Source organism: Blautia faecis, from assembly GCF_027662325.1.
In the GTDB taxonomy this organism is placed as follows: Bacteria; Bacillota; Clostridia; order Lachnospirales; family Lachnospiraceae; genus Blautia_A; species Blautia_A faecis.
Map to the genome: position 1 here is coordinate 113,521 of NZ_JAQDKY010000002.1, position 91,727 is coordinate 205,247.

The 91,727-nt window shown below is 40.6% G+C and carries 100 protein-coding genes and 4 pseudogenes (1 of these 104 running past the window's edge); 12 read left to right on the forward strand and 92 right to left on the reverse strand.

Annotation, left to right across the window (positions count from 1 at the left end):
• Positions 1-428 carry the 3' end of a D-alanyl-D-alanine carboxypeptidase family protein gene (locus PGQ38_RS01935; protein WP_118580218.1) on the forward strand. 628 nt of this gene lie to the left of the window's left edge, so only the last 428 of its 1,056 coding nucleotides appear in the window; its start codon lies beyond the left edge, outside the window; its stop codon occupies positions 426-428.
• Between the two features lie 217 nt (positions 429-645).
• On the forward strand, positions 646-1,065 hold the full coding sequence (locus PGQ38_RS01940; protein WP_118580215.1) for a twitching motility protein PilT: 420 nt from the start codon (positions 646-648) through the stop codon (positions 1,063-1,065).
• Between the two features lie 263 nt (positions 1,066-1,328).
• On the opposite strand, the gene PGQ38_RS01945 is transcribed toward PGQ38_RS01940, so the two are convergent.
• The 11 genes from PGQ38_RS01945 to PGQ38_RS01995 all read right to left on the reverse strand — a co-directional run bounded on the left by PGQ38_RS01945 (position 1,329) and on the right by PGQ38_RS01995 (position 11,824).
• A complete protein-coding gene (locus PGQ38_RS01945) occupies positions 1,329-2,384 on the reverse strand; it encodes a tyrosine-type recombinase/integrase (RefSeq protein WP_270430705.1) in 1,056 nt (351 codons plus the stop codon).
• Positions 2,385-2,721: 337 nt separating this feature from the next.
• Positions 2,722-3,168, reverse strand: a complete 447-nt coding sequence (dtd, locus tag PGQ38_RS01950; RefSeq protein WP_204453122.1) for a D-aminoacyl-tRNA deacylase — start codon at positions 3,166-3,168, stop codon at positions 2,722-2,724.
• Between the two features lies 1 nt (position 3,169).
• Positions 3,170-4,609 (reverse strand): AI-2E family transporter, encoded by a 1,440-nt coding sequence (locus PGQ38_RS01955; RefSeq protein WP_118580206.1) that lies wholly within the window; start codon positions 4,607-4,609, stop codon positions 3,170-3,172.
• Positions 4,610-4,874: 265 nt separating this feature from the next.
• Positions 4,875-5,513 (reverse strand): cytidylate kinase-like family protein, encoded by a 639-nt coding sequence (locus tag PGQ38_RS01960; RefSeq protein WP_118580203.1) that lies wholly within the window; start codon positions 5,511-5,513, stop codon positions 4,875-4,877.
• A gap of 106 nt (positions 5,514-5,619) precedes the next feature.
• On the reverse strand, positions 5,620-6,534 hold the full coding sequence (locus PGQ38_RS01965; protein ID WP_204453124.1) for an RluA family pseudouridine synthase: 915 nt from the start codon (positions 6,532-6,534) through the stop codon (positions 5,620-5,622).
• Between the two features lie 57 nt (positions 6,535-6,591).
• Positions 6,592-7,140, reverse strand: a complete 549-nt coding sequence (gene lspA, locus PGQ38_RS01970; protein WP_173717121.1) for a signal peptidase II — start codon at positions 7,138-7,140, stop codon at positions 6,592-6,594.
• Between the two features lie 6 nt (positions 7,141-7,146).
• On the reverse strand, positions 7,147-8,238 hold the full coding sequence (gene aroB / locus PGQ38_RS01975) for a 3-dehydroquinate synthase (protein WP_173717122.1): 1,092 nt from the start codon (positions 8,236-8,238) through the stop codon (positions 7,147-7,149).
• Between the two features lie 29 nt (positions 8,239-8,267).
• Positions 8,268-9,020, reverse strand: a complete 753-nt coding sequence (locus PGQ38_RS01980) for a YlmH family RNA-binding protein (RefSeq protein WP_118580331.1) — start codon at positions 9,018-9,020, stop codon at positions 8,268-8,270.
• A gap of 5 nt (positions 9,021-9,025) precedes the next feature.
• Positions 9,026-9,655 (reverse strand): cell division protein SepF, encoded by a 630-nt coding sequence (locus PGQ38_RS01985; RefSeq protein WP_118580191.1) that lies wholly within the window; start codon positions 9,653-9,655, stop codon positions 9,026-9,028.
• Positions 9,656-9,670: 15 nt separating this feature from the next.
• Entirely contained in the window at positions 9,671-10,375 is a 705-nt protein-coding gene (locus PGQ38_RS01990; RefSeq protein WP_118580188.1) for a YggS family pyridoxal phosphate-dependent enzyme, read from the reverse strand.
• 33 nt (positions 10,376-10,408) lie between these two features.
• Positions 10,409-11,824 carry a biotin/lipoyl attachment domain-containing protein gene (locus PGQ38_RS01995; protein ID WP_270430708.1) on the reverse strand — a complete coding sequence of 472 codons (1,416 nt, stop codon included), beginning with the start codon at positions 11,822-11,824 and terminating at the stop codon, positions 10,409-10,411.
• Between the two features lie 233 nt (positions 11,825-12,057).
• On the opposite strand from PGQ38_RS01995, the gene lexA reads away from it, so the two are divergent.
• The gene (lexA, locus tag PGQ38_RS02000) at positions 12,058-12,678 is read left to right on the forward strand and encodes a transcriptional repressor LexA (RefSeq protein ID WP_148463022.1); all 621 of its coding nucleotides are present in this window, start codon (positions 12,058-12,060) and stop codon (positions 12,676-12,678) included.
• Positions 12,679-12,746: 68 nt separating this feature from the next.
• Here lexA and rsfS read toward each other — a convergent pair whose 3' ends face one another.
• The 17 genes from rsfS to PGQ38_RS02085 all read right to left on the reverse strand — a co-directional run bounded on the left by rsfS (position 12,747) and on the right by PGQ38_RS02085 (position 27,708).
• On the reverse strand, positions 12,747-13,115 hold the full coding sequence (gene rsfS / locus PGQ38_RS02005) for a ribosome silencing factor (protein ID WP_177968997.1): 369 nt from the start codon (positions 13,113-13,115) through the stop codon (positions 12,747-12,749).
• Between the two features lie 194 nt (positions 13,116-13,309).
• On the reverse strand, positions 13,310-13,915 hold the full coding sequence (gene yqeK / locus PGQ38_RS02010; RefSeq protein WP_118580182.1) for a bis(5'-nucleosyl)-tetraphosphatase (symmetrical) YqeK: 606 nt from the start codon (positions 13,913-13,915) through the stop codon (positions 13,310-13,312).
• Between the two features lie 2 nt (positions 13,916-13,917).
• Entirely contained in the window at positions 13,918-14,517 is a 600-nt protein-coding gene (nadD, locus tag PGQ38_RS02015) for a nicotinate-nucleotide adenylyltransferase (protein ID WP_118580325.1), read from the reverse strand.
• A gap of 19 nt (positions 14,518-14,536) precedes the next feature.
• Entirely contained in the window at positions 14,537-14,830 is a 294-nt protein-coding gene (yhbY, locus tag PGQ38_RS02020; protein WP_118580179.1) for a ribosome assembly RNA-binding protein YhbY, read from the reverse strand.
• 36 nt (positions 14,831-14,866) lie between these two features.
• On the reverse strand, positions 14,867-16,159 hold the full coding sequence (gene obgE, locus PGQ38_RS02025; protein WP_118580176.1) for a GTPase ObgE: 1,293 nt from the start codon (positions 16,157-16,159) through the stop codon (positions 14,867-14,869).
• Positions 16,160-16,222: 63 nt separating this feature from the next.
• Complete coding sequence (gene rpmA / locus PGQ38_RS02030) at positions 16,223-16,510, reverse strand: 50S ribosomal protein L27 (RefSeq protein WP_015542711.1); 288 nt, start codon at positions 16,508-16,510, stop codon at positions 16,223-16,225.
• Between the two features lie 5 nt (positions 16,511-16,515).
• Positions 16,516-16,839 (reverse strand): ribosomal-processing cysteine protease Prp, encoded by a 324-nt coding sequence (locus tag PGQ38_RS02035; RefSeq protein ID WP_204453126.1) that lies wholly within the window; start codon positions 16,837-16,839, stop codon positions 16,516-16,518.
• A gap of 12 nt (positions 16,840-16,851) precedes the next feature.
• Positions 16,852-17,157, reverse strand: a complete 306-nt coding sequence (gene rplU / locus PGQ38_RS02040; RefSeq protein WP_118580170.1) for a 50S ribosomal protein L21 — start codon at positions 17,155-17,157, stop codon at positions 16,852-16,854.
• 219 nt (positions 17,158-17,376) lie between these two features.
• Positions 17,377-18,609, reverse strand: a complete 1,233-nt coding sequence (locus tag PGQ38_RS02045) for a ribonuclease E/G (RefSeq protein ID WP_243110372.1) — start codon at positions 18,607-18,609, stop codon at positions 17,377-17,379.
• Between the two features lie 20 nt (positions 18,610-18,629).
• Positions 18,630-19,340, reverse strand: a complete 711-nt coding sequence (locus tag PGQ38_RS02050; RefSeq protein WP_118580164.1) for a TIGR03936 family radical SAM-associated protein — start codon at positions 19,338-19,340, stop codon at positions 18,630-18,632.
• Positions 19,324-21,195, reverse strand: a complete 1,872-nt coding sequence (locus PGQ38_RS02055; RefSeq protein WP_270430711.1) for a TIGR03960 family B12-binding radical SAM protein — start codon at positions 21,193-21,195, stop codon at positions 19,324-19,326. The genes PGQ38_RS02050 and PGQ38_RS02055 overlap by 17 nt, the downstream gene beginning before the upstream one ends.
• 364 nt (positions 21,196-21,559) lie before the next feature.
• The gene (locus PGQ38_RS02060; protein WP_204453130.1) at positions 21,560-22,729 is read right to left on the reverse strand and encodes a site-specific integrase; all 1,170 of its coding nucleotides are present in this window, start codon (positions 22,727-22,729) and stop codon (positions 21,560-21,562) included.
• 28 nt (positions 22,730-22,757) lie between these two features.
• Entirely contained in the window at positions 22,758-23,765 is a 1,008-nt protein-coding gene (locus PGQ38_RS02065; RefSeq protein WP_204453132.1) for a site-specific integrase, read from the reverse strand.
• A 123-nt stretch (positions 23,766-23,888) separates the two neighbouring features.
• Complete coding sequence (locus tag PGQ38_RS02070) at positions 23,889-24,986, reverse strand: site-specific integrase (protein ID WP_204453134.1); 1,098 nt, start codon at positions 24,984-24,986, stop codon at positions 23,889-23,891.
• Positions 24,987-25,201: 215 nt separating this feature from the next.
• A complete protein-coding gene (locus PGQ38_RS02075) occupies positions 25,202-26,530 on the reverse strand; it encodes a site-specific integrase (RefSeq protein ID WP_204453136.1) in 1,329 nt (442 codons plus the stop codon).
• On the reverse strand, positions 26,527-27,459 hold the full coding sequence (locus PGQ38_RS02080) for a site-specific integrase (RefSeq protein WP_204453138.1): 933 nt from the start codon (positions 27,457-27,459) through the stop codon (positions 26,527-26,529). Before PGQ38_RS02080 ends, PGQ38_RS02075 begins: the two co-directional genes overlap by 4 nt.
• A 24-nt stretch (positions 27,460-27,483) precedes the next feature.
• Positions 27,484-27,708 (reverse strand): hypothetical protein, encoded by a 225-nt coding sequence (locus tag PGQ38_RS02085; protein WP_204453140.1) that lies wholly within the window; start codon positions 27,706-27,708, stop codon positions 27,484-27,486.
• 132 nt (positions 27,709-27,840) lie between these two features.
• Here PGQ38_RS02085 and PGQ38_RS02090 point away from each other — a divergent pair, with 132 nt between their 5' ends.
• Complete coding sequence (locus PGQ38_RS02090; protein ID WP_195379833.1) at positions 27,841-28,080, forward strand: helix-turn-helix domain-containing protein; 240 nt, start codon at positions 27,841-27,843, stop codon at positions 28,078-28,080.
• Between the two features lie 167 nt (positions 28,081-28,247).
• Here the strand turns inward: PGQ38_RS02090 and PGQ38_RS02095 are convergent, their stop codons facing one another.
• Complete coding sequence (locus tag PGQ38_RS02095) at positions 28,248-28,616, reverse strand: hypothetical protein (RefSeq protein ID WP_204453141.1); 369 nt, start codon at positions 28,614-28,616, stop codon at positions 28,248-28,250.
• A gap of 136 nt (positions 28,617-28,752) precedes the next feature.
• Here PGQ38_RS02095 and PGQ38_RS02100 point away from each other — a divergent pair, with 136 nt between their 5' ends.
• Positions 28,753-28,992, forward strand: coding sequence for a helix-turn-helix domain-containing protein (locus tag PGQ38_RS02100; protein ID WP_204453143.1), 240 nt, complete (start codon positions 28,753-28,755; stop codon positions 28,990-28,992).
• Positions 28,993-29,086: 94 nt separating this feature from the next.
• On the opposite strand, the gene PGQ38_RS02105 is transcribed toward PGQ38_RS02100, so the two are convergent.
• Entirely contained in the window at positions 29,087-29,284 is a 198-nt protein-coding gene (locus PGQ38_RS02105) for a hypothetical protein (protein WP_147343030.1), read from the reverse strand.
• 93 nt (positions 29,285-29,377) lie between these two features.
• Here PGQ38_RS02105 and PGQ38_RS02110 point away from each other — a divergent pair, with 93 nt between their 5' ends.
• Complete coding sequence (locus PGQ38_RS02110; RefSeq protein ID WP_118583074.1) at positions 29,378-29,830, forward strand: hypothetical protein; 453 nt, start codon at positions 29,378-29,380, stop codon at positions 29,828-29,830.
• A 182-nt stretch (positions 29,831-30,012) separates the two neighbouring features.
• Here the strand turns inward: PGQ38_RS02110 and PGQ38_RS02115 are convergent, their stop codons facing one another.
• The 17 genes and pseudogenes from PGQ38_RS02115 to PGQ38_RS02190 form a co-directional block, all read right to left on the reverse strand.
• A complete protein-coding gene (locus tag PGQ38_RS02115) occupies positions 30,013-30,819 on the reverse strand; it encodes a class I SAM-dependent methyltransferase (RefSeq protein WP_204453145.1) in 807 nt (268 codons plus the stop codon).
• 24 nt (positions 30,820-30,843) lie between these two features.
• On the reverse strand, positions 30,844-31,659 hold the full coding sequence (locus PGQ38_RS02120; RefSeq protein WP_204453147.1) for a class I SAM-dependent methyltransferase: 816 nt from the start codon (positions 31,657-31,659) through the stop codon (positions 30,844-30,846).
• 22 nt (positions 31,660-31,681) lie between these two features.
• Positions 31,682-33,415, reverse strand: coding sequence for an ABC transporter ATP-binding protein (locus PGQ38_RS02125; RefSeq protein WP_204453149.1), 1,734 nt, complete (start codon positions 33,413-33,415; stop codon positions 31,682-31,684).
• Between the two features lies 1 nt (position 33,416).
• Positions 33,417-33,542: pseudogene (locus PGQ38_RS19660) on the reverse strand (ATP-binding cassette domain-containing protein); the annotation flags it as partial.
• A 43-nt stretch (positions 33,543-33,585) separates the two neighbouring features.
• Complete coding sequence (locus tag PGQ38_RS20345; RefSeq protein ID WP_270430718.1) at positions 33,586-34,377, reverse strand: transposase; 792 nt, start codon at positions 34,375-34,377, stop codon at positions 33,586-33,588.
• Complete coding sequence (locus tag PGQ38_RS02135) at positions 34,370-35,239, reverse strand: transposase (RefSeq protein WP_204453151.1); 870 nt, start codon at positions 35,237-35,239, stop codon at positions 34,370-34,372. Before PGQ38_RS02135 ends, PGQ38_RS20345 begins: the two co-directional genes overlap by 8 nt.
• Positions 35,240-35,308: 69 nt before the next feature.
• Positions 35,309-35,509, reverse strand: a complete 201-nt coding sequence (locus tag PGQ38_RS02140; RefSeq protein WP_330674424.1) for a hypothetical protein — start codon at positions 35,507-35,509, stop codon at positions 35,309-35,311.
• A gap of 87 nt (positions 35,510-35,596) precedes the next feature.
• Positions 35,597-38,689: an AAA family ATPase gene (locus PGQ38_RS02145; RefSeq protein ID WP_204453153.1), complete on the reverse strand. Its 3,093-nt coding sequence runs from the start codon at positions 38,687-38,689 to the stop codon at positions 35,597-35,599.
• Positions 38,682-39,221 (reverse strand): ABC-three component system middle component 1, encoded by a 540-nt coding sequence (locus PGQ38_RS02150; protein WP_204453155.1) that lies wholly within the window; start codon positions 39,219-39,221, stop codon positions 38,682-38,684. Before PGQ38_RS02150 ends, PGQ38_RS02145 begins: the two co-directional genes overlap by 8 nt.
• Positions 39,211-40,527, reverse strand: a complete 1,317-nt coding sequence (locus PGQ38_RS02155; RefSeq protein ID WP_204453156.1) for an ABC-three component system protein — start codon at positions 40,525-40,527, stop codon at positions 39,211-39,213. Before PGQ38_RS02155 ends, PGQ38_RS02150 begins: the two co-directional genes overlap by 11 nt.
• A gap of 2 nt (positions 40,528-40,529) precedes the next feature.
• On the reverse strand, positions 40,530-41,564 hold the full coding sequence (locus tag PGQ38_RS02160) for a ComEC/Rec2 family competence protein (RefSeq protein WP_204453158.1): 1,035 nt from the start codon (positions 41,562-41,564) through the stop codon (positions 40,530-40,532).
• Positions 41,565-41,724: 160 nt separating this feature from the next.
• Positions 41,725-42,111 carry a hypothetical protein gene (locus PGQ38_RS02165; RefSeq protein ID WP_204453160.1) on the reverse strand — a complete coding sequence of 129 codons (387 nt, stop codon included), beginning with the start codon at positions 42,109-42,111 and terminating at the stop codon, positions 41,725-41,727.
• Entirely contained in the window at positions 42,026-44,824 is a 2,799-nt protein-coding gene (locus PGQ38_RS02170; RefSeq protein WP_204453161.1) for a hypothetical protein, read from the reverse strand. The genes PGQ38_RS02165 and PGQ38_RS02170 overlap by 86 nt, the downstream gene beginning before the upstream one ends.
• A gap of 472 nt (positions 44,825-45,296) precedes the next feature.
• The gene (locus PGQ38_RS02175; protein WP_173719092.1) at positions 45,297-46,247 is read right to left on the reverse strand and encodes a helix-turn-helix domain-containing protein; all 951 of its coding nucleotides are present in this window, start codon (positions 46,245-46,247) and stop codon (positions 45,297-45,299) included.
• 385 nt (positions 46,248-46,632) lie between these two features.
• Entirely contained in the window at positions 46,633-47,385 is a 753-nt protein-coding gene (yaaA, locus tag PGQ38_RS02180; protein ID WP_148462671.1) for a peroxide stress protein YaaA, read from the reverse strand.
• Positions 47,385-47,840, reverse strand: a complete 456-nt coding sequence (gene bcp / locus PGQ38_RS02185) for a thioredoxin-dependent thiol peroxidase (RefSeq protein WP_148462672.1) — start codon at positions 47,838-47,840, stop codon at positions 47,385-47,387. The genes yaaA and bcp overlap by 1 nt, the downstream gene beginning before the upstream one ends.
• Before the next feature lie 3 nt (positions 47,841-47,843).
• On the reverse strand, positions 47,844-48,053 hold the full coding sequence (locus tag PGQ38_RS02190; protein WP_148462673.1) for a DUF6219 family protein: 210 nt from the start codon (positions 48,051-48,053) through the stop codon (positions 47,844-47,846).
• 175 nt (positions 48,054-48,228) lie between these two features.
• Between PGQ38_RS02190 and PGQ38_RS02195 the strand changes: the two genes are divergently transcribed.
• From PGQ38_RS02195 to PGQ38_RS02220, 6 genes are all read left to right on the forward strand, one after another.
• Entirely contained in the window at positions 48,229-48,390 is a 162-nt protein-coding gene (locus PGQ38_RS02195) for a hypothetical protein (protein WP_204453163.1), read from the forward strand.
• 110 nt (positions 48,391-48,500) lie between these two features.
• Entirely contained in the window at positions 48,501-49,268 is a 768-nt protein-coding gene (locus tag PGQ38_RS02200; RefSeq protein ID WP_148462674.1) for an ABC transporter ATP-binding protein, read from the forward strand.
• Entirely contained in the window at positions 49,258-51,330 is a 2,073-nt protein-coding gene (locus PGQ38_RS02205; RefSeq protein WP_204453165.1) for an FtsX-like permease family protein, read from the forward strand. Before PGQ38_RS02200 ends, PGQ38_RS02205 begins: the two co-directional genes overlap by 11 nt.
• Positions 51,331-51,349: 19 nt before the next feature.
• Positions 51,350-52,027, forward strand: a complete 678-nt coding sequence (locus PGQ38_RS02210; RefSeq protein WP_204453167.1) for a response regulator transcription factor — start codon at positions 51,350-51,352, stop codon at positions 52,025-52,027.
• On the forward strand, positions 52,024-52,224 hold the full coding sequence (locus PGQ38_RS02215; RefSeq protein WP_270430723.1) for a hypothetical protein: 201 nt from the start codon (positions 52,024-52,026) through the stop codon (positions 52,222-52,224). The genes PGQ38_RS02210 and PGQ38_RS02215 overlap by 4 nt, the downstream gene beginning before the upstream one ends.
• 138 nt (positions 52,225-52,362) lie before the next feature.
• Complete coding sequence (locus tag PGQ38_RS02220; RefSeq protein WP_270430724.1) at positions 52,363-53,055, forward strand: sensor histidine kinase; 693 nt, start codon at positions 52,363-52,365, stop codon at positions 53,053-53,055.
• 119 nt (positions 53,056-53,174) lie between these two features.
• Here PGQ38_RS02220 and PGQ38_RS02225 read toward each other — a convergent pair whose 3' ends face one another.
• From PGQ38_RS02225 to PGQ38_RS02440, 45 genes and pseudogenes are all read right to left on the reverse strand, one after another.
• Positions 53,175-53,615, reverse strand: a complete 441-nt coding sequence (locus PGQ38_RS02225) for a hypothetical protein (RefSeq protein WP_270430726.1) — start codon at positions 53,613-53,615, stop codon at positions 53,175-53,177.
• 265 nt (positions 53,616-53,880) lie between these two features.
• A complete protein-coding gene (locus PGQ38_RS02230) occupies positions 53,881-54,087 on the reverse strand; it encodes a hypothetical protein (RefSeq protein WP_270430728.1) in 207 nt (68 codons plus the stop codon).
• A 146-nt stretch (positions 54,088-54,233) separates the two neighbouring features.
• Positions 54,234-54,455 (reverse strand): hypothetical protein, encoded by a 222-nt coding sequence (locus tag PGQ38_RS02235; RefSeq protein ID WP_148462679.1) that lies wholly within the window; start codon positions 54,453-54,455, stop codon positions 54,234-54,236.
• Between the two features lie 33 nt (positions 54,456-54,488).
• Complete coding sequence (locus tag PGQ38_RS02240; protein WP_270430729.1) at positions 54,489-55,283, reverse strand: RNA polymerase sigma factor; 795 nt, start codon at positions 55,281-55,283, stop codon at positions 54,489-54,491.
• A gap of 32 nt (positions 55,284-55,315) precedes the next feature.
• Positions 55,316-55,717: a mannose-1-phosphate guanylyltransferase gene (locus PGQ38_RS02245; RefSeq protein ID WP_204453169.1), complete on the reverse strand. Its 402-nt coding sequence runs from the start codon at positions 55,715-55,717 to the stop codon at positions 55,316-55,318.
• Between the two features lie 46 nt (positions 55,718-55,763).
• Complete coding sequence (locus PGQ38_RS02250) at positions 55,764-56,012, reverse strand: hypothetical protein (RefSeq protein ID WP_204453171.1); 249 nt, start codon at positions 56,010-56,012, stop codon at positions 55,764-55,766.
• A 423-nt stretch (positions 56,013-56,435) separates the two neighbouring features.
• Positions 56,436-58,853 carry a hypothetical protein gene (locus PGQ38_RS02255; protein WP_204453173.1) on the reverse strand — a complete coding sequence of 806 codons (2,418 nt, stop codon included), beginning with the start codon at positions 58,851-58,853 and terminating at the stop codon, positions 56,436-56,438.
• Entirely contained in the window at positions 58,853-61,018 is a 2,166-nt protein-coding gene (locus PGQ38_RS02260; protein ID WP_270430732.1) for a hypothetical protein, read from the reverse strand. Before PGQ38_RS02260 ends, PGQ38_RS02255 begins: the two co-directional genes overlap by 1 nt.
• Positions 61,019-61,067: 49 nt before the next feature.
• Positions 61,068-61,268 carry a hypothetical protein gene (locus PGQ38_RS02265; RefSeq protein WP_148462682.1) on the reverse strand — a complete coding sequence of 67 codons (201 nt, stop codon included), beginning with the start codon at positions 61,266-61,268 and terminating at the stop codon, positions 61,068-61,070.
• A 1-nt stretch (position 61,269) separates the two neighbouring features.
• A complete protein-coding gene (locus PGQ38_RS02270) occupies positions 61,270-61,785 on the reverse strand; it encodes a hypothetical protein (RefSeq protein ID WP_204453177.1) in 516 nt (171 codons plus the stop codon).
• Between the two features lie 13 nt (positions 61,786-61,798).
• Positions 61,799-63,844 carry a cobaltochelatase CobT-related protein gene (locus PGQ38_RS02275; protein WP_204453179.1) on the reverse strand — a complete coding sequence of 682 codons (2,046 nt, stop codon included), beginning with the start codon at positions 63,842-63,844 and terminating at the stop codon, positions 61,799-61,801.
• 112 nt (positions 63,845-63,956) lie between these two features.
• Entirely contained in the window at positions 63,957-65,762 is a 1,806-nt protein-coding gene (locus PGQ38_RS02280) for a hypothetical protein (RefSeq protein ID WP_204453181.1), read from the reverse strand.
• Positions 65,763-65,831: 69 nt separating this feature from the next.
• On the reverse strand, positions 65,832-68,051 hold the full coding sequence (recD2, locus tag PGQ38_RS02285; protein WP_204453182.1) for an SF1B family DNA helicase RecD2: 2,220 nt from the start codon (positions 68,049-68,051) through the stop codon (positions 65,832-65,834).
• Positions 68,052-68,062: 11 nt separating this feature from the next.
• Positions 68,063-68,671, reverse strand: a complete 609-nt coding sequence (locus PGQ38_RS02290) for a hypothetical protein (protein WP_204453184.1) — start codon at positions 68,669-68,671, stop codon at positions 68,063-68,065.
• 16 nt (positions 68,672-68,687) lie between these two features.
• Complete coding sequence (locus PGQ38_RS02295) at positions 68,688-69,269, reverse strand: single-stranded DNA-binding protein (protein WP_204453186.1); 582 nt, start codon at positions 69,267-69,269, stop codon at positions 68,688-68,690.
• A 62-nt stretch (positions 69,270-69,331) separates the two neighbouring features.
• Positions 69,332-69,463 carry a hypothetical protein gene (locus PGQ38_RS02300; protein ID WP_270414173.1) on the reverse strand — a complete coding sequence of 44 codons (132 nt, stop codon included), beginning with the start codon at positions 69,461-69,463 and terminating at the stop codon, positions 69,332-69,334.
• Between the two features lie 210 nt (positions 69,464-69,673).
• Positions 69,674-69,865, reverse strand: coding sequence for a hypothetical protein (locus PGQ38_RS02305; RefSeq protein ID WP_243243567.1), 192 nt, complete (start codon positions 69,863-69,865; stop codon positions 69,674-69,676).
• 77 nt (positions 69,866-69,942) lie between these two features.
• Entirely contained in the window at positions 69,943-70,500 is a 558-nt protein-coding gene (locus tag PGQ38_RS02310; protein ID WP_204453187.1) for a Uma2 family endonuclease, read from the reverse strand.
• 687 nt (positions 70,501-71,187) lie between these two features.
• Positions 71,188-71,667, reverse strand: coding sequence for a hypothetical protein (locus PGQ38_RS02315; RefSeq protein WP_187564927.1), 480 nt, complete (start codon positions 71,665-71,667; stop codon positions 71,188-71,190).
• A 61-nt stretch (positions 71,668-71,728) separates the two neighbouring features.
• The gene (locus PGQ38_RS02320; RefSeq protein ID WP_270430735.1) at positions 71,729-71,923 is read right to left on the reverse strand and encodes a zinc ribbon domain-containing protein; all 195 of its coding nucleotides are present in this window, start codon (positions 71,921-71,923) and stop codon (positions 71,729-71,731) included.
• 80 nt (positions 71,924-72,003) lie between these two features.
• Positions 72,004-72,384, reverse strand: coding sequence for a DUF4825 domain-containing protein (locus tag PGQ38_RS02325; protein WP_055056114.1), 381 nt, complete (start codon positions 72,382-72,384; stop codon positions 72,004-72,006).
• A gap of 92 nt (positions 72,385-72,476) precedes the next feature.
• A complete protein-coding gene (locus tag PGQ38_RS02330; RefSeq protein WP_187564928.1) occupies positions 72,477-72,809 on the reverse strand; it encodes a DUF1648 domain-containing protein in 333 nt (110 codons plus the stop codon).
• 59 nt (positions 72,810-72,868) lie between these two features.
• Entirely contained in the window at positions 72,869-73,057 is a 189-nt protein-coding gene (locus PGQ38_RS02335) for a hypothetical protein (protein ID WP_055056116.1), read from the reverse strand.
• Between the two features lie 58 nt (positions 73,058-73,115).
• Entirely contained in the window at positions 73,116-74,096 is a 981-nt protein-coding gene (locus PGQ38_RS02340; protein WP_204453189.1) for a hypothetical protein, read from the reverse strand.
• A gap of 85 nt (positions 74,097-74,181) precedes the next feature.
• Entirely contained in the window at positions 74,182-74,385 is a 204-nt protein-coding gene (locus tag PGQ38_RS20350; RefSeq protein WP_302673742.1) for a PF20097 family protein, read from the reverse strand.
• A gap of 159 nt (positions 74,386-74,544) precedes the next feature.
• Positions 74,545-74,841 (reverse strand): hypothetical protein, encoded by a 297-nt coding sequence (locus PGQ38_RS02345; RefSeq protein WP_187564930.1) that lies wholly within the window; start codon positions 74,839-74,841, stop codon positions 74,545-74,547.
• A 373-nt stretch (positions 74,842-75,214) separates the two neighbouring features.
• Positions 75,215-76,456, reverse strand: coding sequence for an ABC transporter permease subunit (locus PGQ38_RS02350; protein ID WP_204453191.1), 1,242 nt, complete (start codon positions 76,454-76,456; stop codon positions 75,215-75,217).
• Between the two features lies 1 nt (position 76,457).
• Complete coding sequence (locus PGQ38_RS02355) at positions 76,458-77,345, reverse strand: ABC transporter ATP-binding protein (RefSeq protein ID WP_148445107.1); 888 nt, start codon at positions 77,343-77,345, stop codon at positions 76,458-76,460.
• Between the two features lie 140 nt (positions 77,346-77,485).
• Positions 77,486-78,550: a sensor histidine kinase gene (locus PGQ38_RS02360; RefSeq protein WP_204453193.1), complete on the reverse strand. Its 1,065-nt coding sequence runs from the start codon at positions 78,548-78,550 to the stop codon at positions 77,486-77,488.
• 11 nt (positions 78,551-78,561) lie between these two features.
• Positions 78,562-79,071 carry a VanZ family protein gene (locus tag PGQ38_RS02365; RefSeq protein ID WP_204453195.1) on the reverse strand — a complete coding sequence of 170 codons (510 nt, stop codon included), beginning with the start codon at positions 79,069-79,071 and terminating at the stop codon, positions 78,562-78,564.
• Between the two features lie 16 nt (positions 79,072-79,087).
• Positions 79,088-79,783 (reverse strand): VanR-ABDEGLN family response regulator transcription factor, encoded by a 696-nt coding sequence (gene vanR, locus PGQ38_RS02370; protein WP_118069938.1) that lies wholly within the window; start codon positions 79,781-79,783, stop codon positions 79,088-79,090.
• A 260-nt stretch (positions 79,784-80,043) separates the two neighbouring features.
• A pseudogene (locus tag PGQ38_RS02375) lies at positions 80,044-80,221 on the reverse strand (transposon-encoded TnpW family protein); the annotation flags it as partial.
• Between the two features lie 148 nt (positions 80,222-80,369).
• Positions 80,370-82,781, reverse strand: a complete 2,412-nt coding sequence (locus PGQ38_RS02380; protein WP_204453197.1) for an ABC transporter permease — start codon at positions 82,779-82,781, stop codon at positions 80,370-80,372.
• A gap of 15 nt (positions 82,782-82,796) precedes the next feature.
• Positions 82,797-83,462, reverse strand: a complete 666-nt coding sequence (locus tag PGQ38_RS02385) for an ABC transporter ATP-binding protein (RefSeq protein WP_148462697.1) — start codon at positions 83,460-83,462, stop codon at positions 82,797-82,799.
• A 171-nt stretch (positions 83,463-83,633) separates the two neighbouring features.
• Entirely contained in the window at positions 83,634-84,665 is a 1,032-nt protein-coding gene (locus PGQ38_RS02390; RefSeq protein ID WP_204453198.1) for a sensor histidine kinase, read from the reverse strand.
• A complete protein-coding gene (locus tag PGQ38_RS02395; RefSeq protein WP_148462699.1) occupies positions 84,662-85,354 on the reverse strand; it encodes a response regulator transcription factor in 693 nt (230 codons plus the stop codon). The genes PGQ38_RS02390 and PGQ38_RS02395 overlap by 4 nt, the downstream gene beginning before the upstream one ends.
• A 51-nt stretch (positions 85,355-85,405) precedes the next feature.
• A pseudogene (locus PGQ38_RS02400) lies at positions 85,406-85,595 on the reverse strand (helix-turn-helix domain-containing protein).
• A gap of 213 nt (positions 85,596-85,808) precedes the next feature.
• Positions 85,809-86,213 (reverse strand): hypothetical protein, encoded by a 405-nt coding sequence (locus PGQ38_RS02405; RefSeq protein ID WP_173736306.1) that lies wholly within the window; start codon positions 86,211-86,213, stop codon positions 85,809-85,811.
• A 74-nt stretch (positions 86,214-86,287) separates the two neighbouring features.
• The gene (locus tag PGQ38_RS02410) at positions 86,288-86,518 is read right to left on the reverse strand and encodes a hypothetical protein (RefSeq protein WP_195587472.1); all 231 of its coding nucleotides are present in this window, start codon (positions 86,516-86,518) and stop codon (positions 86,288-86,290) included.
• A 210-nt stretch (positions 86,519-86,728) separates the two neighbouring features.
• The gene (locus PGQ38_RS02415; protein ID WP_148462701.1) at positions 86,729-87,298 is read right to left on the reverse strand and encodes a hypothetical protein; all 570 of its coding nucleotides are present in this window, start codon (positions 87,296-87,298) and stop codon (positions 86,729-86,731) included.
• Positions 87,295-88,350, reverse strand: coding sequence for a hypothetical protein (locus tag PGQ38_RS02420; protein ID WP_187564936.1), 1,056 nt, complete (start codon positions 88,348-88,350; stop codon positions 87,295-87,297). Before PGQ38_RS02420 ends, PGQ38_RS02415 begins: the two co-directional genes overlap by 4 nt.
• 1 nt (position 88,351) lies before the next feature.
• Entirely contained in the window at positions 88,352-89,827 is a 1,476-nt protein-coding gene (locus tag PGQ38_RS02425) for a hypothetical protein (protein WP_148462703.1), read from the reverse strand.
• A gap of 11 nt (positions 89,828-89,838) precedes the next feature.
• Positions 89,839-90,876: a nucleoid-associated protein gene (locus PGQ38_RS02430; RefSeq protein ID WP_204453200.1), complete on the reverse strand. Its 1,038-nt coding sequence runs from the start codon at positions 90,874-90,876 to the stop codon at positions 89,839-89,841.
• Positions 90,877-91,162: 286 nt separating this feature from the next.
• Positions 91,163-91,341 (reverse strand): annotated as a pseudogene (locus PGQ38_RS19670) (redoxin domain-containing protein); the annotation flags it as partial.
• A gap of 152 nt (positions 91,342-91,493) precedes the next feature.
• A partial coding sequence (locus PGQ38_RS02440; RefSeq protein ID WP_270430740.1) for a hypothetical protein occupies positions 91,494-91,727 on the reverse strand: 234 nt, incomplete at its 5' end.

Consider the following 91,727-nt stretch of genomic DNA (forward strand, 5'->3'; position numbering starts at 1 on the left):
TGAACAGTTATGCCAGGGAACTTGGCTGTACCGGAACTCATTTTACCAATCCTCATGGACTGCAGGATGAAAACCATTATACCACTCCCTATGATATCTATCTGATGCTAAAGGAAGCTTTGAATTATCCAGAGTTTACTCAAATTACACAGTCCGGATCTTATACAGTAGAATATACTCATGCGGACGGAAGCAGTGCAAGTACCACATTACTTGCCACAGACCATTATCTTACAGGAGAAGCTACCCCTCCTAAGAATGTGACTATTCTGGGTGGAAAGACCGGTACTACGGACAATGCAGGTAACTGTCTGGCGTTGCTGAGCCAGAATGCTTATGGAAAGCCGTACATTTCCATTGTAATGGGTGCATCCACAAAAGACGAGCTTTATGAGCAGATGTCGTCCCTCTTGCAGAATATAAACTAGAGCCTGTTTGAAAAATCATCCTGGGTCAATATAGCAGAAACTTAATTTTCGATGTACTAGTCAGTCTGTTTATGAATCGTAGCCACAATTGAGAAAAATAGACAGAAATATCAAAAAAACTCTTGAAAATTTAGAAAAATTATACTATAATATGAAACATATTAAACAAGGTTTTTGGTAAAAATTTAATATCATATTGTCTAAGGAGGAAAACATCATGGTTGAACTGATCGTAGGAAAGAAAGGCAAAGGCAAAACAAAAGTGCTCTTAGACAGAGTAAACGGTGCGGTGAAAGAAGCCAACGGAAGCATTGTTTACCTTGACAAGAGTACCAAACATATGTATGAGCTTAACAATAAGGTACGTCTTATCGACGTTTCCTCTTATCCATTGAAGAATGCAGATGAGTTCGTTGGTTTCATCTGTGGTATTATTTCTCAGGATCACGATCTTGAGCAGATTTATCTGGACAGCTTCCTTAAGGTTTCCAAGTTGGAAGACGCTGATGTTACAGATACACTTGATCAGCTGGACAAGATCGGTGAGAAATACGGAATTTCAATAGTTGTAAGTATTTCGCTTGACAAAGAAGAGATTCCGGAAGCATTACAGGATAAGATTGCAGTAGCATTATAATCTCGGATGATATGATATTGCAGCTATAAATTCAGTAAAACCAAATTAGAGGTACATAAGGACATGACTCGACTGTGAGGCATGTCCTTTTTTGAGGTGCGCCTTAGAGCGTGTTTGAAAAAGATTCCTACAATCTCCCACAAGTTGTGAAGCACATCTTGCAGAAAGTCTTGTTTTGCGGTATGTTCCTGGATTGATTTACAATAATAATATTATGTAAATTAAATGCGGCGAGTACAACAATTGCACGTGTGTAGCAGATATTAATCTTCACGCAGTTTTACAGCAGTGGCTGCCTGACGCCGTCTGGAATCGTCTAAGGCTGCATAATGCTTCTTGGTAGTATTCACGTCCTTATGGCCTAAAACGTCCGCTACAAGGTAAATATCGCCTGTTTCCTGGTAGAGGGCGGTGCCGTAGGTACTGCGGAGTTTATGAGGGGTGATTTTCTTGGTGGTGGTAACCTGGCGGGCGTATTTCTTGACCAGGTTTTCAACGGCCTGGACCCCAATTCGTTTGCGCTGGGTAGAGTAGAAGAGAGCGTGTTCGTGGCCTTCTACAGGAATAATGTTCTTGCGTACTTCCAGGTAGTTTTTCAGAGCTTTTTCTACTTCAGGACCGAAATATACAACCATTTCATTTCCACCTTTTCGAGTAACCTTGATTCCATTATTTTTGAAATCTACGTCTTCTATGTCAAGACCTACACATTCAGAAACACGAACGCCTGTTCCGAGCAGGAGAGTAACGAGAGCGAGGTCCCGGTCTTTGGTCTTTTCATAATATACCTTTTTCTGGCCGGTAAGTTCGTCCCCACCATGCTCAATATAATCCAGCAGCAAGGCAACTTCATCAGCTTCCAGGCGGATGATACTTTTTTGATGAATCTTTGGAACGTCCACAAGGACGGTAGGATTTGTGTGAATCATTTCACGTTTAAAATAATATGCATAAAAACTTCGCAATGAGGACATTTTTCGCTTCAGACCACGTTCGCCATTGGTTTCCGTTTTATCCCCGGCCTGGTAAACTTTCAGGTATTCTTCATATTCCTCAAGATCAACGGCTGTGAGCTGATCCAGGACATCCACAGTAAAGGCATCTATAGACCAGTCCCTGAAGGCTGGATTTTGTTCCAGAAGAAACTGAAAGAAAATGCGGATGTCATATGCATAGGAAATTCTGGTTTTAGTTGTGGTACGCGGTTCAATGGCACGAAAGAAATCCCTGCAAAATGGCGGCAAGGTTTTCAGAACATCACGAAGCCGCAAGGTATTTTCAATGTCATTCTGTTCGTGGTAGGTGACTTTTTTATCCATGAAAAATTCTCCTTTAGCAAGTAATTATGTTTAGCTGCAAATAATAAAAGTTGCTCAAACACATTTTAGTCCAAATAGCCGGTTATCCGGGGAAGTGGCTCCTCTTTATACTAATCTATATGAAAAACTCGGGTTTGTCGTATAGATCTAGATGAGGGGTATAACGCCGAATCAGCCACTTCTTCTGGCTGTTTTCGGCGTTTTTCAGAATTTCATTAAATGTTAAAATATAATTGATGGTTCGACTGCATTCATTATGCAGTTACAGACGATTCTGAACATCTGGCGCACCGGTTTCAATAAAGCTTGGCCGGTTTCGTTACAATTGCTGTTAATTTTACATGATCGATTCGTCCAACATCACTGTAAACGGTCCATCGTTTTCCAGTGAAATTTTCATATCAGCGCCAAAAATACCATGCTGAACAACTGGAACAACTTTTGCAGCTTCCTTTAGCATGTATTCATAAAGTTCATTTGCCTGTTCTGGCGCACCGGCTTCAATAAAGCTTGGCCGGTTTCCTTTTTTGCAGTTGGCATATAACGTGAATTGCGAAACCATCAAAAGCTCCCCATTTACATCTGCCAGGGAAAGGTTTGTTTTGCCATTTTCATCTTCAAAAATTCGAAGTCCTAGCATTTTTTTTATATATTTGTCTGCAATTTCCCTGGTATCATTCTGACCTATGCCGACCAGTACAAGAAAGCCCTTCCCAATATTTCCGATAACTTCACCATCTACTTTTACGCTTGCATGATTTACACGTTGTATTAAAAGCCGCATGTTAATTTCCGTCCTTTTTACTGTTTTGTTTTTGTCTGTACTCTTCTATCAATTGTCTGACTTTTTGATAAATTATCACAGAATATTTTTTTATAAGGATCCAGATTGTAGTCAGGATTTTCTGGATCGTTTTTAACAAAGTAAGGGTAAATTTCAACATTGCAGTGCGTCTGGGTGTCTCTCTCTTCTTCGGCTCTTCTGCCGGGAAAAGAACGGGTTCATGTGTTTCCGGATCCAGACAGTCAATGTTGGTGTATTTTTGCTCCTCATCTGGAACCTGCTTATAGATCAGGCTGATATGGACAAGCCTGCCAAGTGCCGCGTAAAGCACTGCAAAAACAGGAACGCCAATGATCATACCTGGGATTCCAAAGATTCCACCGCCAATAAGGATGGCGACAATGACCAGAAAACTGGAAAGTCCTGTGGAATCACCAAGAATCTTCGGTCCAAGAATATTGCCGTCAAACTGCTGGAGAACAAGAATAAAAATTGCAAAATAAATAGCCTGCAGCGGATCCACCAATAAGATGAGAAAAATACTTGGGATTGCTCCGAGGTAAGGTCCAAAAAATGGAATTACGTTGGTTACACCAATGATCACACTGATCAAAAGTATATATGGCATATTCAAAAAGTTCATACCAATATAACACAATACGCCAATGATGGCAGAATCCAAAATCTTACCACTGAAAAATCCGATAAAGGTTCTATTGGTAAAACGCATGGAATGGATGATAAAATTCGCATGCTGGGTATTAAAAATTGCGTAGGTGAGCATTTTTGCCTTGGCAATGAATCCCTCTTTATCTGCCATCAGGTACAGGGAAACGATAGCTCCGATGAGGAAATTCTTCAGAAAATTAATTAATTCAAACACACCTGCGGAAATATTTTTTAGCATTTCCTGCATCTGCGGAAGGATATTCGTAGTCAGGTAGTCCTGCGCTGTGGTGATGGACTGATTCAAAGTGTCCAGTGCATCACTGTTCAGATTCCATTTCTCAATGAAAGACTGCAGCCATTTCTGAATAACCTTCACATAGGCTGGAAAACTGTAGATCAGACCCATAATACTTCGGATCAGTTCTGGCAGAATCATCATAATAAGGGCATAAATAAGAGCAAGGAAGAGAAACATACATAAAATTACGCATGCCCACCGAATTGCCTTGCGCCCCTTCTTTCCTACTGATACTTCCTTCCTGGCAAGAAGCGGATAAATGATTTTTTTCTCCAGGAAATTTAATACAGGGGTCAGTAAAAAGGCAATCACGACCCCATAAACAATAGGTGTGAGAATCCCCAGAAATGTCTGAATTCCTGTAATCAGTGTCTTCATATGGAAAACACCATAATAAAAGAGCATACTGGCTGCGATTACAAGGAAAGAAGTTACTCCCCAGCGAACATGTTGATTGTCCCAGCGTAATTTCATATTCTAATATCGTCCTCCTGAAACATGAATGCAAAATATGTGTTACTGTCTGCTGTTTGCACAGTAACCAATAAGTGTCTGTACTGTTATTTATTTAACAGCGATTGCTATCTATTATAACACAGTTTTGTCTCAATGTCTCATTAAAAAAATATAAAGTGGCGATGGCGTTTGAAAACAGGAACCGAAAACAGGAATTGAGATGCAACAAATTACAAAAGGAGCTCTCTTTCGAGAACTCCTTATTTTCACATGATTCTGTATATTATTTCTTAAGGTCATCAAAAATATGTATGGTATTGATAATCGCCTGGGCAGCACCTTCGATACCAAGCACACTGCTGTCAACGCTTAAGCTGTAGCCCGCTGCTGCACCCCATTTCTTATTGGTGTAGTAATTATAGTAACTTGCACGGCTCTTATCTGTTTTGGTGATCATATCTTTGGCTTCTTTAGGTGTCTTATTGTATTTGCCTGCAATACGCTTGATCCTCCAGTCCAGATCAGCATGAACAAAAACACTGAAACAGTCTTTATTATCTGCAAGAGCATAATCTGCACAGCGCCCTACCATAACACAGGGGCCTTCTGCAGCTAATTTCTTGATGGCTTCGAACTGTGCCAGGAAAACCTTGTGGTTCATAGGCATGTCTGTAAATCCAGCAGAAGAATATCCAAAAGAATAAGTATCCATTACAAGAGAATACAGAAAGCTGTTAGTTGGCCTCTCATCATGATTCTCAAATAATTCCTTGCAAATACCGCTGTCGTTTGCAGCATGCTCCAGAAGTTCTTTGTCGTAACACTTGATTCCAAAATATCTGGCTACTTCCTGACCAATCTGCCTGCCGGCGCTTCCATATTCACGTCCGATGGTAATAATTGAACTTGTTGTATTGTTCATATCTGCCACTCCCTTCTGCAATTCCTTTGTTACTGTTCACTTCGTGACTGGCAATTCATAGGAATTTTGTAAGATTATTATACACTACATCAGGGTAAACTGACAACTATTTTCTTAATTTTTCTAACAAATTGAGAAAATATTCTGGCAAAGGTGCGGAAAATTCCATATACTCTCCTGTTCTTGGGTGAACAAAGCCCAAAACCATGGCATGAAGAGTCTGTCCCTGGAGATGATAAGGATTTTTGCCTGAGCCATAGATCTCATCGCCAAGAAGAGGATGTCCAAGGCTGGTCATATGTACACGGATCTGATGGGTACGACCGGTTTCAAGGCGGCACTCGATATAAGTCGCATTCCCGAAACGTTCCAGGACTTTATAATGGGTGACAGCGTCTTTTCCATTTTTGTAGTTGATCGCCATTTTTTTTCGGTCAATTGGGTGACGGCCGATCGGGCCTTCTACAGTACCTTCATCTTCCTTAAGATTACCTGCCACAATAGCCCGGTAACGCCGCTTGATGGTATGCGCTTTCAGTTGCTGGGCCAGATCACGGTGAGCCGTGTCATTCTTGCATACAAGAAGAGCTCCTGTAGTGTCCTTATCAATACGGTGGACGATTCCAGGACGCATAACCCCGTTAATACCGGACAGATTGCCCTGACAGTGGTACATAATAGCATTTACCAAAGTTCCGCTGGTGTGGCCATTTGCAGGATGGACTACCATTCCTTTGGGCTTATTTATCACCAGTACATCATTATCTTCGTATAAAATGTCCAAAGGGATATTTTCCGGAAGAATATCCGGTTCAGTCAGATCAGGCAGGGTTGTCTGAACCAGATCCCCTGCCTGTATTTTGTAGTTTGCTTTTACTGCTTTCCCATTGACGGTAACACCTTGTTCTTTCAGAAGCTTCTGAAGATAAGAACGGGAAAGTTCCTTATATTTATCGGAAAGACAGCGGTCTATGCGCACTCCTGCTTCATTTTCGGTTGCTGTAAATTCCAATTGCTCCATGTATCAGTAAAACTCCTCTCTCAATTACGCGGTATATGAAAAATCAGACAAATCAATTTACCTGGCAGATCTGTTCCCCGGTTTCAGAAAGTCAAAATCATTTTCTTCTTTATAACGGAAAAACATAAGAAATACCATCACTGTGATCCCACAGGTCACGTAAATATCTGCCACATTAAACGTGGGAAAATCAATCAGGGAAAAATAAATAAAATCTACCACATATCCACGGAAAACACGGTCTATAAAATTCCCCATTGCTCCAGCGAACACAATTGCCGCTGTATAAAGCAATGGTCTATAATAAACAGTTGCAGGTGCTTTTATAAAAAGATATATAATAGCCACAAAAAACACAATACAGGTAAGCACCAGAAAAAGAATCTTATTCTGGAGAAGGCCAAATGCCATGCCTCTGTTTTCAAGGTAACGAAGGTTTAACACATTATCAATAAGAGAAATCCCGGAGGTTCCTTTCAGATACCTGATTGCAAGATACTTTGTTCCCTGATCCAGAAGAACCAGAAAAAGGATAAGCAGAATTCCTTTTAATTTAGGTGCTTTTAGTGGAAGATCATTGTAGTTTGAAGCTGTTTTATTTTCCATGATAGATTACCTGCAGATGGCGTGAATTCCCACAAGAAGCTCCTGATCCGTAACTGTCTTGTCAATAAAACTCTTTCCAAGACCATCCATAAGAATAAATTTAATCTGTCCCTGTTCCATTTTTTTGTCCTTTTTGGTAGCTGCAAGAATGTCTCTGGGAGAAAGTCCTTCCACATACAAAGGCAGACCGTAAAGCTTAAGGCTATGGCAGATCTGCTCGTATTCACCATTTGTAAGGAGACCTCTTTCCCTGGAAATGGCAGCTGCGGCAACCAGTCCGATTCCCACACACTGACCATGGAGAAGGTTAAAGTTCATCAGCTTTTCGACTGCATGTCCTATGGTGTGGCCAAGATTAAGAAGAGCACGCTCTCCCTGTTCTTTGGGATCCCGCTCTACAACCCCGGCTTTGATGGCACAGCATTTTCGGATCATAACGGCAAGCATTTCTGGATCCATAGTGCGGATAATCTTGTAATTTGCGCATACAAAGTCGAAAAAGTCTTTATCGCAAATTAGTCCGGTCTTTAGAATTTCACCCATTCCACAGCCAAATTCGCGCTCAGGGAGGGATTGCAAGGTGGCCATGTTCATATAAACCAGTCGGGGCTGATGAAAAGCGCCTACCATATTTTTAAACTGTCTGAAATCAACGCCAGTTTTACCGCCTACGCTGCTGTCCACCTGCGCCAGAAGCGTGGTAGGAATCTGGATAAAATCAATTCCACGAAGATAGGCTGCGGCACCGAAGCCGGATAAGTCTCCTGTTACTCCGCCTCCAAGAGCAACCACCAGACTTTTGCGGTCAAGCCCATTCTCAATAAGGCACTGGAAAAGATCCTGTACGGTATCAAGATTCTTGTATGCTTCTCCGGCGGGGAAAGTGAACTGGTATACATGATCGGATACTTTCAAAAGCTCTACTTTCACCTGGTCTGCATAGAGAGGTGCTACTGTGGAATCTGAAACAATACACATGCTTTTCCCTGCAAGACCTTCGTCTGTCAAGGCCTGTGAAAGAAAAGAAAAGTCATTTTCAAAATAAATGGGATAACAGAACTCCCCGTCACGTTTTACAAGTAATTTTTCTTCTGCCATAGTTAAATCCTCTCCAAATGTATTATTGTTTATACGTATTTTCGAATGCGGACACCAAGGCGTCCTTTCTTTGTCTGTCTGGATACACCATCATAGATAAAGCGTCCTTTGCCGCGAACGGAAATAATATCGCCTTCTTTTGGCTCATATCCATTGGAGGTGATCAGTTTGCCGTTTACAAACACAAGACCGCTTTCAATAAAAGAAACCATGCTGCTTCTGGACGTCTGAAAAGCCAGCCCGATGAGAGCATCCAGCCTTACAGAAGCGCAGGTACCATTTATCATTTCAAATTCAGGTTCCGGAATCTCTTCTGCCTGCTCTACTCTGGAAACCAGAACGGTAGTATGTTTTACCCGAATAAGATTTTCAATAAAAAAGTCAGACATTTTATGAAGGCAGAAAAACCAGGCTTCTTTATCCTTGATGAGGATATCACCAACTACACTGCGGTCAACTCCAAGATTCAGGAGCGCTCCAAGATAATCTCTATGTCCAAGCTCCTCAGAAAAACGAAGAGCCTTGGGCTCTATTTTCAGGCAGTCAATAGGATAATCCCAGGAAAAACCAAGGCCTCCGGGGAAAAAAGCTGCCATCTGCCGTTCTGCATGCTCATAGCCACCGAAAAGCTTTACCTCTACGCCTATCTGATGAAGCTTAAGGGAAACAAGCATATTTTGTTCGTTTAAGTTAAGAAAATCCGTAAAGGTGACAATATCTCTCTGGTAAGAGAGATTTGCCAGCTCCCGGATTCTCTTAAGTAAAAATTCATCCTTATCCATAAAAATCAATAACCAGCTCTTACAGAAGGTGTAGCGCCGCCAAGAATATTCTGAAGATCACCAGTGATATCTACAGAAGAGGGACCAAGTACGAAGATGTAGCTGGAAATCTTCTGAAGGGAACCATTCAGGGAATAACATGCGCCAGATGCAAAATCAATAATACGCTGTGCAAGTTCTACATCAATACCCTCCAGATTCAGAATTACAGTTGCATTGTCAAGAAGTGTGTCTGCAATTTCCCGGGTGTCCTCCATGGAAGCAGGTTTGATCACACAAACCTCCATAGAAGAAGCCTGATTCGCACGACGGCTGCTTCTCATCGGAGTGATTTTGGAAGAAGCTACAGGGCGCTGCTTCTCAGCTGGCTGTTTCGCAGGAGCCTTGGCAGCAGTCTTTGGTGTTGCTGTATGTACAGGTTCTTCGTCAAAGGAAGTATCTGCGTCAGCCAAATCATCCTCTTTCTTACGACCGAATTTCTCGAAGAATTTCTTCTTAGGCTTGTCATCCATGGGATCGTCATCAAAGAAATCCCCCTCTTCGTCATCCATCAGATCCTCATCTAAATAATTATCTTCATCATAATCGTCATCATTCAGTTTAATAGAATCTAATAATTTATCAAAAACGCTCATTTTCAATCTCCAATCTTAATCTTCTTGCCGTGTGGCATAATTTCGTTCACCAAAAATACCGGTTCCCACACGTACCATGGTTGAGCCTTCCTGGACAGCAACCTGATAATCTCCGGTCATACCCATACTCAGAACACTCATGTTAACATTATTAATGTTTTTTGCATTAATGTCAACACTTAATTTCTTCAATGTGCGAAAAACTTCACGATTTTCTTCTGGATTTTTCACAAATGGGGCAATGGTCATAAGTCCCATCACTTTTATATGGGAAAATATGCTGATTTTCTCAAGAAGAGGAAGCACCTCATTCGTCGCTAATCCGAATTTGCTTTCTTCCTCTGCTACATTAACTTCCAGCAGAATCGGCATAACAAGATCTTTCTTTGCAGCTTCCTGCTCAATGGTCTGGGCAAGGCGAAGGGAATCTACCGAGTGAATCATGGCAACCTTGTCAATAATATATTTTACTTTATTGCGCTGCAGATGACCGATCATGTGCCACTGGATATCTGATGGCAGCTGGTCATATTTATCCATGATCTCCTGCACTTTATTTTCTCCAAAAACACGCGCACCGGCATCATACGCCTCCTGAAGCATGGAGACCGGTTTGGTCTTACTTACTGCCACCAATGTGACTTCACCTGGGTCACGGGAAACAGCAGCACAGGCTTTTTCAATATTTGCATTTACCTGCTGTAAATTTTCAGCTAACATTTATAAGCCTCCTTAAAATAGTATATGTTAAACTTAGTAGAGAATATCCTGCTCTTTTACCTGGGAGGAGTCTCTGGCAATGCGGTCATAGCGGGAAAGTCCGTAGGATGTATTACTGGAAATAATGGCATATTCTTCATTCTGATCCAGTATATCTACCTGACGGAATACCGCATACCCTTGATTGATGCAGTAAACGCCTTCCAGAGAATCTGTTTCGCCTACAATAAAGCGCTGGTTGGAGTCATCTTTTACAATAGCATCTCCTTCCTTAAAAGCGCTTCTATCCACGTAATAATTGTAAGCTTCATCGGCAGAATCATCATCTAACTCAATTTTAACTTTACCGTAGATTGTAGCATTGATAAAGGTTCTTACGTTATTTCCGCTGGAATCTTTGGAAATCTTGTTAAAGCCTACACTTCCGCTGTCAGGATCAGTCGTGGCATATTCTGCCGGAATTACGTAAAAATCCTTGGATTCAATAGCGGAAAGGGGAATCTTAAGACCGGTTACTGTATTGGTAACCAGCTCAATATCCAGAAAACGGTCAGATGCATAGCGGATCAGACCGCGGCTGAAGTCAATTTTTCCATATTTGTTACCATCGATTTTTATGATGGAAAAATCGCCGCTCTGTGTCATATCATCCTTGAGAAATTTCACACGAATGGTGGAACGTCCCTCCAGCTTGGCGGCCTGTTTGTCGCTTAATGGAATGATCAGGCTCCATAATTCGCTGGTAATATTTGTATAAATGTTATCTCCGGCCTGCACCTTTTCGGATGTCTTCAGATCCGTTTCATGGTAAGAAGTCTGGTCAAAATCTGCTGCTGTAATGTTCTCCACAGTCTTATTCTCATAACCGTCCATAGAATAGAGGATAATGCCGTCTTCCTGGGCTTTACAGATATTCTGTCCACCGATGGTCACTACTTGTGAATCTGCATTCCCGTCAGTGGAAATTCCCTCATACTGAAGGATGCTTCCCTCCAGCTGGTTCTTAAAACTGTAGGTGTTGTTAAATTTACTTCCGGAAAATCCCTTGGAAAAGCTGAGCATAGAACTGCGGATTTTCTCCAGTTCGTCCGCAGTCAATGCAGACTTGGTTTCTGCAATTTTTCCGGAACTTAATCCGTAAACAGCACCGTTGGCATTGATCTTACTTCCCTCCCGGGCATAATAATTCACATAACCGGAGGATTCTGCCTTAAAAACACTCTCTTCCCGAAGAGAAATACCAGTGTAGGTCTCGTTTCGTGATAAAGGACCTGTGGTAACCTGGTAAGATTCGATGTGTGTGGAGGTTACAAGTAAAAATGCAGTAAAAATCATATATAATAACAATAAACCAAAAGCAACGGTGGCAATATTCAGTCCGAATATGTTCTTTAACTGGACAAAAAGTCCTGCCATTTTGCCAGGCTTGTTAGATTTCTTCTCGGACAAGCGGATTCCCCCTTTGTTTTTGAGTCGGGCTCTGAATTTTCATACCAAACAATTGTACCATTTTTTGCCGGTGAACACAAGGAAAAGAAAACGAAAAGTGTGTGAACAAAGCTGGAAGCTGTGAACAGCCTGCATATCAAAAAACGAACATATTTTCAGAATATCTGTTTGCTTAATTAAGAAAAATATGGTATGATAAGAAAAAGTTGAATGAATTTCGGAGGAAAACTCTTATGACATATGGTAAAATCAGCAAAAAACAGCAGGAAATTTTAGAATATATTAAAAGTGAGATTCTGAACCGCGGATTCCCGCCAGCAGTTCGTGAGATTTGTGAAGCTGTAAATCTGAAGTCTACATCATCTGTTCATGCCCATCTGGAAGCTCTTGAGAAGAACGGATACATCCGCCGCGATGCCACGAAGCCAAGAGCCATAGAGATCATTGATGACAATTTCAATCTTGTCCGCCGTGAAGTGGTCAATGTTCCGCTTGTAGGTACCGTAGCCGCCGGACAGCCTATTCTGGCTGTAGAGAATGTAGATGGCTACTTCCCCATCCCGGCAGAATTTATGCCCAATGAACAGAGCTTCATGCTGAAGGTAAAAGGCGACAGCATGATCAATGCAGGAATCTTCGATGGTGATCAGGTTCTGGTAAAGCAGCAGCCAACTGCAGATAACGGCGACATTGTAGTTGCCCTGGTAGAGGACTCTGCCACAGTGAAGACCTTCTATAAGGAGAAGGGCTACTACCGCCTTCAGCCAGAGAATGACACTATGGATCCCATTATCATTACAGGAGAAATCCAGATTCTGGGTAAAGTATTTGGTGTCATGCGTTTTTACCAATAGTCATAAAAAATTTCCCCTTTAGCAAACAATTGCTGTTTCCAGACAATTGTTTACCAAAGGGGACTTTTTTATTTCTCTAAAAACGCATCCATCTCCAGAACCTTTCCATCTCTCCAGATTCTCTCCAGATCATAGAAAAGTCGGTTTTCCTCATCAAACACATGCACGATCACATCGCCGTAATCCATGAGAATCCAGCTGGAATTGCGGTTTCCCTCAATCTGCTTCGCCTCAAAGCCAGCGCGTCCAAGCTGCTCCTCCACATTATCGACGATCGCCTGAACCTGATTGGAGTTTGTACCGCTTGCGATTACGAAATAATCTGCAATTACAGAAACATTATGAATATCAATTACCTTAATATCCTGTCCCTTTTTATCATCAATTGCCTTGCAGGCAATCTGTGCCATCATTTTCTCTGTACTTACTGTACTCATTCTGATCTGCTCCTTTCTTAATAATGCTTATACTGACCTAATATTATTTTAAATTCCTGCGAGAACAAAAGGCTTTAAAAGTGAAATAATATCCTCTGTCAGGTGGTACCTGGCCTTCGCTCGTGCGAAATATCTCGCATCTCGTAGAATGTTAATTGTAAATAGTAAAAATATTCGCCAGTATATGCGGAGTATTAATTATCAGATACGTTATTACGCTTATTATGCAATTCTTTATAATAAATATAAGCCTCCTTGGAAGTTGGCTCAATATCATCGGCAGAATCTTCTTCCAGATACTCCAGGGTATCTTTTAGGATCTCATACATACACTCATCCAGGTCTTCAAACGCAAGTTTGCGAATTTCCGGTAAACGGCTTGCTTTATAACGCATGGGCTCAATATAATCTGCAATATAAATAATCTTTTCAAGAAGACTCATTTCACGTCTGCCAGTTGTGTGATAATTGATGGCAGAAAGAATCTCCTGATCGTCAATCCCATATTTCTCGTGAGCAATATAAGCTCCAAGACGGGAGTGGAGAAGAAACGGGTGACTTCTCTCAAAATCGGAAACCGGAATATTGTGTTCGCTGCACATCTTCAGTTTTTTCTTATTGGGAATGCATTTGGCGCAATCGTGAAGAAGACCGGACACCTGTGCATCTTTGATATCATATCCATGGACCATAGCCAGACATGCGCTGGTGTACATAACGCCCATGGTATGCTGGAAACGATCCTCATCCAGGTATTTGGAAAGTTTTTTTTCAATTTTTGCAAAATCGTAATCTGCCATGGTCAGACTTCCTTCTTTCTGTAAATTCCATTCTCTTTCATGTAAGAAATCACCTTATCCGGGACGTAATATTTCAGACTTTTTTCTTCTGAAATCCACTGACGGATCTGATGACTGGACACATCAATATTCATAGTATCCAAAAGGGCAAAATTTCCGTTGTACCTTGCAGAAAGACGCTGGATTTCCCGATTCAGTTCAGCGTAGGACGCATGATCCCGGACAGCCACCACAAGAGTACAGGCCCGACAGATCCGCTCTGGTTCCATCCATTCGTCAAAAGCAAAAAGAGAATCTGCACCAATGATAAAATAATAGTCTGTGTCCGGATTGTATTCTTTTAGCTCTTCCAGAGTGCGATAGGTATAGGTATACCCGGTCTCGTGCATTTCTGCAAGAGACAACTCAAAATGGGGATTATCTTCAATTGCAAGCCGGACCATATCCACACGCTGGTTATCAGAGGCTCTGCCAGCACGGTCCCGTTTATGAGGCGGGTTGCCGGAAGGCATAAACAGAACCTTATCCAGCTGGAATTGCTCATAGCTCTGCTCACCCAGGATCAGATGTCCCATATGGATGGGATCAAAGGTACCGCCCATGATCCCGATTTTTTTTCGATTATTTTGGCAGTTCAATTTTCTTTTTCTCTTTTTTACCTTCGCGGTATAATACGATCTTCTTACCGATCACCTGTACAACCTGGGAATGGGTGCGCTCTGCAAGAACCTGTGCCATTTCCTTAGGATCCTCCAGACAGTTCTGAAGCACACTGATTTTAATCAGCTCTCTCGCTGCAAGTGCTTCGTCAACAGCCTTGGTGTTTTCCGGTGTAAGACCGCCCTTGCCAAGCTGGATAATGGCATCCATTTTCATTGCCAGACTTTTTAAATATGCTCTTTGCTTACTTGTCATAATTTATCTCCTGAATACCTGCTGAATAGCTGCTATTTATTTATAATAATCAAATTCAAATCCATACATACGAACCGTATCACCCTCCTGAATACCGGCGTTTTCCAGTTCATCCAGAATGCCGCCCTCTTTCAGGAAACGCTGGAAAAAGGCGAAGCCTTTCTCAGAATCCAGATTGGTATAACCAAGCATTTTCTCGATACGTGGTCCTTCTACGATAAATACAGAGGGATCTTCCTCATCAACCTGTACGGTAAATGGAAGGCTCTCATTGATCAGCATATCTTCTGGGAAGAATTCCTGCTCGAATACGATTGCTTTCTTCGGACAACTGTCCAGAAGTTCCTTGATATGGAAAAGAAGCTCGCGTACACCCTGTCCGGTAACTGCAGAAATGGGATATACTTTGATACCTTTTGGTTCAAATTCTTTGCGAAGTCTGTCTACAGGATTCTCCTGACCGTCGTCAAAAATACAGTCCACTTTATTGGCTGCAATTACCTGAGGACGCTTTGCAATTTCCGGATTGTATTTCTCCAGTTCTTTGGTAATCTTATAAATATCATCAATAGGATCTCGTCCCTCTGTGGAAGCTGCATCCACAATGTGCACCAGAACTCTGGTACGCTCAATATGGCGAAGGAACTCATGACCAAGACCGACTCCTTCAGAAGCACCTTCGATCAGTCCAGGGATATCTGCGATGATAAAACCGCCATTCTCAGTATCTACAACACCAAGGTTCGGGCTTAAGGTTGTGAAATGATAGTTGGCAATTTTCGGTTTCGCATTTGTAACACGTGAGAGAAATGTAGATTTACCAACATTAGGAAAACCTACCAGTCCTACATCTGCGATCACCTTTAGCTCCAGAAGCACTTCAAGCTCCTGAAAAGGCTGTCCAGGCTGGGCATATTTGGGAACCTGCATGGTAGGGGTTGCATAATGCTGATTTCCCTTACCGCCGCGTCCACCGCGCAGAACGATCTGACGACGATTGTCACCGGACATGTCTGCAATTACCTTACGGGATTCAGCCTCCATGATAACAGTACCTTCCGGTACCTTTAATATAATGTCGGCACCGTCGGCACCGTGGCAGCGCTTTTTGCCGCCCTCCTGACCGTCTTCTGCCTTATATTTTCTTTTATGACGGTAATCACCGAGGGTATTCTGTCCCTCGTCAACTTCAAAAATGACGTCTCCGCCCTTGCCGCCGTCGCCGCCATCCGGACCGCCGTCAGGTACATATTTTTCCCTGCGGAAGCTTACATGGCCGTCGCCGCCCTTACCGGAACGGATATATATGGTAGCTCTGTCTGCGAACATTAAATCTCCTTTATAAGAAAAGGCTCCAAACCTTTATAGATTTGAAGCCTCCTGCTCTACGAATTACTCTGCCTCTACTGGTACGATAGAAACCTGTTTCTTATCGCGGCCTTTTCTGGTGAATCTTACAACACCATCGGTCAGTGCAAATAATGTATAGTCTTTTCCGCATCCTACGTTCTCGCCTGCATGGATCTTAGTTCCGCGCTGTCTGTAAAGGATGTTGCCGGCTTTAACAAACTGTCCGTCTGCTCTCTTCGCACCTAATCTCTTGGACTCGGAATCACGACCGTTCTTTGTGGAACCAACTCCTTTTTTATGTGCGAATAACTGAAGGTTCATCTTCATCATTGTTGTTACACCTCCTTGACTTTTACTGTCAAATATCGATTGTTATAACTATGCTCAATTTCTGTTAATCCAAGAATCAGGGAATCCATAAGCAGTTTCCCGCGCTCAGTATTCGGATTTGTTTTAAAATGGATGGATACATATCCCTCATCCGCTTCCGCTTCAATCTGCTCTTCCGTAAATTTCTCAAGAGAATTCACAGTAGTAATGATCAAGGCTGATACGGCAGCACATACAATATCCTGTCCCTCTTCGGCATAGCCTGCATGTCCTTTGGACAGAAAATCCAGATAAGAGCCTTTTCTCTTCTTAACTGTAATATTGATCATAACAGCACCTGATTAAGCGTTGATCTTTTCGATTTTAACTTTGGTGTACTGCTGTCTGTGACCGTTTTTCTTGTGATATCCAGTTTTTCTCTTGTACTTGTAAACGATGACTTTTTTAGCCTTTCCGTTCTCAACTACAGAAGCGGTAACACTGGCATCCTTAACGTCTTCTCCAACCTTTAATCCGTCATTGCTAACTGCAATTACAGAATCAAAAGTAACGGTTTCACCAGCTTCAACTCCGAGCTTCTCAACTCTGATTACGTCGCCTTCAGCAACTTTGTACTGTTTACCACCTGTTGCAATAATTGCGTACATTTGTGGCACCTCCTATAGACTTTACTCGCCAAATATGGTGGTCTCTCGACTCTTAAACCTCTTTGTGCGGCATACTCGATTATAATAACAGGGAGATTTGGTTTCGTCAAGAGGTTTTGTAAAAAAAATTGTAAAAAAATAAAAACGAAAACCCATGTTTCTGGTTTGCTGCTTGTAATAATTTCGAAAATACGAAAAAGGAATTTCTTATAGTTTTATTTAGAGCGTGTTCGAAAAATCTCCTGACTTTATCTGCCTGATCTCCTCTATTACCGGTTTTCTGACTTTCTTTCGTGTCATCTCCAGAATGTGAAGCGGTGTAATATCTATGGCTTTACATTTCACCGGATCCTTCCTCAGATATTTCTGCAATACATGAAAAAGCTCGTTGTTATGATCTGGGTTTGTCATATTGATAAAATCAATAAGAATAATTCCGGACAGGTTGCGAAGCCGCAGTTGTCGTGAAATTTCCTTAGCTGCTTCCAGATTGATTTTGCGATAGGTTTCTTCGGCTTTTTTCTTTCCGGTAAATTTCCCGCTGTTTACATCGATGGAGACAAAGGCTTCTGTCTGCTGGATCACAATAAACCCGCCGCTGTTCAGCCAGATTTTTTCCTTTTGAACCTCATACAGCGCGTTTTCCATGCGGGAAAGCTTGTATAACGGAAGAAGCTTGTCCTGATAAAAACGGGCTTTGCTTTCTTCCTCCGGACTTGTTTCTTTCAAATAAGAAGTGATCTGCTGAAAAATTTCAGGATCATCTGTTACAATGTCTGTGAGATTTTCGCTGTAAATATCACGGAGAGTGGTAAGGTAAACCGGTTCTGTTTCGTAGAGAAGGCTGAAACAGGTGCGGCTTTTGCCGTTGACAGCAACTTTTTCATACAGTGATTTCAGATAAGAAAGTTCCTGAAGGATTTCAGCCTTTTCAGCCTGGGCTGCGTTGGTGCGGACAATCAGGCCATATTCCTTATCCGGACGTGCAGCCTCTGCTTCCAGCCAGCCGGATAAAGTGTGGCGTTCTGAACCAGAGAGCTTACCGGATAGTCCGAACTTTTTTTCTCCTGTGGTGAGCACCAGATACTTACCGGTAAAATTTAAGTTTGCAGTCAGTGCGGGCAGCTTGCCCTTCATGGCATCACGGCTTACCTGCACCAGAATCTGGTCACCCGGACGCAAGGGACTGCCAGGTGCTTTCCCGGAGGCATAGATAACCTGCTCTGCTTCCTGAAGAGGAAAATAACCGCGTACTCCAGGTGCAATAAGAACAAATGCTGCCTGGATATTAGAAGCAATATTTTCCACCTGTCCTACATAAATATTTCCGAGAATGGACTGTCGGGCGGCTGCCTCCAGGCGAAGCTCCATAATCTGACCTTCTTCCTCGATTGCACAGGCATGACATTTGTTACCGCAAAGTTCCATGGTTGTTAGAATTAATTTCGTCACTTGATTCACCTGTTTTAAGTTTATTGAACTTCCACGCCAAGGGATTCCAACGATACAAATTTATGTTTTTTCTCATTTCCAAGATCTGCATATACTTCCAGACGATGAATCATGCAGGCAAATTCCGGAAGCTCCTGTCCAAGCCAGCTGGTAAATGCATCCATTACAGCATCTGGTTTGGTATAGTTGGCACTTGCAGAAGCAAGACTTAAGAAAATGCGGTTGTCATTCTGTAAATTCATTTTGTAAATAAAAGGTCGGATATCTACCTGTTTTTCGCCTTTTTTGGTTTCTTTTGTAACAAGGATCTCAGGCTGCTTTAAAAATTCCGTAATTCTTGTCTGCCATCCATCTGCCGGTGCTTTTCCAGGACGAAATTCCACCAGATAATCAGCTGCTGCCACCAGGGACATTGCCTTGCTCGCTTTTCCATCTTCCACCTGGCGGGCACTTAAAACATGAATACCATCTACCATCTGGCTGTTAAGACGTTGACAGATTTCATCAGTAGGAATCGTAGCGGTAAGCTCCATATCGAAATATTCCCCTGTACTGGTAACGCCAACTCCAAGAGGGGCAGCAAAGGACATGATCATATGAGGGCTGTAACCTCCCGAAAAAGCAATTGGAAGCTCTGCGCGGCGGATGGCTTTCTGGAAGTAGCGCATGGTGTCAAGATGTCCTACAAATTTCATAGGCCCTTCTTTCGTAAATTTAATTCTTACCTTCATAACATACGCCTCCTTCATAACGTCTTGCTCCGCAGCCTGCACATTTCTGACGGCAGTTTGGTGTAACCACTTCGCCTTTTGCCTGTTTCCACTCACGGATCAGAAACTCCTTGGTAACACCTGCATCTATGAAATCCCATGGGAGGATTTCATCTGTGCTTCTCTCTCGGAGTGTGTAGAATTCAATGTCAATTCCTGTTTCTGCAAAAGCCTCTTTCCAGATGTCGTAGCGGAAGCTTTCTGACCAGGCATCGTAAAGGGCACCTTTTTCATAGGCTTTTAAGATAACTTCAGAAGCACGGCGGTCACCTCTTGCAAGGAAGCCTTCCAGTGTGGTTACATCCGGTTCATGCCAGTTGTATTTAATACTCTTCTGGTTCAGCTGTGCACGGATTTCTTCTTTTACTACTTTTGCCTTGTCAATAAAATCCTGTTCTGTATACATTGGAGCCCACTGGAATGGGGTAAATGGCTTTGGCACAAAGAAGGATGTGCTGACTACGATCTGAACCTTTCCATGGCGTTTTTCCTTTGGAACGGTATCGTAATATTCTTCTGCAATACGCTCTGCAAGATGAGCAATTCCCTTCATGTCTTTTTCTGTTTCAGTAGGAAGCCCAAGCATGAAATAAAGCTTCACACGGTTCCATCCTCCAACAAATGCCTCATGCGCACCGTGAAGGATCACTTCTTCGGTAAGTCCTTTGTTAATTACATCACGAAGTCTCTGGGAACCAGCTTCCGGGGCAAAAGTAAGGCTGCTTTTCTTAATATCCTGAACCTTGCTCATAACATCCAGGGCAAAAGCATCAATACGAAGTGACGGCAGGGAAATATTAACACCTGCGGACTTAAATTCGTCAATTAGAAAGTTTACCAGCTCTTCCAGGTGTGTGTAATCGCTGGAACTTAAGGAACTGAGGGAAATCTCCTCGTGACCGGAGTTCTTCAGCATGGCTCTTGCAGACTCCTTCAGTTCTTCTACATCACGTTCACGGAGAGGTCTGTAGATCATACCAGCCTGGCAGAAACGACAGCCACGGATACATCCACGCTGGATTTCCAAAGTGACACGATCCTGTGTAGCTTTAATAAAAGGAACAACCGGTTTTTCAATCGGGCAATATCCTTTATCCATATCTACGATCAGCTGCTTTTGGACTTTCTCGGGAACTCCCGGACGATTTGGTGCAAAGGATGCAATTGTACCGTCTTCTTTGTATGTGACATCATAAAATGCCGGAACATAAATTCCCGGAATCTGAGCTGCCTTCAGAAGGAACTCCTCCCTGCTGCCTCCGGCTTCCTTATTGGCCTTGTATGCATCAAAAAGCGCATCATACACAGTTTCTCCTTCGCCAATATAAAACAGGTCAAAAAAGGCTGCTAATGGCTCTGGATTATATGCACACGCACCGCCTCCGATTACAATAGGACATGATTCGTCACGGTCAGCTGCTTTCAGTGGAATCAGGGAAAGATCCAGTGTCTGGAGTACGTTAGTATAACACATTTCATATCCAAGTGTGATGCACAGAAAATCAAAATCCCTGACAGGATCCTGGGACTCCAGGGCAAATAACGGGATATTCTGTTCTCTCATAAGCTTATCAAGATCAAGCCATGGGGAATAAACTCGCTCACACCAGACATCAGGGCGTTTATTGAACATATTATAAAGAAGCATCATACCAAGGTTGGACATGCCGATCTCGTAGACATCCGGGAAGCAAAATGCGACCCTGGTGGTCACCTCTTTCAGGTCTTTCATCACAGAGTTGACTTCCCCGCCGATGTAGCGGGCTGCTTTGTCAACACTGAGCAATATTTCGTCACTAAGTGCTAATTTTCTCATAGTTTTCCTTTCAATTTTTGTATATATTTAGCATTTTAAGCCGCCATTCCATAAAAAATATTGGATAGCATCAGATGCTTTCACAGCCTGTCGGACTGTAAAAAACAGATTGATTTTTTTGCTTTTAAATATGCCAAAAAACGGGTTTGGTCACCAGATATTTTGAAAGGGCCATAAACTGAATAAAAAAGAGCCTCAGCATCGGGCCCGTATAAGGTCAATTTTTAGCAGTATAGAAGTGACCAATGACAGTATTTTTTATTATAAACAGATTCTCAGAGAAGTGCAAGTACATTCTTTATGGAATGAAAAAAGTGAAAAAAGCCATCCCGATTACGATAGATTCCGGGATGGCTTAGGTAGATTAGTTTAAAAGTCCTGTTAAAAAGTTCCTGTCGAAAGGAAGCTTATAGGAAGCCTGTGAAAGGGGATTCTGAGGGGCAAGGGCATCTGTGAATTTCTGAAGACCATACTGGTTCAGCTGTATCTTCCGAAAGTTCTTCCAGGGGTGTGCTGGCAATCTGCATCTGGAAAGCATACGGGCATAGGGTTTCTCAATAAATCTTTTCTTTCGCTGCTGACCATCGTTGGTACAGATCATATATCCGGCTGCATTAAATCCGGGCTCTGTTTGGCGGAGCATCTCCAGGTGGTTCTTTTGAAGTCGTATTTCGTCTACAACAAGATCGGAAAGAAAGACCGCTTTGCGCGCATTTCCATACAGGATCACGGTATCTGGACGGGAACATAAATAGGTATCTGGCAGATATGGAAGATACAGGATCTGATTATGGAAATCAACATCATCAAACTTTATACCAATGATCTCTGAAACCGTCAGGCCGGCAGTAACGGCAAGGAGCATGGGAAGATAGATGCTCCTTGCTTCCCTTTGACACCGTTTTAAAAGCAGCAGGACCTGTTCTGGGGAAAAGGTTTCCGACACCGGGGCGCGGCTGCTGTGTTCCTCTTCCTGTCCTGTCTTTTTATATTTCATCAAAACGGAAGCTTCTGTACCTGCATCCTGCTCCGCACAATGGTACTTCACGGCAGTTTCAAAAAAATGGGATATGGCGTCGCATACCTGAAAATATTTTTCCCGCTTTAAAATGCCGTCATTTGGGATTTTTTCTAATATCTTTACCAGGTCCTCCGTACTTACCTCATTTATGCATTTATTTCCAAGTTCGGGAATGAGGTAGGTTTTGATCAGTTTATTATACTGGCGGTCAAAATATCCGCAGCGCCACCAGAGGGACTGAAACTCTTTTACGGTACATTTAAAAACAGCGATCCTTTTTTCAACAGCCTGTTTTTCATGAAAAGGACGCATGGACAGGGCCTCTTCCTCCGAATCGTAATATCGGGTCTGTATTTTTTTGACCAGCCCGGATGAAAAGGTACAACGGATGCGGTAGCAATACTTTCCACGCTGGGGAATATAAATTGGTTTCGAAGAAAGCCTGGCACAAAGAAGTTCCCCGGCGGAAAATATCTCCCAGGATTTCGGCTCTTTTTTGGTATTTTCTGACATTTCAGTGATTCTCCTTTCCCGGTATTTATCAGCCGTAAAAAAAATCTCCTATTCTTACGCCTCCTGTAAAAAAACGGACTTTTTCCAGGGGGCAGTTCTGCACCAGCAGGAACCAGACAAACATATTACAAAGGTCACGCATGGTAATGGAGGGAATTCCCTGCTTTTCGGTCACGCATTTTAACCCGGCATTAAGGGTTTCCTGGGTTTTTACCGTCCCATGGCTGCTGATGCAGAAGAACCCATCTTCTTTCCTTACGGAACGGGCGGAAAAGAAATGCCTGTTCTTCTCTTTACGCTGAATAAGCTCTTCGCATACGAAATCAGGGATCTCAAAAGAACGGCAGCGCTGCTCTTCCAGTTCCCTGCAGCTGTATCTTGGAATTCCTGCAGAAGGCTGTTGATTTTTTATGTAATGTTTACGGACGCTTAAAATACATGTATCCGGATTAAAATCATCGTAAGTAAGTCCCAGAATTTCCCCTGGCTGTAATCCACAAAATAGAGCCAGAAAAAATTCCAGACGGTGTGGGCAGGGCGCCTGATACACCGCTTCTAAAAAAAGCCTGGTCTGTTCCCTGGTATAGAGAGATATCATGGGCTCTGGCCTTTTTTTGCGGACTGGAGGCAAAACCAGCTCCTGCTTCAAATGTCCCTGCTTCCAGGCGGACTCTGTAACCGAACACAATAATTCATAAACAGCATGTTCGGTACCTTTACAATATTTCTGACAGGACCGGATCAGGTCTTCCATATATCCGGTATCAACAGTTTGAATAAGTGGGTCCGTTTCCATATTTGGCAGGATGACATTTTCAATGATCCAGCGATATCTTACTGCGGTGTTTTTACAGGTGCATGCTGGAAGGTATATTTTGTGAAACCAGTAATCGAGATATTCGCTAAGCAAAAAAGGACAATGACTGGAATCTTTCAGGGCCGCCAGCTCTTTTTGAAAAAGACGGGTTGTTTCTTTGTAATCCTTCTTTGCTCCGGAACGGGTAAAAAATCCAGTATGTGTACATAAAACAGCCACCTGGTTCTCATGGTTTATGCGTTTCGTCTGACTGCACCATAAATGGTCGTGTGACAGAAAGACATTTTTTTATCTTGATTCATAATAAGATCCTCCTTGAAAATCTGGGTAAAAGGAATGCATTTACAGGGCTGCCAGGATCCGGTCTATTTCAACACCCCCGGTAAGTTTTTGGATGGATTCCGGGCTGCAATTGTTTTCCAGCATGGTCCAGACGAACATGTCGCGGAGATCGTACATGGAAATAAGGGGAAGACCACAGTCTTTTGTAATATGCTTCAGTCTCGTATTCAGGGTCACCAGTGTTTTTATGGAGCCGCGGCTGCTGATACAGAATGCCTGCGGATCTTTTTTATCCGGATGATCCAGAAAATAATGGTTGTTCTCCATCTGGCGGAGCGCAAGTTCGTCCTTTACGAAAAGCGGCACCTTCAGAGAGCGGAAACGTTCTTCATCCAGATCCTTGTAACTGTATCTGGAAGAAACATTTTCAGTGGGAAGAACGCCGTCTTTTGTATACTGCTTATGGATATCCAGTTCCCCGCTATCCGGGTGTAAATCTTCATAGGTCAGCCCCAGGATCTCGCCCGGACGTAAGCCGCAGAACAATGCAAGATAATACTCAAGACGGTGGGAATAAGGATCATTCTTCACTGCCTGCAGGAAAATTTTCGTCTGCTCTTTTGTATAGATACATACGTTTGAACGAGGCTCCTTGCGGGGAGCAAGTGCAGAAGCAAGGTTATATGGGAGAAAACCGTTCAGCCATATGGAAATGGCGATTCTGTACAGCAGTTTATAAACCGCATATTCTGCACTTGCACAATATTCTTTGCAGGCATCTATCACGGCATCAAGATAGTTTGCATCGATGTGGCCAAGCGGTGGGTCTGTTTCAATCCTGGGCAGGATAAGGTGGTAGATGATCCAGTGATACTTCACTTTTGTAGTGCTGCTGATATCTGACGGAAGTTTCTCAAACCAGTCTTCCAGGTATTCCGTGAAAGTACAAAAGCAGCTGCTGGACATCTTCCTGTTTTTCCAGTCTTTCTGAAAAACAGCTTCTGTTTCTTCTAATGTTTTTTCGGCTTCTGTCTGGGTGATAAATCCGGTGTGGGTATGATACTCGACCGTCCCTGATACAGCATTCAGCGTTCTGGTACGGCAGCACCAGAGCTCTTTTGGTGAATAAAAAATGGATAGTTCTTTGAGTTTGTTCATAATGTTATCCTCCTGAAATTTTTGGGGGTAGGAAATAAGAGATTTTTTTCCAGCCACTCTTCTGCTGTTTGGAATCTTTCAATAGTATATTGTCTGAAAAACGGAAATTTTTCTGCTTTTTTTAAAAATTTTTGAAATAAAAATCCCCTAGCTTATCTGCAGTATGTAATAAGCTGGGGGATGCAGAAATAAAGAATAGAATTTAAAGAAGAAATTTAATTATAGAAATAAATCCGATAAGCAAGAGCATCGGGAAGCTGGTAGGGTCTCTGTTCCATACTGCCCTGTCCTTTCGGTAAAAGATGATGGGTCAGCACATAGTCTTCGATTATTTTTGAGATATCATAGGTTTCCTGTTCCTGGAAGGCTACATAAACCCTGCTTGTGAATTCTGGACTGGAATGTCCCAGGCATTTGGAAATAGTTTTCATATTGACCTGGTACTGGGCGAGGATTGTGGCGTAGGTATTCCGGAATTTTCTCCAGGGCAGCCGGGAGATGCCGCTCTGTTCCATCAGGCGGTTATAAGGTTTGATATAAAAACTGCGGTTATGGCACTGCCCATTTTTATGGCAGCAGATGTGGCCCAGATCCAGGAACCCTGGATCAGAAGCTTTGCGTTTTTCGTAGCGCTGTCGTTCCAGGAGGATCTCATCCAGGACAAAATCAGCCAGTACTACTGCCCTTTTGCTGTTTTTTGTTTTCAGTGGGAGTTCACTGCACAGTACCGGCCTGTTTTCCTGCTGTTTTTCCATGTACAGGTCCTTTCCAAGCTGTCGTTCCACAAAAAGTTTCTTGCCAAGGAAATCAATATCGCTGTACCGGAGTCCGGTGATCTCAGAAATCCGCAGGCCGGCAGTGACGGCAAGGAGCATGGGCAGATAAATCATGGGTTCCTGCTGTTTACACAGATATAAAAGATGGGCAGCTTGTTCCACGGTATAAACCTGCTGCCGGGTATCCACTTTTTTCTTCTGGCATGGCTGTTTTACTTCGGAAGAGATTCCGGTATAGATATCCCTGGAAAGATAGTTGTGTTTCCGGGCGTAACAAAGGGAACCTGTAATCACACCGATTGCAGTTCTCTGTACTTTCTGATACGGGATAGCAGATAATGCATTTACCAGGTCTTTTCTCTGTAGCGTATCCAGCATTTTATGACCAATCGCAGGGAGCAGGTAGTTTTCTATGATATTACGGTAAGCGTTGTAGGTATTATAAGTGATCCTTTTTTGCCCAATCATATGATGGTAAAACCAGAAATCATAAAACTCTTTCACGGTATAAGAAAAGGGGATGAAACTGCCTTTTGCGATTTCCATGAGGGCTGTATCTCTTTCCAGGCGGGCCAGCTGTTTGTTGGAAGAGGCGTCCCGCTGTACCATCTTCACATCGCCGGACTCAAAAACAAGTAAAAGACGGAAACAGTATTTTCGTCTGGCTTTTATGTATATAACATCACCAAGGGATTTCCCGGAGATGAGCCTGCCATAAAAGAAGGTTTCCTTTACCGGCATCTGGGGATAGGGCTCATTCTTTTTCACAGGTTTTTTCCCTCCTTTTTTCCAGCGCCAAGGACCGGATCCAGGGAACCTGCAACGACAGCACCAACTTCAGGATCTGTACATGGAATCCTGTTGCAAAATGCCAGTGTTGTCGTTTGTTTTGTGTGGCCAAGGATACCAGAGACTGTTTCAAGGGAAAAATTCTGTTCGAGAAGAAAACGGGCGAACATATATCTCAGATCACGCATGTTCAGTCTTGGAAGCCCCGTTTCTGTGGTGATCGTTTTTAAAGCGGCTCCTAATGTAACAGTAGATTTTATCTTTGCGGTGGGACCGAGGCAAAGATAAGATTTATATTCTGTAGCAGAATGATATCTTGCCAGGAGTTTCCGGTTTTCTTTTCGTCGGGTAGAAAGTTCTGGAAATAGAAAAAAAGGAATTTTTAAGCTTCGGTTCTGTTTGGTCCCTTCCAGTTTTTTTAACTGGCAGTTCTTCCCGGAATCGTTCGAGGTATAGATCCTCTGGATTGTGATAGTCTGCTCATGACGGTTGAAATCCGAATACTTTAGTCCAAGGATTTCCCCGGGTGTCAGACCGCAGAAAAGAGCCAGTTGAATCTCCAGGTAATGGTTGGAATTGGAAGCGGCAGTCAGGAATGTGCGAAGCTGTTCTGGGGAATAGAAAACCGGATTTCCGGGAGGCTCCGGATAGTGCCGGATCTGCTGGAAGTCCATATCTGGAAGCCAGTTGTTTACACGGGCGTGTTTCAAAGCGTTGTGTAGCAGCTTATATGCATAATAGCCTCCATTGCAGCAGTAAGCCTGACAGGATTCCAGAACCCTATTGAGATAATCAGGAGTGACACATCCCAAAAGAATATCCTTATGCAGATGAGGCTGGATGATCAGGTTTATGATCCATTGCTTTTGAACCAGTGTACGGCTGCCATTAGAACCATGAGCACACACATCATTCAGCCAGTAATCCAGATATTACGAAAAGGTAAAAGGCATATCCCGCTCCTTTTTCAGTTTGGACAACTGGTCGTGGTAAGAAACCAGGGAACGTTGATAGCTCTCTTCTGCTTCTTCCCGGGATGAAAACCCAGTACGACGGCCGTATTCAATGGTGCAGATAAGAGGATTTACCAATTTGGTCAGATGAGCCCAGGTACCGTTGTCTTCCTGAAAGACGGGGGTTTTGGTTTGTTTTTGCATTGATTCATTTTCTCCTTTGTGATTTTTTTACATGAAATATTTCTTTATCACGAAACATTATATGAAGTTTCTCGGCTATTATCAATACAAAAGTTTCTTAATAACGAATTGTTGGTAAAGGTAGGGAATATCATGCAGAAACTCAGACCGGATATGAACATTGGCGGGAACATACAGAAAATACGGTATAGCCGAAAGCTTACACAGGATCAGGTGATTGCTAAAATGAATCTCAAGGGGATCCAGATCTCCAAAAGTACCTATGCGAAGCTGGAAACAAATCGGATGAATATTAAAGTAAGCGAACTGGTGGCCATGAAAGAAATCTTTGAGTGTGAGTTTAATGATTTCTTTGAGGAGCTGAATGAATAACTATATAGACAAAATATTATTCGGGGAACTCTCTTATTATTTATCTAGGTATATGATAAAACATAATTACATTAAGAGGGTTCCCTGGCTTTTTATATGAGATAATGTCGTATGTGACATAATGTTTACAAGAAAGTCAGAATTTTTATATTCCTGATTTTTTTAGTTTATGCGCCTATATCATATTGAAATTCCGCATATATAGAATGCCGCATTTTTTCATATAATTGCTTAAAATTTTTTTCTGCATCGTCAGAAGAGATAGTATTTGAAGTGCTTAAGGTACTTTCGAGCCGACTGCTGTAATTAAGGGCAAACTCAGGGTATTTCAGAAATGTATCCAGGGCAGCAGATTCCAGTTCCTCTCCTGCTTTCAAACGTTCCAACTGAATACTATCAAAAAGTTCTTGTGTCATAGGTACGATCCCGTATATTGCAGCCCATTGAGTCTGAGTGAAATGTTTCAATTCTGCCGGCAATGTCAGTAATTTTTGTTTTTGCTCCAAGGTCAATTCTTCTAATAAATTTTCTCCCATAATCAAAATTCCCTCCCATTGGAATAAATATGTGCAAGTAACTACAGTAGATATTCTACAACTTATAATTCGATTATATATTAGTTATCCTATACTTACAATCTCTGAATAATATTGTAGTTGAGGGTAATGGTATATGGAAGATCGTGATTATGGAACTATCCGGATCAAACTGGATGAAATGATAGAAAAGCAAAACATCAGTAAGAACAAACTGGCTCACCGCGCCGAAATGCAAAGGACCCAACTCAACCAGTTTTGTAAAGGAACGGTAACACGGCTGGATACCGCTGTTTTAGCCAGGTTGTGCTGTGCATTGAATTGTAAGATCGAGGATCTGTTGGAGTACGTTCCACCAGAAAATAAGGAAAAATAAATATATCTCATAAGCTAAAAAGTGCAGAGAAGTATATTATACAGTTATACGTCTCTGTACTTTTTTGCTTATGATGGTCATATCCTTAATGAAATCATTGTAGGTAACCATCCGCTATGTTTTCACTCATGTGTGAGATATACCCCAACAACCTATATTCCCTTTCATTTTTCCAGTCACAGATCATGCCATCAGCAAAATTAAAATCTATACCTCTTCCCTTTGCAATATTCATACTTCTTGTAAATGTATTGTATAATCCTACTGTAGCCCATGAAAAAGCTGTATCCATGAAAAACACAGCTATCTCATAAGTGATATTGAATCCACAGCCAATCGTGCTACAATAAAATTATACATTTCAATATAAGAAGGAGGTCATTCTATGGCACTGCAAGAAGATTTCAATCAAATAATAGATTACGCACATTTTTGGAACTGGGCTCCTGATTGGGGAGAAGTGCAAAGAATATACGAGAAATTCCCTGATTCCTTCTCCGTACTTACGCCCTTTGCGTATTCCTATTTGGAAGAACTGATTAGAACTACAACCTCCGACTATGGACTTCCTTTATTCGATCGTAATGGGCAACCAGTTAAGGTCAATGTTGGCATGAAGTTGATTTCTTTGGCAATAGCAGAAAATCAAAATAATCAGGAATATGTCAAGGTTCTGGAAGAAACAAAGAAATATTTCAAATATGTAAAAGTAAACAACGATGAAAACGGGCGAAACAGAGTTATGCATGGATTCGTTCATCCCCGTTTTTGGAGCAAGGAGAACTTCGAACAACTCATTCATCATATTGCTGTTCTTTCACCTTACTCAAAGTTTTAATCTATAACTTCGCTTTGAAATACGTTTGGAATACTCGCTTGTGATTCTGAGGAACCATCTTGAAAGGATCTGCGTTTAGCAATTCCGATTCGTATAGCAAACTCATTGCAAAGCAATGGGCAAAAAATTCGGACACACCGCAGTTATCTTGATTCATACCAGTCAGGGAAGTGACCAATCCACTATAGTTTTAGATGTATCATCTTTACCATCTTGAATTGATCAGAAACTGTCATACTGACCTTTGTGGATAGCTTTAAGCCATTTTTAGGGATGTAACGATAGTATGGTTCCTCCGCAATCACCTTCACATTACCCCCGATCTTTGCTGCCAGTTCTTCCGCTGAATCCACATAAAAGAACATTTGTGCATCGGCATGGCCGACCTGTTTCATATATTTTTTCTTCATCATGGTCATTCCTCTTTTGTTCACCGTATCAAAAACAACTTCCATATTTCCAAATTGCCCAATCATACGCAGAAGGGCAATGACCTTATGTTCCTCAAAATAATGAAATAACCCGCCTGCAGTAACGAGAATAGGAGCATCAAATACATCATTGCGAACTTTTTTGATCCAATCCTTTGCAAAGGCATCCCCGGAAATATATAATTCCCTCTCTGGTTCGGGAAGAAGTCCCCGCCGGTATTTGATTACATGAGGCAGATCCACGGCATACCAGTGTGTCTTTCCGTTATCACATCGGTGATAGGTTGTCTCCAGACCACAGCCCAACTGGACAATCACACCGTCCGGTCTGCGTTCCAGAAAAGTCCGAATAATCCGATCCATATTAGCAGACCGGGAAGCAGAGGCCAAAAGGGTATACTGGCTCTGCATATTCTGTTTAATCAAGTCTGAAGGCAGCTTCTTTTTCAATTCCAATGCTTTTTTATCATATAAAATTTGCGGGTAATGCTCACTAGCATAAATTCTTCCCAGCATAGGGACGAACAGTGTATCCTCCACGACTCCTAACTTTGACATAGCCAAACCTCCTGTTTTGATACATTACTTTCTACCGACAAGCAACCGGGAAGAACCTAGCATCATCATGGCAGCCCGACGGTGGGCGCCAAAAGCTTCCTGTGAGGTATCAACAAGTCGTACTTCCTCATACCCCATATCCCGCAATTTCTGCGCAAAACCTTCCATGTCACCGTACATCTTTTGTTTCATATCATCGTTAAGTGCAAAGACGCCGCCTTTTTTCAATACCCGCAGGCTTTCCAGCAGCAGTTTCTGCATATCTGCACCCATGACATTGTGATAGACATAGTTGCTGATGACCACATCAAAGCTCTCATCAGGAAAATCCAGCTGCTTCGCATCACCGTGCTGAAATACACAGCGGGAAGCCACGCCCTCACTTGCAGCATTTTTCTCGCAGAGTGCCTTGCTGTAATTGTACACAGCGCCCCAATAATCAATACCGATTACTTTTGCTTTCGGCCATGTCAGAGCCGCACGGATTGTCAGCGCTCCGGAGCCGCAACCTACTTCCAGAATCTTGCCCTCACCGTCATAGTCTAGGTGCGAGAGGACAACCCGGTGAACCTGTTCCATGATTCTGCCACCGCCAAAGGCATACTGCCGCCTGATCCATGTGATCCAGATCAGCAAAACCACAAGTGCGATTGTGATGATGGCAAACAGCACACCGAGAACAGCGACATGAAATACATAAAAAGAGAGGACAGCCAGCACAGCGGCCAAAACTCCGATTCCGCCAATGATGTAAAAGACAGGATTGGACATCCAGCTTCCATAGTCTTCCCCGTGGGTGCCAAGGCGGATATTCTCCTGCTTCCATTGGTTCCTTTTCATTGCACTACCTCCTTTTCCTTCTTCACGCAAGTTTCCAGTTCTGGCTTTCTGTCTGCAGTTTTACCATATGGGCATATACACCATTCTTTTCTTCCAGATCCTTTGGTGATCCTTCTTCTGCCACTGTACCATCAGAAAGGACAACGATCTTATCTGCTCCGGCTACGGTACGCATCCTGTGGGCGATAACCAGAACGGTTTTATCTGCGATCAGACGGGAAAGGGCTGTCTGTATCAGAGTTTCATTCTCCACATCCAGGGAAGCAGTGGCTTCATCCAAAAGAATGATCGGCGCATTTTTCAGAAATGCACGAGCAATAGAGATACGCTGGCGCTCTCCGCCGGAAAGTTCACAGCCATTTTCCCCGATATTGGTATGCCATCCATCCGGCAGTTTTTCCGCAAATTCATCCACATTGGCAAGTTTCGCAGCAGCAATGACCTGTTCATCTGTGGCGTCTTTGTTTCCGATTCGGATATTTTCCAGAATCGTATTGTCAAACAGTGTAACATCCTGGAATACGATGGAATACAGAGAAAGCAGTGTTTCCGGATCAATTCGGGATACATCCATGCCTCCCACGGTAATCTTTCCTCTGTTAATATCCCAGAACCTTGCTGCCAGCCGGGATACGGTTGTTTTTCCGCCGCCAGATGGGCCGACCAAAGCCGTAACCTCTCCCTGTTTTGCCGTAAAGGAAACATCTTTCAATACGGTTTCTCCGGTATTGTAGGCAAACCCAACATGGTCAAAGACAATATCATACCCCTGATTGGAAAGCCTGTCGTTGCCCTGCTGGATCGGATGATCGAGAATTTCATTCATACGGGCAATGTTGGTTCGTGTACTGATGACTGCCGCAAGATTCTGGAGTGCGCCCTGCAGAGGGTCATATAAACGGGATACTACCAGAAGGAACATAAAGAATGTAAGCACGGAGAGGCTTCCTTGCATGAGCAAAACAGCTCCCACCAGCGCAACCGTTGCAATACCAAGCTTCAGCACCAGCGATGCGGAAACCACAAAAACAGCAAGGCCGAATTCATTGAGGATGGAACGATGCTCCACGGCACGGATCTTCTTTTCCAGACCTTTTAAATATGCCTGCTCCGCATTGTTCGCTTTCAGGTCACGAACCGTTTCAATGCACTCCTGTATCCCGTCTGCGCAGGCCATCTTTACATCCATGGCTTTCTGATTCAGATTTTCCTGAATCTTTGCGGAAAATCTCACAATCGCAAAGGCAACCGGCAGAACCCATAAGGCAGCCAGTGACATTCTCCAGTCCGTAAAGAGCAGACCGATGGAAATCAGAACTGTAGAAATGATCGAGCCCGCAAGCTCAGGGATAAAATGCGAAAAACTCTGCTCCAGGAAGGTGCAATCCGCCATAATGGTACTGGTAAGATCGGCTAAATCCTTTTTCTCGAAAAAGGAAAGGGGGATTTTTCGCAGATGCTCTGCCAGGGTAATACGTCTGATACCGCTTTCTTTGTAAGTAGCAAAGTAGGTTGCATTGTATTGAAAGAAAGTGGTCAGCAGAATCAGGTCGATACACACCACGCAGCCTGCCACATAAAATGGAATTTTCTCACCAGGAACACCCCCGTTCATAAGATCGCCGACCAGGTAATATAAAAGTCCCACCGGGAACATAAAAGACAGATTCTGAAGGACACAGGCCAGGCAGCCTTTGATCAGGTCTTTTGCTCCCTGTTCAGACAGGGCATATTTTTTCTGCAGTTTTTTGATCATATCACTGCACCTCCTTTGTTACCTTCCATTGCACGGAAGTCTGGTAATTTTTCCACATACGGCTGAATATACCGTCTTTTGCAAGCAATTCGCGGCTGTTTCCGCACTCGGCAACCCGTCCGTCCTTGTTTGTTGTAAAATAAAAATGGTTCTTCCGCATTTGTTAGTATCTAACTAGAAATACGATACATCAGTTTAGCCTCTAGCAGTCGCCTGCCACATCGGCCATACATGGTACGCTTGACCATTTTGAGTTTACTATTAGTTCCTTCTACAAACCCATTACTAAGGTCACTGGAAACGGCGTTTTCAACTGCTCTGATATCTTTTTCCAGGCCATTAGCAAAACTGGAAAGTTCTTTTATTTCGGAGGTCTTGTAGCGATCTATAAAAAGATATAAAAGTGGCAAACTTTTCTTACTGAAAAGCATACGAAATTCTTTGATACACTGCTCAATTTTCCAAAGGATTGGCATTTGGTTCCAAAGAAAATCCCTGTGAGTTCGTGTAAGTTCTCCATTCATCCATAGATAATTGAAGATACCTTTTCTGGTTATATAATCAGTCTTCGCTTTCTTGCCTCCATCATCACTGTATTTTGCCGAACCGTTGCTGTATTTTTTGATTTCAAGACCATTTACGTATGCAATCTTACATATATATTGTCTGGCATTTGTAGAGGTTCCAGCATATCCCGAATCTGCCAGTTCTCTAGCAATCGCAGACTGAGTCAGACCACTTTGTATACTTTTGATTATAAAATCGGTATATCTTTCCAGGGATCCGTGTACATTGCTGTGGCATAATTTATTTGGGTCTTCTTCTAGATATTTTTTTACGGTCCTACGATCCTTCCCTGTGATCTGTGCGATTTCCTGAACAGAAATTCCATCTTTGTGAAGTACCTGTATCTGTTTAATGAGATTTCGACGGCTTTTTTCTTTTTCCGATAAGTTATCCACATTGAATAAGATTTTTTTTACCTGCTTCTATCTGGGAGGTGGATAAATCCGTATTGTTTTCAGGTGAATTAATAGGAATTTCATTCGTGGCAGGAATCTCCCGACCAAGGATTTTATTCACCGCCTCCATCAGATTTTGATGCAGATGAAAACGATCCGCAATCTGCATGCAATTGGGCAGAATTTCTTCCACTGCTTTGGCGTAAGCAGAAGCACGATCTCTGCTTACAGTGGTTACATGCTTATTTTGTTTCAACCATTCTTTCAAAGTGGCGCCATCCCTTCCATCCAGAATCGCTACGGTATTATGTGTTGCTTCATCAACTATTATGGTTCCATATGTATGTCGCTTTTTAAAGGCGAAATCATCTATACCAATGGAAGAACCACATATCTTAGCCGGCTGTTTTGAATATCTTTTCAGAAGTAAACGAATGACAGTGTCTCCACTAATTTTAACATTCATGGATTTCATAATCCTGGCACTGGCTTCACAGCTTGTCTCAACAGCAAGCACACAGGCAAAATCTTCAAGACGATCCGTCATTCTGCTGTTGTAACTAAGAAATCCACCAAATGTCTCTGTTGGTGCAGACGATGCACAAGCATCACTATTACACTCATAATCATAAATCTGCATATCCAGAATCATTCGTTTTCCCAGGATAGGAAGGTCTTGCACTGTACGGCGGTGTGATCCATGATGCTGATGCAATAAAGCACCACATCTGTGACAAGTACAGGATGTACTTGTGGAATGCATATGAATGATGATTTTATCATGTGTATCCTCAATACTGAGTATCTTCAAATCGGATGGATAAAACGACTGTAAGTTTAGCGTGGAATCTAATATAGCCATAACGTGAATCCTTTCACCAAGTATAATCTTATTATACTCCTTGCGTAGCTATTTTAAAATATAAATTTACTAATGGTTGCGGAAGAACCAAAAAGGTCTTGCAAAAAACACGTCCTGAATGACAAAAATCTGATCCACATTTGTTACGGTAGAAAGCCTGTGGGCAATCATAATCACCGTCTTTCCCTCGGAAAGTCTTGAAAAAGCAGCCTGTACGCGGCTTTCGTTATCCGGGTCAGCAAAGGCAGTGGCTTCATCTGCTAATGTCAAGTAAGGACTAAAAAAATCCTCCGGATTTTTTCCAGAGGATTTTTTATAAAAATTCACACAAAATAAAATTATCACTGCAGAAAATTTTTATTTAATTACTCCAGCACTACCTAACTCTATAAATTTTGATGGATAATAATCTGCATCCATTTTAACTTTCAACAATTCATAAAAATGCTCATTATGTGTAGATATTATAATCTGGCGCCCCATCTCTGTAGTTATAGTTCTAAGAAGATCAATAAAAGCCAACAAATTTATACCATCTAAATGCTGAATAGGATCATCCATAAAAATAGTATTAAAGGTAGTATTTTTTTCGCTCAACACTTTTGATAAAAAAATACATAATGACAAAATATTTACCTGAGCTGAACTTAAGTATAAAACCGGAGACATCATGTTTTCTTCAGAGTCATCATATGTATAAATGTGAGTTTTCAATCCCTTCTTATCTTTTGAAGTAATAAATTTGATATGCTTCATTGTAGGATGTGGATCAATCTTATTGTATATCTGATTAATGATGTCAGAATTAAAATACTCATTTGTTCTTTCTACAATGAATTCCTCCACATAATTTTTACTTTCACCCAACTTTTCCAACCGTTTGTCCAATAATTCCAACCTTTCTTTTTGCTTTTGGCAGGATTCTTTTCTATCTAGCCACATTTTTTGTTCTTTTAAATTTCTTAACCCTAAAAGAATATTATCTTCTTTTTCCGATCTCTCACAAAGCTCCTTTATTTTCTCTTTTAAATCGGTATTTAATTGCTCAATTATAGGGGCTATTCTTTCATCACTTTCAACTTCGCCAATTGCGCTTTTGCATCGTAGCAAATAGCTATCAATATTGACTTGCAATTCATTAATTTCTTTCAAAAGCGACTCTAATTTTAATTCGAACTCCTCCTTCTTTCCAGTAACTTTAGATTGGTTATCTACAAGCTGTTTTTCTATTTCAGATAATTGCTCAGATAGCATTTTACACTGATTTTCAATTACTTCCTTCATTTCTTCGTAACTAAACTCAGATTTATACAAATCACTTTCTTCAAGAAATTTTCCAACTTCTAAGAAAATAGGCTCTACTTTGATATTACTATTCTCCTCTTTTATTTCAAGAATTCTTAAATTACAATCTCGAATGCTTTTATTTATTAAATCTAACTTTTTCTTATGATTTTCATTCTCAGCTTGCCAAAACTCTATGTTTTTTTTCACAAAAGTTATTTCTTTGTTAATTTCTTTTTCTTTATTCTCAACGCTATCCTTTACGGAAATATCAACTCCTTTTTCTAAATAACTCACTACCAAATTTTTACAGATGCTTTCGGCTGAATCAACCATACTCTCCCATGAAGTAATTATTTCTTGCAATCTCGTTGTTTTTTCCATTTCTGTAGTATACTGTTTTTTATACCTTGTATGAATAGCTACAATTTGTATATCTATTTCTTGCTCTACTTCTTTTATTTTTACTTCAAGTTCTTCCTTTCTCACCATATTCTTTTTCAACTGGCTATCAATTTCCAGCAATTCTTTGTTTTCATTTGCATTTTCAGATATTTTCCCTAGTAACTCCTCGCAATCATTATATTTCATGTGACATAAAGGACATTCATTTTGATTTCTTTCGACCACAATATCTTTACCTTGAATGAGTAATTGTTGAATTTTGTCAAGCAATTTAGCAATATTCCTTTTACTCTTTTCTAAAGCCTCGATATTTTCAATCAATAAAGTTTTCTCCGCTATTAGCTTATTAGTAAAATCATAATTGCTTATGATCTGCTCAGAAATAATATCTCTTATACTGTCTATATCTGTCTTTTTTTCTCTGAATGCTTCTATTCTGCTTATATAAAGAGAATATTCCATAATTCTTTTTTGCCGTTCTTCCAAGATATACTTTGCTTTAATAACTAATTTTTTATACTTTTGTATCTGTAATTTACTTTTTTCATACTTATAGAAGTTCTCCTGTAATTCTCTATTAACTATTTGTTGTTCTCCAATTACTTCATTACCTTTCTTTAATTTATCCTCTAACTCTTGTATCTTCTCTGTAATATCAAGTCTTTGTTTTTGGCTATTTATTAATTCCTTTTCAACACACTCCATATTCTTAATATTTCGTTCCATCTTGGTTTTGCATTCATAAAATACGGAGATTTTACCAAGAATATCAGAAAATTCTTGAGACTTCTTCAACATGTTATTCCTTTTTTGTACACCTTTTTCAATATTCTCCCATATTAATAATGCTTTTTCACCTTCAGACTTCATCTGCAACTTTAATTGCAGATTTTTTTTATTACACATATAAATAGAATAATCTTTTAATAAGATATCATTAACGTTTACATCAACTTCTGTCTTGTGTTTATCCTTCTGCGTTTTTTCATATAAATTATCAAATTCTCTCAAAAGCTCGTCTATTTCTGAAAATATAGCATTATTTTGCAAAACTTGAAATCCATAATTCTTTTCGTAATTTAATATTAATTCCTTAATTTTTTCACTTTGGCTATTTTCATAGCTATATTTTTTTAATTCTTTCTCTTCCTTTGAAATATCCAAAGTTAACTGTTTTTTCCTTTTATCTATTTCACTATATAATTCAGTAATATTATTTAAAATTTCTGAGTAATTATTTTCGTCCCACATTACCCGTAACTCATTTGTTTTATCTTCTGCTGTATATCTTTGTAAAAAACTTGTAATCTTGTCATGTGCCAACAAATTTGTTGTACAAAATGTGTCTTTTTCATCCCATATTGTTTGCAACTCCTTAGAAATACTTACTGGCTCACCTGGTCTATAATCACCCTTCATTTTTCCACTTTTCTTCTTTGTACAAATATGCAATATACGATTATCCTCATCAACAATTTTTACTGTTCCAAACTCAGCATCAACATCTTTGTTCTTCAATATATAATCTTTTTCACTTTTTCTTTCCTCTTCAACGGGCTTACCTCCTTCTAGCCTCCCTATTTTATCAGTAACTGCCCATTCTATTGCGTCAAAAAAAGAGGTTTTCCCATAACCATTTGGAGCATAGATTGCCACTAAATCTGCTATTTTTCTACCATTATCATATGTAAAATTAAATCTCTGCAAATCCTTATAAGCCCTAAAGTTGCCAATATCTATCTCTTTAATTTTTTTATTCATCGATACCATCTCCTATATACAGCGCAACCTTTTTATTTATATCCAAGTTACTTTTTCGCAAAATTGTGTATAACTCCAAGTCTTTTTCTGCTATCTTATCATATAATAAAATTTTTTCCTTTGGTTCTTCTAAGTCATTTATACTAAGACTTAAAAGACGCTTCCTGAGATAATCCCTATCCTCTAATTCTTTTTCTGACAAATCATCCCATACCATTTTCCGCACAGCATATTTATCTTGCTCCACTTTAGCTTTTATTTTCCAATCTACAGTTTCTTCACATTCAAAAATCAAATAAATGTTCCATTTTTCAATCGCTTTTCTCAATTTTGTTTGAAATTCCACTGCAATTGACGCTGTTATAGTAGCATAATAATTTTCTATTTCTTTTTGATTATTTACAATTACCTGAAATATATAAATGTTATAGCCCTGCTCTTTCTCAACCCAGCAAGTAATCATATCTATCCATTCTGAGTTATCAGTGTTACGTAATGAATCTTTCCCATAATTATATAATTCAAATCCCATGAAGCACCTCCAGTATTCTTCCGCTTAATTTTCGCTCCAATTCTTTCCCGGATAATTGTTCGTTTCCATCCTCATCTATAAAACGTACCATTTCATCTATTAATGCCTCAATATGTACCAGTGATATATGCTGCATACTACTTTTTACATCATCAATATAAAGATGATTTTCAACACTAATTGTACGGCTGATATTAGTAACTATTTCATTAATCTTACTCGATGGAAGAATTTTTTTAGCAGGTGTTTTATCAGTCTTTATAATCATTAGTTCCCCATCATTAATATCAAAATATGCGTTCTGCAAATAATCTTTCAAAAAATCAGGCAATTTTGTATGGTTTGTCACATAAAAAACTTTAACACTTCGATCTCCGTCAATTCCTTTTATCATATAATAATTTTCATTTTTAAGATTTTCTCGATCTTCAATACACCGAATTATTAAATAAAGCAACCATGCTTCCCATAATTCATTTTTTAAAACACTTTTATGCGAATAGGGCCATACGATTTTACTTCCGCAACGATCCATTATATTCTTAGGTGTTACATTTCTTATAATCTCAGGTATTTGTACTGAACACACTTCCACTAAAGGATCATCAAATATTTCCAAAGTGCCTTGGACAAAGTCATTAAAACTACACCATCTTATATTTGGTAAATGTATATTTTGCGCTTTAAATAATTCATCATCTATTCTAAATATTGATATTCCATTGATGGCGGAAAAAGCGCCTTCTGGAGAGCATAAATCATTAAGAATTCCACATAAATAAATTCTATTATCCTCTTCTATAAATACCCCGCTTCCAGAATATCCAGAAACATTTTGAGATGCAGTACTTTCATATGTTTCAAAGCTACTTTCGCTATTAATTTGAATAATTGATTTACTCGGAATATCATTAATTTCTCCTCTAAGCAAATATCGTTTTATATTACTTGATACAGAACTTAAAGCATTAGGAAATCCCACAATAGCTACCTTTTCTCTTATCTCTGGTTCTATAATTTGATATTCCGGTATATCATCAAGAAAATCAATTGTAAAAATAATAATGTCGTTTTCCTTAAGTATCGTCTTTTCTCTAAAATTCAAAAAAATTTCTTTTATACATCCTTCTACCTGTCGAAATATCTTTATTTTCTCATATGCAATATCTGTTTGTTCATTCAAACAATGCCATGCCGTTATAAGATATGAATTTGTTTTCTGTGTATTTGAAATAAGGATACCTGATCCATAGAACCCCTCATACTCTATTTTTATTACAACCTTATCATAAAAATCCGTTATCATGCTTAGGTTTCCTCCACATTAATGCCTGCTTCATTTAAAATAATGAATTCCATGCCATATTCTGATATTTCTTTTTCTGTAAAAATTTTGCTGGCATCAATATCATAATTACAGTAAAATTTGACAGGTAAAGTAGTATTACAAATAATTCGACTTAAACATTCTTTGCTCGGTCTTCCTTCTTTTGTAAGCTGCGTACTTATAATATAATTACTACAATCCAACATTTGAATAAGCTCATTGCTCGTATTGTGCTTGCTCGCATGATGAGCTATTTTACAAAAGTCAACCTTCAATTTATTTTCATTTGAATAGCCAAGCTTTGTTAAAGAATTCTTTATAGTGTTATCCTCAGCATCACCCAGAAGCAATAATTTTTTTCCACTAAATTCAAATAAAAAGGCTATACTACTTCTGTTCGTCAAAGAAACAATCCCTTCAAATTCTTTTTCATGTAGCTCAGTAACACTTTTTTCATAATCACAGCAATATGCGATATGTGTTGTACGAGCACATTCTTCATCATCTTTATCAGCAAATTCTTTTAATATTTCAACATTTGGCGATAGTACAGTAAGTTTTGCACCTCCGACAAAATGGCAACCGGGACTAACTATAGGTAATTTTCTTATAATTCCTGTTCTTTGTAAAATTTCCTCTAAGTCTTCCCCCTGTCTCCAACTAATTTTTGTATCTCTTTCATACAAATTAATCTTTTTGTAAAGTCCATCTATCTGTAACGAATTAAACAATCTCTCTCCAAAATTAAACCACATTTGTTCGATTATCGAAAAGTCAAAATCTTGATTAGAAAACAACCGTAAAATACCATCTATATGGTCTGAATCAATATGAGTCAAAACTAATAAATCAATTTTTCCCTTTTTCTCTTTTATCTCGTCAATAAATTTACATAATTGATGAAAACATAATTTTCCTCTACCTCCATCAACAAGAATATAATGCAACCTATCATCCCCATACGAAATAATTATACTGTCGCCATTCAAAGCTTTTAGTACCTTAATATTAAGCATAATCTATATCTGACACCCTTTCAAACGTCATTCTTCCTGTTTCAATATCTATACATTCTAAGAATGCTATACATATTTTACCATCAATTGCCTTTTTCCTCTACAATGAAACCACATAAAATTCCTTATTTCGACTATTGGCAATTAAAATGGCCTGCCCTCACGGGCAAGCCACCTCATCAAACACATTTTTAAACTTCCATTTAATCTCATACCGGTCATCCCGATATATTCTCACTTCCTTTATCATTGCTTCAACCATTTCTTTCGTCAGTGCCGGTTCTCTTGCAAACAAAGAAATATTTTCAAGTTCTTTCAGCTGCTCATCATCCACCTCTGTCTGCATCGCCATCTCTTTGCTTAATTCAGCGATCTTCTTTTCCGCCGCTTCAATCTCTGCATCACAGGCTTGCTTTACAGCCAGATACTGATTCCGGTCAGCTTCCTCCATGATATATCGTTCATAACAATCCTGCTTTTCCGTTTTCTTTTGTAAAATTCTCTGCCGGAGCTGTGGTGCCATCTGTCCATGTGTGGTTCTTGTCAAGGGTTGCAACTGCTGCGTAGGTGCCAGCGTTTGTCTGGGTGTTTCCGGTTACGGTGTAGCCCTCGCCTGCGGTAACGCCAGTTTGGACTTTGCCTGTGTAAACAAGGTTTGCTGCTGCGGACGGCTTCGCTACTGCTTTCTTTGCAATGCTCCATGCCACTTTTACAGAATCGGTAGTGCCGTCTGCCCAGGCATAGTTTTTGTCAAGTGCTGCAACTGCGGTACAATCGCCAGCATCTGTCTGAGTATTTCCGGTTACGGTATAACCTTCGCCAACGGCAACACCAGTCTGGGATTTGCCATTGTAAACAAGATCTTTTGCTGCGGATGGTTTTGCTACTGTTTTCTTTGCAATACTCCAGGTAAGGGTAAGAGCGTCTGTTGTTCCGTCAGACCACTCGTAGCCGTCTGCAAGGAGAACCTTGGCGTTGTAGGTACCTGCGTCCTTCGCTGTGTAAGTACCAGACAGGTTGTAGCCTGTGCCTGCTTTCACACCTGTCTGGAATTCGCCGTTATAGGTAAGACCGGAAATGGCAACTGGCTTCTCGGTCTGGAGTGCTTTGATGGTCCAGTCGAATTCTACAGGATCGGTAGTCTCATTAGTCCAGAAATAACCTTCATTTAATGTAACTTTTACATGATAAGTTCCAGGAAGTGTTGCAGAAGTAGTTCCCTCTACTGTGTAATATTTGCTTTCCGGAACAGCCACTTTCTCTGTTGTATCATAAGTGAATGCAGAAACTGGTGCAGTTGGTTTCTCAGCAATAGCACCCTCTCCTGCGAATATGAAAAACTGGCACTGGCTTTTGGCTCTGGATCCAACATAATTTTCATCAATAGCAGAATAGTACAACTGCAACTGTTTTTTCTGTTGAACCAAACTTAATGACACATCTACTCCGGTAATTTTTACATTGTCACCTTCATCAGTTATATCCATTTTTTCAACAGATACATACTGTTTGCTGTCTCTGTCATAAATAACTTTGTAAATATCCTTACCTTCAGTTAAAGCTTTAGGGAACAGAAAATCCATGCATGTAACTTTTGCTTTTGTCCCCAACATTTTATCTTCTGCTGACTTTCTGTACAGGGCTACCTTATAGCTATCTTCAATTTTTAATTTTCTAAAAGAAGACTGTCCAGATTCAAGAATTAAATTTTCCAATTCTTCTAAATTAGTTATATTATCTTTTTTAGCTGTGAATATTGTATCTGTAGCTAATGTTGAGTCGTCACATTTTTCGCTTTGGTTATGTCCATGATAAATTGCTGAAATACCTGTTACATCATCTGTATAAGTTCTCTGAGTCTTTACTACTGATTGCTTATTGCAAATCACAACATAACCAAAATTTAATCCATTATATAGATCAACAGCCTCCCAGATATCTCCGTCTTGTCCATTCCAGTAGTCACGGGTAGTGTTTCCCCGAGTTTTCATTCCACTCAAAGAATCGCCTTGCCACTGATAAACCTGTGCATCATTAACGTCAATATCAAAGAATACACTTGTGAACAAATTATATTTTATTTTGGATTCTGAAATATCTTTACCATCAGTTCGGTTAAGCGAAAAATAGAATAACTTATATTCAGGCTCATTTGCACAGTGTTCCTTCATATAAGTATCTACTTTTTCAAATTCTTCACCAGATGTCACTTCATGAATATCTGCAACCACTTTATCCATGTTGCGTCCACGGGCAGCGATTCCCACTCTTGCATCATCATTAAAAAATGCTTTATTTGAAATATTTACGTCTGGTTTCTGTTCTTCAAAATCTACTGCAAGATTTAACGGTACATACCATTTGACATCTTTATCTGGATTTTGTTCATCATATAATATAATTCCAAATTCTACGCAATCACCAAGGGTGTATAAACCGCTAAAATCATCTAATTCAAAAACAATCTTTTTAATTCGTCCTTTGTATGTTCCATCCCCCATGTCAATCTTATCGACATTGTCGTAAGCCCATGTGTCACTTCGTTCAATTTCTTTTACATGTACGTTTGTACCATCTTTAACCTGTAAAAGTTCAAAAACCTGATTTTTCAGTTCAAGCGTTAAAGTGATTCTTCCATTTTCATCAATCACCATAGAAGCATCATTATATATTGGATTTGTTGGTACTCCAAAGACGCCGCTCATACCTACTGGATCAGCTGGGTTATTAAGATACGCATTTACACCTAAAATTTTGTTCTGTGCACCTGGTACATATAAATTGGCTGTTACATTTTCATAAGTTCCTGCTGGAAGAGAATCAACACTACTCCAAGGTGCAGGATCTTCCGTTCCAGCTTCTGCAAATGCCTGAACCAGCTCTTCCGTAGACATTCCTTCATCTGTAAATTCATCCGAAATATCAGAGCTCTCTTCTTCCGCACTTCCATCTGAGAATCCGTCCATGAAGTCTGCGCTCTCATCCCCGGCATTTTCCTCATCTGTCAGTCCGGTCTCGTCGCTTCCAGCCTCGGCTGTATTTTCCTCAGAGATCATCTCCCCAGAACCGAAGCCTCCGTCTTCTTCTGCTTCTGCCTCTGGTGCATCTGTATTTTCCTCTGCTCCTGCGTCTGCTGCCTCTGCGGTCACTTCCACATCTGCCTCAGCTGTGAAATCTGCCGCTGATACCGGTGCTGCTGACATGATCACAGCTGCCGACATGATCCACGCCATACTGCGTTTCATCTTTGAATTCAGCATTTTCTTTTCCTCCTCTTTCTCTTTTCTGGCTATACTGTTATTTGCGGCAATGCCTTTTATATTAACAGGTTCTCCCTGTAATATACTTTCCCATCCTTGCGGTTCACCTAATATACCTTTTGTTACCGACTTCAAATATAATTCAGTTGCATCTAACTAATGAGATGTAAAAAAGGCATATCCACTATGCCATTACTTGTTAGCATTCTCTAACTATCGGTGTTTTAGCCTCCTCTCAAAAATAAAGCAATACTTTTTGTGCAACTTTTTTCGAATTAACATATGTTAACTTTTCCCTGTTAAAAAGTGCCAAAAGCTGCATTTTTTAGTTCCTATCATTAAGAGATGTTTGTAAGAATGTATAGCTCATCATGCACACTTCTTTCTGCCTGACAGCAAAAAAAGAGAACAGCTTTAGCCATTCTCCTTTTGTCATCTGAATCCAATTTTTTTTATCAAGAATACCAATTTTCTACTGCTTTTCTTGATTTCGAATCTCCTTAATCAGCTCTACTGCATTTTCTGCATCATCAGTTTTTACGAATATATCCATTCCATATATTCCAAAGCCAGGTGCCCCATGCATCGCAACATTCGCACTTGCCTCCTGTGAAAAAGCCATTATTCCATTTTGTCTTAACATTTCCATGAGTTGTTCCGTTTCTATTATATTTTGTGCATTGTAAATCTTGATATATTCCATCTTAGATAATGGTGAAATTTCTTTTATATTTTGAGTATTTGTTGGATTTTGTTTCTTTTTCCGATTGATAAATGTCAGAATTCTAAGAATAATAAATGCGACAATAGTAATACCGATCCAAAATTCAAAAGCTAATCGTGTTATCTGTGTTTCTGTAGCTCCCATTCTTAACAAGCATACGCCATAGAGGAAAGCAAAAATTCCTGAACATAATACGCTGGTAAGAAAATCCCTCCATACAGTAGTATTTTGGGGCAAACATTTATCCCATATTCCATTGTATATCATAATAGTTGCATACAGGATTCCTCCGGCTAAAACACTTACTGTCTCTCCTAAAATAAAACGAATATTTATTGTCAATAACATTTGAATAATAATTGCCATTACACCAATCACAAACATTGATGCAAAGGCAAGATTTCCAGCCTGTAGTGCTTTTCGTTTTGTCCATTCTTCATACATTGCAACTTTGTCCAAAGTTTCTCTCATCTCTTTATTCATAGCCTGGCTCCTTTCTCCATCCAGGAGCTCTCTCATTTCAACATCGTAATATTCAGCAAGCTCAACAAGTATGCTAAGATCTGGCATATTTGTTCCTGTTTCCCATCTGGAAACTGTTCTTGCAGACACTCTGAATTTCTCAGCAAGCTGCTCTTGTGTCAGATTCTTTTCCTTACGACATTGCTTTAAAAAAGCTCCGATCTTTTTTGTGTCCATGTCTCTACCTCTCTTCCACTTACAGTTTACCAATATGTAACAAAATTACCACGACATAAAATGAGAATCCACGAATTTTCAACCAGACATTGTATGTCTACGATATTCAAAGTTACTTTCAACATCAAAAGTTGCTTTATGGTCATTCAAAATTATCAATCCTTCTTTTCAGCTTTAGGTTTATGATAGGCCATTTATATAAATTATCGTATTTTTTACTCTCCGGTCCAGCATTTTTTTCTGCAAACTGGAGGTATATCAGCCTTTCTTGTGAGTAGCAAAGTATTCTTTCAAAACAATCAGTGCTTCCTCTCTCAAAATGCCTGATTACAGTTTTATTATTCTGCTATGATTTTATGTAGTTTTATTAGTATGCAATACCACACTACAGTGCAGACAACCGTTCAAAAATATATTCCTTCTCTGATGACAAGTCTTCTCTAAACCTATAGCCCAGTCTGTTAAATTCTTGTATATCAGCTGGATTTTCAATCCCTCTTTCTGCCATAAATCTGACCATTTCGCCGCGGGCCATTTTTGCATAAGTACCTTTTGTTACCAGCTTTTCTCCGGATAATTCACAAAATGTAATCGTTATATACGTATCTTTTGGTGACAGATATTTTTCTATGCATTTCGAATATTCTTTTGATGCCAGATTAATAATGATCCGGCTGTCATCAATAACGGACTGATATAGCAGATCTCCCCAATAGTCATATAAATTTCGGGTATTTCCTATTGTAACCTTTGCCTGCATTTCCAGGCGATATGGTTTCACACCGTCCAGTGGCTTTAAGCTTCCATAAAATGCGGATAAAATTCTCAGATGCTTTTGGATATACTCAAACTGTCCGTCTTCAAACACTGCTGGTGCCATATACTGGAATGCAATTCCTTCATAAGACAAAATAGCTGGAGTAAGCATGTGATAAAGATCCATATTTTCTAATCTGTCAAAGTTCTGCCTGGCAATCTTGTCATTACATTTCCAGATTGCTTTCAGTTCCTCTTTTTCCAGGCTCTTCATCCAACTCAGTATCTTCGTTGTCTTATCAAGAAAATCCGGCATTCCTACGGGTGCTATGCTGTCCGTATCCGTAATCATCTTTTTTGCCGGTGATAATATAATCTTCATCACGCCAATTCCTTCAGCATATTTTCAGGATCATCTGCTGCTTTCACTTTATCATTTGCCTTTATGATAATTCCATGCTCATCAATCAGATAGGTCGTCCTTACTACTCCCATAGAGACTTTTCCATAATTCTTCTTTTCTTTCCAAACGTCATATGCCTCAATCACTTTGCGCTCCGGATCTGCCAATAAGGTAAATGCCAGTCCGTATTTTTCTTCAAATCTCTTATGAGAAGCTACTGAATCCTTACTAACACCAAGGATAACAGCTCCTTTTTCTGTAAACTGAGGATACCGATCTGAAAAGCCACATGCCTGTTTCGTACAGCCAGCTGTATTATCTTTCGGGTAAAAATATAAAATTACTTTCTTTCCGGCATAATCACTTAATTTATGCATGTTTCCGTTCTGATCCGGCAGTTCAAAATCAGGGGCTTTTGTTCCTGTTTCCAACATTTTTTAATCCTCCGTTTCTGTAGCTTCCGCTTTCTTTCTTGTTTTTTTACTGCCAGAAATCATTTTGTGTCCTGTATAGATAGACATTATCATACAAAGCAGAGAGCTTAGTGCAAAATATTTGTGACTTGATTTTAAGCCTTTATATCCTGTATAAACAGTTCCAATCATGGTAATAAATGCTCCTAACGACCAATATTTGTGTGCTTTCATGTGATTCCTCCATTTTTCAGTGTATTCAATTGTAATTATACTCTACCGCATTCCTATGTCAATTTTATAATAGATCCTTCCTATAAAATTTTTCAGAATATCTGATATGATACCCTCAAGTAGGGTATAAAAATAAAAACACCTACTTGAGGGCATCATATCAGAACTGGCGGTTATGTTTGAGGGAAGCACCGCCAGCGGTACAGAGCAGGCTTACCGGAAAGCGATGGATAAGCTGACAGAGCTTCTGATTGCCGAGGATGCCATCCATGCAGGCCGGCATATTTTTTCATTGCCACCCGATGTTCTTACAAAACATATACTTCTCCCCCCTTGATGCGTCATTCTTGTTCTGAAAACAGGAACAGAATTCTTACAGCGACTGTAAGTGTTATATATTGTGTTTCTGTGCTATCATTTACCTAAAAATGGATAGGAGGTATTCATATGAACCCAATTTTGAATATTGAAAATCTTACCAAAGTCTATGGGACTTTGCCAAACCAGACGAGAGCCCTGAACGGAATCACTTTTCAGGTCATGCCGGGAGAGTTTCTCGGTATTATGGGAAGCAGCGGTTCCGGTAAATCCACGCTTCTCAACTGTATTGCAACTGTGATTCAGCCCACAGGCGGACGCATTCAGGTGGATGGGGATACTTTGCAATCGCTCAAGGGAAAGACTCTTGCAGAGTACCGTAGCAAAAAAGTTGGTTATCTATTTCAGAACTTTGAATTGCTGGACAACCTGACTGGCAGAGAAAACATCCTGCTTCCGACTTCCTTGCATGGGGTATCCGAAGCAGAAAGCAGCCAGAGGCTGAAGCAGTTGACTAACTATCTGGAAATCACTGATGTTCTGGATAAGTTTCCGTCCAAGATGTCCGGCGGTCAACGTCAGCGTGTTGCGGCAGCAAGGGCTCTGATCTTGCATCCTCAAATGATTCTTGCCGATGAGCCGACGGGTGCGCTGGATTCTAAGAACGCAAGAAGTCTTATGGAGAAGCTGTCCGACCTGAATCGTTACGAACAAGCTACGATCCTGATGGTAACCCATGATTCCAATGCCGCCAGCTTCTGTAAGCGCATCCTGTTCATCCAGGATGGCGTGATCTTTCATGAGCTACGACGTGGAGACGAATCCCAGCAGGAGTTCTACGGGCGCATCCTAAAAGTGATGGCGCAAATGGGAGGGGGCGGCGCAAATGTTCTCTAATCTCATTCTTCGGAACAGCCGTCGCAGCCGAAAGGAAAACGGTCTGTTTTTCAGCTCCCTGGTGATTTCTATTGTTGCCTTTTACATGATTCTTTCCATCTCTACTCAGAATGTTATGATCTTTTTGCAGAAGATGGAGAGCGATGCCGTGAACAGGCTCTTGCTTCTGATTCCTGTGTTTTACGGAATGACCTTGGGTATTCTTTTCTTTTTGATCTATTTTGCCTGCAAGTATCAGTTCGAGCGCAGACGGCATGAGTTTGGTGTTTATCTAATGTTGGGGATGCGTAGAAGTAAACTGTTTGGTATGCTTCTGGCGGAAGATTGCCTGACCAGTATTCTTGCCATGCTCATAGGCTTACCTGTGGCTGTGGTGCTTTCAGAAATTATCAGTCTTGTCACCGCCAAGCTGGTAGGCATGGGAATCATCGGTCATCAGTTTTCTTTATCTTGGTCTGCGATTGAATGGACGTTGGCAGGATTTCTGGCAATTAAGCTGACGGCACTTCTGATTTTGAGTGGACGGATCAGCCGCCAGGAGATCGGTACTTTGCTATCCCAGCCAGCGAACCGTCCCAAAAAGCAAATGCCTTCTGTTTTCTATGGGCTGGCTGCTGTATGTGCAAGTGTGATGTTGGCAACGGCTTATTACATGGCAATTCAAGGAATTGCATGGACAAAGGTAAGTATGATGGGACTGACTTTGCTGTTAGGTTCGGCTGGTACGATGTTGCTGTTCTACGGAATGCGGGCTCTGATTGCTCTGATTGTTAAAAAAGGCAAAGGAAACAAGCAGCTTCATGTATTTACTTTCCGCCAGATTCAGGAGAATGTCATTCATCAGTCAAGCTCTATGGCTATCAGCTCTTTGCTGATTCTGGCAGCACTGTGTTGCTTTGGTGCAGGCTTGGGGATCGCAGGGACAAACAATCTATCCGCCGACCATGTAATTGACTATACCTTTGAAGATTATACCGTTGAAGATTCGGCGCAGGTTCTTTCGAATATACAGACAGCCCTGAACGAAAACGGTTTGGAAAACCAGTTTTCTGAGCTTTTTGAAATGAAGGTTGGGCATATTCGCACCACAGAAGATTACGAGAATGCCTACAGCATGGATGCTGTTATGGAATCTCTTCGGAGCCTGCCCCAGTCGGAAGATCGGGATGTCCTTCTGAACAATCTTGGTTATGCCACAGATCCGTATCTGATTTGTCTGTCAGACTATAATCGTTTACTGGAATTGTCCGGCAAACCTGTCATTAAATTAAGTGAGGATGAAGCCGCTGTTTATATAGGTTCCGACTTTACTACTGTAAATCGCACCGCAATGCTGAACAACATACTTACTGAACAGCCTGAAACGGAACTGGTTGGCAGTCCGATTCATCTTACAGGAGAAGTTCAGTCTGTGAATTTGGTCGCGGACCGTTCTATTACTTTGTCCTTTGCATTGATTCTTCCAGATGAAGCCTTCCTCTATCATACCCAAGGAATGTATGATACGTATGTGAATGCGGTACTCAGTGAGCAGGCTATGAAAGGAAATAGCCTTATGACTGCATATTTGTATTTGAGCGAGAAGCTGGACGAAACTGGCCTTGAATATGAAACCTATCTTCAGAATATGAGCCGCCAGCTTTTCTACACCGTAGCATCCATCTATATTACCCTCTATCTGGCGATTGTGTTCCTGGTGGTTGCCAACACCATTATGGGTGTTCAGTTCCTGATGAGCCAGCAGAAAACCGGGCGTAGATACCAGACCCTGATCCGTCTGGGAGCCACTTACGAAAGCCTTTGCCAGTCCGCCAGAAAGCAGATTTCGTGGTTTATGGGACTTCCTGTATTGGTTGCAGCTGTCAGCAGTCTGTTTGGAGTCAGAGCGTTGTTTACAGGGATACTCTCGTCACGAACCCGTGAGACAGTGTCTGAAATGCTACCTGTATCTGCTGCTATGATTTTGCTACTTTGTGTGATAGAATGTGTTTATATGAGTGTGGTCAAGCGCTCCAGTGATCGGTATTTGCTGACACTGATGCAGCCACAGAGAGAAGAATAATTTGGAAGGAGGTGCTGTCGTGAAAAGAATTGCTGTTGTGGAAGATGAAGTTTATATTCGGGAAGAACTCTGCTATATGCTCCAAAGGGACGGGTATCTTGCGGAGGCAATCACCGAGTTTGAAGATGCCGCTCGACTCCTGGCAGCCCTCCGTCCTGACCTTGTGATCTTAGATCTAAATTTGCCGGAGATCAGTGGCTTTCAAATCTGTCAGGAACTAAAGAATAAAACCTCTATCCCTGTCCTGGTACTGACTTCCAGAGATCAGATAAAGGATGAACTACAAGCGTTCCACTTGGGTGCCGATGAATATTTGACAAAGCCGTACAGAAAAGAGCGACTTCTTGCCAGGGTATCCAATATTCTCAAAAGGTATGAAGGCCGTACCAACCTCATAGAGGGATCAGATTTCCTGTTGGACCAGCAGACTTACACACTTTATATTCATAACACCTCTGTGGTGCTTCCAAAAAATCAGGGAAAACTGTTGGTTGCTCTTTTGGCCAGTGGTGATGCTCTGGTCACGACGGAGCAGCTTTGCTTAGCACTATGGGGAACCACAGAATACATAGACGAAAATGCCTTGCAGGTTAACCTGACCCGGTTGAAAAAGACGATGTCCGGTCTGGAGATGAAGCAACGAATCGTTGCGGTTCGTGGGATGGGCTATCGTTTGGAAGCGGAGGTATCTCCATGAAGCAGTTTTGGCGCATAATAGAACGGTACTACCCTTGGCTGCTGTTGCTGCTGGGTGTGGATTGCTTTTGTTCTATCATTCTTTGGATTTCTGACATTCAGGCATTTCAGACCTTGATTGGGTTAGTGGTTCTGACAAGCATCCTTCTGTTTTCAGCGATCCTGTTTGTGCTAAACAAGCGGGAGACCACCCGCTGAGAGCTGTTCCGGGATTTCCTCAGTGATCCTACCATCTGCAACAAGGAACGGCTGCTCAGTGCCATCAGCCGGGAAGAAGGAGAATCTATCCAGCTTCTGGCATCCGTTTTACAGGAACACAAAACTGAGAGTAACAGTATGGCAGATGCCCTACAGGACTATGAAGAATATGTGGAGGGCTGGGCACATGAAGCGAAAACGCCCCTATCGCTGTTGACTATGCTCCTGGATAATCGGAGCGACGAAATATCTCCTCCCCTGCAAGCAAAGCTGGATTATGTCCGCAGTCAGCTTCAGGAGGATGTCACTCAAATGTTATACTATGCCAGGTTAAAGAGCAGTACAAAGGATTATCAGTTTGAGGATATCAATTTGAATGACTGCTTGGGGGAAGTTCTGGAGGACTATGCCCCACTTCTGGAAGAAAAGCAGTTTGTAATTCTCAATAAACTGCAATCTGAAACAGTCTATACAGACCGTAGAGGGCTTCAGTTTATGTTGGGACAGATCGTGAGCAATGCCATAAAATATAGCAGCGATAGTCCCATGCTAACGATCTCTATGATACATTCGGAGACCGCAGATGTCCTTTCAGTTGAGGATAACGGCATCGGTGTAAAAAAATATGATCTGCCGTATATTTTTCAGAAGGGCTTTACCGGGGATTTTACTGACAGCAGAAAGAAAGCCACCGGTATAGGGCTTTACCTGGTTAAGAAGATGGCTGACGATCTAAACCTTCGTCTGGAAGCTGCTTCCCAATGGGGAAAGGGCTTTAAGATAGTCATCTTCTTTCCAAAATTGAGATTTAATGGAAAATCATATAAATAGAAAAGCGCCCGCAGATTTTCTCCTGCGGGCAGCGTGGTGTCAGCTATCCAAAGGCTTGTATTGTTATTCTTTAATCTTTCTTTAAAAAATATAATAAAAGGTTTGCCCACAGGAAATTCTTACTCAATCTCTTCTCCATCTATATATAGTTGAAATTTATCAGGATTATTGACAACGTCATAGTCCTTTCCGTATTCTATAGGCCTATATTCGGCTGTCATTACCGACTCTCCTTCTTCAATATCCTCTTTCCATAAATAAATGTGCATATCAAGGCTCGTCGCATATCCATGGTCTGTTGAGAATTTTGTCGAATGAAAAGAATCATCCTTGTACATCTGCAATAGTTCTCTTGCAAACGCTTCTCTATCTTCAATATTTTCCCGGTTAGCGACCACAGTTATATTTTCATCACGATTTATGGAAAATGTTCCAACTACATCCGGTTCACCTTTCTTATGACCGGATTCAGATTTCATATAAATACTTTTTGCCGCAATTATCAAGATCACTGCTCCTGAGATCACTGCAATGATACTTCTCTTCATATTTCCATTCATTCCCTTCTAACTGTCCTACTGCATAATCTGTTACTTCTTTCAATACCGATTTGTCTCTTTTAAGTGTTACTTTCTTTCGTTCTTTCTGCACAGACAGATTAACATCTTCAAATCCTGCATTTTGCCTATATCTATTTTTAAGAATTATATATAGTTCTTTAGAACTATAATATCATGGTTTTGATTGCGAAAAAAGACATGTTTTACAAATGAATCCATAAAAAAAAGAAGAGCTTTATGCCCTTCAATTTTGCAGTTAATTCTATTAGCCTACAAAAGCTCTGACTGCATTTAAAATTCTTTTCTGTTCGTTCTTTGGTAATTTTTCTATCATTTCAGACAATTCATTGGTAACACCTGTGACAGAATGTGTCACGACATCAATCAGCAGTGCATCTGCCGATATATCAAGTGCATTGGCTATCGCTACAAAGGTATCCAATTTTGTTACTTTTAGTCCTCTCTCTATCACACTGACATGTTCAAAAGATACAGAATCTACAGAAGATGTGCTAGTTCTTTAGAACAAGTATTGATATTTTATATATCTTAACTTCCGGTTTTTTACGACTCTTTTTCTTGACCTCTTTATCTATTGTACTCTGATTTGTCATATGATTACCTCCGATAGCAGTCGTCCCCCCTTGTGATGATACCGTGTGCTTTTGCAGATGTGCGATACTCGTCTGTGGTGCTTAGCGGGACAAACTTTTCTTCGGTCAAATATTCAAGGGAGATTTCCCGTTTCCACCTTGCCACCAGCATACGGGCAGCGTCAAAGGACGCATGACGAATAACAATCCGGCAATAGGTATCATGCACTAAAATATCCGAATCCATATAGAAAGCACATATTGAACAACACTGCCAAAATCAGAGCTGACAGTATAAATGCCACTTTTCCTTTCCCCTTTGTATACCAGCAAATAAAAGCCAATAATGGAGAAACAGATGTAAATCCAAACCAAACCACCGCATAGCTTCTTGGAAAAAATCCTGCAATATAGTTTGAATACAAATAGTAACTTGCAACCATACCAACAAAGAATGCAAAAACATTAATGCTTTGCGTTCAGTAAAACCACATCTCTCTGCAATAGCTATGTTAGATTCAAAATAAAAATATTTTAGAAGAAACACTCTCCGGATCTCTTCTTTTTGTTTGTAAAGAAAAATACTGATTGATTTTCCAATCTCTTCATCATTCCTGCCCGGAGCATACCTTTCATCCGGCAGTACATCTGCAAGTTCATCCAATGCCATAACCATATTGGCTGATCGTTTTCGGGCTTTTAGTTTTCTAAATTTATCGATGGAAATATTTCTGACGATTGTGGAAATATAAGATTTAAAATTGCCTGGCCTTGCAGGTGGGATTCTGTTCCATACTCCTAAATAGGTGTCATTTACACACTCTTCCGAATCCTGGCGGTTATTCAGGACATTATAGGCAATTTTGTGACAGAGCTTTCCATATTTTATATCTGTTTTCTTAATTGCCTGTTGATTCCTTTCAAAGTAGAGTTCTATTATTTTTTTATCGTCTATGATGTTCACCTCCTCAAAAATGTTCTCAATTATAAAGTCGGCTTTTTTTGACGGACGTCTCAAAAAAATTATATTTTTTTGAGTCATAGCATAACAAAAAGAGAACAGCTCATTAGCCATTCCCTTTTGTCAGCTGAAGTGTTCCCTTATGGTTATTCAAAATTATCAGTACTTGTAATCTTCTGGTTCAATACTCTATTTACTCTTTCAATGGGGAAGCTATCTTCCATATCAGTCACTTCAAACAAATTTAGCGGTAGCTCCCTTTCTCCAATCAGAGACAGATATTCTTTAACAGCTCTGCGGTCGATCATGATTTTTCCATGTCCATCCCAATGACGATTACTCTCTTTCTTCTTCAACCCGGAAATCCAATATTCGTCGCCATTCTCAATATCTATATAATTGGAATAATTGCCATTATATTTTTGAAAAGCATGGTTATTAAAATAGATTGTTTTCTTACTCTTTGAAGTTTTCACATATCCGATCCATGCCGGACCATCATCTGAATATCCCATTTTAAGTTCAATGTACATTAAATCATGAATCATTTTTAACATCTCCATCTAAAGGAACAGTTTTAGCCATTCTCATTTTTTACTGCTGCTTAATAAGTTCCCGGATTCCACAAATAAACGATAAAACAATTACTATAATGTAACAACTCCGGTTTACAACCGTATTCTCAGCCCAGTTGCTTACTGCGATCACAGTCCATAAAGCTCCCTGTACAACCATCAGCATTCCATTTGTTTTTGGATTACTTTTATTATTTTGCTTTGCAACCAGTAAGAAAATGTAAACTGCTAAAATAATGAGTGATATAATGATTGTTAATGTTGACATAGGCTTGTTCTCCTTTGCTGTCCTGTTTTTTATTATTTCTGAGTCAGAATACCATTTTCTTCCAGTGCTTCTGTAAATACGAAATATATTCGTGTTACTGCGGGTTTATAGTAATGAAGCATATAGCAGATATCGCAATGCATTCAAGTTTCACTCTTACGCATAAATCCCGCCAGCTATTTCACTGCTAATCGATATATATTATAGCACCAATCTATAACCCTGTCATTGGAATGTCTAAGTTTCCTGGCTTTACTTTCCGTTATGTTAATAAGTCCACTATTACAAGTTTTTTAGCAAAGGACTGTTCCCAGTCCCCTGCCTTCTCCCATTCTTATAAACATTTTTTCTTGCATTTTTATCTGATTCTGTATTTTCTTCCACATGCGCATCTATACTTCTTCAAAAATATCTTGCGCACAGTTAGGCTGCTCTTTTTGATTTATTTTCCATCAAAAACAGATTTTTCCCATAGCATCCGGAATCTGTAACAGAAGCTGAACCGAACAGACTGTCAAGGTACTGACTGCCATTTTTTGACTTGGAAATATATAAATAGTAACTGCTCTTTATATATTCGTTTGTTCTCACATTATCCTGATAATAAGTGCTGAGTACAAAACATGCTCCCAGCTTATTCGCTTTTTCTTTTGCAGCTTCAATGGCTAGATTAACCGCTGCGTCCAGTTCCTCACAGGATAAATTTTTCTCATAATACCGTTCCAGGAAAAGGACCAGTTCTTCTCCTTCCTCTTCTTTCGTCTCATCCAGGTTTGATAAATCTGCAAACTGGATCTTTTTTCGGTGCATGTCGTCTGCATAGGATCCTTTTGTCAGCCGTAACATGGCACGAAACACTACCTGTCCATTTTTTTGGATAAATAAAAACTTTTTATTGGAATCAAAACAGGACAACAGACAGTGGCTGTTGCTTCCAGTACGGTAAGAAATACAGGAATAAGTTGGGATTTCTCCAATCTGCATGATTGGAAGAAGTCTGGTTTCCTCTTGCAGTGTCAGATCTCCGCAAATGTAGGTCAGATCTTTTTCCCATTCCAGTTCCACTTCTTTTGATACCGCAAAATCAATTTCTCGGCTAAGATCACCGGCTGGATATTTCAGTTTTTCAAATTTTCCAATCAGTTCTGCTACAACAAGTCTGCGGATTTCTTCTTTCTTGGATGGCTGCTGTTTTAAATAGGTTGCCATAACTTCAGCTCCTCCCGCAAAGATAAACTCTCCGATCCGTGTAGCATTTGTTTTTACAAAATCCTCAGAGAACGTAAGTTTTTCCTTTAATACTCCCCAGGAAATATCCCGCATGATAAGTTTTTCTTTTAATTCAAAAAACGAATCACACTCCTTGATCAGCTCCAGATTCTTTAAAAGACAAAAGACCTGTTCTTCCATGGTAATCTCTTTTTCCATACCTTTTAACTGTTCCTGGTATACAAGAAGCCATACTGCTGTTTCATAGCTTAAGCCCCGGATATTTCTGAAGTCTTCCCTTATCCATCTGGATAAAGGCTTTATGGACAATGCCTTTGCAAGTATCTCCAGCTGTCCGTCCTGAAATGTTTTTGGCATACACCTTCTCTTTAAAAGTTCCCGAAGGACACAGATCCGGTCATCTATCCGCATACAGGTTAGTTGCCCGTATAAGCATATGACTGTTTTTTCAGCCCTGCAAAGAAGTTTTAACTCCTCAAAAGTATACATTCTTTTTTTCAGATCGTGAAACTGCCGGCGTGGCAGGATTAGGTCAACACTTTCTTTTAAATTCTTCTTGTTTACAGTATTTAAATTTAGATATTCCAGATAAACCGATTCCTCCAGCAATAGGGAATTATCTGGAAGGTCGTCGAAGAGCATTTTTTCTTTCTGGATCAGCCTCAAAAAGTTTTTCTTCTTTTGGGTAATTGCATATAACAGAAGTTCAGACTTTTTATAACTGAGACCAGAAAGGTCAATTCCAGATAATGGGTTCTGGTATAAGGTATTTACATAAGACACCCTGCTTTTAAAAACCTCTGATGCACCCATCCCATCCATAAAGATTCGTTCCAGTTTACAAAGGTCCGCATACAAAGCCCCATTCCACAGCCACAATTGCAAGCCATAAGACAGAAGGTCTTTTGGAATATATCCTGTTACAACCTGCATTTTTTCCAAAATTTCACCAGGTTTTTCCCTCAGCTGATCAAACTGGTTCTGGTTTAACGGTTCAATTCCTGCCTTGTATCCTGCCAGTGTGTTGACCAGTTTCAGCAGTTCAGGATCTTCAAGGCTTTCTATGGTTTTGGGCTTCTCCAGTAATCCAAGCAGCAGGTCAGAGGAAAATACCGGCTGAAAAAGCAGCATACGCCCTTTTTCTCCTGCCCTGTCAAAATCCAGCTCCCCGATACACATAGTCAGGCTGTTTACCAGCTGTTCCTTCTCTTCCAGGCTTAAATCCAGTTTTCCATAGTATTTCATATAGTGATAAGCCGCCTCGTCTGGGATCATTGGATCAAAATATATTTTTTTCAGCTGCCCGTATCCAATATCCGATAACTTGTCATTCTCTACATTGGAAAGAATCTTCTGAAAACGTTCCATGTTTAAGCTGTCTTCCTCTTTTTTTAACTTTCCAAGACAATCTATTGCTTCTGGATTCTCCATCAGATACAACAGTGTCTCTTCACGTAAAGAAGGGACCACATCGGCTACCTGGTTTTTTATTATTTTTTCCGCTGCCCTTGCACAGTTTCTTTCACCTTTTTCATTCAAAAGACGAAACGGAATCGCTGCTTCGGTCAGCTGCTTAAATTCCGTCAAATGTTTTATTACAGTTTCTACCATTATGCTGCCTCCATTCTGTCAAATATCTTCCGGACACCATCCAGTTCCAGCTGTCCATCTGCATATAGTTTCTGGGCCAGTTCCATCAGATATTCAATTTCCTGTTTATCTGTTACTATTTTTCCTTTTCGTTTCAGGACATCCCTCATATACCCCAGTACCATTTTGGCACGCATGGAAATCCCATCAAACCTGCCATAGGCATAATAACTGTAAAGCGCTTTAAAGATCTGATCTGTGTCTGTATTTTTTCGGACAATATAATTGAAACTTTTTTTAAGCTCCTTTTCTTTCTTCCACCTTTCCATCCGCTTTTTCTGCTCGCTTTTCCAGTTCTTCTGTTTCTCATAATTTTGCAGTTCTTCTGCAGTCATATATTTTTTGTGCAGTTGTTCTTTCTGAAATCCTGATTCCATAAGCGGAAGAACCGCTTCAGCAATCTGCCTGGCTTCCTCTTCCTCCATCCAAAGCTTTGTGCTCTCCTTAAGCAGAATTACCTGCAGAAACCTTACATAATACTCAGTATCTTCTGTAAAAAGCTTCTCTTCTGCCCACAGGAATAATTCCCGGTGCATGCTTCTCTCCAGCATTGGACGATAGATTTCACAGTTTTCTCTTTGGATCTCATAGTAATCCAGAAAAAAAGCTTTTTTCATGATCTGCCAGGGCACCAGATGACCAGGAACTCCATCCATACCGATTTTATCAACAAGAAGTTTCAAAAGAAAATAGCTGTTTTCCGTTTCAATATTTCCAACTTCACATTTTAAATAGAACAATATGTGTTCCCACTTTTTTAACAAAGCTTCATACTCTTCTTTCGGATAAGAGCCTTTTATAACAATCTGCTCATGCTCTTTTACAAATTTTTGCATGAGACCAATTCCATCCAGGATCTCATTTTCACATAACAGATGGAATACATAGGTCAGGTCATAATTCCCGGTTCTCCGGAAAATATCTGAATACTCATGTCCCGTCAGATCCCGGTATTTCTTCAGATAAGATACCAGTTCCTGTTTTTCAAAGACATTTCCTCTCAGTGTATCATTGACACATTCCTCAAAGGCTTCCGCATCCAGCTGACCGGCCAGACATTCCCATTCTTTTTTATTTAAGTCTATGTAATGCCACTTTTTCAGTCCGTTTTTCCGAAAAGGGAATAATGCCAGAAACGTGTTTACATTTTCCACATTCAGGCATTCATACAGGCACTGCTGTATTTTTTCATTTCCATCAATACGTACCGGAAGCAGATCATACTGACGCAAAAGCGTTCTGCATAGTTTATAAACGGCATCCGGGTAGAGCTCTTTTCCGGGCAGAAAGGTTTTTAAAACATTTACTGCAATCTTCTCGGCTGTAAGAGACTCTTGATCCAGTTGACCCAGCCCGCTTTCTGACCTTGTAAGGACACCATTTAGAAAAATCACTTCTTCTTTGGTATAGCCGGATTTTTCCAACTGCCCGATCAATATACCATTCGCATTTTCTGCGTTTATCCGGGATAATTTCATCAGCCGTTTTAAGACAGCCACATCCTTTGTCCGGTCATTTTTTAATCTTTTGTCATATTTTCCTGTAACCCAGGCATAAACAGGCCAGTCTTCATAAACGGATATGGTGCGTCTGCTTCCAAGGCAGGCTGCAACCTTTCCCTTTAGCAGCTGCCATAAAGTAATATCTTCCGGAAAAACAGAGAGGATAAAAACCTTTTCCTCCACCTTTTCGTATGGATATGCATATAACTCATCGAACCAGGATTTCCGGTCTTTTTCCGAAAGCAGGCATCCAACTGAAATGCAGCACAGATCCTTTTTTCCAAGTACTTTGCCAAACTGCTTCCAGAAACGGCTTTTTTGTGTTCCGTTAAACATACATTTTTCCTGCAGATAATCACTTTTTGCAAGTGCAAGACCAAGCGCACGGTAGACAGGTTTTGTCATTGACCGGTGTGCATTTATACGCTCTAATACTTCACCGGGATAATAAAGACCATATTCTTCCTCCAAGCTCTGCTTATAAGCACCATAAAACAGGTCATTTTCTTTTTCCTTACGCATAAAATTCATTTTATCTTCCCGCGAAGAGGACTGATAAATCATGGATACCATCTGTCGATACAGATTAATATCCAGCCATTCTTTATAAATGTTCCATTCCATTTTAATCTCCCTTTTCCTGTTAAACTTAAAATTAACCATTTCAACAGCGTTATCCCTGTTCAATGTAACGGATGCTGTTTTGCCTGCATGTAAATTCCGGACACAGGGAGCGCCAAAGTTCTTCTAACTCCTTCATATTGTGTGCACTCAGCTCCGTTTCATGCTCTTCCCCATACAGATCAGTAAATCCAATCTGGTAGGTTCCTCCTGTGCTTTTCACGATACCTTTTCCGGCTTCCCTTATAGTCATGTCATTCTCTCCCTTCCATGTAGTTTCTTTCCATTAAATAAGGGGACAATATTGTCCCCAAAAGTTTTATGCAGCAATATAAAGCTCTTTTTCCTTGCTTGCAAGGGGTGCTCTTCTCCAGATGATGTGTTTTCTGATACTTTACACCATCATGATAAGAAGGAAAGTTCATAACCCGTCCATTTTTTTCATAGGGTTTCAGCTCTTCCCTCTGCCCTGGTTCCATGGCGGGAACCGCAAGTCCCCAGGCCACCTTGCAAAGATTGCATCTTAATCCTGCATACCCAAGATATTCTTTTACAAACTGTTCCGCACTGTGGATGTTGAAAAAATAACGGGCATACTCCAGGGAGCGGCACAGTATTTTTCCCTCTTGAAATCCTGCAAAATAACAGTCTTTTTTTAGTTCAATCACATACCCGGTTGCGTAGATTTCCTTTCCAGGATTCCGTTTTTTGGAATCCGTATGAATCTGTAACAACTGCTCGGAATAAATCTTTTTTCTATCCTGCATCATATTCCTCCTGTTTTTAATTTGCTCTTCTAAGTAACTTTGCAAGCTGTTTGGTCAGACGAACTGGCAGTTCCCCCAGATCTGAAATATCAAGATAAGCATTTCCGTAAATCTCCTGGATCGCTTTTTTGTCCCAGCCAATTGCAGCAGCCTGGAACACAATTCCTTTCTTTACAAGTTTTTCCTTGATTTTTCTTAGGTCTGCCATGGCATAACTTCCAGAATAACAGGTTGCATTTGGCAATCCGTCACTGATCAAAAACAGCATTTTATGTTTTTCCGGCCGGTTCAGAAGCTTATTTGCCACAAAAAGAAGGGCTGCCCCATCCCGGTTGCTGCCACAGGTTTCCATAGTGGTAATTCTCAGACGGTCGTTTCGGTCTTCTGCAAACTCTGCACAACTGTGAAAATAGACGGTTTCCTCACTGGGATTATTATGACTGTAGCCATCCGTATGGTGCCCATATACAAGAACCGGGATTCCAGCCTTCCTGCAAAAATCATCTAAGGTAAGGGCAGCTGCCTTGGCAGCTTCCATACGCTGTCCCATCATGGAATCGGAATTATCCACTAATACACAGACGGCTGCATCCGTTTTCTTTCCCTGAAAAGTCCGCTTGTACACCGCACCGCCAGGATCCGCAATTGTACGCATATCCAGCCGCTTTCCGAAAAACATCCTGTGTTCCGTTCGTTCCTTCTGGTTTTCCAGAATTGGAAGAAATCTGACCCGAAGCCGCTTTTCCGTTCTTTTTACAGCAGCTTCATATAGGGGAAGAAACTTCTTTTCCGCTTCTGTAAAGACATTCTTATACAAAATCTCTTTTTTCACCCTGTCATGAGCCGCATCAAATTTCATCCCATCCACTTCCTTCTGTAGTCGGTTTCGGACTTCCAGTCCTATTTTCTGATCTACAGTTCCCTCTACCAGCTGAAAAAGAATCTTTTGGAATATAAGTTCAGATTTCTCATCTGTACTCTCTTTTTGGTCTTCGCTTCTTTTGGAAACCTGTATGATCCTGGCATTTTCAACATCTGGTAAAGCTTTTTCCTCTGCCTCCGATTCCTGGATAAAGGCTGGAAGGTTCTCCGTCAATTCTTTTAAATACTTATCCATGGCACTTTCCATCTTTTTTTGCTGTTCTTCTGTCAGCTCTTCGCCACATCCATTTTCCTGAGCATTAGCTTTCCATTTTTCATTGTCCTTTTCAGGTGGTTCATCTGAAAAATCTTTTCCTGGCTGTTCCTCCTGGGGCGTTTCTTTTTCCGGAGATTGTTCCTGTGTCTCCTGCAGCTGTTCCCCATTTTCTTCCGGTTCCTGACATTCCTGTTTCAGTTCCTCCAGAAGCTTTCTAAAATACTTCCACATCTTTAGGAGAATCCGGTTTGTGGCCTGGTAACGGATCAGGTCACTGTCTGCTTCCACAGACAGATCTACAAGCTGTTTTACTTCATTTAAGGTATCCAGCATCTCACAGCTTTCCATATTCCAGGAATTTACGTAGCCCCGGAGGGCATACTGCACAAGTACTTTTAAAAAGACGGAAACCGGATCCGGATTCCCCTCCAAAAGTTCTTTCAAAGGAGGGATCCATTCCACATTACGTCTCCGGTTGACCAGAATCCCTTTTTTGATACTGCCAGGAAACAAACTGCACATTTTCTCCTCTATATATACGTCATTTAAAAGATTGCTGATATAGGAAGCGCATTCTGTCAGAAGGGATAGTACCGCCGGATCTTTCTTGGTCAGATAAGTATTCATTTCAGTCAATGCGCTCTCTTCATCCTCGTTTTCGGGCTCCGGTGCATCTGGATACCAGGTTCCCGCCTGCATTTTCTGTATATAGACTCTTCGAAGCCTGGAATCCGTAAATCTGGCATGGCCGCATTCATGTCCTAAAATTCCAACCAGGCTGTCACTTTTTTGTTCCAGTTCCAAAAAGCTGCCAGTGATTGTATTATCAACGTTGATGCCAATCCTCTTTCCGTCATTCCAGCCGGCAATCCCATCTGAAGCGTTCTGGTACAAAAGCAGCTGCTCCAGCTTTTCCCCTGCCACTTCATCTGCAAGATGCTGGAAAAGCCGCTGATAGCCTTCTGAAAAAAAACCTGCTGGGGGCTTAACTTTTTTGTTCCTCTTTGATCCGTTCTCTATAAGTATCCTTCATTCTTTACTCCTGTTTCGAATAATATGGTTCGATATAGGTTTTCATCAGATGTTCCTGCTCTTCCGGATCCATTGCTGCCTTACTAAGGACCGCAATCTGGGCTGCCCGCCTGATATCTTTAATTGCCCGAAAAGTAAGCACCCAGTTTTCCAGTTCCCGGTAGCCGCAGACGCCATCCTGGAGATCTTCTTCCTTCAGATAAGCATGGATCTTTTTTACCACGGAAATCATAAACCTTAAAACGTTCTCATCTGCATACCCAGTCCTTGCCGTTATCCGCTGCTTCATTTCCTCTTCTGTAAGCTCCTGCTTGGGCTGGATCAGACTCATACGGGACAATACAGACTGGTTAAAATTCCCACATCCCACATAATCCAGGTTAGTGGTCATAATGATAATGGTATTCGGATCACGTCGGATTTTTTCACCATTAATCAGATCTGTCACTGCACCGTCATCAAAAAGGGAATTCAGCCTGGTCAGGGTACCCGGTTTCTCGATCATGGACGGTTCCTGTATTTCCAGAACCGAAGGCCGCCGGCATGCTTTTATGATTTCTGATTCCTTTAAGAAAAAATCCTTCTCTTTCCTTGCACTTTCATATCCTTTTTCAAAAGCCAGGCTCAAAAGTTTGTGGAATGCCTCCCCTTCTGAAATGCCGTCTTCATAAATACCGCTTAATACATAAAGCGCAGAGGCAGGATCCATCTGAAGGTCCTGAAAATCTGGCAGTTGCGGCAGCATCCTTTTTTTCGTTCCCATGTTTGGGACGGTACTTGCCAGGAGTTCCAGTTCATCCGTTCCAGGTCCGCAGGTAAATACGTAATAGGGAAGTCCTAAAATCTGGGCCAGCATCCTGACGTCTGTGGTTTTCCCGGTTCCTGCTTCCCCGGTCATCATAAACAGCCTTGCCGGGGTATGCGTCACCATTTCCAGAATCTCTTCTACTTCCTGGCTGGCAATATAATTCTCCGGGAGCATGGGAATCCTTTCTTCTTCGACAGAAGGGCAGGTAAAGCATCCTTTATAAGCCACTTTTAACTCTGCAATGGTAGCGTTATTCTTTCCCTTTTGCGCTCCCAGCACTTTAAAACTTCCGATTATACAGGCATTTGGGGCGTAAATTCCAGAATTAAGGTCAAAAGACAGAAAACTGTCCTTTAATTTTCCGTTAAAAAACTGGTTACAGTCAAATGGAATCGCGTCTTTTGTTCCGGCCGTAACCCTTTGGTACAGGTTGTCACAACAGAGGAAGGACATTTTAAGCACCATCTGCGCCAGTCCTTTTTTTAAGGCACGTTTTAACTCTTCATAGCAGGCATGAAACTCATCATCGTAATACCTGCTTTTGGAAACAATACTTGCAAAGGCAAGCATGGCGAGGTATTCCTCCCCTGTGGAGCCTCCTTTTAAAACCCCGGGCATTTTGGTTGTATCTCCTCCGTCCGGATCTTTTTTCTTTCTGATTCCACAAAACCTTCCATTCCGGAAATTATAGGTCATGACACAAACTTCTTCATCCAGTGGATATTCCATACAAAAATACCGGATGGAATTTTCTACATTCTGGATCCCGGCAGCTCCCGCATCCGGCTCTTTTTGTTCCTGCATGGCAATAAGTTTCAAAACAGCAGACAGAGTCGGCGGATGGAGTTTTGCTGATTTCCCCTGGGTCCGCGTATTATACTGTGAACAATGGTCTGCTTCATAGCTGATCCTTTTTTTCTTAGTCTCTTCTAAAATCTGCTCAAATTTCTCCGGCAGTGCCAATTGATAAGTCCATGGCTCGTAAAAACAAATTTCCGGCATTTTCATTCCTCCCATAGGAAAAGCAGGGCATGGGAATCTGTTTTCCCATATCCTGCCCTTCTTTGTCCGTTATGCTGATTTCTTTTCCTGTTCCAGATAGGCTTCGTAAATTTTCCGGATCCGGAGCCCAAACATGGTATTGCGTTTACTCAGCGTATCATTCTTAATGGCGATTGCCATTGCTTTTTTACTTCCGACTATGATCACCTTCCGCTTTGCCCTTGTAACGGCTGTATAAAATAGGTTTTTGCGGAGCATCCGGTAAAAACTGATAAGCATCGGCAGGATCACAACCGGGTATTCATCCCCCTGTGCCTTATGGACTGTGATACAGTAGGCGAGGTTTAACGGCCATATATCATCATCTGTATATTCCATGATTTTTCCATCCCCAAAATCTACGCGCATGACATTTTTTCCATCTGCCTTGTAGATATTTAAAACCTCTCCCACATCACCATTTGCTACTTCCTCGATATTTTTCAGCTGCATGACAAGATCCTTTTCCCGGTATAAGGTCGTTCCATTTTTGATTTCCGGATAGCCGTACCGTTTCGGGTTTACAATATCCCGAAGAACAGGGTTTAATGCATCTGCACCGGCCCTGGTATCTTTCCGGAGCGGGGAAATTACCTGGATTCCTTCTGCCTGGTTTTCATTCTTTTGGAGTTCCTCCCTATAAAGCTTTTGGATCAGCTCCGATGCCTCTGTATCATCAGCAGCCGGGTAAAACTGGAACGTATCATCAAATACCAGGTTGGTTTTTCTTTCATTGATTTTATCTGCATTCTGGATGATCGTGGATTTGCCTTCCTGACGGAAGCTCTCTGTTAATACCGTGACTGGGATCACACCGGATTCGATCATTTCCTTAAACACATTGCCAGGCCCCACAGATTCCAGCTGATCCTTGTCACCAAGAAATACCATTCGCGCACCATTCTGGACCCGCGACAAAAACTTATCCATGAGATACATGTCGATCATACTGCATTCATCCACAATGATAAGTTCCGCCTGGATGGAGCATTCCTCGCTCCACTCTTCCTCGCCGGCTTCTCCCTTTAAACCTACAGCCTTATGGATGGTCAGAGCAGGATAAGCAGTGCAGTCACTCATACGTCTTCTTGCACGTCCAGTTGGAGCACATAAAAGAATCTCGGCATTTTTGTTAAGTGCTTCCTGGACGGCCATGATAAAACGGATGATGGTCGTCTTACCGCGTCCCGGACCTCCGGTAATAATCGATACCGGATTTTGGAATGCTTCCAGAATTCCTGCTTTTTGTCTGGCATTTAAAAGGATTTTTTCTTTCTTCTGGATATCCCGGAGGATTGTTTCCACGTTTCTTCCCATTCCTTTTTGCAAGCTGAATTTCACAAGGGAAGCTGCTGCCCCAAGCTCTGCTTCAAAGCTTTTTTTCGCATAGAAGCCTCCTGCATTACACACAAGGGTTCCATCTTCGCGGATCATTTCATTTCCCACATCACGGATGGTTCTTTCTGTTACCTGACGCTCTGCACCTTTGTGGTTTAAAAGCCTGCCTGTCCGCGTCAGAACCTGCTCACAGGATAAATATAAGTGTCCTTCCCCCTCAGCCTCGGACATGACATGCAGGATAGCCGCTTTGATCCGCATGGGCTCATCCGGTTTAAAATTCTTTGCTTTTACTGCAATGGGATCTACGGTCAAAAAGCCAAACCCTGGGATTTCACATAAGCGAAACGGGGTGTCCTGAATGATAAGAGGGGCTGCATTTCCAAAATGCTCCTGAATCTGCGCCACCTTCCTTGGTGTCACCCCAAAGGGAGATAATGCTACCATCAGCTGCCGCAACGTCTCACTGCTTTGATATCCTTCCAGGATTTCCATAAGCTTTTTCTTTGTAATCCCTTTTATTTCCAATAGCCTCCCTGGGTCTTTCTCCAGAATTTCAAAGGTTTTTTCCTTATAATGGTCTACGATCCGTTCTGCGAGTACCGGGCCGATCCCTTTTATAAAATCTGATGCCAGATACGCCTTAATCCCTTCTGTGTTTGTGGGAAGTACCACCTGAAAAGACGATACTTTGTACTGCATTCCAAACTTTCCATCTTTCCAGGTTCCGTTTAGTTCCACTTCAAGCCCATCCTCTGTTGGAAGCTCATTTCCAACAGCTGTAAACACTCCGTACTGGCTGTTTTTCTGGGTACTTATTTTCTCTGGAAGGGATTCTTCTGTCACATAGGAGGCAACCGTGTATCCATTGCCTTCATTGTAGTAGATACACCTAAGTGCTTTACATTTCATTTTTTACCACCTCATTTCCAGGAAATCCATAGATAGGAGCCAGAAGATCTGACGGTATAACCATCGTCTTTTAACAGCTTCACCAGAGTTTCTCTCGGGCGCCCTGCATAGCCTTTTAAAAAGCCAATACGGTGGTACCCGTTTTTTCCAGGTACCGTACAGATCCCATCCTTATTAACCGCCAGCTCTGTTTTTTTCTCGTAACCTGCTTTCTTCCGGATTGCAGCAAGCCGTTCTTTTCCTTCCTTTTCATACCAAAGTAATGCTTCCTGGCTTATCAGTTCTGGTTCTTCCTTCATATTTACCGGTTCTGTCCGCGTTTCATCCGGACTTTTTGGAACACTGCCGGACGTTTCAGCATGTTCGCATACTTCACCGGGAGCTGATTGTTTTGTTTCAGTATGATGGCATTTTTGTTCATTCTCATTCGTTTTCTCCTTCTTCTCATTTAGATATTTGTAACAGCAAATCCCTGCTGCAATTGGAAGGCCAATCGTCAGGCTCTGCACAATAACAGCCAGAAACACAGGCCATAAAAAAGGAGCCAGAAGCAGCCCCATAATTCCGGTAACCAGGCAGGCTTTTTTATGCACCCGGCACCATTTTTCCAACTGTTCCATTTTTCCTCCTTTACCATCAGCAAAAATCATCCATAGCTTCACCGCCTGCGTTCATGAACTGCTCGTCCACACTATAACTGTCTTGCGAATGTTGGCGTGAAGGCTGTGCGTTCTGGGTTCTGTTTCCGGTCCGGTTTGTCTTATTCTGATTACTGTTTTGGTAATAAGACGAATTCTGGTAAGAGCTCCTCTGATTGAACCGCCCTGTAGCATTCGAACTGCTGTTTCTTGATGACTGTGAGGAACTGTTGCGATCGGTATGCCCCTTTTGACTCTCACCTTCGCCCTTACTGTCGGCAAACTCAATATCGCTCACAATAAGTCTCATTCCATATACTTTTTCTCCCCTGTCATTCGTATAGTTATCATTATGCATCTCGCCTTCTAAAGCGATCCTTTTTCCTTTTTGAAAATACTTGCCTAAGAACTCTGCTTTGGTTCCAAATGTTACACAGCTGAAGTAATCTGCATTTTGGTCACCTTCCTGTCCATATTTTCGGTTAACTGCAACCCTGAAATATGCAGCTGTCTTTTTTCCTTCTGAAGCAACCACTTTAGGGTTCTGTACCAGGCAACCGATAAGTATGATCTTATTCATATAAAAAGCTCCTTTTCTTTTGGATAACAAAAAAGACATTCAGAATAGCTTCCAAATGTCCGTTACCAGATTCTTTCTTTTCGTTTCACCAGTTCTTCTGGCCTCCTTTCTTTTCTGATTTTTTGTTTTTCCTCCTTTCCGGGTATTGATCCGTATTTGTTTTTTGCAACAAAAAAAGGCCACTTAGAATCCATTCTAAATGACCTTATCCATCACAAAAGGCAGGAACCATGTCCCTCATAATTTTTCTTTCGGGCTTCCCCGAAACAAGAACTTCTTACCTGCTTTTACAGATACAAATACAAATCTCAAAATCATAATAACACAAGATGTAGTATGCGTCAATAATTCATTTCCTGTATTTTGTGTTATAAACAATTTGTTTTTCATTTTTACCACAAGAGTCAAATTCTTGCCAAAAGATCGGTTGGTATAAATGCTATAACTTTACTTTTGGTAAAATCTTTCAGATTTCTTGTCATGATATAATCTGCATGAACAGATTCCGCCGTCGCACTCTGCACTGCAAATTCAAAAATCAGACTCAATTTACGAAATATCTCTTCAATCTGATCTGGTGTCAGCTGTTTTCTCATCACATACATCATGTTTGAAGTGGATTGCAGAATACATACCTTATTGTACAGATCCACAAAAACCAGATAGTAAAGCCTCAATCAATATCCGCAAAAATTTCTGCCAGCGCCATACTGATATTCGGGAATTCTTTTAATGTGATCACGGTGTCTGCATTATAATGCGCTTCCTCTGGATCATCCTGAAGAATATAACTATAGTTCAACTTATAACTTCCATCTTCCAGGTAGTAGATTTCAACCGCTCTTTCTCTAGGTGACACGATCCAATATTCTTCTACCCCAGCTTCCTGGTATATTTCTTTCTTGTCTGTTTTATCACGCAATGCAGTAGCCGGGCTAAGTGTTTCTACTATAAATTTAGGCACGCCAGAATAGGCACCGCCTTTTAAGTATTTCCGGTCACACACAATCATAACATCCGGGATTACATAATCATCATTTATTTCAGGATGGTATTTGTAATCCAAGTTCTCAATGAATGCCAGACAAATACTTCCCTGCAGTTTTCCAGATATAATCCGGTATATATTTCCGTTTACGATACCATGCTGATCATTTGGTGATGGCGACATATCATAAATGACACCATTTATTTTCTCTTCCTTTTTATATTCTTCCTTAAATAATGGCATATACGTTCCCTCCAAATCTATAATTCGTATCTTTGTCTGGCTTTATGTTCTGCAATGATTCCTATCAGCAACCTTTGTTTCTATTATAGCGGATTTTTCCCTGTAATACAATGCGTTTTCAAATGCCTGATAAAACATTTCCTCGAAGAATTTCTGCCCTGGTCAAAGACACTGCCAGCGCATATCCAAAAACCTAAGCAGGCAGAGGAAAAATGATACAGCCGCTAAAAGCGGCCTGATATTTGTCAATGTACCTGTGTTCTACCGTTTACTCATGAACTTCTATGCCAACTACTTCAGAATTTACCGCTATATGTAAAGGACACTCCTGCCATCACAGGAATGTCCTTTACGGAAACCCAGTTTCAATGGTTTCCCTTATTATACTTTAATTTAGTTGCATTAGTATATGAACAGGATTCTCGAAAACATAGACAAAATCGAACAGAATTATGAAAATACTCTTACCACGTTTTTTGATTTGTAAACCACTTATTAGCAGACGGATCCGCCAATGCAGAAAACGGATAGGCTGTTTTCCTTTCAGCTTTCAATTTGTCCAATTAATAATCTCTGAATTTCCATACATCTGATGGATTTGCATTTTTCATCCTCAGCATTCTTTGAAGCTAATCTTCTGTAAACCACAGATCGTGCAGTATTTTTCCGAACTATAGAGGCTAGATATCAGACCGCTTCATTGCAATTATAAACTGTTGATTTACCAAGATTATTTACATATACGGTAATCAAGTCGCCTTTCTTAAGATCCGGCTTTTTCCATACCAAACGGCTTTTATGATAATACACTTTATCATGATATGTAAAACTATATAAAATCCTGTATGGAATCTGTCTTCTATATCTTGTATATTTTTGCAAATATACTTTTTCTACCAAGCCCTTCACTTTTGTACCATTTTCGATTAATTGTAAATGTAATTTATCAAGCTTTACAGTATAAATTCCAAGAGCAGCACTTATTATACACAAAAGCACTCCCGTTATAGAAAACACAGTTCCCAACATGTCTGGATTCTGAATGCCTGAGTTTACTGCTGGTTTTAATATCCCAAGAAAACTTAAGACACCGGAAACAAGAAAGAATATTCCTATCCAAAAGAAGATAACTCTCAATAAATCTTCTGTATAGTTAAGTTTTTTCATATTTATTTTCTCCACAAGCATTCCATCAAAATTTTTTATCCTGTTTCAATCATATCTAATTTTACTTCAATTTAGTTAAATCCTCTAAATACATTTCTGTATGTCCACACCCTGGACAGACTGCAACTTTAACATCATCTATAGTTGTCGTTTTTTGTTTTTCATCTACATCTACAACGATCCCATAGCCACCGCCATTAACTTTAAGTCTTAAATCCGCTCTCATGACTGTTCCACACTTTTCGCATTTTCTCATTGCTGTCCTCCAAATATATGTTTCGCTTTCCTGTTTTTCTTACTATATAATAGCAGACAAAATATTAACCACTGAATGATCTACCGTTCATACGATGCAATGATTTCCTTACTATCCGCTATTTTATAATCAAGCGTTTCCAAATTACCAATCAAATCAAATGTCATATCCGCATTAACTTGCAATTCATCTTCAATCTTAACTGCAGACGGCTCAACTTTTAGAAATACTGTTAATCCATAAGGCTTCGTTTCAGACTGTATCTGTATGCTATCATAAGAATATCCTTCCGGATACTCTTGCCCACTTACAATATTTATAACATTCGAAGAATCTCCTACATAATCTGTCTTGTACTGTGACAGGTCAGGAATCTCGTACAGTTCTTCTTTTCTGCCACATGCAGAAAGCAATATTGCTGATACCGTAAATAAAATAATTGGAATTACTTTTTTCATCATGAACCAGCTCCTCTTCACACTTTGATATAAAACAGCCTGCCCAATGAACCAGAAACTGCCATATATCTGCTTCTTTATTTATAGATCAGCCTTTAAACAAACGAAGCATAAATCATAAAAATTTCTGCAATCAAAATAATTCCTAAAACACAATCAATCATCAGGTTATATTGACCAACTGTTAGCCAAGTTTTCGAATGCATCAGAACATACTTTACACTTTTTATACCACTCAAGATCGTAACTGTCAGAAGAAGTATCGGCATTAAAAAAATTTCCATCTTATTGCCAAAGTCATCTGCTGCTCCATTTCCAGCAAAGTGAACGGGAATAATCTCCGGTAAGAAAAAGAAGCTTATTATTGCAATCGCAATTCCAACGATGCAAATTCCCCATGTTAATTTCCTGCTGCTTATACCATCCATAACAGTGCCTTCCTCTCATATGTCAGATACTGGTACTTACTCAAAGCCCTCTAATAAGCTTACTTTTTGAGCAATTCTATAACAACCCAGCATGTAGCTATTGTTTGCATCAGAAAAACGAAATCACACACATATTTCATTCCAAATTTCATAGAAGAGCTCCCAATCAATCCAAAACCTATGCAAGTCGCACCTATGCTGAATATCAAAGCCAGAATACAAATAAGTACCTTATATTCTTTTTTCATATCCCTTTCCTCCCATATCTACATTAATTTGTTGATAAAGATTTAAGGTTCCATATTTCTATTTTACATGAAGAATATGCTGCCTTGCCTCATCTGGAACGATATCTAATAAATATGTTTCCTTAGAAGAAATTTTTTCAAGAAACTCATCCAGTAAATTTTCTTCCTTACCTTCTGCTATTGGCAGAAGTTCCTTATACAAAACCGTAGGAATTCCAATAGAATACTTTTCTTCCTCATATACGAGAGAACCAAATGTCCAGTCTTCCTGTTCCTCTGGGCCTAATTCCACGATCAACTCAACAATCGGCAAATAATGACACATTTGTAGGAAACTTAAATTAACTTTTATCCGGCCTTCCTCGCCCTCTGGATCTTTTTCTATTATCTCTATTTTATCCTTTCCCGTTACGGTCATTACAACTAAAGAGTTTTTCGGAGATTCTGTATTTATCTTCTCTATTGACTTTGCTTGAACAAAGCCTTTTTCCATCGTTTCTTTTTTATACTCACTACATCCTTTTGATTCAAAAACACCATAGAAGCCGCCCAAATTGTTCATTGCTATTAAATCCGGTGATTTGTATGTAGTTTTACCATTAGCTGAAAGAAATTGATATTTTTCTATGGGCGGCTGTGAACTGAGTTTTAATACCATTGATAAGTGAACCATATACTCATAAGAGTACTTTTTCTTTCCAAGTACTGTAGTAAGTATCATCCCAAGCCAGTAATTAATTGCACCAACTTCTGTACTATCCAAATAATCTTTTCTTGCTAAATCAAATGAAAGTTCTCCCTTTGGCAATAAAGAAACAAATGTTTCAAATAATCTAATTTTGAAATATATTTCTTCTTTACGGTCTATTATCTTTTTCTCGGTCAAATATACATCTGGCATCCCAACCGACACAATAGCATCTATCAGTTCTACCCCGGTAAATGACAAAGTTCCATTGTCTCTTCTATTATGATCAGAAATTTTTTTAGGTTCCAGATACAATTTTATCTGATAAATATCTCCACGTTTTATCTTCATCGCCTGATTCCTCGCAATTAATCGTATTCAAATTCAATTGGTTCCCATCTCTACATAAAGCATATTATTCAATAAATTGAAAATCTCAATATTCGTAAGAGACAATAATCTTTCTGCAAAAATCACAATTATAGGCAGCTATGCGGTCTCCAGATATCCTTGCTGCCAACTCTGGATCCGTATTTAACCGCAAACTCTCAGAGCTTTCTTTCCACTCCAGTCCTGCCCCTGCACCAACCGCATGCAACTGACCCTTTCGCATTTTTCCTTCACAATATGGACATCTCATATTTTTATTTATATCTCCTAATTTTCACATTACACAGTTCATATTATTGAACTTTATCCATTCATTTTTTGTACTATAAGCACCTTTTTGCTTATCTTTGATAAAATATATTAATTGCATCTCCCATATGGAGCGCCTCATATGTATTCTCACATACTTCTATTTTGTAAAATGTATTCTTGCCATTTCCTTTATGTCATCAAGAGAAATAACATTTTCTTCTACATTTCTCCAAAAAACATATTTCCATTCTCCGTTAATCGGAATTTCCATATAGCTTATAGATTCTTCCTCCAATCCATACTCTTCTTCAATAATTCTTCGAATTTCAGCAACTGTGGTTCTAGTTATTGGATCTTCGAATTGATCTTCAAACATTATCTTACCTTCTATCAGATTCTCAACAATTTTCTTCTGATTATCCTTTACGATTCTTCTTGCTGCAATCTCTCCCATGTTTTTCCTCCTATGTTTATTTCTCTAACTTTATACATTCTCTTAGCATGACCATCAAATAAAAAAAGCCAAACACAAAAGTAAAACTTATTATGTTTGGCTAGGTCAACTTGTTATTTTTTTATCACTTCTTATGGGTGTATTATACTATATATTCCTCTAAAGTAAAACAATTTTTTATATTATTTTTTATTTTAATATTATATTTCTACTATCATCAATTTTTCAGATATTTTCAACGCATAAACAATGCTATTAGCTACAATATTTCCGGAAAATTCATCATAGGTTTGTGTTGCCACAAAGAAACGGTGGCTTTTTTTCTTTTACCGTCATGCGGCAGATAATCAATTCATTCTATTTTGAACTTCTTTTATGCTACCTGATGTCTGCAATAGGAATAAATTGCCAATAATATAAACACAAATAATTCAATTCCTGCCGAAAGCAAAATAATCTGCGGTGTCCAGAAACTCATTCCACCGATATTCAGATAATTGAAATTTGCAAGCTGATAAAGGAAATTGTTCTGCATACCAATTCCGGCAGATGGAAGTATGGTGGAGAGCCATGTTGCTCCCATCGCCACATAAGCAAAAAGCGGCATGAGAAGAACTACAATAGAAATCAGCAAAACTGTCAATGTGTCTTTACATTTTGCAGACAGGAACAACGTACAGCTAACCGTTGCTAATACAGAAAGTAAGCCCGCTGCTGCGAGAATTATCTGCAACTGCCCCAGATTGATGTTTGGCAGGTTAATGATAGAGTATAGCATCTGAAACGATGTTTTTAAGCAATCTGTCCCGAACGCTGCATCTAAAATCAGAATGTGTACCGTGATCCCGACAAGGAAAGTAACAACGAAAAGTGTAAATGCCGCCAGAATTTTGGTAATTGCTAATTGTTTACGCCCGTATTTGGTGGTTCGCAGGATGCTGTCACCGCCCGTTTGATATTCTCCGGCAAAAGTAGGAGCTGCGATTGCCACGCACAAAATAGCAAGGAACAAAATATAAAACTCAATATAATCAAATGCATCTTTAGAAATTCCAGAATGAAGATAAAATGGCGTATCAAGTTCTGAATATTTTTCAAGAGCTTTCTGTTGTGCGGTTTCGTTTTCTCTTTGCTCATTCCGCATGACATCCTGTAAATGTTCTGCGCACTTTTCATAATAGGCTCCGTCAATGTCATTCGGGTCAATATCCATTAAATCAGCACCAATGCCTGTTAATGGATCAGCAAACGCTTCGGACAGACCCATCAGCAAGTGACGGAACGGGACGATTTTTTCAATAAATACAGCCAGAGGAAAGCCCTCTTCCTCGACCGGCCCATATTCTCGAACGCAGCTTTGATAAGTTTCCAAAGCCGATTTGATCCTATCCGGGGTCACTTCACCAGCGGATGTTTTATAAAAATCTTGTTTGTACTTGATCGCTGCCAAGCCGTCTAATTCTGTAACCGTGCCATCTTCGTTTGGACGGTTAATACCCTCAAATGAAATAGGCAGGTATGCCATGGCTACGGAAAGCAAAAGTGCGATTGCAAGTAAAATCAGGGTGCGCCGTGACTTCAAAATACGTTTTAGTTCAAGTCTAAAGAGCCGCATATTATCTGTCCTCCTTTTCCAAGTCTGTCTGCGGGAACAACCACAGATACAGATCTTCCAATCGTGGCTCCGTTGTAACAGACCCATCAATTTCCGAATGTTCGGACAGATAACGAATAGAAACCTGATTGTGATCTTCGCCTCGCTGATTGATAATGCGCAGCCGCATTTCACATTCCGGCAGCTTTGAGGCCGGAATTATGCAATTCCAAACCTTGCCCTCAATCTGCTTGACAAGTTCTGCGGTAGTTCCGACATCAACAATTTCTCCGGCTTTCATAATTGCGTTGCGCGTAGAAATATATTCTATGTCAGATACGATATGGGTGGAAATCAACACGATTCGATCATGCGAAAACTCGGAAATGAAATTCCGCAGACGCACGCGCTCTCCGGGATCGAGTCCTGCTGTCGGTTCGTCCATGACAAGTATCTCCGGGTCGTTCAACATAGCCTGCGCAATACCAACACGACGCTTCATGCCGCCTGACAGATTGGAGATTTTTTTCTTTTTCACATCGGAGAGCGAAAGAATGTCCAACAAATGATTGATCTTTTTGGTAGTTGCCCTTGTAGGAATATCTTTCAGCGCAGCCACATACTCCAAATAATCTTTGACCGTAAAATCCCGGTGATACCCAAAGTCCTGCGGCAGAAAGCCAAACTTGCTTCGGTAAACTTCACCCAACTCTCGAATGTTTTTTCCGTCATAGTAAACTGCTCCGCTGGTTGGTGTCATAATATCAGCAATCATGCGCATGAGCGTGGTTTTCCCTGCACCATTCGCCCCCAAAAGTCCCCAAACGCCGGGAGTCAATGTCAGATTGACATCATTTACTGCTGTTTTGTCTTTGAACTGCTTGCTTAAATGCTCTATTTTCAGTTCCATGCTTACACTCCTTTCTTTTGCTTCGGCTGAACAATAAAAAGCCTTTGTTCGATAATCATTGTATCGAACAAAGGCTTTTCAATCTCAAAAATCACACGCTTAAATTCCTAAGTAATTCCTAAGATCACAGTCTGATTTTCCTAAGCGGAAAGGGGTAATGTAATCACAAAGTCTATGGTTTCGTTTTGACTGAATGCAGTAATCGTTCCACCGTGTAAATGTATAATTTCTTCCGCAATAGAAAGACCAAGCCCCGCACCACCTGTATTAGAAAGCCGGGCTTCATCCAACCGATTGAATTTCTCAAATATACTGTTAAGCTGTTCCTCCGAGATTGTTTCCCCACGATTTTCAAAAGTGATCTGAATATCATGTTCTAACCGTTTGGCGGATATAGTGATCTCTGTCTGTGGGTAGCTATATGACGCTGCATTTCGTAAAAGGTTACTGAAAACTCTCGCCAGTTTTTCAGGGTCAGCGTTCACGGATAAGTTATCCTCCGCAGTAAATACCGCTGTATTGCCATTTGCGGAGAGTGTCGGATATATTTCATCTATTACCTGCGCAATCAGACAATGTAAATCTACATTTTCTTTTTTGATAATGACCGTATGTGCATTGTACTTGGTAATTTCAAAAAGTTCATTGATGAGCTTTTCAAGGCGTTCTGCCTTATTCAACGCAACTTTTACATACTTTTCCTTTTGCTGCTCAGGCATATCAGGAGCTTCATGGAGCAGGCTCAAATAGCCGATCACTGTTGTCAGAGGTGTGCGTATATCATGTGCCAGGTACATGACAATTTCATTTTTCTTTTCTTCTGCCTGCTTTGCAGCCTGCTTGCTTAACAGAACAGACATTTTGATCTGATTGAGCTGTTCCTCAAGTTCTTTCAGCGGATCAGACAACGATACGGTATGACTGTTCTGCTCATAGACCGTTTGGGTTGCGTCAATTACTTCATCCAGATAGTCCCACGGCTTTTTCCAATAGTAATTGAAGATACATACAAAGCCTATCACCAGATACAGAATAAACAGCGGACCAAGCCGCCAGTAGAGCCATGCAAAAATACCGTTGTCAAATTTTGAAAAGATGTAGTCCAAGATAAGGGTCAAACCATATCCAACAACGGTATAAACCAGCAATGATAGGTATAGGCGCACTTTAAGGCGCTTTTCTGTTGCCATTTTCTTATTCGACATGAATACACCTCCTACCGATTAGCAAACAGAAGAAAGCCAAGCAGGCCAATCACGACAACACTTACTATGCCTGCCAGAATGGAAAACAGTCTGTTTGCTTTTATTCTATTTCCGATTAACCGGGCTGCTATCGAATATACAGCAAGTCCCAAAAGACCGCCTGCCGTATTTGTGAGTACATCGGTAATATCAGACCGTCCGACTGCTAAGATATACTGCATAGTTTCCAATAAAAAACTTGTTCCAGCAATCAGCATGAATTTCACATATAATTTTGTTCTTGGCAGAAGCATTTGAAGATAAATACCCATAGGCACAAATATCAAGAAATTTTCGAGCACCTCTGTTAAGTGAAATGCTGCTCCAATTTCCCTGTCGTAGTGAAAAGGAATTAAGTTTATACTTCTTATCTTGTCCAGATCACTGATTGAAAATTGTAATTTGAAAAGTATGATCCAAACCAAGAGTGCCAGATAAATTAAGAATAAAATGGTTACGAAGCAATTTGATTTTCTTTTCATAGCGTACTCCTTTCGCTTAAATTTTGTAACCAACACCCCAAATCGTTTTAATATACTGCGGAGTATCGGAAGTATCTTTCAGTTTCTCACGCAGATGCCGGATATGCACAGTAATTGTGCTGCTGTTTTTAGAGTAGTATTCATCTTTCCAAACTGCATGAAACAGTTCCTCAATGCTTACAACATTCCCGGCACTTTCCAAAAGGACCTGGAGGATAGAAAATTCTGTCGGTGTCAGAGAAACCGGCTCACCGTCTAACAGACATTCATGGGTCTGCACATTCAGGCACAATTTGTTATAGGAAAGTTCCGATGGAACTTTCTCTGTGATGATACCGGGCGAATATTTCTTGTAACGTCTTAACTGCGCTTTCACTCTGGCAACTACTTCAAGTGGGCGAAAAGGTTTTGTCACATAATCGTCCGCTCCCAATGTCAGCCCCGTTATTTTATCCGTTTCCTCAATTTTAGCCGTTAGCATGATGATTGGATAAGTGTATTTCTTTCGGATAAGCTGGCAAAGTGAAAAGCCGTTCATATCCGGGAGCATAATATCCAGAATGGCAAGATCAATATCGCCGCTTTCAATACACGACATGGCATCCGTTGCGCAGTAAAATTTATAAACGACGTAATTTTCGTTTTTCAAGTAGACCTCCAACAGATCCGCTATATCTTGCTCGTCATCTATAATTAGTATCTTTTCAGACATATTTTCAACTCTCCTTTTTGCTTGTACTCGATTAAGTATAACAAATACAGCATCTAAATTCACAATGGATTGCATGCGAAATTATTAAGATTTTCCTAACTTTCAAATTTAGGCAACTCAAAATCGCTAAAGCAGATTACATATCAGTTTTTTATGTATGCATTGTACATATATAAAGAAATCTATTCTAAAAACGTTTCGTCATATAATTCCAGAAACATTTTGTCAAGGACTTTTTCATCAAGTTTACAAAAAGCTCGCATCTGCCGCACCTCGTTTTTCAGCATCCGTTTGATTTTGTCGCTCATGGTTTCGGTGCTGGTGGTGCTGAAATGTACGCGCACCTTTGTAGGTTGTCTTTTCAATCTTCCGTACCAGCGCCGGGGTGTTCTGCTCCGTCTGAACGGTCGTTGTGTGGGGTGTATTTTCAGTGTTCATCTACATAGCTTTCTTTAGGTGACACGATCTCTTTTGCCGCCGTTCTCGTTGCCGCCGCGTTTTCCTCCCTGAAGTTCTTTCTGGCAAAAATGAAAAATCAGCAGAACAGCATTTATCGAGTGTTCCGCTGATTTATTATCATTTGTGTTTATTCTTCGCGAATGGCAGATAAAATCCCGGTTTTCCTTAATTCAGCTTTTGCGTATGCCGTGAAAATCATATAGATAACTACCATTGCAGCAATAAGTGCTATGATGAACAGCCACGGTAGTTTTAGTGAGATACAATGATTTACTGCCTCCAAACGCTGGCAAGCTATGATACTGATAATCGTACCCAGCGCAAGTGACACTGTCAGCGATTCACCGAAGTAGATACCAATTTCTCGGCTCAACATAGCTTTTAGCTGCTTTTGTGTTGCTCCGACAGCTTCCAGCAGACCAAATTCCCGTTTTCTATTCTGAAAATCAACCATCAACATATTCATAAGGCTGATACCGCCAAATGTAAACAGGATCGCTGCTGCCATGTATAGTGCCTTTATCGATGAACTGTACCGATACTGAATGTTTTTAATCGTCTGCTCAATCGTATTGACCGATATTTTTCCGTTTTGCTCTGCAATTTCCTGAACAACGTTCAGGACTTCGTCAAAATGACCGGGCGTGACCGTAAGTGCCAAGATACCAGTCTGTTCCGTTATACCTGTCAGATTCTTTGCCATATCGTACGTCATCATAAAATACGGACTGCCTGGAACAACCGGACTACGTTCCATCAAATCGGTTGGGTTATAGGTGCCTACAACAACTGCGTCAACATTAAATGTGCTGCCATCTGGAGAACGCCCTTCCAATTGCAAAGTGTCGCCAACATTCGCAATGTTTTCGGATACCAGTATTCCATATTTTTCAGTCATAACATCGTAATCTGCTGTTCCAGACGATAGAACTGCTTGCTTTTCTGCCAGTTGTTCACGATTTAAGGTCGGGAAATCGTTCATAATACTGGTAAGGGAACCACTTCCGCCGGGAAAGATAATAGACATCTGGACGCTGTTAAATGCAGTTACGCTTTCTATTCCGGCAGTATTTTCTAAGTTGTGCCGCAGTGTTTGACTTTCAAGCGGGTTTTCTTCCAGTTGCAGTTTTGAACTTCCGTACGGCTCAGATTCTTTATCAAACGAACTTCCAACGTGATTCTTCACCTGCAAAAGAATACTGCCAGCAGGATAGTATTTGAAAGCTGCCTGTTTTTCTGGATCGATAGAACCTGCAACTGTAGATGCACCCAGCAAAAGCGCACCACTCACACCCAGCATTACTAACGTCAAAATAGCTTTTTGCCGATTCCGTTGAATATTGATTTTTGCAAGATTGTTAGGTGACAACTTGCGATGCAGATTTGAACTGACCTTTGCTTTCCCGGAATAGGCAAGGTATTTTGCACCCTCAACGGGAGAAGTGTTCATTGCGACTCGAACTGGCTTGAAAATTGCAATATTCACCATTACAATGCCCACTATAGCAATCAGTACCGCATAGACCGTCGCCGTTTTGATTTGAAATCCCTTCGGATACGCAGCGAACCCAATCAGCAAGCCAGCAATTAGTCCAAGAGGAATACCAGTAAAAGCATACAGGAGTCCTTCTTTTCTTGCCATTCGTTTTATTTGCTTTTTTGTCATTCCAATTGTCCGCAGTTGGCCGAACATCTGCATATTTTTCGCAATCTTTGTGTAAAAGACACCATATATAATCGTTGCAGCCAGCACAGTAGTCAATGCAGCCAGCATAGGGATAGGGAGTTGGATACCGGACTGAATAACCCCCGTCATAACGGCAGAATACTCCGTAAGATATATCTGATCTTCTACAATGCCAGTGTTTTCAATGATTTTATCCGTAAAGTCAAGGATGGCATCAGACCGGATTGCATCTGTATTCAGACGGGTATATGCTGTTACTTGAAGGTAATCCATCAGGCTCATGGCGAGATCTTTGCTCAGATAGACAAAATACCCATCGCTCTTGCGATCCTCGTTCAAAATGCCTGAAAGTGTATATTCTGCTTTATCCCCCGTACCGGTCACATCAAAAGTAATGGTGTCGCCGGGACGATATGATTCTCCCAAAAAGTCAATATAATTTTGCGGGAGCATGATTTCATTTGCCTTTTGTGGGAGGCTTCCTTGTAAAGACATTTCCTCCTGATGCGTAAAATAATCTTCGCTCCCATAAGCGACCGTAATTGTCTTATTGCCTGAATAGGATAGTCCGATTGCAGCATACTCGCCAATCCATTGAACGTCTTTACTTTGACGCAAACTGGATAGCTGGTCGTCGGTTATTCCCAGAATTGCGATCTGCGCTTTAGTGCGCTGTGTATTCTTAAATTCTTCCTGCTCACCTGCGGATATTAAAATGATTGAAAAAATCATGCAGACAGAAAGCGCAATCGTAAGGAGCAAAAAGGCTTTGCTTCGCTTATCTGCTTTCCTGCTCCGTTTGGCCAGCTTATTTGTGATAGCACTGGTATCATTCTCAAAAGGCCATGTCATACTGCGTCATCCCCCTTATCCCACGATTTTTCCGTCCTCGATGCGGATAATACGATCTGCAAGGCGGGCAATATCATTGTTGTGCGTAATCATAACGACCGTCTGCTTGAACTCAGCGCTGGTGCGCTTGATAAGTCCCAATACCTCGGCGCTGGTCTTGCTGTCAAGGCTGCCCGTCGGCTCATCGGCAAGCACGATAGCAGGTTTGGTAATCAGAGCCCGGGCAATCGCTACGCGCTGCTGCTGTCCGCCGGAAAGATTATTCGGCAATTTTTTCAGTTTATCTTCCAAACCTAACAAATAAACAATCTCGTTCAAAAATCTCTTATCCACTGTGTCGCCGTCCAATTCAACAGGCAAGACAATATTTTCATATATGTTCAGAATCGGAACGAGGTTGTAATTCTGAAAAATGAAACCGATGTTGCGGCGACGGAAAATAGTGAGTTGTTCGTCATTCTTCTTTGCCAATTCCTCACCGCGGACGATCACGGTTCCACTGGTGGGCGTATCCAGTCCCCCCATCATGTGAAGCAACGTGGACTTGCCGCTGCCGGAGGTTCCAACCACCGCAACAAATTCGCCATCGTCTACAGAAAAATTCACGCCATCAAGAGCACGGGTAATGTTTGGCTCTGTGCCGTAATACTTTTTCAGGTCAATTGTCTGTAAAACGCTCATATAGAAACTCCTTTCAAGGCTACCCGCCTTTTAATGGGGATATTGTAAAACCTAAATGTCCGTGAAATGTTACAACGGTCAATTTGTATCACTGCAAATCAAGGTGGAATGTTACAGCCCTCGGACATTTCAAAAAATGGCAGGCAGTCAAAAACGACCACCCACCACATATTATTTCGCGGGAAGCATGATAGAAAACGCAGATCCATTTCCCAGCGCAGAAACCACCTTAATATAACCGCCCTGTCTTGTTATGATCTCGCGGGCAAGGTACAATCCTATGCCGACGCCGGGCTCGCTATGCACTTCTTCCTCGCGGTAAAAGCGCCGAAAAATAGCTGCCTGATTGCTTTCAGAAATTCCTTTACCATTATCAGCTACTTTAATCTCCACATACATTTCCCATTGTACGACTGATACGGAGATTTTTCCGCCAACCGATGTGTATTTCACCGCGTTATCCAAAAGATTAAAGAGTGCTTCGACCGTCCACTTGCTGTCATGGGAAAGCATCAATTCTTCCGGACAGTTTACGGACACAGAAATCTCTTTTTTCTCTGCGGCATATACGATTCCACTCATGGCCTGCGCCACTGTGTCATATAGGCTGCTTACTTTCTTCTCCAACTGGATTACGCCTGTTTCCAACCGGGAGGTTTTCACAAGCGCCTGAAAAAGAAAATCCAGCTTATCTGTCTGTGTACGGATTCCACGAATAAAGTCCGTGCGCTCTGCCTCAGCCATAGGCTTTTCCAACAGTGTGTCTGTTGCTATTTTCAGATTGCTTACGGGGGTTTTCACCTGATGGGAAATATCCGATACAAGAGACTGCAATTCCTGCCGATCTTCTTCCACCCGGCGACGATCCTCCTGCATGATCTGATATAACCTTGCCAGCCTGTGACCAATTCTGGCAAGCTGTGTCTCACTGTCCTCGGAAAGAGAGATGCCTTTATTTCCGGCAATCATATGGTCTAAGGTCCCGCATAGATCAGAGGTAAAGAGAGCGAGTTTCTTTCCCAATATTTGTGTCAAAGCAAGAAGCCACGCAAGGGCGCACAAAATCAGCACAGCACCGACAGCTAACACCGCAGCTTGCTCTGTTATATAATATAAAATGGCAGCGGCCACGGTCATGGAGCGGATAAGTCCTATTATCACATAAAAAAATAACCGCTTTACTGAAAGACCTTGCAACTTCACTTTGCTTCGCCTCCTGTCCATTGATACCCCAAACCATAGATTGTCTTGATGTAGGGCGCACCGCCATCGGATTCTATCTTGCTGCGGATTCTGCTCACAGAAGTTGTCAGCGTGTGTTCGTCTACAAAACGCTCGTCAATATCCCATAGTTTTTCTAATAACTGTCTGCGCGTCAATACCTGTTTTGGGTTTCTGCGGAACAGATTCAGCATCTTAAATTCCATTGCTGACAGGGTTAGTGAGATGCCGTTTAGTGAAGCGGAATGCTCTGAGAAATCCAAGAATAGCCGCCCATCGTCGTAAACTTCCTTTGCAGACTTATGATGTTCCAACAACGAAAACATCGCTTTGATTTTCCTCTGCAAGGTTCCTACCAAAAAAGGTTTTGTAATATAATCTACTGCACCAACTTCATATCCTCGTATTTGGTCGCTCTCTTGATCGTTGGCAGTCAAAAAAATCACAATTGCATCCGGGCAGTTAGGCTTTACGAGTTTGCACAGTTCAAAGCCGCTGCCATCGGGGAGATTGACATCCAGCAGTATCAAATCAAATTCCCGCTGACGAACAGCTTCAGCAGCGGTTCTGAAATTCAGGGCAGAAGTCACGCCGTAACCGTCTGCTGTCAGATTATAGGACAGCATCTTATTCAAAAAGCTGTCATCCTCAACAATCAAAATTTGCTTCATATCCTCACTTCCTTTTTATCTACAGTATAACAGGCAAATGTCCGTGAAATGTTACATATCCGTAGATTTGCTAATTTTCAGTTGCCCATCAACGTGCTTTTCTGCGTCCTTTGGTATCAGCCACATACGGCTGAGTCTTGCTGCGCCAGATATGCGGTTTTCTTCGCACAACTTCTGTACTTGCCGCTCAGAGATACCCCCACTTTTTCGCCGCTTCTGGAGCAGAGATATATTCGAGCATTATAGTTTCCTCCAGCAAATCAATTTGGCATTTATTATATATGGCCAGCTGAATGATTACAAGAAAGAAAATGCGAATTATTTAAGCTAATTATATGAATACGCAGGACATTTTCTGTGGAAAAGAGGAATTGCAAAATGTAGCTGGGTGATTGAATATGTCTAAAAGAAGCTGCCCACTACGGACAGCCTCTTCTCTATAATAAGATTTTCATTACTGATATATGTCCACCAATCCTGTTTTTAACATTGAATCTGAAAACTCATATGTAGCTCCATCACCATTAAGACTCAGATACATATTATTCAAGTCATTCTCATTTACGATCCATGCCATATTCACCTGTATACTCTCACCAGGTTTTAATGAAGAAATATAGTTTCCTCCATTTCCATAATCCTCTGATATACTGTTGTATGTCATTTCAGCTGTACGTGCAACACCATCCCATATAACACGATCGTAGTCATCTCCGGACTGTTCTGTCGGATCGTAAATTTGATATGATCCATCTTCATGGTCCATCAACAGCAATGTACCAATATAAAGCATATGGTTAATTTCTTCATCTGACTTATTGGTATAAGTAACTGTCGCATAGACGAGCTTTTGTTTCACACTTTCTGTTTTTACAATCTCATCCACTGAATCAATGCCATTACCGAACTTAATATAAGACAGCGTATTATTTACTAAATTTCCATCAGTTCCAACTGCATCAGTCCATTCTTGGATTTTGAGATATACAGATAAAAGTTTGCTTTTGCATAATCCTCTCTTTCCTGAACGTACTCCCTATAACTTGTGCTAACTACAGTTTCCGCCCCGATTTTCTCTGCTTTTTTCTCCGCCAAATGGATAACGTTTTCCATAACCATGCTAAGCTGTCCTGCAGGTATCCCGGCATAATATGAATGTTTCAAAAACAAGACCAGTTATTCAGTTTCTTCCACATCCGGCGTTTCTTTTTCCTGCTCTTTTAACATATCAACAAACTCTACCTCTTGCCCGCTCTCACTTTCTGGATTCTGATCGCTTTTTTTCGTCAACCGCAGGATTGCCCGGAACACGGTTTTACCCTACACAAAGGCAAAGATTACTTTTTTGTTGGAATCAAAGATTCAAATTTACTTTCACTCAACATATCCTATTACACGCTCTCTTAAATAAATTTTTCCATCTTCTATATCAATTACCTTGTACTTACGCAGTGTTCTCAGCGCCTTTTTACATTTCACTCCATCCGGGCAGCTTTCCATTTTTTCTTCACACCAAATTTTAAACTCATCCTGAAAATCTTCCTCATCAATTCCTCTTTCATAGCAATTTTTCTGATGAAGGAAATACAATATATAAGCTTCGTTTTTTCCAATCTCCTGTTTCGTAGATTTCTGGATAAAAAATGCCCCAACAATCAATAATTGCAAATAATTGAAGAAGCTTTCCGGCAGACTAACCGATGCTGCCAACTCCAGAGCTGCAACGATTGCTTTTTTGAGATCCAGTCGTACATTTCCCAGTTTATAGGAGGCTGCTTCCTCTCCCAGAAAAACCATTCCTTTCCTCTCGTCATCCGGGATTACTGTGATGTACCTATCTGCAAGGTCACTCCCTGCCTTTTCACCAAGCCCAAGAACTTCTGCTTCCTGCATCAGCCCGCTTTTTAACCAGTTATCATACTCTATCGCATCCTGCCTTGTCATACTTTTACACACCGCATTCTATTTCTTCTCTCCGTATGGAGGATCTTATCCAATTTTCCACGTTCCATTTTCAATAAAACCTGGTCTTTATATTCATCATAAACATCAAGGAACCCGCTATATAAGTGATTTCCATCCACTGTATCAAAGTCATATTCATCTTTATTCACAACTGCAAACAACCGGTTTTTTCTATCAACCGGCCAGGGATGCTGTGGATCGGAAAGCCTTGATTTGTACAGTACCCGGTCTGTATAATAGTACAGGTCAAAGAAATCCATATACATCATGGGCGCTAGATAAGTGTACTTTTCTAAAATCTGTTCTTCACCCTCTTTCTCCATAATGATTTTCAGGACAATATGATATGCCATCATGTCGGCGTTGTATTCTTCCTTTTCCGGATGCTGTTTGGAATATTGTCTACCCGTATATGCCAGATATGCATGGGCAACTTCATGCGCCAGACTGAAAACCACAATCGTCCAGTAACAATCCTCTGCGAGTTGTAAAATTTGTATATCTCCGGATACCAGTCCCAGAAGCACATCATTCGCATCGGTTCCCTGCATCTTTCCGAAAATACATACATCATTCATCAGAAATAAAACATATTTGAAGCACTCACTGTAAATCTCCAGGTTTCCAAAATCTTTCGACCACTTAAACATAGATAGGAGAAATGCAATAACCGTAGATTCAAACAGTTCATCAATATGGATAAATGCCGGATTTTCCCTGTCATTATATATGTAACTATTAATAGTATGCTGATAATTATTGCTCAGTATGATAGAATCACCCGCATATCCATATTCCTTTTTGAAATATTCCTTTACCACCCCGAACATCTTCTGCAGGTTGTACTTTTCCATGTTTTTGCGTAGCTGTTCTTCCGTAAAAAGGCCAGAAAAGTTCTGCAGCATTCTTTGCATGCCCATCTCATCATCCTTCACAGAACTGCCGCCAAACCGAAACAGATCGTACATCTGAGGGACCATGAACTTTTCTATAAAACCTCTTTCCTTTTGTACCAATACATCTTTTTCCATATTAATGAATCACCCGCCATTTTCCTGCCACTTCTTTTACAATCGGAAACACGATCGGAGCCTCACTAATCTTTTCAATGATTACAAAGAATATTAAAAGAAAAGCAATCCACAAAAACAAATATTTTTTCTCTGCTTTGCTTACAGTTTGCTTCATGTCATTGAGCAGACTGTCATCCTGAAAGCACTCCCGGACATCATCCTCGGTCAATATCCCTTCATAAGATTTTTTTAATTTCTCATAACTATCGTAAACTTTCTCCATCTGAAATTTTGACTGCTTGTAGCAAATAAGAAGATATCCTACTGATCCCACCAGCACCAATTCCAAAATAATTGTAATATCCCTTGTAAAAATATTATCCAGCGGTTGATCTGATACGATGTTCGCAAGAATCACGGAAAACAAAAATCCAAACACTGCTATGATATTGGTCTTGAATTTATCAAGCAGATCCGTTGCATATTCCCCGGTTCTGGACATAATATCACTGATAAACTCCGCTACTTTATTTCTCATTTCAAGATACTGCGTCACATTATCTTTTAAGTACAGATTATAATTAGATTGAATAGAAGCAAGGATTTTTGTATCCACCTTTAACAGCGGCTCGTATTTACAATGCAGACAGATGATATTCCGGGCAATAATTGCCTTGTCAATGGAACTCCCACCTGAATATATCCAATCATATATTTTGTACAACACCCGGTTCCCTTCTACATCGTCTATCTTAAAAGCATAATCTATGGAACGCTGCCCTACAATTTGAAGTTTTATCTGCCCCTCCTGCAACATTGCATTTGATGCCACCATACTGGCTGCTAAAACTGTTTCCAGTCTAAAAAACAGTTCTTTAAACGGATTTCCCTCGTATCCTACTTCTATTTTAAAATCATCTGGAAGAAGCGCGTACACATCCTGATTATAAAGATAAGATGTGTCCCTGCATTCTGACAATCTCTGCTTTCTGTCAAAGGAACATGACGTTTCATTGTTCCCTGTAGGAAGGAAATACATTGTTTTGGTATAAAAGGCGTTTGCATTGTCAAACATTTCAAATACTATACTATTTTCCGCCTCATCCAACAACATAGCAAATATTTTCAGTACTTCATCCATTGGTAATCTGACAATATCTTCAGCAAATTTGTGAAATCGGTAAATAGAAAAATATCCTGCCGATAAAGTTTTGTTTATCTCAATCTTCGCCGAAATAACTTCATCTTCCAAAATTTCTCCCATAAACTCCCGATACTCTGCTTCTGTAGAATTTCTGTTCATCATAAAAGTATCTTCATTCTCGGATTCCAAAAAGATTCTGATTTCATCTCTCAATGGGATCTTCCGCATAATATCCGCCAATTCCGAATAACTCACTGCCTGCTTCGATTGAAATGTAAACCGGGCAGTATAAATTTTTCGGCGCTCTTCCTCAGTCAGATCAGTTATCTTATCCATAATATGGTCTAACAAAATTTCTCCCCCTAACTCTCTGCTTTCCTTTCAAAAGTCCGAAATGTCACATCATTATCTATACGAATTTTAAGATATCTTTTTCCGTCATCTGCCTGATATGCTTCGATAACATCTCCTAAATCCTCAACTGCACTGGTTACTTTAATCTGAATTCCACTATACACATCATATGTTTTTTTCATCTTACGTTTGATTACTGAAAGAGAAGGGTGGAACTGCTGGTCAAAGTGCTGCTCTTCCGGTAATTTCTGCAGTTTCTGCAAGAGCTCCTTTTTCTTTTCAACAGTCATATCATTAGGCGTATAGTTCTTTACATTCCTCTCTAACATTTCAGAAAAGTCAAACTGCTCAGTACTGCTAAAATATAAATATATCGCATTCTGAATCACCATATGATCATACGGTGCCACTTTTTTTAGATTTCTGTTCAATGTATTTTCTATTGCTTTAAACGCTCTTTTTGTATTGCATTCATCGCTTTGAAGTTCTTCTAATTCCAAAAAGTCATGCCACCAGTATTTCGCAACTGTATTAGAGTATATTTTTGCACAAAACTGTTCCGCCCTTACATCATCAATTTCAAATAAGCATGTTTTCCATATCTTTTTCGTATCTTTTGAAAATCCTGATTTAATACTATAATCCGTATCATCGAAAAAATCTGTATGCTCAACTTTTGCCAGCAGGAACAATAAATTTTCATCATGTTCAATTAATGAAAGTATCAGACTCCCCTTCTGTACCTTAATATCCATGCTTGCTACCTGCTCCTGTGCTTCTCTCTCCTTACGCAGCAATCGTTCCGCCATCATATCTATGCTCTGCAGGATTATTTCTTCGTTCGATCTGTTCTCAACGATTTCCAGAATACTACTAATGACTTCCCCTCCAACGGATTGTGTTTTATATTCACGTATTGAAGTATTACCGTTTATATAACCAATCAACTGCTCTATATACTCACCGAATTTAGGCATAATATCTCTCGGCAGTACTTTGTTATTTTCATAGTCAATCACTCTAATCGCTTGTGTAATAATCCTCATGCGTATAGCTCTCCCATCTTATGTATCGGAAGAAGAGTACATACCATATCATCATGCCTGAAGTATAAATTGCCACAGCACTCTTCCCTATTATTTTTCATTAAGTATACCATATTTTGCTGCCAACCCCAAAGAACTTTTGTTATAAACATAACCTTCAAGTAAAGTCCCGTATACGAGGGTCAGCACTACTCTCGCTAATGCCCTTTCAAACATGAATAATGGGATAATTCCAAATTATCCATACTAATAAATATCGTAGTACAAAATTTTCATTTCTGCAATTTGTCCCTACTATTCCTATAGAAACTTTTCCATAATTTTTCTTTCCGGATATCATATGCTTCAATCACTTTACGTTTCGGATCTGATAAGAGAGTAAATGCCAGTCCATATTTTTCTTCAAACCTTCCTAAGAGATGTTACAGACTCCTTACTCACCCCGAGAATGACTACGCCCTTCTCTACTTATTTACATATATATGAAATTTCTCTTTTGTTTGCTTTGCTTATTTATTCTTTTTTAGCAACAAAAAGGCCACTTAGATTTTACAGAAATTCTAAATGACCTTTTTAATTAATTTTACATGTCCCCAAAGCAGAATTTTTCTATTACATCAATTAATAGTGACTGCTCCGTTCGCAGCACACTTAATTGAAAATGTTCCTCCAGCACCTTTTTTAGTCTTTATGTGTTCGCAATAAAAATATCCTAGCGCAGTATCTCCCTCTTTTGAGGCACTTTTGGTAATCACCTTATAAACATTAGGCACAAAAATCTTGCAGTCAGGAGTTGCAGTTGTGCACTGTGCCTGTTTTCCATTATACCTAAAAGTAGCCTTCAAAATATA

Bases quoted from the DNA above. Each gene is read 5' to 3' on its own strand.
- PGQ38_RS01940 (WP_118580215.1), top strand. From the start codon at position 646: ATGGTTGAACTGATCGTAGGAAAGAAAGGCAAAGGCAAAACAAAAGTG.
- PGQ38_RS01945 (WP_270430705.1), bottom strand. From the start codon at position 2,384: ATGGATAAAAAAGTCACCTACCACGAACAGAATGACATTGAAAATACC.
- dtd (WP_204453122.1), bottom strand. From the start codon at position 3,168: ATGCGGCTTTTAATACAACGTGTAAATCATGCAAGCGTAAAAGTAGAT.
- PGQ38_RS01955 (WP_118580206.1), bottom strand. From the start codon at position 4,609: ATGAAATTACGCTGGGACAATCAACATGTTCGCTGGGGAGTAACTTCT.
- PGQ38_RS01960 (WP_118580203.1), bottom strand. From the start codon at position 5,513: ATGAACAATACAACAAGTTCAATTATTACCATCGGACGTGAATATGGA.
- PGQ38_RS01965 (WP_204453124.1), bottom strand. From the start codon at position 6,534: ATGGAGCAATTGGAATTTACAGCAACCGAAAATGAAGCAGGAGTGCGC.
- lspA (WP_173717121.1), bottom strand. From the start codon at position 7,140: ATGGAAAATAAAACAGCTTCAAACTACAATGATCTTCCACTAAAAGCA.
- aroB (WP_173717122.1), bottom strand. From the start codon at position 8,238: ATGGCAGAAGAAAAATTACTTGTAAAACGTGACGGGGAGTTCTGTTAT.
- PGQ38_RS01980 (WP_118580331.1), bottom strand. From the start codon at position 9,020: ATGGATAAGGATGAATTTTTACTTAAGAGAATCCGGGAGCTGGCAAAT.
- PGQ38_RS01985 (WP_118580191.1), bottom strand. From the start codon at position 9,655: ATGAGCGTTTTTGATAAATTATTAGATTCTATTAAACTGAATGATGAC.
- PGQ38_RS01990 (WP_118580188.1), bottom strand. From the start codon at position 10,375: ATGTTAGCTGAAAATTTACAGCAGGTAAATGCAAATATTGAAAAAGCC.
- lexA (WP_148463022.1), top strand. From the start codon at position 12,058: ATGACATATGGTAAAATCAGCAAAAAACAGCAGGAAATTTTAGAATAT.
- rsfS (WP_177968997.1), bottom strand. From the start codon at position 13,115: ATGAGTACAGTAAGTACAGAGAAAATGATGGCACAGATTGCCTGCAAG.
- yqeK (WP_118580182.1), bottom strand. From the start codon at position 13,915: ATGGCAGATTACGATTTTGCAAAAATTGAAAAAAAACTTTCCAAATAC.
- nadD (WP_118580325.1), bottom strand. From the start codon at position 14,517: ATGGGCGGTACCTTTGATCCCATCCATATGGGACATCTGATCCTGGGT.
- yhbY (WP_118580179.1), bottom strand. From the start codon at position 14,830: ATGACAAGTAAGCAAAGAGCATATTTAAAAAGTCTGGCAATGAAAATG.
- obgE (WP_118580176.1), bottom strand. From the start codon at position 16,159: ATGTTCGCAGACAGAGCTACCATATATATCCGTTCCGGTAAGGGCGGC.
- rpmA (WP_015542711.1), bottom strand. From the start codon at position 16,510: ATGATGAAGATGAACCTTCAGTTATTCGCACATAAAAAAGGAGTTGGT.
- PGQ38_RS02035 (WP_204453126.1), bottom strand. From the start codon at position 16,839: ATGATCAATATTACAGTTAAGAAGAGAAAAGGCTCTTATCTGGATTTT.
- rplU (WP_118580170.1), bottom strand. From the start codon at position 17,157: ATGTACGCAATTATTGCAACAGGTGGTAAACAGTACAAAGTTGCTGAA.
- PGQ38_RS02050 (WP_118580164.1), bottom strand. From the start codon at position 19,340: ATGAAGGTAAGAATTAAATTTACGAAAGAAGGGCCTATGAAATTTGTA.
- PGQ38_RS02055 (WP_270430711.1), bottom strand. From the start codon at position 21,195: ATGAGAAAATTAGCACTTAGTGACGAAATATTGCTCAGTGTTGACAAA.
- PGQ38_RS02060 (WP_204453130.1), bottom strand. From the start codon at position 22,729: ATGTCAGAAAATACCAAAAAAGAGCCGAAATCCTGGGAGATATTTTCC.
- PGQ38_RS02070 (WP_204453134.1), bottom strand. From the start codon at position 24,986: ATGAACAAACTCAAAGAACTATCCATTTTTTATTCACCAAAAGAGCTC.
- PGQ38_RS02085 (WP_204453140.1), bottom strand. From the start codon at position 27,708: ATGCAAAAACAAACCAAAACCCCCGTCTTTCAGGAAGACAACGGTACC.
- PGQ38_RS02090 (WP_195379833.1), top strand. From the start codon at position 27,841: ATGCAGAAACTCAGACCGGATATGAACATTGGCGGGAACATACAGAAA.
- PGQ38_RS02095 (WP_204453141.1), bottom strand. From the start codon at position 28,616: ATGGGAGAAAATTTATTAGAAGAATTGACCTTGGAGCAAAAACAAAAA.
- PGQ38_RS02100 (WP_204453143.1), top strand. From the start codon at position 28,753: ATGGAAGATCGTGATTATGGAACTATCCGGATCAAACTGGATGAAATG.
- PGQ38_RS02105 (WP_147343030.1), bottom strand. From the start codon at position 29,284: ATGGATACAGCTTTTTCATGGGCTACAGTAGGATTATACAATACATTT.
- PGQ38_RS02110 (WP_118583074.1), top strand. From the start codon at position 29,378: ATGGCACTGCAAGAAGATTTCAATCAAATAATAGATTACGCACATTTT.
- PGQ38_RS02115 (WP_204453145.1), bottom strand. From the start codon at position 30,819: ATGTCAAAGTTAGGAGTCGTGGAGGATACACTGTTCGTCCCTATGCTG.
- PGQ38_RS02120 (WP_204453147.1), bottom strand. From the start codon at position 31,659: ATGAAAAGGAACCAATGGAAGCAGGAGAATATCCGCCTTGGCACCCAC.
- PGQ38_RS02125 (WP_204453149.1), bottom strand. From the start codon at position 33,415: ATGATCAAAAAACTGCAGAAAAAATATGCCCTGTCTGAACAGGGAGCA.
- PGQ38_RS02135 (WP_204453151.1), bottom strand. From the start codon at position 35,239: ATGGCTATATTAGATTCCACGCTAAACTTACAGTCGTTTTATCCATCC.
- PGQ38_RS02145 (WP_204453153.1), bottom strand. From the start codon at position 38,689: ATGAATAAAAAAATTAAAGAGATAGATATTGGCAACTTTAGGGCTTAT.
- PGQ38_RS02150 (WP_204453155.1), bottom strand. From the start codon at position 39,221: ATGGGATTTGAATTATATAATTATGGGAAAGATTCATTACGTAACACT.
- PGQ38_RS02155 (WP_204453156.1), bottom strand. From the start codon at position 40,527: ATGATAACGGATTTTTATGATAAGGTTGTAATAAAAATAGAGTATGAG.
- PGQ38_RS02160 (WP_204453158.1), bottom strand. From the start codon at position 41,564: ATGCTTAATATTAAGGTACTAAAAGCTTTGAATGGCGACAGTATAATT.
- PGQ38_RS02170 (WP_204453161.1), bottom strand. From the start codon at position 44,824: ATGCTGAATTCAAAGATGAAACGCAGTATGGCGTGGATCATGTCGGCA.
- PGQ38_RS02175 (WP_173719092.1), bottom strand. From the start codon at position 46,247: ATGGACACAAAAAAGATCGGAGCTTTTTTAAAGCAATGTCGTAAGGAA.
- yaaA (WP_148462671.1), bottom strand. From the start codon at position 47,385: ATGAAGATTATATTATCACCGGCAAAAAAGATGATTACGGATACGGAC.
- bcp (WP_148462672.1), bottom strand. From the start codon at position 47,840: ATGTTGGAAACAGGAACAAAAGCCCCTGATTTTGAACTGCCGGATCAG.
- PGQ38_RS02190 (WP_148462673.1), bottom strand. From the start codon at position 48,053: ATGAAAGCACACAAATATTGGTCGTTAGGAGCATTTATTACCATGATT.
- PGQ38_RS02195 (WP_204453163.1), top strand. From the start codon at position 48,229: ATGTTTGAGGGAAGCACCGCCAGCGGTACAGAGCAGGCTTACCGGAAA.
- PGQ38_RS02200 (WP_148462674.1), top strand. From the start codon at position 48,501: ATGAACCCAATTTTGAATATTGAAAATCTTACCAAAGTCTATGGGACT.
- PGQ38_RS02205 (WP_204453165.1), top strand. From the start codon at position 49,258: ATGTTCTCTAATCTCATTCTTCGGAACAGCCGTCGCAGCCGAAAGGAA.
- PGQ38_RS02215 (WP_270430723.1), top strand. From the start codon at position 52,024: ATGAAGCAGTTTTGGCGCATAATAGAACGGTACTACCCTTGGCTGCTG.
- PGQ38_RS02220 (WP_270430724.1), top strand. From the start codon at position 52,363: ATGGCAGATGCCCTACAGGACTATGAAGAATATGTGGAGGGCTGGGCA.
- PGQ38_RS02225 (WP_270430726.1), bottom strand. From the start codon at position 53,615: ATGAATGGAAATATGAAGAGAAGTATCATTGCAGTGATCTCAGGAGCA.
- PGQ38_RS02235 (WP_148462679.1), bottom strand. From the start codon at position 54,455: ATGGATTCGGATATTTTAGTGCATGATACCTATTGCCGGATTGTTATT.
- PGQ38_RS02240 (WP_270430729.1), bottom strand. From the start codon at position 55,283: ATGGCTAATGAGCTGTTCTCTTTTTGTTATGCTATGACTCAAAAAAAT.
- PGQ38_RS02245 (WP_204453169.1), bottom strand. From the start codon at position 55,717: ATGATTCATGATTTAATGTACATTGAACTTAAAATGGGATATTCAGAT.
- PGQ38_RS02250 (WP_204453171.1), bottom strand. From the start codon at position 56,012: ATGTCAACATTAACAATCATTATATCACTCATTATTTTAGCAGTTTAC.
- PGQ38_RS02255 (WP_204453173.1), bottom strand. From the start codon at position 58,853: ATGGTAGAAACTGTAATAAAACATTTGACGGAATTTAAGCAGCTGACC.
- PGQ38_RS02260 (WP_270430732.1), bottom strand. From the start codon at position 61,018: ATGGAATGGAACATTTATAAAGAATGGCTGGATATTAATCTGTATCGA.
- PGQ38_RS02265 (WP_148462682.1), bottom strand. From the start codon at position 61,268: ATGACTATAAGGGAAGCCGGAAAAGGTATCGTGAAAAGCACAGGAGGA.
- PGQ38_RS02270 (WP_204453177.1), bottom strand. From the start codon at position 61,785: ATGATGCAGGATAGAAAAAAGATTTATTCCGAGCAGTTGTTACAGATT.
- PGQ38_RS02280 (WP_204453181.1), bottom strand. From the start codon at position 65,762: ATGCCGGAAATTTGTTTTTACGAGCCATGGACTTATCAATTGGCACTG.
- recD2 (WP_204453182.1), bottom strand. From the start codon at position 68,051: ATGAAATGTAAAGCACTTAGGTGTATCTACTACAATGAAGGCAATGGA.
- PGQ38_RS02290 (WP_204453184.1), bottom strand. From the start codon at position 68,671: ATGGAACAGTTGGAAAAATGGTGCCGGGTGCATAAAAAAGCCTGCCTG.
- PGQ38_RS02295 (WP_204453186.1), bottom strand. From the start codon at position 69,269: ATGAATAAGATCATACTTATCGGTTGCCTGGTACAGAACCCTAAAGTG.
- PGQ38_RS02300 (WP_270414173.1), bottom strand. From the start codon at position 69,463: ATGGATTCTAAGTGGCCTTTTTTTGTTGCAAAAAACAAATACGGATCA.
- PGQ38_RS02305 (WP_243243567.1), bottom strand. From the start codon at position 69,865: ATGAGAAAACAGCTGACACCAGATCAGATTGAAGAGATATTTCGTAAA.
- PGQ38_RS02310 (WP_204453187.1), bottom strand. From the start codon at position 70,500: ATGCCATTATTTAAGGAAGAATATAAAAAGGAAGAGAAAATAAATGGT.
- PGQ38_RS02315 (WP_187564927.1), bottom strand. From the start codon at position 71,667: ATGAAAAAACTTAACTATACAGAAGATTTATTGAGAGTTATCTTCTTT.
- PGQ38_RS02320 (WP_270430735.1), bottom strand. From the start codon at position 71,923: ATGAGAAAATGCGAAAAGTGTGGAACAGTCATGAGAGCGGATTTAAGA.
- PGQ38_RS02325 (WP_055056114.1), bottom strand. From the start codon at position 72,384: ATGATGAAAAAAGTAATTCCAATTATTTTATTTACGGTATCAGCAATA.
- PGQ38_RS02330 (WP_187564928.1), bottom strand. From the start codon at position 72,809: ATGGATGGTATAAGCAGCAGGAAATTAACATGGGGAATTTGCATCGTT.
- PGQ38_RS02335 (WP_055056116.1), bottom strand. From the start codon at position 73,057: ATGAAAAAAGAATATAAGGTACTTATTTGTATTCTGGCTTTGATATTC.
- PGQ38_RS02340 (WP_204453189.1), bottom strand. From the start codon at position 74,096: ATGAAGATAAAACGTGGAGATATTTATCAGATAAAATTGTATCTGGAA.
- PGQ38_RS20350 (WP_302673742.1), bottom strand. From the start codon at position 74,385: ATGAGATGTCCATATTGTGAAGGAAAAATGCGAAAGGGTCAGTTGCAT.
- PGQ38_RS02345 (WP_187564930.1), bottom strand. From the start codon at position 74,841: ATGGGAGAGATTGCAGCAAGAAGAATCGTAAAGGATAATCAGAAGAAA.
- PGQ38_RS02350 (WP_204453191.1), bottom strand. From the start codon at position 76,456: ATGCGGCTCTTTAGACTTGAACTAAAACGTATTTTGAAGTCACGGCGC.
- PGQ38_RS02355 (WP_148445107.1), bottom strand. From the start codon at position 77,345: ATGGAACTGAAAATAGAGCATTTAAGCAAGCAGTTCAAAGACAAAACA.
- PGQ38_RS02360 (WP_204453193.1), bottom strand. From the start codon at position 78,550: ATGTCGAATAAGAAAATGGCAACAGAAAAGCGCCTTAAAGTGCGCCTA.
- PGQ38_RS02365 (WP_204453195.1), bottom strand. From the start codon at position 79,071: ATGAAAAGAAAATCAAATTGCTTCGTAACCATTTTATTCTTAATTTAT.
- vanR (WP_118069938.1), bottom strand. From the start codon at position 79,783: ATGTCTGAAAAGATACTAATTATAGATGACGAGCAAGATATAGCGGAT.
- PGQ38_RS02380 (WP_204453197.1), bottom strand. From the start codon at position 82,781: ATGACATGGCCTTTTGAGAATGATACCAGTGCTATCACAAATAAGCTG.
- PGQ38_RS02385 (WP_148462697.1), bottom strand. From the start codon at position 83,462: ATGAGCGTTTTACAGACAATTGACCTGAAAAAGTATTACGGCACAGAG.
- PGQ38_RS02395 (WP_148462699.1), bottom strand. From the start codon at position 85,354: ATGAAGCAAATTTTGATTGTTGAGGATGACAGCTTTTTGAATAAGATG.
- PGQ38_RS02415 (WP_148462701.1), bottom strand. From the start codon at position 87,298: ATGACAAGGCAGGATGCGATAGAGTATGATAACTGGTTAAAAAGCGGG.
- PGQ38_RS02420 (WP_187564936.1), bottom strand. From the start codon at position 88,350: ATGGAAAAAGATGTATTGGTACAAAAGGAAAGAGGTTTTATAGAAAAG.
- PGQ38_RS02430 (WP_204453200.1), bottom strand. From the start codon at position 90,876: ATGAGGATTATTACACAAGCGATTAGAGTGATTGACTATGAAAATAAC.